Origin of the sequence: Plantactinospora sp. BB1 (assembly GCF_003030385.1) — a bacterium.
In the GTDB taxonomy this organism is placed as follows: domain Bacteria; phylum Actinomycetota; class Actinomycetes; order Mycobacteriales; family Micromonosporaceae; genus Plantactinospora.
In genome coordinates this window covers 1-113123 of record NZ_CP028159.1, presented here as the reverse complement: position 1 = coordinate 113123, position 113123 = coordinate 1, and the positions used below count along the sequence as shown (strand labels likewise).

The following is a 113123-nucleotide window of genomic DNA, read 5'->3' as shown; positions in this document are numbered from 1 at the left end:
TCCCGCCGGCCGAGTTCAGCTCGTACTACGGCCGGCCGGTGGTCAAGGCGCCGGTGTGGCGGCGGGACATCCCGGCGTACCTGTTCACCGGCGGGCTGGCCGCCGGATCGGCGCTGCTGGCCGCCGGTGCGGACCTGACCGGGCGGCCGGGACTGCGCCGGTCCGGCCGGCTCGTCTCGCTGGGCGCCCTCGGCGCGAGCACCTACTTTCTGGTCAACGACCTGGGTCGGCCGGCCCGGTTCCACCACATGCTGCGGGTCGCCAAGCCGACCTCGCCGATGTCGATGGGCACCTGGATCCTGGCCGCGTTCGGCCCGGCGGCGGGGCTGGCCGCGCTGAGCGAGGTCGCCGCGATCCTGCCCCGGCGTGGCGTACCCGGTCTGGCCCGCCGGCTGCTGCCACCGGTCGGCCGGGTCTCCGGGCTGGCTGCGGCCGTGGCGGCGCCGGCGCTGGCCACGTACACCGGGGTGCTGCTCGCCGACACCGCGATGCCGGCCTGGCACGACGCCTACCCGGACCTGCCCTTCCTCTTCGCCGGCAGCGCGCTGGTCGCCGGTGCGGGCGCCGCGCTGGCCAGCACGCCGACCGCACAGAGCGGCCCGGCGGTCCGGCTGGCGGTGGCCGGCGCGGTGGTCGAGACGGTCGCCGAGCGCCGGATCGCCCGGATGGGGCTGACCGGCGAGCCGTACCGGACCGGCCGGCCGGCCCGGCTGATCCAGGGCGCCCGGCTGCTGCTGGCTGCCGGTACCGCCGGTGCGCTGCTGGCCCGGCGCAGCCGCACGCTCTCGGTACTCTCCGGCGCGGCCCTGCTGGCCTCCTCGGCGCTGACCCGGTTCGGGGTCTTCGAGGCCGGGGTCGTCTCCGCCCGGGATCCGAAGTACACGGTGCTGCCGCAGCGGGAGCGGCGGGCGAGACGGGGGGCCGGCGCCGGCCCGTAGCCACGAGCGGGTGCCGTCCATGAGCCGAGACGGGGGTCACGCTCATGGCAGGAAAGGTCGAGATCGGGGTACGGGGGGAGCAGAGTCCGACGGCCGGCCGGTGGGGCCTGGTGGTGGCCGCCGTACTGGTGCAGCTGGCCCTCGGTGCCGTGTACGCCTGGAGCGTCTTCAACCAGCCGTTGCAGCAGGCGTTCGGCTGGAGCAAGGCCGAGGCGGTACTGCCGTTCGAGGTCGCGATCGGCACGATCTTCATCGGCAGCCTGGTCGGCGGCCGGGTGCAGGACCGGCGCGGGCCCCGACCGGTCGCGCTCGGCGGCGGCGTGCTGTACGCCGTCGGCAACATCCTCGCCTCGCTGGTCTCCGACGCCGACCAGCTCTGGCTGCTGGTGCTGACCTACGGCGTGCTCGGTGGGATCGGGCTCGGTGCCGCGTACATCACCCCGATCGCGATGCTCACCAAGTGGTTTCCGGACCATCGGGGTCTGATCACCGGGATCGCGGTCGCCGGCTTCGGCTTCGGTGCCGTGATCACCGCTCCGGTGGCGAAGGCGCTGCTCAACAACACCACCGACAAGCCCAGCGTCTTCCTGCCGCTGGGCATCGCGTACCTGGTCGCGGTGCTGCTCGGCGCCTCGTTCTTCCGGAATCCGCCGCCCGGTTACCGGGTGCCCGGGTACCGTCCGGTGACCACCGGCCGGGTGCCGGCCGGTACCCGGGTCTACACCCTCGCCGAGGCGCTGCGGACCCGGCAGTGGTATCTGCTCACCGCGATCCTGGCACTCAACGTGACCTGCGGCATCGCCTTCATCTCCCAGGCCGCCGACGCGGCGCAGGCGATCACCGGGGTGGGTTCGGCGACCGCCGCCAGCCTGGTCGCGGTGCTCGGGCTCTTCAACGGTGCCGGGCGGCTCGGCTGGGCGTGGCTGTCGGACCAGACCGGCCGGATGGTGGCCTTCGGTGGGATGCTGGCGCTCCAGGCGTTGTGTTTCTTCATCCTCCCGCACGCGGCCGGTTTCGCCTTCTTCGCGGTACTCGCCGCGTTGATCTATCTGGCCTACGGCGGCGGCTTCGGCACCATGCCGGCGACGGCGGCGGACTACTTCGGCACGCCGCACGCCGGTGCGGTCTACGGGGCGATGATCGTGGCCTGGAGCATCGGCGGGGTGGCCGGGCCGCTGCTGACGGCGACGCTCTTCGAGGCGAGCGGCAACTCCTACACGCTGCCGTTCACGGTGCTGGCGGTGATCGCGGTGGTCGCCCTGGTCCTGCCGCCGATCACCCGGCTCCCCTCCCGACCCGGCACCCCCCGCCCGGACGACGAGGTCACCGGCCCGTGACCGGAAACGGCCGGCGGGCGAACCGCGGCGCCGGCCGGCGACCGGGGCCGCCGGCCCTCCGAGCCGCTGGCCCCCCTGAGCCGCTGCCCCCCTGAGCCAGGAGCCCCCTGAGCCGCGGGCCCGCTGGGCCGGGCGTTCCGGCCTGCGGCGGCGTCGTTCCGGCCTGCGGCGGCGTCGTTCCGGCCTGCGGCGGCGTCGTTCCGGCCTGCGGCGGCGTCGTTCCGGCCTGCCCGGGGCGTGACGGGCCGCACGTTCCGGCGGCCCGGGGTGGCGGGGACGGAGGGTGCCGCACGTATGGTGAGCGGGCTCGACGGCCGGACCGTGACCGGATCTCGCGACCGTCGGGCCGGCCGACCCGGTCCAGGGCGGGGGAACCGACGGCAGGTGCCCGGGGGCGGTTCCGGGGCTCCTCCGGACGCTTCGGTCGAAAACTCGTGATCGTGTCCGGTCGCGGACGCTCGATGCCCACGGTGACGCCCGGCGCCGGCCGGTGAGCCGGGACCCTGTGAATTTGTCAAGACCAGGTCACGAAATCTTGCGAAACTTCCTCGCCTTCCAATAAGTTCCTCCAGGCAACAAAAGTATGTCAGCCGGTCTGACTACCTGCCCGGAGGCAACAATGATGTTGATGACGCGGCGCGGCGACCAGCCGCTGGACGCGCGCGGTTCCCTCTGGCGCCCCGAGGACGGGCGGCCCACGGCGGCTGCCCCCCGCCGGTCCGCCGTACCGGCCCGGACCGGGGAGCGTCGGCGATGAGTGACGCTCCCGTACTGCTGGAGATGCGCGGGATCACCAAGGAGTTCCCGGGGGTCAAGGCGCTCTCCGACGTCAACCTGGTGGTCCGGCGCGGCGAGATCCACGCGATCGCCGGCGAGAACGGCGCGGGCAAGTCGACCCTGATGAAGGTGCTCAGCGGGGTCTACCCGTACGGCAGCTACTCCGGGGAGATCCGCTACCAGGGCGCGGAGAGCCGGTTCGCCGACATCCGGGCCAGCGAGCAGGCCGGCATCGTGATCATCCACCAGGAACTCGCCCTGGTGCCCGGGATGTCCATCACCGAGAACATCTTCCTCGGCAACGAGCCCCGGCGGGCCGGCGCGATCGACTGGAAGAGTGCCAACCGGCAGGCGCTGGAGCTGATGGCCCGGGTGGGACTGCGGGAGGACCCGGACACGCTGATCAAGGACATCGGCGTGGGCAAGCAGCAGCTCGTCGAGATCGCGAAGGCCTTCGCCAAGGACGTCAAGCTGCTCATCCTGGACGAGCCGACCGCCGCGCTCAACGAGGCCGACTCGCAGCACCTGCTGGACCTGCTGCGCGGCTTCAAGCAGCGCGGCATCACCTCGATCATCATCTCGCACAAGCTGAACGAGATCGCCGAGATCGCCGACTCGATCACCATCCTGCGGGACGGCCGGACCATCGAGACCCTCGACGTCAAGGCGGACGGGGTGGACGAGGACCGGATCGTCCGGGGCATGGTCGGCCGGGAGCTTTCCAGCCGGTTCCCCGACCACACCCCCAAGATCGGTGAGGTCTTCTTCGAGGTACGGGACTGGACCGTCCGGCACCCCATCTCGGCCGACCGGATGGTCGCCAAGGGCTCCAGCTTCACCGTGCGGCGGGGCGAGATCGTCGGGTTCGCCGGGCTGATGGGCGCCGGTCGCACCGAGCTGGCGATGAGCATCTTCGGCCGTTCGTACGGCGTCTACCAGAGCGGGCAGATCTTCAAGGACGGTCGGGAGATCGTGCTGAAGTCGGTCGCCGACGCCATCAAGCACGGCCTGGCGTACGTCAGCGAGGACCGCAAGTCGCTCGGCCTGAACCTGCTCGACGACATCAAGACCTCGGTGGTCTCCGCCAAGCTGTCGAAGATCGCCGAGCACGGTGTGGTCGACCCCGTCCGCGAGTACCGGGCGGCCGAGAGCTACCGGAAGAGCCTGCGGGTCAAGGCCCCGACCGTCGACGAGGGCGTCACCAAGCTCTCCGGCGGCAACCAGCAGAAGGTGGTGCTGGCCAAGTGGATGTTCACCGACCCGGACCTGCTCATCCTCGATGAGCCGACCCGGGGCATCGACGTCGGTGCCAAGTACGAGATCTACGGCATCATCCAGCAGCTCGCCGACCAGGGGAAGGGCGTCATCGTCATCTCCTCGGAGCTGCCGGAGCTGATCGGCCTCTGCGACCGCATCTACACGGTCTTCGAGGGCACCATCACCGGCAACATCGAACGGCGGGACGCCGATCCGGAACTCCTCATGAAGCAGATGACCTCAGCGAAGAAGGCGCAGATCCGGTGAGTCGCATAAAGGAACTCCAGAAGTCCCTGTTCGCGGGGACGACATCCAACGCCCGGCAGTTCGGGATGATCTTCACGCTGGTGGCGATCGTCCTGCTGTTCCAGATCCTGACCGACGGGCTGACGCTGAACTCGAGCAACATGATCTCGCTGGTCAGCCAGTACTCGTACATCCTGATCCTGGCCATCGGGATGCTGATGGTGATCGTCGCCGGTCACATCGACCTGTCGGTCGGCTCGATCGCCGCCTTCGTCGGGATCGTGGTGGCCCAGTCGATGCAGGACTGGTCGCTGCCCTGGCCGGTGGCGATCCTCTTCGGCCTGCTCGTCGGCGCCGCGATCGGCGCCTGGCAGGGCTTCTGGGTGGCCTACATCGGGGTACCGGCGTTCATCGTCACGCTGGCCGGCATGATGCTGTTCCGGGGCGGCAACCAGTTCATCGGCAGCGCCGACACCATCCCGGTGCCGGAGGGCTTCAAGGTGATCGGCGCCGGCTTCCTGCCGGAGGTCGGTCCGGACACCGGCTACAACAACCTCACCCTGCTGCTCGGCCTGCTCGTCGCGATCGCCGTGGTGGTCCGGGAGTGGAAGGTCCGGCGTACCCGCCGGGAGATGGACGCCGACGTCGCGCCGCTGTGGATCTCGGTCATCCGGGTCGCCGTGCCGGTCGCGGTGATCCTCTACGCGGCCTTCCGGTTCGCCGGCGGCCGGGTCGGTACCAGCTTCCCGATCTCCGGCATCATCCTCGGCGTACTGGTGGTGATCTACTCCTTCATCACCCGGAACACCGCCGGCGGCCGGCACATCTACGCGGTCGGCGGCAACGCGCGCGCCGCGGAGCTCTCCGGCGTCAAGCTCAAGCGGGTCAACTTCCTGGTCATGATGAACATGTCGATCCTGGCCGCGCTGGCCGGCATGATCTTCGTCGCCCGGTCGGCCGCCTCCGGCCCGCAGGACGGCATCGGCTGGGAGCTGGACGCCATCGCCGCGGTCTTCATCGGCGGCGCGGCGGTCTCCGGCGGCCTCGGCACGATCAGCGGCTCGATCGTCGGTGGCCTGGTGATGGCCGTGCTCAACAACGGTCTCCAGCTGATGGGTGTCGGCTCGGACCGGGTCCAGATCATCAAGGGCCTGGTCCTGCTGCTGGCCGTCGCGTTCGACGTCTACAACAAGAACCGCGGACGTTTCTCGGTCATCGGATCGGTGACCCGACCCTTCCGCCGGGAGGCACCCGCGCTGCCGGCGCCCAGCGTCGAGACGGGTCAGGAGCCCGCCAAGACTCCGGTGGCCCGTTGACGGTCACCGCTGGTGGGGCGGAAAACCTCCGCCCCACCCCCCACCACCCTGTAAAGAAGGGCAACCTGCAATGCGTAGATTCCTAGCCAGGGGTGTCGCCGCCGGCGCCATCGCCCTGCTGGCCCTCACGGCCTGCTCCGAACGGTCCGGTGACGGCGGCGGAGAGGCCGGGTCCGAGAAGGGCTTCGCCGCCAACTCGCTGATCGGTGTGGCGCTGCCGGCCAAGACCTCCGAGAACTGGGTGCTCGCCGGTGACCTGTTCACCAACGGGCTCAAGGAGGCCGGCTTCCAGTCCGACGTGCAGTACGCGGGCGCCACCAGCACGGTCGCCGACCAGCAGGCGCAGATCTCGGCGATGGTCACCAAGGGTGCGAAGGTGATCGTCATCGGTGCGACCGACGCCGCGCAGCTCACCACCCAGGTCGAGCAGGCCAAGCAGGCCGGCGCGTACGTGATCGCGTACGACCGGCTGATCAAGAACACCAAGGACGTCGACTACTACGTCGCGTACGACAACTTCAAGGTCGGCCAGCTCCAGGGCCAGGCCCTGCTGGAGGGCATGAAGGCCAAGAAGCCGAACGGCCCGTACACCATCGAGCTCTTCTCCGGCTCGCCGGACGACAACAACTCGGGTGTCTTCTTCGACGGCGCGATGGACGTGCTGAAGAAGGAGATCGACGCCGGCAACGTGGTGGTCGGCTCGGGTCAGACCGACATCAAGCAGACCGCCACCGACGGCTGGAAGGCCGAGAACGCCCAGCGGCGGATGGACTCGCTGCTCACCTCCACCTACAGCAGCAAGACGCTGGACGGTGTGCTCTCCCCGAACGACACCCTGGCCCGGGCGATCCTGACCTCGGTCAAGGGCACCGGCAAGCCGCTGCCGGTGGTCACCGGGCAGGACTCCGAGGTGGAGTCGGTCAAGTCGATCGTGGCGGGCGAGCAGTACTCCACGATCAACAAGGACACCCGGAACCTGGTCAAGGAGACCATCGAGATGGTCAAGGCCCTCCAGGCCGGCAACGAGGCGAAGACCAACGACACCGAGTCCTACGACAACGGTGCCAAGGTCGTCCCGGCCAACCTGCTGGAGCCGCTGATCGTCACCAAGAAGAACGTGGTCGAGGCGTACGCCAACGACCCGAAGCTGGCCCCGCTCACCGCTGGCGCCAAGTAAGCAGCAGTAGCAGCGGGTTGCACCTCCGGGTCCCCGGGATCGTCGATCCCGGGGACCCGTTCCGCGTTCCGCGGCCGTGACCGGGCTGCTCAGCCGGTGACGACCAGGGTCCGCCCGTCGCCCCGGGCCGGCAGCAGCTCGCCGACCACCGGATGGCCGGGCAGCTCACCGGCGAGCAGCAGCCCGCCGGAGGTCTGCGCGTCGGCCAGCAGCAGCAACTCCTCCTCGGCGACCCCGGCCGCGTCGAGGTGCGGGCGCACCCAGGCCAGGTTCCGCCGGGTGCCGCCGCTGACGAAACCCTCGGCCAGCGCCGCCCGGGCGCCGTCCAGATACGGTACGGCGGACGCCTCCACCCGGGCCGTCAACCCGGACGCCCGGGCCAGCTTGTGCAGGTGGCCGAGCAGCCCGAACCCGGTCACGTCGGTGGCACACCGGATCCCGGCCGCCACCGCCGCCACCGAGGCGTCCCGGTTCAGTTCGGTCATCGCCGCCACCGCCTGCCCGAACACCTCGCCGGTCTGCTTGTGCCGGCTGTTGAGCACCCCGACCCCGAGCGGCTTGGTCAGGGTCAGCGGCAGCCCCGCCCGGCCGGCGTCGTTCCGCATCAGCCGCTCCGGGTCGGCGATCCCGGTGACCGCCATCCCGTACTTCGGTTCGGGGTCGTCCACGCTGTGCCCACCGGCCACGTGACAGCCCGCCTCCCGGGCCACGTCCAGCCCGCCGCGCAGCACCTCGGCGGCGAGGGTCAGCGGCAGCAGCTCCCGGGGCCAGGCGAGCAGGTTCACCGCCACCACCGGGGTACCGCCCATCGCGTAGACGTCGGAGAGGGCGTTCGCGGCGGCGATCCGGCCCCAGTCGTACGGGTCGTCGACCACCGGGGTGAAGAAGTCGGCGGTCGCCACCACGGCGGTACCCGACTCCAACCGGACCACCGCCGCGTCGTCGCCGTCGTCGAGCCCGACCAGCAGTTCACCCGGCCCGGCCGGAGCGGAGGTGCCGACCAGACCGGCCACCACCTCCTCCAGCTCACCCGGCGGGATCTTGCAGGCGCAGCCGCCGCCGTGCGCGTACTGAGTGAGTCGATGGCGCTCCCCGGTGCTCATCGGACCATGGTCGCACCCCGGTGGTTCAGCCGGTTCGGTCGAAGCGCCAGCGGGTCGCGGTGGACCCGTCGGCGCCGTAGCCGAAGCCGCGCAGCACGGTGATCCGGTAGAAGGCGTACTCGGGTTCACCCGGCAGTCCGGGATCGCGGACGGTACCGTCGCGGATCGTCAGCTCCCACGAGTACTTCTCCGCGAGGGCGTCGGCCACCCGCCGGAGCAGCGCCGGGTCCCGCAGCCGGACGGCATCACCCTCCAACACGAGGTCCAGGTCGAGGTCGGCGGCGGAGACGCTGAGCGCGCAGGCCGGGGTGCCGGCCAGGTTCCGGCCCTTGCGCGAGCCGGGGCGGGTGGTGAAGCAGGGCGCGTCGTCGGCCCAGACCGGCATCACCGGCGCGACGTGCGGCCGGCCGTCCGGCCGTACGGTCGACAGCCAGCCCTTCGCCGTCGACTCCAACGCCGTCCGGGCCTGGCTCCATGGTCGTACCGTCGCCTCGTCCAGGCTCATCGGTGCCGCGTCCTCGGCCCGGAAGAGCAGTTCGGCGACGGGGGTACGGCCGCTCACTTCCGCCCCCGCACCGGGTCGGTTCCGGCCGTACGGCTCGGCGACGAGGGCTCCGCCGGATACTCGTCGTGCAGCCGCCACCATTCGTACGGCTGCCCCTGCGGCCACCCGTCCGGCGAGTCCTCCCAGGTCTCCTGCCGCCCGTACGGCGTCAGGTCGAGGAAGGTCCAACCGCTGCCGAGCCGTTCCACCCCTCGGTCGGTGGTGAAGTAGCTGCGGTAGACGTCGGCGCCGTCCCGGAGGAAGACGTTGAGCCCGAATCCGTCGCCCGCGTCCATGTCGTCGGTGAAGTCGCCGTCGGGGCAGGAGTACCAGGGGATGGACCAGCCCATCCGCTCCCGCACCGGCTGGATCTCGGCGAGCGGCCCCCGGGAGACCAGCGCCAGCGAGGTGTCCCGGGCGTGCAGGTGGGCGAGGTGTCCGATGTTGTCGGTGAACATCGCGCAGCCCGAGCAGACGTGGTCGGCGCCGTGCCACATGAAGCAGTAGACGATGAGCTGCCGGCGTCCCTCGAACAGGTCCGGCAGCCCCACCGGCCCGTCCGGGCCGACGAACCGGTAGTCCCGGTCGACGCGGACCATCGGCAGCCGGCGCCGCTCGGCGGCCAGGGCGTCCAGCGCCCGGGTCAGTTTTTTCTCCTTGTCGCGCAGCGCGGCCAGGGCGGCCCGCCACTCCTCGGCCGGTACCACCTGAGGTCGGTCCATGATCTCCTCCTACGGTGACTTCCCTGAAGAAAGGCTGTGGTCCGGCACACTCTAGCCGAAGTCTCTTTCCTGAAGGAAGTCACCTCGACTAGGGTGCTGGCATGCAACGGACCCGGTTCGCCGAGATGGCCTGCTCGATCGCCCGCACCCTGGACGTCGTCGGAGAGCCGTGGTCCCCGCTGATCCTGCGCGACGTCTACGCCGGGATCACCCGGTTCGACCAGCTCCAGCAGGACCTCGGCATCTCCACCAAGGTGCTCGCCGACCGGCTCCGCTGGCTGGTCGACAACGGTGTCCTCCAGCGGCGGGAGTACTCGAACCGCCCGCCGCGACACGAGTACCTGCTGACCGACAAGGGCCAGGAACTCTGCGACCTGCTCCTCGTCATGGCCCGCTGGGGCGACCGGTGGACCGCCGGCGAGGCGGGCCCACCCGTGCTGCACCGGCACCGGGCCTGCGGGCAGGTCGCGCACGTCGAGCTGACCTGTTCCGCCTGCGGCGAGCCGATCCGGGCCGCCGACGTCGACCTGCTGCCCGGCCCCGGCGCGGTCACCCCGGCGGGCTGACCCACCCGGCGCGCTCGGACCGCCACCGTCCAGCCTGGCCGGGCGTGGAACGGTCCAGCCTGGCCGGGGCGTGGAACGACGGCGCCCGGACCGGCCCGCGCACCGTCCCGCATCCGGGTCGCCGGGGCCACGTCTCCGGCTGCCCCAGCGTCGATCGACGGCCGGGCCGTGGACTTCCCCGGGCGGCTGGAGATCAGGTGTGGTTAAGTGCCGGGTGAACGGGTTTCTACGGCGAGGTGGAAATGGACGGGGCGGTCGATCCGCGGCGACGGGTGCCACGTACCGACGTGCTGCTCGCCGACCCCCGGCTGGCCACCGCCGAGGCGACCGTCGGGCGGGTCCGGCTCAAGGCCGTGCTCGGCGCCGCCCAGGACCGGGTCCGGCGCGGCGAGATCCCGCCCGAGGACGTCGTCCCGGCCACTCTGGCCGCACTGCCGGCCACCGCCGCCGGGCTGCGCCCGGTGCTCAACGCCACCGGCGTGGTGCTGCACACCAACCTCGGCCGGGCGGCGCTGTCGGCGGCGGCCGTCGAGGCGGTGGTCGCGGCGGCCGGGCACACCGATGTGGAACTCGACCTGCGGACCGGGCGGCGGGCCCGCCGGGGTCGGGGTGCGCTGGCCGCGCTCGCCTCGGCGGTACCGGCGGCCGGCGCGGTACACGTGGTCAACAACGGTGCCGCCGCCCTCGCCCTGGTCGCGACCGCGCTGACCGCCGCCGCCCGGCCCGACGGGGAAGCGGCCGGCCGGGAGATCGTGGTCAGCCGGGGCGAACTGGTGGAGATCGGCGACGGGTTCCGACTGCCGGACCTGCTGGCCAGCACCGGCGCGACACTGCGGGAGGTGGGCACCACCAACCGAACCAGACTCGCCGACTACGCGGCGGCGGTCGGGCCGGCTACCGCCTTCGTGCTCAAGGTGCACCCGTCGAACTTCGTCGTCCGGGGCTTCACCTCGGCGGTACCCGTCGAGGAGCTGGCCACCCTCGGCGTACCGGTGGTGGTGGACATCGGCTCCGGGCTGCTGGCGCCGGACCCGCTGCTGCCGGCCGAGCCGGACGCCGCCACCGCGCTGCGGGCCGGCGCGACACTGGTCACCGCGAGCGGCGACAAGCTGCTCGGCGGGCCGCAGGCGGGGCTGCTGCTCGGCGACGCCGACCTGGTCGAGCTGCTGCGCCGGCATCCACTGGCCCGGGCACTGCGGGTGGACAAGCTGACCCTGGCCGCCCTGGAGGCGACCCTGACCGGGCCGGAGACCCCGACCTGGCGGGCGCTGCGGGCCACCCCGGCCGCGCTGCGGCTGCGCACCGAACGGCTCCGCGACCAGCTCGCGGCCGGCGGCCTGAAGGCCGAGGTGGTCGGCACCGAGGCCGTCGTCGGTGGCGGCGGGGCGCCGGAGGTCACCCTCGACTCGTGGGCCCTCGCCCTCCCCGAGGAGTACGCCGAACCGCTGCGCCTCGGCGACCCGCCGGTGGTCGGCCGGCTCGAACGGGGCCGGCTGCTGCTCGACCTGCGCTGCGTACCCGTCGACCGGGACGAGGCGGTGCGGGCCGCCGTCGCCCGGGTTCCGCAGCCGTGGCGGGAGCGCTGACGTGCAGGTCGTCGCCACCGCCGGACACGTCGACCACGGCAAGTCCACCCTGGTCCGGGCGCTGACCGGGATGGAGCCGGACCGCTGGGCGGAGGAGCGGCGCCGGGGCATGACCATCGACCTCGGCTTCGCCTGGACCGCGCTGCCGTCCGGGACGGTACTGGCCTTCGTGGACGTACCCGGACACGAGCGGTTCGTCCCCAACATGCTCGCCGGGGTCGGCCCGGCCCCGGCCGCGCTCTTCGTGGTCGCCGCCGACGAGGGCTGGATGCCGCAGTCCGCCGAGCACCTGGCCGCGCTCGACGCGCTCGGCGTCCGGCACGGACTGCTGGTGGTGACCCGGACCGACCTGGCCGACCCGGCCGTCGCCACCGAACTGGCGCTCGCGGAGATCGCGGCCACCTCGCTCGGCCAGGTCGAGGCGGTCGCGGTCAGCGCGGCCACCGGGGCGGGGCTGCCGCAGCTGCGTGCCGCCCTGGACCGGCTCGCCGCCCGGCTGCCGGTGCCGGAGCCGAGCGGCCCGGTGCGGCTCTGGGTGGACCGGGCGTTCACCATCCGGGGCAGCGGCACGGTGCTGACCGGCACCCTCGGCGGGGGAGTGCTGCGCACCGGTGACGAGCTGGAGCTGACCGGCACCGGGCGGCGGGTCCGGATCCGGGGGCTACAGACCCTGGGTACCCAGGTCGCCGAGGTGGCCGGGGTGGCCCGGGTCGCGGTCAACCTGCGCGGGGTGGCCCGGGAGCAGGTCGGCCGGGGCGACGCGCTGCTCACCCCGGGGCGGTTCCAGCAGACCGACCTGGTCGACGTCCGGCTCGCCGGGGACCCGGTGGCCGAGCTGCCGGCGGAGGTCACCCTGCACGTCGGTTCCGCCGCGGTGACCGCCCGGGTACGCCCGCTCGGCGTCGACACCGCCCGGCTGCGGCTGGACCGGCCGCTGCCGCTGCGCATCGGTGACCGGGCGTTGCTGCGGGATCCCGGCCGGCGGCACGTGGCCGGCGGGGTGCGGGTGCTCGACGTCGTACCGCCGAGGTTGAGCCGGCGTGGTGCGGCGGCCCGCCGGGCGGCGGTGCTGGCCGGGTTGGACGGCCGCCCCGACGAGGCGGCAGAGCTGGCCCGGCGTGGCCTGGCCCGCCGGTCCGAGCTGGAGCGGATGGGCGTGACGGTGAGGACCGTGCCGGTGGCCGGGGAGTGGCACGCCGACCCGGTGCGCTGGCGGGAACTCGGGCGGCGGCTGGTCGACGAGGTGACCCGGTGGGCGCGGGCACATCCGCTGGAGCCCGGGGTGCCGGTCGAGACCGCCCGACGGCTGCTGGACCTGCCGGACCGGGCCCTGGTCGAGGCCCTGGTCACGGCGCCGCTGGTGGCCCGGGACGGCCGGATCGGCTCGGGCGGGGCGGCCGGCGCGCTGCCGGAGCAGGTGGCCCGGGCGGTACGCCGGGTCGGCGCGGAGCTGGCCGAGCGGCCGTTCGTGGCCCCGGAGGCGGCCCGGCTGGCCGAGGTCGGGCTCGGGCACCGGGAGATCGGCGCGGCGGTACGCGCCGGTGCGCTGCTCAGGCTCGCCGAGAACGTCGTCCTGCTGCCGGACGCCCCCGATCGGGCGATCCGGGTACTCGCCGAGCTGCCGCAACCGTTCACCCTCAGCACCGCCCGGCAGGCCCTCGGTACGACCCGGCGGGTCGCGGTGCCGCTGCTCGAACTGCTGGACCGGCGCGGAAGCACCCGTCGGCTGCCGGACGACGCCCGGATCGTGCTCGGCGACCCGGCCGGTTCTGGTCTCGACCCGGCCCGCTCGTAGCTGCCGCGCCGCCAGCACCCCACCGGGCGTGCCGCCGCCGCTAGGTGATGCCGGGCGTGCCGCCTGGTTCGCCGACCGTGAGCACGTCGGCGATGACGACTCCGAGCAGGACGAGCAGGACGGCGACGGCGACCGCCAGCGGCGGCAGCAGGACCATCGCCGGTGCCATCACGACCAGCACCCCGATCCCGACCAGCCAGGGTCGGGCCACCCGGACGAAGACCTCGTGTCCCAGCAGGATCCGGCCGGCGAGGAAGAGCGTGGGACCGCCGACGATCACCGCCACCCAGCCGCCGGGGGTGTCCTCCATCGGGTGTCGGATGATCAGCTCGTCGCCGACCGTGGTCAGCACGACGCCGGCCACCATGATCAGGTGGGCGTACCCGGCCCACTTGGTCTCCCGGCCCGGGTCGGCCGAGCCGATGATGGCGCTGCCGAGCTTCTCCCGCGCCCGGTAGAAGTAGATCCACCAGAGCAGCACCGTGCTGCCGAACGCGACCAGCACGGCGGCGGCCTGCTCCGGCGCGTAGTTGGTGCTCCGTACCGTCCGGGCGGTGATCACCACGCTCTCGCCGAGCGCGATGATGATGAACTGGCGGTACCGCTCGGCCAGGTGCTCGCCGGCGGTGTTCCACTCCCAGGCCGGCGAACGTCCGATCCTCGGGGTGGGCCAGCGCAGCACCGGCCCCAGGTAGTCCATGGCCAGGGCGGCCGTCCAGAGCAGCAGCCGTGCGGTGCCGTCCACGAAGACCCCGGTGAACCAGAGCACCCCGGAAAGGCTGAACCAGAAGATCCCGCGCAGCGGGCGGTTCCGCAGCCGGTGGTCCCGCAGGATCACCGCGAGGACCGTACTGCGGAACAGGTGGATACCGACGTAGCAGGAGACGAAGAGCAGGGCCCGGCCGTCGAACGCCTCGGGCAGCGCGGTCGAGATCAGCAGGCTGCCGAGCATGATCGTGATGACCACCAGTTGGACGGCGGGCCGGCGCGAGTCCAGGGTGTCGGTGGTCAGGTTGGTGTAGGACCACACCCACCAGATCGCCAGCAGCAGCAGAAGCGTCTGGTAGGCGCCGAGCGGGTTCAGCTTCATGATCAGCGCTTCGGCCAGCCGGGCCAGCATGAAGACGAAGACGAGGTCGTAGAAGAGCTCCACCGGGGTGGCCCGCTGCGGATGGCTCGGGTCGCGGATCAGCGTGGAGTGTCTGCCCGTCGCCATCGGCCGCCCGTTCTCCCAACCGCCGCACACGGGCCACCGGCTACCGTCCTGACCTGCCCGAACCCGCCGTACACCCCGCTGTCGAAGCAGTCGTACCACGGGCGGTGGGTCCGGTTCGCGGCTTCAGGCCGGTACGGCCGCCCCGACGTCGCGTCGCAGGTGTTCGGCCGTGTACGAGCCGGTGGCGTCGAGCAGTTGGACCGGGGTGCCCTCGAAGAGCACCGTGCCGCCCCGGCTGCCACCCTCCGGACCGAGGTCGATGATCCAGTCGGCGTTCTTGATCACGTCGAGGTTGTGCTCGATCACGACGACCGAGTTCCCGCCGGCGACCAGCCGCTCGACGATGTCGAGGAGGTGCTGGATGTCGGACATGTGCAGCCCGGTCGTCGGCTCGTCCATCACGTAGATGGTGCCGCCCTTGTGCAGCTCGGTGGCGAGCTTGATCCGCTGGCACTCGCCACCGGAGAGGGTGCTCAGCGGCTGGCCGAGCTGAAGGTAGCCGAGCCCGACGTCGTTGATCGCCTGGAGGATCCTCCGCAACTTCTTCTCGGGGAAGAACTCCAGGGCTTCCGAGGCCGGCATCCGCAGCACGTCGCTGATCGACTTGCCGCGCAGCCTGTGCTCGAGTACGTCCTCGCTGAACCGGCGTCCCTCGCAGACCTCGCAGACCGACCTGAGCCCGTCCATGAAGGCCAGGTCGGTGTAGATCACGCCGAGCCCCTGGCAGTTCGGACAGGCACCCTTGGAGTTGAAGCTGAACAGCCCGGCGGGTACGCCGTTGGCCTTGGAGAAGAGCTGCCGGATCGGGTCGAGCAGCCCGGTGTACGTCGCCGGGCTGGACCGGATCGAGGCGCCGACGGCGGACTGGTCGATCACGATCGCCTCGGGGTGCTGCCCGACGAAGACGTTGTTGATCAAGGTGCTCTTGCCTGACCCGGCGACCCCGGTGACCACCACCAGCACCCCGGTCGGGATCTCCACCGTGACGTTCCGCAGATTGTGCACCTCGGCCGCGGTCACGGTCAGGTGCCCGGTCGGCCGCCGGTAGTCCGTCTTGAGCGGCAGCCGGTGCTCCAGATAGCGCCCGGTCGGGGTGTCCGCGCTGCGCAGCTCGTCGACGGTGCCGCCGAACAGCACCTCACCGCCGCCCGCACCACCGGACGGGCCGATGTCGATCACATGGTCGGCGATCTCGATGACGTCCCGGTCGTGCTCGACCACCAGCACGGTGTTGCCCTTGTCGCGCAGCTTCACCAGCAGCCGGTTGAGCCGCTCGACGTCCCGGGCGTGCAGGCCGACGCTCGGCTCGTCGAAGATGTACATCATGTCGACGAGGCTGCTGCTCAGGTGCCGCACCATCTTGATCCGCTGGGACTCGCCGCCGGAGAGGGTGTCGGTCGGCCGGCTCAGGCTCAGATAGCCGAGACCGATATCGACCAGGTTGCCGACCCGGTCGAGCAGGCTCTCCAGCACGGTCGCGCCGAGCGGGTCGGTGAAGGTCCGCAGCACCGCGACGAGTTCGGTGGCTTCCATCGCGGCCAACTGGGCGATGTTGTAGCCGTCGATCTCGCTGCCCAGCGCCGCCTGGCTGAGCCGGGCGCCCCGGCAGAGCGGGCAGGTCTGCTCGGTGACGAAGCGCAAAAAGATCGCCCGGTTGCGTTCGGACATCTCCGCCGCGTCCTTGCGGATGTAGAGCCGGGTGAACCTGGTGACCACGCCCTCATAGCTGGAGTTGATGGTGGTGCCCTGCCACTCCAGCGGGACCTTGCCGTCGCCGTACAGCAGGGTCTGCCACTCCTGCTCGGAGTAGTCGGCCAGCGGTTTGTCCAGGTCGAAGAAGCCGGAGGCGGCATACATCTTCCAGAACCAGCCGGTCTTGGCGAAGTCGGGGTGCAGCAGGGCGCCCTCGTTCAGCGACCTCGACCGGTCCAGGAAGGCGTCGAGGTCGAGCTGGACCGACTTGCCCAGGCCCTCGCACTCCGGGCACATCCCCTGCGGGTCGTTGAAGGAGAAGGCGTTGGAGTAGCCGACGTGCGGCTTGCCGACCCGGGAGTAGAGGAGTCGCAGCAGCGAGTAGATGTCGGTGATGGTGCCGACCGTCGACCGGGAGCCACCGCCGAGCCGCTTTTGGTCGACCACGATGGCCGCGGAGAGATTCTCGATGGTGTCCACGTCCGGCTGGCCGTAGCGGGGGAGGAAGGTCCGGGCGAAGGCGGTGAAGGTTTCGTTGAGCTGGCGCTGCGCCTCCGCGGCGATGGTGTCGAAGACGATGGAGGACTTGCCGGAGCCGGAGACGCCGGTGAAGACGACCAGCTTCTGTTTCGGCACCCGTAGCGAGACGTTCCTGAGGTTGTTCTCCCGGGCTCCGGTGATGACGATGTCGTCGGCCGCCATGGATTCCCCCAATTTCCGTATAGTGTACGACAAAGAACACCGTACACCATACGGGGTGGGTCCGACGCTGGCCGCGACCCCGGCCCGGATCGGGGTCGGTCAGCCCCGTAGCGCGCCGAGCAACCGCGCCCGCCGGGCGACCCGGGCCGGGTCACGAGCCGGGGTCACCCAGCCGAGCACCTGGTAGGCGGCCCGGACCGGGTCGGGGCAGAGCGCCGCCAGCACCGCCAGCCCGGCCGCGTGCCGCAGGAACGCCTGCTGCCGCTGCGCGTCCGTCAGCCGACCCCGCTGGGTCGGCAGTGCCAGCGAGGTGCCGGCGACGTCGGCCCGGCAGGCCAGCTCGCGCAGCAGCAGGCCGAGCGCCGAGTCGTCCGGCACGCGGCGCGTCTCACCCCGGTCCACCTCGGCCAGCGCCTGCGCCACCACCGGCTCCACGGCGATCCCCGCTTCGTCGGCGCGCCGCCGCGCCTCGGCCGCCACCACCCGGCGCAGCAGCTCGGGCCGGGCGGAGGTGATCGCGGTCAGCAGCTCGTGGTCGTCCCGGAGCATCCAGCTCGGCAGCGCGGGCGGATCGGAGAGCAGCGGCACCAGCCGGCCGGTGGTCAGCGGCCCGGTCAGCCGGTCGGCGTCGAGATGCACGCCGGTGACCAGGTCGGCGAGGAGCAGCGCGGCCTCCAGCCCGCCGCTGGACCAACCGGCGTCGCCGCTGTCGGGCAGGCCCACCTGGCGCATCAACGGCACCAGGGCGTCCGGTGCCTCGCCCCAGCGTCGTACCGGCGAACCCGGGTCGAACCCGGTGCGCAGCAGACCTTGCACGGCGTGCGCGAACCGCTGGTTGCCGTTGACGTTGGTGTAGACCGACACCGCCTCGGTGCCGGCGGAGACGGCCCGCAGCACCTCCGTCCGGCTTCCCTCGAAGCCGTTCTCCTCCAGCACGAAGACCCAGCCATCGAGTCCGCCGGCCAGCACGAGGTGGTCGAACGACAGCTCGCCGATCCCGGCCAGGCCGGTCAGCGACCGGAGGCTGGTCGGGTCGACGCCGAACCGGCGCAGCACCGCCTCCTCGTCCGGGTCCCGGACGAACGTCAGGCAGAACGCCTCGCGCAGGTGGTGCTCGTCGAGCCACTCGTAGTCGGCCATGCCGCTCCCCGTCCCGTCGCCGCCACCGCACCCGCCGGTGACGCAACCCGATCGCCGCGAGCCAACCCCGGGGGTACGACAGAATCCGCCGGACGCTACCGGAGACGGCACTACGGTGAGGGGCATGGACCCATCCGCCATCTGGCGGGACAAGAACCACCGCTGGCGGATCGAGGCGGTCCACGCTCCCGACCTGCGGTTCGCCGTCTACGCCACCAACGGCACCACCGAGTCCGCACCGCTGTGGCTCTACGGCATGCCGGCGCTGGCCCGCTGGCTGATGATCCAGAACATCGAACTCGGCGACCTGGAGGCGGAGGAGCTCTGAGTCGTGCCGAGGAGTCCGGGCCCGACCCGGCGACCGACCGGCTGGCCGGCCCGCCGGTCCGCCCGCCTGTCGTAGTTTTCCTTCTTGACCAACCAATGTGATGTAGGTAACTTCCGAGGCACGTTCCCCTGCCCGCAGCCCCGCCCCGGGAGGCCGTCGTGCAACGCAGAAGGTTCCTCGCCAGCACCGCCGCCGTGAGCGCCCTGGGCGCCACCGCCGGCACCCTCGACGGCGGCACCGCCTCCGCCGCCCCGGACACCGGGGCGGACCGCTCCGGGTCGGGCGGGCACGGCGGCGGCGGGCACGGTCGGCGGGTCAGCACCGGACTGGACGTGCTGGTCGACTCCCGGTTCGCCGTCCTCGCCGGCCAGCGGATCGGGGTGCTCTCCAACCCGACCGGGGTGGACGCCCGCTACCGCCACCTGGTCGACCTGATGCACGCCTCCGGCCGGGTCCGGCTCACCGCCGCGTTCGGGCCGGAACACGGCTTCCGGGGCTCCGCCCAGGCCGGTGGCAGCGAGGGGACCGGGATCGACGCCCGGACCGGCGTCACCGTCTACGACGCGTACGGCGCCTCGCAGGCCAAGTGGGGTGAACTGATCACCCAGGCCGGGGTCGACACGGTCGTCTTCGACATCCAGGACGTCGGCGCCCGGTTCTACACCTACATCTGGACCCTCTACGACTCGATGGTCGCCGCCGCCCGCCTCGGTCGCCGGTACGTCGTCCTCGACCGGCCCAACCCGATCGGCGGCCGGGCGTACGGGCCGATGATGACCACCCCGTTCACCTCCGGCGTCGGCAAGAAGGAGATCGTGCAGCAGCACGGCATGACGGTCGGCGAACTGGCCCGGTTCTACAACGGCGAATTCCTGCCGGCCGAGGTGGGCCGGCAGGTCGACCTGACGGTGGTCAGGTGCCGGGGCTGGCGGCGCGGCGACTTCGCCGCCGACACCGGTGTGCCGTGGGTGATGCCCAGCCCGAACATGCCGACCCCGGACACCGCACTGGCCTACCCCGGCACCTGCATGTTCGAGGGGGTCGCGTCGATGACCGAGGGGCGGGGCACCACCCGGCCCTTCGAGCTGGTCGGCGGCCTGGCCACCGACTTCGACTACCACCTGGTGGACCGGCTCGTCGCCCGGGACCTGCCCGGGGTCGAGTTCCGGGAGGCGTACTTCTCGCCCACAGCCGCCGGGCAGAAGCCGGACCTGCTCAACAAGCTCTGCGCGGGCGTGGAGGTGAGGGTCACCGACCCGGCCCGGTTCGACCCGGTCCGGACCGGGGTGGCGATGCTGGTCGAGTCGCACAAATATCCGGCGTTCGCCTGGCGGGCGGACAGCTGGGACGCCGCCCGGCCATACTGGATCGACAAGCTCACCGGCTCCACCCGGCTCCGTACGATGATCGACGCCGGGGCGGACGTGTCGGACGTGGTCGGGGCCTGGTCGGCCGAGCTGGCGGAGTTCGACCGTCGGCGGCGCCCGTACCTGCTCTACTGAGCCGTCCGCCTCAGAGCCCGGCGCACGGCTGGTCGCCCACGGCGCAGCTCGTCGGTCGCTTCTGGGTGAGTGTGGTGTCGCGCTCGACCTCGAACCGGATCGTCGCCGACCGGTTCGCCGCCAACGGGGCGCCGGTGAAGGTGACCTGCTGCTCCTCCTGCCGGTAGCTCTCCGCCCCGGTGGCGCTCGCCACCTGGGCGCCGCCGGAGAGCGTGATCACCACCGTCCACCGGGTCGCGGTGGCGTCGCCGTCGTTGGTCACCACCACCTCGCCCTGATAGCCGAGGAGCCGGCTCGAAACGGTGCTGTAGCTGGCGGTCAGCCTCGGCTGGCCCGGCCTCGGCGGTGCGGTGGTGACGGCCGGTGACGTCCGGCGGGGTGTCGCGCCGGGTCGGGCCGGCCGGCTGGGCTGGACCGGGGTGGCCGCGCCGGCCGGGGTCCGGGCGACCGGGGCGGTGGTACCCGGCGGTGTGCTCGGCGCGGCGCTGCCGACGGTGGCCGTGGCACCGGAGGGGGTGTCGCCGCCCCCGCCCCGGGTCAGGCCGGCGACCACGACCACCGCGCCGACCGCCAGGGCCAGCACGGCCAGCGCGGCGCCGAGCCGACGCCGGGACCGCCGGTCCGGCCCGGCCCGCCCGGCCGGCACCGCGGTGATGATCTGGGTCGGCCCGGGGAGGTCCACCTCCCGGAACGCCAACCAGTCGAGTACGGCCGGCAGCCGGGTGTCGAGCAGCCGCTGGTAGCACTCCTGCCGCCCGGCCGGGTCGGCGGGCAGCCACGGCTCCTCGTCGTCGCTCTGCACGACGGTCAGCCGGCAGCCCTCGGCGGTGGGGGTCAGCTCGCACTCCAGCCGGGTCGGCTGGCCCTCCTCCGGCCAGCGCAACACCATCCGATGTGGCCGGTCGACCTCGACCAGCTCGACGACGATCAGATCGTCGAGTTCGGGCAGGTCCACGGGGCGCAGCTCGAACCGGCTGATCGACGAGGGTCGTGGTTCGATCGACGCGAACCACTTCGGCAGCAACTCGCGGTCGGTGAGGGCCCGCCAGACCCGCTCCGGGGGGTGGCGCAGCTCGACCGTGGTCCGGATTTCGGTCACGGCGGAACTGTACGGCCATCGGTCGACCCGGATTTCCCTGCCCCGCCGGGGTACGGCCGCGCGAGCCGTACCCCGGCGCGGCAGGCGCGGAGCCGGCACCCGACCGGTCACCGGATCGCGGCTTCTTGGCTGTTTTCGGGAATATGAACGCTCTGTCGTAATTAGTATGGTTTGCGTGAAAAACAAGGGACTGCGGACCCTGTTGTCGATCGGCGCCGCGCTCGCCGTCATCTACTTCGGCAGCACCGGACAGGAGGGGGAGGGAGGTGGAGTCACCAACACCGTCCTACTGCTGGCGGTCGCCGCCGGCCTGACCGTCTGGTACCTGACCAGACCCACCTCGGGCAAGCCGGTGAGCTGACCGGTCCACCACCGGCGATCAGACGGCATGCCGGCGATCGGACGGCACGCCAGCGGGCGCACGGCTCGTCAGCGGGCGCCGGCCGCCCTGGTCAGCTCGCCGATCGACTGCTGGCCGAGGGAGACCCGGACCAGGGCCGAGGCCAGCCGTGGGAAATCGGCGCCGCCGACCAGCCTGGCCAGCTTGTCCGGTGTGGACGGCAGACCGAGCCGGCCGGCCGCGTTCACCGCCCGGCGGTCGGCGTACGGGCGAAGGCCCGGCCAGACCGCCTGCGCCTCCCGGAGGAAGATGTCCGCTCCGGTCGGCCCGATGCCCGGAAACCGGGTCAGCTCGCGACGGAGTGCGCCCCGGTCGTCACCGGTCTCCCGGTGCAAGCGGCGCAGGTCGCCGTTCCAGCGCTCCAGGCAGAGTCGTGCCGCGTTGCCCAGCATCGTCGCGGTCCGTTCGTCGTAGCGCCGGTAGTGCCCCCGACCCAGCGCGTCGACCCGGTCCTGCCAACTCAGCGCGTCCGTGCCCTGCGGGGTACGGCAGCCGGCGGCGAAGAGTTCCCGGGCGGCGGCCACCGCCACACCCGCCCGGATCCGGGTACTGAGCAGCGTGGTCAGCAGCAGCAACTGGTAGAGCGGGCCGGGCCGGTCGGCGAGCCGGATGCCCGCCTCCTCGGCGTACGTGCGGCCCTGCCGGTCCAGCAGTACCCGTACCAGTGCGCGGTCACGGTTCATTGCGTCCGGTTACCCGCGCAGCCGGCGCACGCACCGGGGTGGCCGACCGAATGGCGGCACCCGCACCGGGTATCCCCCCGTCGGGTACCCGGTCGTGCGTGACCCGCCCGGCGAGCCGGACGGTTGCGAACCCCCGGGGCACCCCGCCGGTCGGCGGAGCACCGCCGGCCGGCGCCCACCATGGGGGTGGCGGGACGGAAGGGGACGGCGATGACGAACCTGCGACGGGGTCACCGGCCGCGCCGTAGCTGGCCGAGCGTGGCGACGGCGGCCACCCCGTACGCCAGGTGCGGCACGATGTCGGAGAGCCAGTCCGTCCGGCTCCACCGCCGCGGATCGGTCAGGCCGAGCGCCGTCAACGTGCCGTCCGACGCCAGCATGACTCCGGCACCGAACAGCCCGGCCGCCACCGGCCCGGGGAGGCGACGCAGCCCGACGACGGTGAGCGCCGCCCCGGCCAGTACGCCGGTGGCGTAGCCGAGCAGGGGCCCGAGGCCCGAGCGGCGGTTCGCCGCCCGGTCCTCGGGCCCCAGACCGACGTGCAGCAGTTCGGCCAGCCGCTGGGCGCTCTGCTCCGGGGTGGTGCTGGCCGGTCGCGCCCGCAGCGCCATGTCGAGGTAGGTGACCACGTTCAGCGCCACGCTGCCGACCGCGCCGGCGATCGCCCCGTCCACCGCGTCGACGACCGGGCCACCCGGGGCCGGCCGGTCCAGCAGGTTGCCGAGCGCGGCCGGCCGGGTCACTTCGGCTCTCCCGGGCCGCGCTCACCCTTCGGACCGAGTCCCCGTTCGCCCCGGACGAAGCCCCGTCGGCCACGCTCCTCCTGGAGGTACCGGTTCGCGGTCTCGTCGGCCTTGCCGTCGTTGGTCCGGCGACCGGAGTCGTCGATGCGTTTGCGCAGCCGCGCACGCTCCACGTCGTACGCGTTGCTGCCCGGTCGTGGTCCTGGCATGGGCTGCCTCCCGTCGTGTCGGCGCCGTCCCGGCTGGTCTACCCGCCCGGCTCCGGGCCATTCACGCAGCGTGACGGCCGTACCCGACGTCCGGCCGGCCGCGTAATCTCGCAGTGCGGTCCGCGGTGGGCCGGCGCGACCGATCGGACATATGGGACGATCGACGGATGCCACCCGCTTGCCCGGCAACCATGCCGGAGCACCGCAGGTGGGTGGTTGGCCGGCCGACGGAGCAGACGGAACGGGTACGGGTGAGCGGGTCATGCGTGACGTGCTGGACGAACTGGACCGGTGGTGGCGGGCGGGCGAGCCGGTCGGAATGGCGACGGTCGTCGCGACCTGGCGTTCCGCGCCCCGCCAGGCGGGTGCCACCATGCTGGTCGGCCCGGACGGCGCCGCGGTGGGCAGCGTCTCGGGCGGCTGCGTCGAGGGCGCCGTCTACGAGCTGACCCGACAGGTCACCGCCACCGGAGAGCCGGCGCTGCAACGGTACGGAGTCACCGACGACGACGCGTTCGCGGTCGGGCTCACCTGCGGGGGCGTGCTCGACGTCTACGTCGAACGGGTCGACCCGACCGGATTCGGCGAGTTCGCCGAGGTGGCGGCGTCGATCCGGGCCGGCGAACCGGTTGCCGTGCTGACCTGCGTGTCGGCCGGGGACTCGGACCCGGCCGGGCGGCTCGGCCGGCGCCTGGTGGTCTGGCCGGACCGCACCGCCGGTTCGCTCGGCAGCGATCGGCTGGACGCGGCGGCCACCGACGACGGCCGGGGACTGCTCGCGACCGGCCGCGCCGGCACGCTCCGGTACGGCTACCACGGTGAACGTCGCGGCGACGACCTGCTGCTCTTCGTCGCGGCGTACGCCGCACCGCCCCGCATGATCGTGTTCGGGGCGATCGACTTCGCCGCCGCCCTGGCCCGGATCGGCGCCTTCCTCGGCTACCGGGTGACGGTCTGCGACGCCCGCCCGGTCTTCGCCACCCCGCGCCGGCTGCCGGACGCCCACGAGGTGGTGGTCGACTGGCCGCACCGCTACCTGCGGGCCGAGGCGGAGGCCGGCCGGGTGGACGGGCGCACCGTGGTCTGCGTGCTGACCCACGATCCCAAGTTCGACGTGCCGGTACTGGAGGTCGCGCTGCGGCTGCCGCTCGGCTACGTCGGCGCGATGGGCTCGCGGCGCACCCACGACGACCGGCTGGCCCGGCTGCGCGCGGCCGGCCTCTCCGCGGCGGAGCTGGGGCGGCTCTCCTCACCGCTCGGGCTCGACCTGGGCGCCCGTACCCCGGAGGAGACCGCGGTCAGCATCGCCGCCGAGGTGGTCGCCGGCCGGTGGGGCGGCACCGGGAGCCCGCTGTCGGCGCTGGCCGGCCGGATCCACCACGAGGTGCCGGCCGCCGACGAGTCGGCCCCGGTCGGCTGAACCCGGAGCGCGGAGTCGCCAGCATCGACGACGGCCCGGAGACCTCGCCGCCCGCCTATCACCGGTTCAGAACGCGGTGGCCAGGGTGACCAGGCCGGTGGCGACCAGCACCGCCGCCCAGAGCCGGTCCAGGTTGAACCAGGCCCGGCGCAGGAACCCGGTGCCCAGCACCTCGTAGACCAGCAGCGCGCAGCCGGCCGCCACCGCGAACATCGCCGTGGTGTGCACACCGGCGGCGGCCAGCCCGGCCAGCGCGCCGGCCGAGGCTCCGGCCAGGTGGCCGCCGTGCCCCGCGCCGTGCCCCGGGTCGACCGGCGCCGGCCCGGCCAGCAGCACCGGGAGCAGCATCAGGCCGGCACCGTGCGCGGAGGAGACCAGGAACGACCAGCCGGCGAGCTGGGCCAGGGAGAGCCGCATCCCCACCCAGCGGAAGTGCCGGCGGGAGAGCATCCGCCACAGCCCGAACCCGACCAGCAGGACACCGGTCGACACCGCCAGTACGGTGCTGGCCAGTACGGAACGGGTCGCGGTGACCAGGCTGGCCAGTACGGCCACCGAGGCGCCGTGCCCGGCCGCGATCGCCGGCAGCGCCCCGAACAGGGCCGCCCGGCGACGCTCCTGTAGGCCCCGGGCGACCGCGAACAGCCAGCCCATCGCCGGGTTGAGCCCGTGGAACGCGCCGAGCGCGACCAGCCCGGCCAGTTGGCTCCAGCTCACCCGAAGCAGTACGAGTCGGAGGAGGCGTCACCGCCCTGTAGGCGGGTCTGGTGCACCCGCAGTCCCCGGAAGTCCTCGCCGTGCGGGAAGAACCGGGGATCGAGGGCGATCCCGCCCCGCTCGGTGTCGACGTCCAGCTTGGCCTGCCAGGCGCCGACCCCGTCCGGATAGAACTGGTCGTCCCAGGCGCCGTAGAGCGAGTTGGTCAGGTAGACCCGCCGGCCGTCCCGGCTCACCTCGACCATCTGGGGTCCGCCGGCCAGCGGCAGCTCCGGCCGGGCCGGGTGGGCGGCGCGGCCGACGATCCCGCCGAGGCGTACCGCACCGGTCTGCACGGGGTGGAACGGGTCGCTGACGTCGTACTGGCGCAGCTCGCCGGTGCCCCAGCAGGAGACGTAGAGGAACCGGTCGTCGACCGAGAGGTCGATGTCGGTGACCAGTGGGGGTACCGCGCCGAACGGCTTGAGCAGGTCGGGCAGGAGTTCCGGGTCGGCGGGCTCGGCCGGGATGTCGATCACGCGGGTGGCCGCCCAGCGCTCGCCGTCGCGGTGCCAGACCCAGATCGACGCGGAGAGGTCCTCGACGCTGATCACCACCCCGACGAAGCCGTACGTCTTCGTCGGGTCGTGCGCGGGGCGCAGCTCCAGCGGCATCTGGTACTGGTCGCCGAGGTCGACGGTCTGCACGTGCCGCCGCCGGCGCAGGTCCCAGAAGTGCAGGGCGTGCCCGTACTTCCGGCCCAGCAGCAGTTCGCCGACGATCCCGTCCTCGATCATGGCCGGGGTGCCCCACTCGGAGCTGACCAGCACGTCGTGGTTGAGGTGCCACCAGAAGTCGTACGCCAGGAACTGCGGACCCCGGTCGGCCTCCCAGCCGCCGCGTACCTCGAAGGTGTCGTGGTCGAGCACGGCGATCCCGCCGGGTCCGTCGGCGCCGTGCGCGCCGCCGAGCGCCGAGACGTAGATCCCGTCCGGACCACAGTGCACCGTGTGCGGCCGGGAGTAGCCGGCGCCGTCGGCCAGCTCCTTCGGCTCCACCACCTTGACCACCTCGGGCCGGGTCGGGTCGGCCCGGGTGTCCAGGATGTAGATCCGGGAGGAACGCAGCCCGGGCACGATCAGGTAGCGGCGCTCGACGTGCGGGTGCGGTGCGGTCGGGCAGAGTGCGCTGCTGCACGCGTTCCAGCCGAAGTGGTGCAGCTCGTCGCCGGTGTAGGGCAGGTCCGTCCAGCCGATCACGGTGCCGTAGCCGGGGGAGTCCGGGTCGACGTCGACCACGGCGATCGCGTCGGGTCGCCGGGCGGTGCGGTCGAAGGCGGCGACGTAGGCCAGTTTCTCCGGTGGCGCCTCGGCGGCGTCCCGGGGCGAGGCGTAGAAGGTCGGGTCCGGAGTCCATCTGGTCATGACTTCTCCTGTCCACGGTCGACCCGGCAGGCATTCCCAGTAAACCTATCGGAATATGCCTATATCCCGGAAGGGATCCGCTCCGGCGGCTCGGCTCTAGCGGCGGACGTCGATCCTCTGATAAAAATTCCTTCAATCTCTCCGGCACTCATCAAGGAAACCTTCAACCCCCGCTTCCCTGGAGGTCCACGTGACCGGCAACCCGCTCTCCCGCCGCGACGTCGTACGCGGCGCGGTCTTCCTCGGCGTCGGCGCCGCGACCGGCGGCCTGTCGAGCATCGGCGCCGCACCGGCGCTGGCCGCGCCCGACGAGGCCACCGCGCTCGCGGTACCCGTCCCCACCATCGCGAGCTGCGCCACCTGGGGCGCCCGGTCGCCGGGCTCGCTCAGCGTGATCTCCTCCTCGCCCGACAAGATCGTCATCCACCACACCGCCGGGTCGAACACCACCAACTACACCCAGGCGGCCGCCTTCGCGATGGCCCGCAGCATCCAGAACTTCCACATGGACGGCAACGGCTGGTCCGACTCCGGGCAGCACTTCACGATCAGCCGGGGCGGCTACATCATGGAGGGCCGGCACAACAGCCTCGCCCGGCTGCGCGCCGGCAGCGGCATGGTGGTCGGCGCGCACTGCCCCGGCCAGAACGACAAGGGCATCGGCATCGAGAACGAGGGCACCTACACCAGTGCCACCCCGACGGCCGCGCTCTACGACAGTCTGGTGCAGTTCTGCGCCTACATCTGCGACCAGTACGGCATCGCCGCGTCCCGGATCTACGGACACCGCGACTACGTCGCCACCGCCTGCCCCGGAAACGTGCTCTACGGCATGCTGCCGCAGCTGCGGGCCGACGTCGCCGACGCGCTCGACGGGGGCAGCACCCCGCCACCGGCCTTCAGCGCCATCGTCGACAACACCACCAGCGGGCGGTTCACCGCCAGCGCCAACTGGCTCACCTCGACGTACTCCGCCGAGCGGTACGGCGCCGACTACCGGTACGCCGACCCGGCCGCGATCAGCGACGTGGCGTACTACAGGGTGAACATCCCGGCCGAGGGGACGTACCGGATCGACGCCTGGTATCCGGGCATCGCGGGCTACAACACCGCCACCCCGTACATCGTGCTGGCCAAGAGCGGCAACCAGACGGTGGTGGTGGACCAGAGCACCGGTGGCGGAAGCTGGCGCTCGCTGGGCACCTTCACGCTGACCGCCGGGGACAAGAACGTGGTGGGGGTGAGCCGGTGGAGCGGTGCCGCCGGATACGTGGTCGCCGACGCCGTACGGGTCACCCGGGTCTGAGCCGGCCGCCCCGATACCCGCCGGAGCGCATCAACGGCGTGCCGGCGGGTATCGGCGTACCGGACGCCGGCTACGGGGGTGGGGGAGTGCGGTACGACGAGTTCGTCGCGAAGGTGCGCGACCGTGGCGAGTACGCCGATCCGGCGGAGGCCGAACGGGTCACCCACCTGGTGCTGGGCATCCTCGCCCAGCGGCTCACCCCGGACGAGGCGGAGGACCTGGCCGCGCAGTTGCCCGGTCCGCTGGCCGCCACCCTGATCTCGGCCGGGCAGGGTGCCGCCGGAGCGTTCGGCGCGCGGGAGTTCCTCGGCCGGGTGGCCACCGGGGCCGGAGCGAGCGCCCGGACCGCCGAGTGGGACGCCAGCGCGGTGCTCTGCACCGTGGCCGAGGCCATCTCCGGCGGCGAACTCAACGACGTGCTGACCCAGCTCCCGTCCGGGTACGCCCCGTTGTTCGGCCGCGCCGGCCTGAGCGGCTGACAGCCCGGCCGGTACCCGCCCCGACCCGTTCGGCACCGCCCGGACCTTTTCCCCCCACCCGATCCGTCGCGCCAGCTCGTGAGCTAGCTTCCTAGGATGACTTACGGGACGTGCCGCCGGTCACACCCAGACGACCGAAAGCGAAAGCACCGGACACGGACCGCCGGAGCAAAATCGGGCCGGATATAGTGGCACGGCAATTGAGCAGCCACGGGAGCCGAAAACGGCGCTGCCGGGGCTACGACAGGTGCCGTCGCTCGTCCGGAATGCGTCAGCTGTTCCCGGGGGAGAGGTCGGTCGGAGCGCGCACCGGTTTCTGGACCGTCCTCCGCCATCGTGCGGACGCTGGACCGTGGCGCGGAGGGAGGTTCGGTGTCGCGTCGGCCGGCGCGGGCGGATGACGCCCAGCCAACCGGTGACGCCGCCGCCGGGCCTGTCGGCTCGACGGGGCGGATCCTCACCGTCCCCAACCTGATCAGTTTCGTGCGGCTGCTCGGTGTGCCGCTCTTCCTCTATCTCTTCCTGGTCGCCGAGGCGGCCGGGGCGGCGGTGGTCGTCCTCGCGGTGGGCGGCCTGAGTGACTGGGTGGACGGCTTCGTCGCCCGGCGACTGCGCCAGGTCAGCCGGCTCGGCGAGCTGCTCGACCCGGTCGCCGACCGGCTCTACATCCTGGCCACCCTGGTCGCGCTGACCGTACGCGACGTGGTGCCGTGGCAGTTCACCGTCGCGCTGCTGGCCCGGGATGTCGTGATGACCGCCAATCTGGGCGTGCTGCGGCTGTACGGCCACCGTCCGCCGCCGGTGCACTATCTGGGCAAGACGGCGACATTCGTACTCCTGGCCGCTTTTCCGGTGCTGCTGCTCGCGGCTACGGTGCCCGGGGCGGCTACCGTCGCCGGGGCGATCGGCTGGGGGCTGGCGCTGTGGGGACTGGGCCTGTACTGGCTGGCCGGCGGGCTCTACCTGATGCAGGCGGTCCGGCTGATCAGGGCGACCCGGTCGGCGCGGGCGGAGGTGGGATGACCGGGCAGGGCAGGCGGACGTACGCGGCCGATTTCCTCACCGAGCTGTTCCAGAACCCGCTCGATCCCGGGTACGCCGACGCGGCCGAACGGCGCCGACGCGGCGCACCGGCGACGGGGTGGCGCCGGTCGACGCCCCGGGCGGTGACCCTGGTGACCCTGGTGGTGCTGGGGCTGCTGCTGGCGATGGCCTACCGCCAGACGGTGGCGGCGGAGCCGAGCCGCAGCAAGGCCCGGGCCGGGCTGGTGGCGCAGATCAAGCAGCGGGAGGCGGAGAACGCCGCGCTGACGGCGCAGGCCGACCGGCTGCGTGCCGAGGTGCTCCGGCAGCGGGACGCCGCGCTCTCCGGCAGTGCGGCGGCGAACCTGCGGAATCTGGAGGCGGCGACCGGACTGGGCCGGGTACGCGGCGACGGTCTGGTGGTGCGGGTCGCGGACGCGCCGGAGGAGGCGGACGCGGTCACGGGTGCCGGTGGGACGAATCTCGGCCGGGTGCTCGACCGGGACCTCCAGGACATCGCGAACGCGTTGTGGAGCGGCGGGGCGGAGGCGGTCTCGATCAACGGGCAGCGGCTGACCGCCACCTCGACGATCCGGGCTGCGGGTGGGGCGATCCTGGTGGATTTCAAGCCGGTGATCGGCCCGTACGAGGTCTCCGCGATCGGTCCCGGTCAGTTGGAGCGGCGGTTCCGGGACAGTGCGGCGGCCCGGTTGCTGGAGAGCGTCTCCGAGGAGCACGGGATGTCGTTCGAGTTCCGTAGGGTCGACGACCTGACTCTGCCGGCGGCGACGGAGCCGCGGCTGCGCTATGCCACGCCCTCGCCGGAGCCCGCGCCGACGCCGTCGGGGTCGTCGGCGGGTGGTGGGGGTTCCCCGAGTCCGCTTGGAGGCGGCCGATGATCGCTGTGCTCGCGTTGCTCGCCGGGGTGTTGCTCGGCGTCTGGTTGGATCCGACGGTTCCGTCGGCGCTCCAGCCTTACCTGCCGATCGCCGTGGTGGCGGCGTTGGACGCGGTGTTCGGCGGGGTGCGGGCGAAGCTCGACGGCATCTTCGACGACAAGCAGTTCGTGATCTCGTTCATCTCGAACGTGCTGGTCGCCGGGATCATCGTCTATCTCGGTGACCAGCTCGGTGTCGGTGGTCAGTTGTCCACGGGTGTCGTGGTGGTGCTCGGTGTCCGGATCTTCGGCAATGTGGCGGCTATTCGCCGGCACCTGTTCCGGGCGTAGGTTCGACGACGATGGCGGGAGCGAGTGAGCGGAACGGTCCGGCCGGCGCTGCGGGCCGGCCGGATGGAGCGTCTGCGGAGCCGGAGCCGGAGCCGGTGCCGGCCGGGGCGTCGGAGGCCGTGACCCGGCCGGCGGATGGTGTGGACCCGGGCGTGGACCGGGGCGTGGTCCCGGTCGACGGCGACCCGACGGTGCGGCTGTCGACGGGTGACGGGGCTGATGGGCGGTCGTCGGCGGAGGACGGCCCCACGGTGCCGTTGCCGGTGGGGGATTCCCCGACGGTGCCGGGGGACGACGAGACGGTGCCGATCGCGGCGGGTGAGCCGGCGGGGGCGGCCGGGCCGGGGTCGGGGGCTCGCCGGTTGTTGCCCAGGCTGACGGCGGCGAACGCAATGATCGGGGTGCTGCTGGCGCTGTTGGGGTTCACCCTGGTGGTGCAGGTGCGGACCAACTCCACGGGCGCGTCGCTGGAGACGACCCGGCAGGAGGACCTGGTGCGGATCCTGTCGGATCTGGAGGCGCAGGAGGAGCGGGTCCGGCAGGACATCGCGACGCTGGAGGAGAGCCAGCGTCAGTTGAACTCCGGTGCCGAGGGGCGGCAGGCGGCGTTGGACGAGGCGACGCGGCGGGCCGACGAGTTGGGGATCCTGGCGGGGACGTTGCCGGCGCGGGGGCCGGGGTTGACGGTCAGTTTCATGCCGGTGAGCAAGCCGATCGCGGCGTCGCGGGTGTTGGACGCGGTGCAGGAGTTGCGGGGTGCGGGGGCCGAGGCGATGCAGATCGCCGGTGGTGACGGCGCCACGGTACGGATCATCGCGTCGACGTACTTCCTCGACGCGAACGGCGGTATCTCGGTGAGTGGACGGCGGTTGACCGGACCGTTCATGATCACGGTGATCGGTGATCCGAAGACGATGCAAACCGCACTGAACATCCCGGGCGGGGTGGTGGCATCGGTCAGCGGGGACGGCGGTAACGTGGCGATCCAGGAGCGGGAGGTGGTCGACGTGACGGCCCTCAGCCCGCCGAAGGATCTGCAACATGCGCGTCCGGTCTCCTGACCGGGGGCGGTCGGGGCGGCGACTCGGCGTCCCGGTTTTTGGCTGGTGCGACGAAGAAGGACGCGTCTGGTGATTCCTGAGGACCTGCGGTACACCGCCGAGCACGAGTGGGTGGCTGGCGACGGCAGCGGACCGGTGCGGGTGGGCATCACCCACTTCGCGCAGGACGCGCTGGGCGACATCGTGTATGTCCAGCTTCCCGACGAGGGTGCGACGGTGCAGGCCGGCGAATCGTTCGGCGAGGTGGAGTCGACCAAGAGTGTCTCGGAGATCTACGCGCCGTTGACCGGCACGGTGGTGGCGCGCAACGAGCAGCTCACGGATACTCCCGAGGTGATCAACACCGACCCGTACGGTGCGGGTTGGCTGGTCGAGATGGTGCCTGGTGACGCGTCGGCGGTTTCGGGTCTGCTGACCGCCGAGGCTTATCGGGAGCTGACCGAGAGCTGATCGTGGTGACGCCGTCGCGTGGTTGTGTCCGCGCGTCTGGTTGCCCTGTATTTCGGCGCTGGCTAGGCTCGCCCAGTCGACCGAGAACCAATAGTTGCGCGTTGCGGAATTGCCTTCCCGGGCACGGGGGAGCCAGCCGCTGGGCCTCGATGGCGCCCGGCGGCCAGACCCGTAACACCCGACGCCGACCGAACAGATCCGTGAGGTGGTCCCAATGACGCGCCCAGACGACGAGTTCCCCCCACTCGACGTCACATCGACGCTGAACCTCGGTTCTCTCGACGAGATGTTGGAGGGGCCCGAGACCGACGTCGTTCCGAGTCGGATGTCAGGTTCGCTGCCTCCGGGCATGGCGTTGCTGGTGGTTCGGCGTGGTCCGAATGCCGGCGCCCGGTTCCTGCTGGACCACGATGTGACGACGAGTGGCCGGCACCCCGACAGTGACATTTTCCTGGACGACGTCACGGTGTCCCGCCGGCACGCCGAGTTCCACCGGGATGGTGGCACGTTCACCGTCCGGGACGTGGGCAGCCTGAACGGGACGTACGTGAACCGGGAGCGGGTCGAGGCAGCGACGCTGAGCAATGGTGACGAGGTGCAGGTCGGGAAGTTCCGGCTGGTCTTCATCGCCGGTCCGCGTCCGGAGGAGGGGGCCGTCCGGGGGTGAGCGATCGTGCGGCGGCGGCTGTTCCCGGGCCGGGGGCGGCCGCTCGGGGCCAGCCACCGAATCTTTTTCCACCTGAACCGCGCGGCGCGCGCCCTCCGGCTTCCACCCGTGGTCACGACGGACCGCAGGGGGAGGTGCAGCAGGGCCCGCTGATGAGTATCGGTGAGGTGCTGGCGCAGCTTCGGGTCGAGTTTCCCGACACGACCATCTCCAAGCTGCGTTTCCTTGAGTCCGAGGGTCTGGTCGAGCCGCAACGCACTCCGGCGGGCTACCGCAAGTACAGCTGGGACGACGTGGCGCGGCTGCGGTTCGTGTTGACGGCTCAGCGTGACCAGTACCTGCCGTTGCGGGTGATCCGGGAGCAGCTCGCGGAGGCGGATCGGGACGGGTTGCCGGGGTCGGAGCGGCATCGGCCGTCGCTGGTGGCGGTGGGGCCGGACGGTGAGGTGCCGGGGCGGGAGTTGGCCGCGCCGGTCGGTGAGTCGTCGGAGACCCGGCTGGACCGGACGGAGTTGTTGTCCCGTAGTGGGCTGGCTGAGGCGTTGTTGGCCGAGTTGGAGCGGATGGGTCTGGTGGTGTCGCAGCCGCCCGGCTGGTATGACGCGGACGCGCTGGTGATCGCGCAGGCGGTGGCGGGGTTGGCGGCGTACGGGCTGGAGCCGAGGCATCTGCGGGGTTACCGGACGGCGGCGGATCGCGAGGTGGGGTTGTTCGCCCAGTTGGTGGCGCCGTTGGCTCGGCAGAATGATCCGGCGGCGCGGGCTCGGGCGGCGGAGGCGGCGCGGGAGCTGGTGGGGCTGTCGCAGCGGCTGCATGCGGCGCTGGTCCGGGTGGGGCTGCGCGGGACGTTGGGCCGGTGACGGGCGGGGCGGTGGTTGTGCCGTCCCGGGGTGGTTGTCGGGCCGGGGGTGGTGGCTGGTGTGGGCTGGCGCACTCGGCCGGCGGGAAAGATCTGCGGCGGCGGGCGTGGCGTACGCTTCCCGGGGTAACCCGTGCGGTGCGGTGGTTGCCGGGCGCGCGGGTGGGGCGGTGTTATCCGAGCCCGTGTACCGTGCAGGGAAGGGGCATACCGGCTCCGGCGGCGGGTAGCATCGGCCGCCGCAGGACGGTGGTGGGGACGACGACAACGACACGGAGGCGGCGGTGCGCGAGCTGAGCGTGGTCGGGGTTCGGGTGGAGCTGCCCACCAACCAGCCGATCGTCCTGCTCAGAGAGGTCGAGGGCGACCGTTATCTGCCGATCTGGATCGGGGCGGTGGAGGCTACCGCGATCGCCTACGAGCAGCAGGGGGTCAAGCCGGCCCGTCCGCTGACCCACGACCTGCTGCGGGACATTCTCGCCGCGTTGCAGGCGCCGCTGCGGGCGGTGGAGATCGTGGAGTTGAAGGAGAACGTCTTCTACGCCGATCTGCTGATCGGGGATGGTTTGCGGGTGTCGGCCCGGCCGTCGGACTCGATCGCGTTGGCGTTGCGGGTGGGTGCGCCGATCCGTTGTGCGGAGCAGGTGCTCACCGAGGCCGGGATCATCATTCCGGACGAGCAGGAGGACGAGGTGGAGAAGTTCCGGGAGTTCCTGGAGCAGGTCCGCCCGGAGGACTTCGCCGGCTGATCGCGGGCTCGGCGGCGGCTGTCGGGTCGCCGGTGGTGGGCTGGTGCCGGGGTAACGATCGATTGGCCGTGGGGTAACCCTGCGGTGATCCCCGTGTGCGGCGTGTCGCGGCATTTCCTGCGGGGGAAGCCTCCAGCCGGGCTATAGGGTTGGCCTGTCGAGGGGTGCACGTCCCGGAAACGACGTGTCACCGCACGGGCGGGGAGGTTGTCCGATGCATGAGCCACAGGACCCTGATCCGGGTAGGTCGAATCCTCAGGGTTTGGATCAGCGGCACGTCGACGGGTCTCGTCGGGTGGCGGAGGACGACCCGGTGGCCGGGTCGTCGGTGGAGGACGGCTCGGTCGGCTATCGGGGTGTGACGGCGTGCCACGCTGTCGGGATCAGTTACCGGCAGTTGGACTACTGGGCGCGTACGGCGCTGGTGGTGCCGAGTGTGCGGGACGCCTCGGGGTCGGGGACGCAGCGGCTCTACTCGTTCCGGGACCTGGTGGTGCTGAAGGTGGTCAAGCGGCTGCTGGACGCGGGGGTCTCGTTGCAGAACATCCGGCGGGCGATCGACGCGCTGCGGTCGCGTGGGGTGGCGGATCTGGCCGGCATCACGCTGATCTCGGACGGGACGACGGTTTACGAGTGTCGGTCTCCGGAGGAGGTCGTCGACCTGTTGCAGGGTGGGCAGGGGGTGTTCGGGATCGCCATCGGTGGGGCGTTCAAGGAGGTCCAGGGCTCGCTGTCGCATCTGCCGGCGGAGCCGGCCGGGGAGACGCCGTTGGCGGGGGAGTCGCCGGAGTCGTCGGCCACGGCGGCCGGTGACGAGTTGGCGGCGCGCCGGGCCCGGCGCCGCGCGGGCTGACGTCGCGCGCCGGGAGGCGCGTCGGGGCCGGGGTGTCGAGGTGTACCGGTCCGGGGTCGCCGCCGCCGGCCCGTCTTGATCATTATCGCATAATTGGCGGTATGCCGTCTGCTTCGTCGCCCGGTGCTGCGGCCGGGTCGTCCGGTTCCGACCGTCGGCGTCGGTTCGCCGGCCGTCGTTGGCGTCGGCTGGTGGTGTCCGGGGTCCTGGTCGTGTCGCTGCTGTTGCCGGTGTCGGTGGTCGGCAGTGTGGTCTGGGTGCGGCAGTCGGCGCGGGAGCACGTGTATCAGCCAGCCGAGGTTCCGGCGGCGCCGGTGGCGCTGGTGCTGGGTGCCCGGGTGGATCCGGACGGTACTCCGGCGCCGTTCCTGGCCGCTCGGCTGGAGTTGGCGAGGGAGTTGCTCCGGGCGGGCAAGGTCCGGGCGGTTCTGGTCTCCGGGGACCATCGGAGTTCGGCGTACGACGAGCCGGGTGCGATGAGTCGCTGGTTGGTGGAGCGGGGTGTGCCGGCCCGGCTGGTGGTGCAGGACCATGCGGGGTTCGACACCTACGACTCGTGTTCGCGGGCTCGGCGGATCTTCGGTGTCGATCGGGCCATTGTGGTCACCCAGAGCTTCCACATCGAGCGGGCGGTCACGGTGTGTCGGCGGGTCGGCCTGGACGCGGTCGGTGTCGGTGACGATTCGGTACGCCGGTTCGAGCGGGCCTGGCGGTGGGGCGGGTTTCGGGAACACTTCGCGGCGGTGAAGGCGGTCTACGACGTGGTGAGCGGGCGGGATCCGGTGTTTCTGGGGCCGGTCGAGCCGGGGGTACGGGACGCGCTCGCCGGTTGACGCAGGCCCGATGCCGGCGGTGTGGTCGTCGCTGACGGTGACCGGGGTGGCCGGAGCGGCGTCCGATGGGGATGATGGTCCGGATCGGATCGAGCCCGATGATTGCCGAGCCGGTTGGGTATGGATGACACCGATTCGGGTTGGATGACACAGAACGGGTGGGCGCGGTAGTGTCCCCACCCAGTGTCACCCGTCGGCCATCCGCCCGCCGGGTCGGCACTGTCGGTGCTACGCCCCCACTCGCCGCGCGATCCCCGTCGCGCCGGAAGGAAGACCGTGACGGATCCACAAGACAGCGCCGTGCCATCCCCCGCGGACGGCGCCCCGACCAACGGTAACGGTTCGGCTGCCCGCCCCTCGCACTACGAGCGGATCGGCGGGGCGGAGTCGGTCAAGGCGGCCGTGCGGCTGTTCTACGACCGGGTGCTCGCCGACCCGGAACTGGTCGGCTACTTCACCTCGGTGAACATGGAGGAGCAGCGGCGGCACATGGTGCTGATGCTGACCGTGGTGCTCGGCGGGCCGAACAACTACGCCGGCCGGGACCTGGCCGAGGCGCACCAGCCGCTGAACATTCCGGAGGAGCACTACGCCCGGGTCGGTGCGCACCTGGTCGACACCCTGACCGGTCTCGGTGTGCCGGACGACATCCTGGACGACGTACGGGCGACGCTGGGTTCGGTGCGCGACCAGGTGGTGTCGAGCGGCACCTCCGCGGGCGTCTGACCCGTGGACATCGCTCGTCTCAAGCAGAGTTGGCACCTGGTCGCCGGGCACGGCGACCAGGTGCCGCTCTACTTCTATTCGACCCTGTTCCTCGCCCATCCCGACATCCGGCAGATGTTCCCGACGAACATGGCCGGACAGCGGGACCGGCTGGTCACCGCGCTCGGTCACGTCGTGTCGAATGTGGACCAGGTGGACCAGCTCGTCGGTTTCCTGCACTCGCTCGGCGCCGACCACCGCAAGTTCGCGGTCCGGCCGGAGCACTATCCGGCGGTCGGTGAGGCGCTGCTGGCCACGCTGGCGCATTTCCTCGGCGAGCACTGGACCGAGGATCTGGCCCAGGACTGGACGGCGGCGTACGGGCTGGTCTCGAAGGTGATGATCGACGGTGCGACGACGGCGGAGAATGTCAGCCCGCCGTGGTGGGTCGGTGAGGTCGTCGCGCACGAGCCGCGGACGTTCGACATCGCGGTGTTGACGCTGCGGCCGCAGTACCTGCTGCCGTTCGAGGCGGGTCAGTCGATCGGGGTGTCGAGTCCGGCGACCCGGGCGTGGCGCTACTACTCGCCGGGGAACGCACCGCGCAGCGACGGCACGATCGAGTTGCACGTGCGGGCGGCGCCGGGTGGGGCGGTGAGTTCCCGGCTGGTGTATGCGACCAGCGTCGGTGACCAGGTGCATCTGGCGGCGCCGGTGGGGGAGCGGCTGACGTTGCGCCAGGCGTCCGGCGGTGGTGACCTGCTGCTGCTGGCCAACGGTACCGGTTGGGCGCCGTTGAAGGCGCTGGTGGAGCAGGTGGCGGCGACCGGCGGGGGCCGGCGGGTCGACGCCTACGTCGGTGCCCGGTCCCGTACCGAGTTCTACGACGTCGACGCGACCGAGAAGCTGGTGGCGTCGTGCCCATGGTTGCGGGTGACGTACGTGGTCAATGCCGACCCGTCCCGGCCCGGAGAGTTCGTCCAGGTGGTGGACCGCGCCCTCGCCGACGGCGACTGGCGCAACCGGCACGTCTTCGTCTGCGGGTCCGATCCGATGGTGTCGGGTGCGGTCAACGCTTTGGCGCAGGCGGGTTACCACGCCGGGCAACTGCACTACGAGGCGTTGGGCGGGCAGTGGTATTCGCCCGGGCGGCGGATCGGTGACGTGCAGGAGCAGCGGCCGGCAGACGGAGGTACGCAGTGAGCGCCAGCCCGATCAGCGAGTACGACCGCGCCACGGCGGTGTCGGGTCCCAGTCCCCGGGTGCGGATCACCGCGGACCGGGTCCGGCGGTGGGAGTTCAGCACGTCGTCGTTCACCCGGCGCGGTTTCGACGAGCGGGACGTCGACCGGTTCCGGCATCAGGTGGCCGACGAGTTGGACCTGTTGGCGACCCAGGTGGCGGATCTGCGGGCGGAGAACCAGCGGCTGCACGACCATGTGGAGCTGCACCGGCACGGGGTGTTGCCGAGTGCCGACAACCGGCCGCAGTTGCCGGGGGCGAAGGAGGTCAACCTGCTCTCGGCGGCGCAGCGGGAGGCCGAGCAGATCATCGCCCAGGCGCACGACTACGCCCGCCGGGTCGCCGAGTACGCCCGGGTGCAGTACGAGAACTATCTGCGGGCGGCGGCCGAGGATGCCCGGAACGAGGCGGAGCGGGCGGTGCAGGAGTACCGGGCGTCGGCCGGGTCGAGTTTCGACGACACGGTCGCGACCCGGGAGGCGCTGCGGATCTTCGGCGAGATGATGATTTCGCACATGCAGGCGGCGGCCCGGCATCTCGACGACGGCAGTGAGCATCTGGCCCGGACCATGGACCGGATCGTCCGGGAGGCAGGTGCGGGGATCGGCGCCACGACGCCGCCGGGTGTCGTCCGGCCGGCTCTGTCGCCGCGTCCGGAGCAGCAGCAACAGCCGCCACGGCAGATGTGAGGGTGTCGGGCCGGGCCCAGTCCGTCGGTGTGGCCGGGTTGGCTGGGCCTGGATCTCCGTGCCGGTACCGCCGCTCCGACGGCTGGCACCCGTCCGAGGGCTGGCACCCGGGCGGATGCGCGCCCCGGACCCGGTCGATGATCTGGTTGCGGAACCAGTCGATGCGGATGCTGGGTCATTGGCCGATGCGCCACATCCTCGCCCGGCAGTTCCAGAAGGCGGACGCCATCACGCTGGCCGACTACGCCACCGCCTCGCCCCCCCGGCCCAGCGGCGCCCCGCACGGACGGCTCGGGTAGCCGCCCGCCGGGACGTGCCGGGCCGGGAGGACCGGTGTCACGCTTCGCCGTCGTCCCGGTCCGGCTTCCGTCGTCGCGGTCCGAGCCGTGCGGTCAGTCGACGGTCAGGTGGCCGCCGATCTCGGCGAGTTCGCTGTCGGTGAGGGTCAGGTTCTCCAGCGCGGCCACGTTCGTCTCAAGCTGCGCGACGCTGCTCGCTCCGATGATCAGGCTGGTCATCCGGGGGTCCCGCAGTGCCCAGGCGAGCGCGAGCTGGGCCAGGGACTGGTCGCGCCGCTGCGCGATGGCGTGCAGCGCCCGTACGGTCGCCATGGTCGTCTCGTCGAGGTCGCTCTCGTTGAGGAAGACGCTGGTGCGGATCCGTGAGTCGGCCGGGATGCCGTCCAGGTAGCGGTCGGTCAGCACGCCCTGGGCGAGCGGGCTGTAGGCGATGCAGCCGGCGCCGGCCTCTTCGAGGGTGTCGAGCAGCCGGTCCGCCTCGATCCACCGGTTGAGCATCGAGTACGACGGCTGCGAGATCAGCAGCGGCGTACCGAGTCGTTGCAGGATCGCGGCGGCCTGCCGGGTCTGCTCCGAGGTGTAGTTCGACAGTCCGACGTAGAGGGCCTTGCCGGCCCGGACGACCGCGTCCAGCGCCGCCATCGTCTCTTCCAGCGGGGTGTCCGGGTCGGGCCGGTGGTGGTAGAAGATGTCGACGTAGTCGAGGCCCATCCGGCGCAGCGACTGGTCCAGCGACGAGACCAGGTACTTGCGGGAGCCCCACTCGCCGTACGGGCCGGGCCACATGTAGTAGCCGGCCTTGGTGGAGATGACCAGCTCGTCGCGGTACGGGGCGAGGTCGGCGGCGAGGGTACGACCGAAGTTCTCCTCGGCGGAGCCGGCCGGCGGGCCGTAGTTGTTGGCCAGGTCGAAGTGGGTGACTCCGAGATCGAACGCCCGGCGGCAGATCTCCCGCTGCTGCTGCCACGGCCGTTCGTCGCCGAAGTTGTGCCAGAGGCCGAGCGAGATGGCGGGCAGTCGCAGGCCGCTGCGGCCGGCCCTGCGGTAGGTCATCGAGTCGTAGCGGTCGTCCGCGGCAAGGTAGGTCACCCTCGCCACCCTATTGAACCTGGTTCGGCCCGGGCCGCCCGGAGGGTCGGGTCCGCCGCTCCGCCGCCGCCGCGTCGGACCTCGGGAGGAGGGTCGTTGCGGGGTTCGTCGATCCGGTCCGGCCGCGTGGCGGCCGGCCGGCGCGGGCGGCGGGCCGTAGCCTGTTCGGGTGCGGGTTTCCCGGTCGGACGCCGGCCGGTGTTCCGTCGATCACGGTCGGCCCGGGTCCGGGCTGCCGGAGCGGACGTTCCGTGATATCTGATCGGTACGCATCAGGTCGCCGAAGGCGTCGACCTCGCCTCACCACCGGAAGGTGGTGACGTCGAAAGGGAATGTCATGGCATACCTGGACCATCGGCCGGCCACTCCCACCGAGGCGCTCGACGAGCTGCTCGCCGGCAACGAGCGGTTCGTCGCCGGTACCCGGATCCACCCGCACCAGGACGCCGAGCACCGGGCGGTGGTCGCGGCGGCGCAGCGGCCGTTCGCGGTGGTCTTCGGCTGCTCCGACTCCCGACTCGCCGCCGAGATCATCTTCGATCGGGGCCTCGGTGATCTGTTCGTGGTCCGCACCGCCGGGCACATCGTCGGCCCGGAGGTGACCGCCAGCATCGAGTACGGCGTGGTGGTGCTCGGGGCGCCGCTGGTCGTCGTCCTCGGCCACGACACCTGCGGGGCGATCCAGGCCACCCGGGCGGCCCTGGACGGTGCCCGGCTACCCGGCCGGGACCTGGGCGCCATCGTCGAGCGGGTCACCCCGAGCATCGAGGCCGCCCAGGCGCGGCAGGTCAGCGACGACGCCGGAATCGCCGCGATACACACCCGGCACACCATCGAGACGATCACCGGGCCGGGTACCGAACTCGCCGACGCGGTCGCCGCCGGCCGGTGCGACGTCGTCGGGATGTTCTACAAGCTGGCCGACGGCCGGGTGTCGCTGACGGTGCCGGGCGCGGCCCCGACCGCCGGCTAGGGCCGACCCGTCGGCGGGCCGTGTCCGGGGCCCTGACCGGCGGCTACGGCTGCCCGGCCGACCCGTCGGCGGGGCGGGGCCCGCCGTTGTCGGGCCGGTGCAGCCAGCACCGGGCCAGGTGAGCGGCGCCGACCGGGAACTCCGGCACCTCGGTGCGGCAGACCTCCATCGCCGCCGGGCAGCGGTCCCGGAACAGGCAGCCGCCGCTGTCGGTCGCCGTCTGCTGCCCGCCGCGCAGTGCCCGCATCCCGCCCGGCGCGGCGGTACGCGGGCGGCCCGGGTCCGGCGCCGCCGACGCCAGCAGTTGGGTGTACGGGTGCGCGGGGCGCAGGATCACCTCGTCGCTCGGGCCGGACTCGACCACCTGGCCCCGGTACAACACCATGATCGAGGAGGCGAAGTAGCGGGCGGTGGCGAGGTCGTGGGTGACGTACAGCACGGCCAGTTCCTCCTCCCGCTTGAGCCGGTCGATCAGGTTGAGGATCTCCAGCCGGATCGACACGTCGAGCATCGACACCGGCTCGTCGGCGAGCAGGATCCGGGGCCGGGGTGCCAGGGCGCGGGCGATCGCGACCCGCTGCCGCTGCCCGCCGGAGAGTTCGTGCGGAAGCCGGCGGGCGACCTGGTCGGCGGGGGTGAGGTTGACCCGGGTCAGCAGGTCGTGCACGGCCGCCCGGACGTCGTCGGCGGAGCGGGCGACCCCGTGCAGCCGCAGCGGCCGCCGCAGGTGGTATTCGACGGTGTGTGCCGGGTTCAGTGACCCGAACGGGTCCTGGAACACCATCTGCACGTCCCGGCGGTAGCGGCGGACCGCCCGGTGACCGGCCGCCACCGGGGTGCCGTCGAGGCGGATCTCGCCGGCGGTCGGCGGGGTGAGCCGGACCAGCATCCGGGCGATCGTCGACTTGCCGCTGCCGCTCTCGCCGACCAGCGCCACCGTCTGCCCGGAGCGCAGTTCGAAGGAGACGTCGTCGACGGCCCGCAGGGTGCGGCGGCGCCGCCCGTCCCGCAGCGGGAAGTGTTTGCTCAGGTGGCTGACCGTCAGCGTGGTCATCGGTCGCCACCTCCGGCGGAACCGTTCCCGACCGGCGGCGGGTCGACGCCCGGCCCGGTCGGCGGGTCGGCGCCCGGCCCGGTCGGTGGTGGCGGCGGCGGGTCGGTGCGGCGGGGCTCCGGTGCCGGTCCGGGGGCCGGTGTCGGGTCGGGCGGTCCGGGGGCCGGTGTCGGGTCGGCGGGATGGAACCGGCCGGCCCGCAGCCCGGCCGGTGGTCCGTCGGGGCGCAGCGCCGGGTCGTGGTGCAGGCAGGCGGCCCGGGTACTGCCGGCGGTCAGCAGCGGCGGGTCGATCCGGTGGCAGGCGTCGAAGGCGTACGGGCAGCGGGCGGTGAACGCGCAGCCGGTGATCGGCCGGGACAGGTCCGGCGGGCTGCCCGGGATACCGTGCAGCACGGTCCGCTCCCCGCGCAGGCTGGGAAAGGAGCGCAGCAGTCCGACCGTGTACGGGTGCCCCGGCGCGGCGTGCAGGTCGGCGGCGCGGCCGTACTCGACGATCCGGCCGCCGTACATCACGGCGAGCCGGTCGCTGATCTCCAGCAGCAGGGAGAGGTCGTGGGTGATGAAGACGACCGCGAAGCCGAACCGGGCCCGGAGCCGGTCGATCTCGGTCAGGATGTCGCGCTGCACCACCACGTCGAGCGCGGTGGTCGGCTCGTCCATCACCACCACGTCCGGGCGCAGCGCCATCGCCATCGCGATCAGTACCCGCTGGCGCATCCCGCCGGAGAGTTCGTGCGGGTACGCCGAGAGCCGTTCCGGGCCGATCCCGACCAGGTCGAGCAGTTCCCGGCAGCGTTGTTCCCGCTCGGCGCGGCGTAGTTCGGGGCGGTGCGCGGTGAAGACGTCGGCGAGCTGGCGGCGTACCGACAGCACCGGGTTGAGGGCGTTCATCGCCCCCTGGAACACCATCGCGACCCGGTTCCAGCGGAACCGGCGCAGCGCCTCCCCGTGCAGTGTCGACAGGTCGACCGGCGGGCCGTCGGTGGGGTGGAAGAAGACCTCGCCGGAGGTGACCCGGCCGGGCGGCTTGAGTAGCCGGGTGATGGCGTAGGCGAGGGTGGACTTGCCGCAGCCGCTCTCGCCGGCGATGCCGAGGACCTCGCCGCGACCCAGGTCGAAGCTGACGTCGCGGACCGCCCGGACCGGGTCGGCGCCGTCGTAGACGACGCTGAGGTCGCGGACCGACAGCACCACGTCGGTGCCGGTGACCGCCGGTGGGGGTGTGGTGTCGAGGGTCATGCCGGTCCGGTCCGTCGGGGGCGGCGGGGGACCCGCAGCCTCGGGTTGATCAGCTCGTCGAGGCTGAAGTTGATCAGTGCGAGTCCGGCGCCGACCAGCGCGATGCAGAGCCCGGGCGGGACGAACCACCACCAGGCGCCCTGGGAGAGCGCCTGCGAGTTCTGCGCGAAGTAGAGCATCGTGCCCCAGGAGCCGGCGCCGCCGAGGCCGAGGAAGGCGAGCGCGGCCTCGGTGAGGATGCCGCCGATGACGGCGAAGACGAACTGGGCGGCGATCAGCGGCAGCAGGTTCGGCAGGATCTCGAAGGTGACGATCCGCCAGCCGGGTTCGCCGCTGACCCGGGCGGCGTCGACGTAGTCGCGGGAGCGCAGCGACAGGGTCTGTGCCCGCAGTACCCGGGCGGAGCCGGCCCAGGCGGTGAACGAGACGATCAACGCGATCGCCAGGGCGCCCCGGGTCTGCACGTAGTCGGTGATCAGGACGACCAGCGGCAGGCCGGGCAGTACCAGGAAGACGTTGCTGACCAGCGAGAGGCTCTCGTCGGTGTGTCCGCCGGCGTAGCCGCCGAGGACGCCGACCAGCACCGACACGACGGTGGCGAGCAGCCCGACGACCAGGCCGACCAGCATCGAGCCCCGGGTGGCGGCGACGAGTTGCCGGAACACGTCCTGGCCGGTGGTGGTGGTGCCGAGCAGGTGTTCGGCCGACGGGGCGAGCAGCCGGTCGTCGCTGACCTGGTTCGGGTCGTCGACCAGCAGCGGGCCGAGCACGGCGACCAGGGCGAAGAAGCCGACGATGGCCAGTCCGGCGGCGAGCTTGCGGGAGCGCAGCAGGCCGCGCCAGCGGGGCCGGCGGGTCGGCACCACGACGCCGGGTACGACCTCGCCGGTCACGTCGCGCTGGGTCTCGATGGTCGCCATCAGCCGGCCTGCCGGGTACGGGGGTCGATCACCGCGTAGAGCAGGTCGACGACGAAGTTGGCGCCGAGCACGGCCAGCGAGATGACCAGGAAGATGCCCTGCAACAGTGGGTAGTCGGCGTTGGCGACGGCGGCAACCAGGGTCATCCCGACGCCGGGATAGGAGAAGACGATCTCGGTGGCGATGGAGCCGCTGACCACGAAGCCGAGGGTGATGGCGAACCCGGCGACGCTGGGCAGTACGGCGTTGCGCGCCGCGTACTGGATCATGATGCGGCGCGGGCGGAGCCCCTTGGCCTCGGCGGTCAGCACGTAGTCCTCGGCCATCGTCGAGACCATCATGTTGCGCATCCCGAGCAGCCAGCCGGCGACCGAGGCGAGCACGATCGAGGCGGCCGGCAGCACGGCGTGGTAGATCGCGCTGCGCAGGAACGGCCAGTTGAAGCCGATGGTGGTCTCGTAGCTGTAGCCGCTGTTCAGCGGAAACCAGCCGAGGATCCCGCCGAGCAGGTAGAGCAGCACCAGGGCGAGCCAGAAGTACGGGATGGCGGCCAGGAAGGTGGTGGTCGGCACCAGCGCGTCCAGCCAGGTGCCGCGCCGCCAGCCGGCGAGCATGCCGAGGGTGATCCCGAGCAGCACGCTGAGTACGGTGGCGACGCCGACCATCACCACCGTCCACGGCAGGCTCTGGCTGAGCACCTTCGACACCGGGGTCGGGTAGTAGCTGACCGAGAGCCCGAACTCGCCGCGCAGCAGGTTGCCGAGATAGCCGAGGTACTGCTGCCACAGCGGGTCGTCGGTGACCCCGAACTGCAACTCCAGGGCGCGGCGGGCGTCCGGCGACATCGGGGTCATGTTCTGGGTCTTGGCCAGTACGGCGTCGACCGGATTGCCCTTGATCAGCCGGGGGATGAGGAAGTTGAGGGTCACCGCGGCCCAGACCGCGACCAGGTAGAACAGCGCCTTGCGCCGCAGGTAGCGCATCGGGGCGGCTCAGCCGGCCGGGGTGAGGTTCTTGGCCACGATCCCCATGTCCGGCCCGTTGTACGGGGTGGTCAGCGCGTAGTGGTTCTCCTCGGTGGGGAAGTTGCCGAGGTTCTCGGTGCGGTACTCGATCAGCGAGGCGGACTGCTGGAGCGGGATGTACGGCAGCTCCTCGACGATCACATCCTGGATCTTGAAGAGTTGTTCCCTGATCGCGTCGCGCTGGTCCGGCGGGGTGTTCTCCATCGCTAGCAGTGCCGCGTCGACGGCGGCGTTGCGGAAGCGGCCGTAGTTGGAGCCGGCCTGCTGGCCCAGCGGCGCGGTCCGCTTGCTGGAGAACGCCCGGCTGTACCAGGAGTACGCGGTGCCCTCGCTGTAGAGGTTCGTGATGATCATCTCGAAGTCGCCGGTCTGCTGGTCGGTGGAGAAGGCGGTGAAGGAGACCTCCTGGGTCTTCATCTCGATCCCGACCGACTTCAGCGACTGGGTCATGATCTGGAGCGCGGAGATGTAGTCGTTGTAGCCCTGCACGACCTTGACCGTGAAGGAGAGCCGCCGGCCGGCCTTGGCGTAGATCCCGTCGGCGCCCTTGGCCCAGCCGTCGGCCTGGAGGGTCTGCTCGGCCCGGGCCGGGTCGAACTCCAGCTTCCGGTCCTTGTATTCCGGCTTGATGTAGTCGTCCCAGAGCGGCCGGGGCAGCTGGGCCGGGCTGGCCTCCTTGCCGTAGCCGGAGAAGGCCAGCCGGATGATCTGGTCGCGGTCCAGGGCCAGGCTGATCGCCTTGCGGACGGCGGCGCTGTCGAACGGTGCCCGGTCCAGGTTCGGGATCAGGTTGGTCAGGTAGAGCTGCGACTCGTTGATGTACTTGTTGTGCTTCGGGTCCTTGCTGACGTACTGCTTCTCGATGTCGGCGATGAACGATCCGGCCCAGTCGAGCTGCCCGGCGGCGAGCGCCGCGATCGCGCTGTCGGCGCTGGCGAACTGCTGGAACCGCATCCCCTTGATCTTCGGCTTGCCGGTCTCCCAGTAGTTGGGGTTGCGCTCGAAGACGTAGTTCTGCTGGCTGAACGAGGCGAGCATGAACGCCCCGGTGCCGACCGGCTTCTCGTTGGTGAAGGCGGACGGGTCGGCGATGGTCGACCAGATGTGCTTCGGCACGATCCAGGTCCGGCCGGCGATCAGGTTGAGCCGGGTGTAGACGCCCTGGCTGAACGTGACCGAGACGTGCGTGGGGTCGGTGGCGACCGCCTCGACGATCGGCAGGCCGTTCTGGTTGAGTTTCGGGTTGTCCCGGATCAGGTTGAAGGTGAAGGCGACGTCCTCGGCCGAGAAGGGCTTCCCGTCGGTCCACTTCACCCCCTCCCGGATGGTCAGGTTCAGCCGCCGCCCGTCGTCGGCGAACTCGTAGGCGGTGGCGAGCTGCGGCTGCACGTCGTCGGCCCGGGCGGCGTTGAAATAGAGCAGCGACTCGTAGAGCACGCTCATCGTGCCGGCGACGCTGTTCTGGGAGAACGGGTTGAAGTTCGGTACGAACCCGGCGTTCGTCCCCGAGAGGACGTTGATGATCTTGCCCTCGGCGTCGGCGGACGAGTCACCGTCGTCACCGCAGCCGGCGGTCACACCGACGGCCAGCGTCGCCGTGGCCAGCGTGGCGAGCAGCCGGCGGGCGAGGGTACGGCGCATCGTTGCCTCCCGGTTCGGGGATTTCGCCACGGGTCGCCACCAGGGGTCCCGGGCAGGTGAGATCGATGACAACACCGAACCGGTTCACAGTCAATAGACGGAAAGCGATTTCCGCCGCCGCCACCCACCGGGCCCGGCACGTACGACGTGACCGGGAAGCGGGGCCGGGACGGGCCGGTCCGGTGGCACTTAACCGGTTCTGCCCTCCCTGCCGGACGGGACGGGCGGCACCGGCTACGCCCCGGCGGCCGGCGTCGATCGTGATCAACGGGGCGCGGTCGAAACCAGCCGGAAATCCGGTCACTGGTACCGTTGCCAACGCCGACAACACTCGCGAGCGAGAGACCGCCCGGCAGCGTGGGGCGGCGCCGAAGGGGCAAATCCTCCCCGGAACCTCTCAGGCAAAAGGAGCCCGCGGGCAGGCGACTGTGGAGCGCCCGCGACGTCGCGGAGCGTGACAGAGGGGGAGGTTGCAGCGTCGACCTCGCCCGGGAGCGTCCCCCATGACCACAGCACAGCAGCCCACCCGCGACGGCGGAGCCTTCGCCGACCGGCACATCGGCCCCGACGCCGACGCGATGCGCCGGATGCTGGAGACCGTCGGCTACCACTCCGTCGACGACCTGATGGACGCCGCGATCCCCGAGGTGATCCGCTGGACCGGCGACCTCGACCTGCCGCCGGCCGCCACCGAGGAGGAGGTCGCCGCCGAGCTGCGCGCGCTCGCCGCCCGGAACACCGTCGCCGTCTCCATGATCGGACTCGGCTACTCCGGTACCCACACCCCGGCGGTGATCCGCCGCAACGTGCTGGAGAACCCGGCCTGGTACACCGCGTACACGCCGTACCAGCCGGAGATCAGCCAGGGCCGGCTCGAAGCGCTGCTGAACTTCCAGACCATGGTCACCGACCTGACCGGGCTGGCCACCGCGAACGCCTCCATGCTCGACGAGGGCACCGCCGCCGCCGAGGCGATGACACTCGCCCGCCGCGCCGGCAAGAACAAGAGCAACGTGTACGTCGTCGACGCCGACACCCTGCCGCAGACCCTCGCCGTACTCGCTACCCGGGCCGAACCGCTCGGCATCGAGGTACGCGTACTCGACCTTGCCGCCGAGCCGCTGCCGGCGGAGTTCTTCGGCCTGCACCTCCAGTACCCGGGCGCCTCCGGCGCGGTCCGCGACCACAGCGGGCTGGTCGAGGCCGCGCACGCCGCCGGGGCACTGGTCACCGTCGCCGCCGACCTGCTCGCGCTGACCCTGCTCCGCCCGCCCGGCGAGATCGGCGCCGACATCGCCGCCGGTACCACCCAGCGGTTCGGCGTACCGATGGGCTTCGGCGGCCCGCACGCCGGCTACCTGGCGGTCCGGGGCGGCCTGGAGCGGATGCTGCCCGGCCGGCTGGTCGGAGTCTCCCGGGACGCGGCCGGCGACCGCGCCTACCGGCTGGCGCTACAGACCCGGGAACAGCACATCCGCCGGGAGAAGGCGACCAGCAACATCTGCACCGCCCAGGTGCTGCTCGCCGTGATGGCCAGCATGTACGCCGTCTACCACGGCCCGGCCGGGCTGCGGGCGATCGCCGAACGCACCCACCACCGGGCCGCCACCCTCGCCGCCGGGCTGCGCACCCTCGACGGCGTCGAGATCGTGCACGAGACGTTCTTCGACACCGTGCTCGCCCGGTTCCCCGGCCGGGCCGCCGAGGTGGTCGCCGAGGCCGTGCGACGCGGCGTCAACCTGCGACCGGTCGACGCCGACCACGTCGGGATCGCCTGCGACGAGACCACCACCGAGGCACACCTGACAACCGTCTGGGACGCCTTCGGCGCCGTCGCCGGGCAGCCGGTGACCCCGGCCACCGGGCAGCCGCCGGCCGCACTGCCGGCCGACCTCGCCCGCGACAGCGACTACCTGACCCACCCGGTCTTCCGGTCACACCACTCCGAGACCGCGATGCTGCGCTACCTGCGCCGGCTCGCCGACCTCGACTACGCCCTGGACCGGGGCATGATCCCGCTCGGCTCCTGCACGATGAAGCTGAACGCCACCACCGAGATGGAACCGGTGAGCTGGCCCGAGTTCGCCAACATCCACCCGTTCGCGCCGGAGGAGCAGACCGCCGGCTACCGCGACCTGGTCGGCACCCTGGAGGGCTGGCTCGCCGAGGTGACCGGCTACGACGCGGTCAGCGTGCAGCCGAACGCCGGCTCGCAGGGCGAACTCGCCGGCCTGCTGGCGATCCGCGCCTACCACCGCGACCGGGGCGAGGGACACCGGGACGTCTGCCTGATCCCGTCCTCGGCACACGGCACCAACGCGGCCAGCGCGGTGATGGCCGGGATGCGGGTGGTGGTGGTCGGCTGCGACCCCGACGGCGACATCGACCTGGCCGACCTCGACCGCAAGATCGAGGCGCACCGGGACACCCTCGCCGCGATCATGGTCACCTACCCGTCCACCCACGGTGTCTACGAGGCCGGCATCGCCGCCCTCTGCGCCAGGGTGCACGACGCCGGCGGCCAGGTCTACGTCGACGGCGCCAACCTCAACGCCCTGCTCGGGTACGCCAAGCCGGGCCGGTTCGGCGCCGACGTGTCACACCTGAACCTGCACAAGACGTTCTGCATCCCGCACGGCGGCGGCGGCCCCGGGGTCGGCCCGGTGGCGGTACGGGCACACCTGGCGCCGTACCTGCCCGGCGACCCGCGCGACACCGAGGGCCGGCCCGCGGTCTCGGCCGCCCGGTACGGCTCGGCCGGGATCCTGCCGATCCCGTGGGCGTACCTGCGGATGATGGGGCCGGACGGGCTGCGCCGGGCCACCGGGGTGGCGGTACTCGCCGCCAACTACGTCGCCGCCCGGCTGCGCGGCCACTACCCGGTGCTCTACGCCGGCAACAAGGGCCTCGTCGCGCACGAGTGCATCCTCGACCTGCGGCCGTTGACCAAGGCGACCGGGGTCAGCGTCGACGACGTGGCGAAGCGGCTGATCGACTACGGTTTCCACGCCCCGACGATGTCGTTCCCGGTCGCCGGCACCCTGATGGTGGAACCGACCGAGAGCGAGGACCTCGCCGAACTCGACCGGTTCTGCGAGGCGATGATCGCCATCCGGGCCGAGATCGACAAGGTCGGGGCGGGGGAGTGGCCGAAGGGGGACAACCCGCTCGCCAACGCGCCGCACACCGCGGCGATGGTGACCGGCGACGAGTGGCCGCACCCGTACCCCCGGTCCGTGGCCGGCTATCCCGGCGGGGTCGACCGGCAGGCGAAGTACTGGCCGCCGGTACGCCGCATCGACGGCGCCTACGGAGACCGGAACCTGGTCTGCGCCTGCCCGCCGCCCGAGGCGTTCGAGAACTGAGAACACGAGTGACCGGCCGGCACACCAGGCGCCGGCCGGTCACTGTAAGTGATGAATCAGCCGACCAGGGCGTGCCGGGCCGGACCGCGGTGCGGCGCTATGGTGCTGCCGTCGGGCAGCAGCTCGCCGGTGTCCTCGAAGAGGATGACGCCATTGCAGAGCAGGCTCCACCCCTGCTCACGGAAGCAGGCGAGGACTCGGGCCGCTTCCCGGTCGGTTGCTTCAGCGGAGGGGCAGGTCGGTTCGTGCTGGCACATCGGGTTCTCCGGACTATGGGGGCGCTGTGGCATGGTTCACATGACCAGTGACGGACGGTACCCCTTCACGCCCTGTGATGACGAGCGGGTATCCGTCTCTGACCGAGGAAATCCTCTTTTCGGATGAGGCAGATCCAGCCGTACGTCGTGGAAGCGCTCCCATTTGCGCCACCGGGAGCGCCCGCGAGCTGCGTACCCCGGCTCGTCGAACACGACCGGCTTCAATGCCCGGCCGACGGCCCGGACGACCCCGCCACGCTGCTGGAGGAGTTCCTCGCCGGGCACGGCCTCCCGGTCCGCGACCTGACCCGGCCCGGCGTCCATCCGCCGGACGGCCCGGCCGGCACGGTCTGCGGCGCCGCCGTCTTCGTCTCCGCCGCCGCCGGAGCCCGGATGGTCGGCGCCGCCGCCGGCCCGGCCAGCCCGGCACCCGCCGTCCCCGACCTGGTCGCGGTGGTCTACCGGCACGGCACCGCCCCGGCGGCCGGCCGAACCCGGCGGCATCCGGTCCACGACCACCGGATTCGCTTCGACGGCGTGCACCGGGAAGCCGACGCCCCCTGGGAACTCGGCCCGTGGATCGAGAGCTGGACGCCGCAGCGGCACGCCGACGCGGTCCGGCAGGCCCGGGACGCCATCGCGGCCGGCGAGATCTACCAGGTCAACGTCGTCGGCCACGGCTGCGCCCGGTACGCCGGAGACCCGCTGCCGGCACTGGCTCGGCTGGCCCGGCTCCCCGGCGCCCGGTACGGCAGCGTGCTCACCGGCCACGGCTGGGCGATCGGCTGCGCCTCCCCGGAAACCCTGGTCGAGGTGACCGACGGCCGGGTCTACACCCGGCCGATCAAGGGCACCCGGCCGGCGACCGGCCCCGGCCGGCGAGAACTGCTCGAATCCGCCAAGGAACGCGCCGAACACGTGATGATCGTGGACCTGGAGCGCAACGACCTGGCCCGGATCGCCCGCACCGGCACCGTCCGGGTCGACGAGCTGTACGCCATCCGCCGCTGGTCGAACCTGTGGCAGGCCGAGTCGACCGTCTCGGCCACCCTCGCCGACGGGCGGGGGCTGGCCGACCTGCTCCGCGCGGTCTGCCCCGGCGGGTCGGTCACCGGCGCGCCCAAGCTCGCCGCGCTGGCCCAGATCGCCGCCCTGGAACCGGTCGGCCGGGGTGCCAGCATGGGCGGGCTCGGCTGGATCGGCCCGGACCGGATCGACCTGGGGCTGACCATCCGGACGGTGGCGGTCGACGCCGAGCGGGTGCACGTCTGGGCCGGTGGCGGCATCACCTGGGGCAGCGACCCGGCGGCCGAGGTCGCCGAGGCGGCAGCCAAGTCCGGCCCGGTCCGGGCCATCCTGGCCGACCCCCGCTGACCGGACGTCGTCGCGCCGCATCCGCTCAGGGTTATCGGCAGGCCGCATCCGCTCACCGCCGCCGGCCTGCCGCATTCCGCTGACCGGGCGTCGTCGCGCCGCATTCCGCTCGCCGCCGCCGGCTGGCCGCGTTCCGGAGCCGGCCGCGCCCCCAGCCGGCGCGGTCGGGCCGGGTGCGGGCGAGCGGCGGGCCGGTCAGTCGCCGAGCAGGTCGGCGAGGGCGTCCGCCGGGTCGTCCCGGGGTACCCCGGCCGGCCACCAGTCGCCGCCGGTCAACTCCCGGTACGGGTACCAGCGGCCGTCGCGGCCGTACCGCAACTGGGCCCGGTGACCCGGAAACGTCCACCGGTTGCGCCACACCTGCGGCTCCGGCGGGTCGTCACCGGTCCAGCCGGCGGTCAGGTCGGCCCGGGCCCGGGCCAGCCGTACCGGCGGCGGCGTCCACGCCTCGTCCAGCACCGAAAGGCCGGTCTGCCCGCCGTACTCCCAGGCCCGTACCGCCCGGCCGAACTCCCGGGCGGTACGCCCGGCGGCCTGCCGCAGCCGGGCCAGCACCGGACCGCTCGCCCCGACCGCGAGCCGGACCGCGTCCACCCGCTCCGGCAGCACGGTCGGCGGGCCGTGGTCGCCCGAAGCGGCGTCGAGCAGCGCGGCGGCCCGTACGGCGGCGTTCTCGACCAGCCCGTGCAGCACCTCCGTGGCGATCCCCGGCGCGTCCGGCAGTACCGGCCCGGACGCCCCGGGCTCCGGCGCCGGCGGCGGGTCCGGCAGCGGCGGGTCCGGTCGGGCGTACGCCAGCGCGGCCGGCACCCCGGCACCGGGCGCCCGGCCGGCCGGCTGCTCCGCCGGGGCGGCCGCCGTCGTCCGCTGCCCCCGGCGCCGCAGCTCGGCCAGCACCTCCCGGGATCCCCGGCCCCGGATCAGCAGCAGCAGGAACGGGTCGGCGTCGAGCAGCCAGGCCACCTGGTAGCAGAGCGCGGCGGCGTGCCGGCACGCCGCCGCGACCCACTCCGGGCAGTCGCACTCCGGTTGCAGGTCGCCGAGCCCCGGCAGCAGGGCGACCCCGACGTCGTCGGCCGACGACGCCAGGTCGCGCGGCATCTCCCCGTCGAGCAGCGCGGCGATGTGCCCGGCCTTCGCCGCCACCTGGTCCAGGAACCGGGACCACTGCGCGTCGGTCATCGGCTCCACGAAGACCCGGGTCCGGTACGGCACGTCGCGCACCCCGTCGTGCACCTCGGCCGCGATCCGGCCCGGGCTGACCGTGATCGACCCGACGTGCCCGGCCGTCGCCGACCGCCGCCCCCGGCGCAGCAGCGTCTCGTCCAGCGAGGTCTCCTCCAGGGCCCGGATCCAGGCGTCGCCCCACCAGGAACGGCTGCTGCGGGCACGCCGCCCCGGCGGAAACGCCGGAAAGCCCCGGACCCGGTCGTCGCCGCTCATCCGCCCCCACCTTCCACGGCCGGCCCGGAGCCGACGCTCCGGGACCGGTCGACGATCGCGCTCATGCCGGCCTGCGCAACTCGACCAGGGACGCCAGCTCGGCGTCGGAGAGTTCGGTCAACGCGGCCTCGCCACCGGTCAGCACCGCGTCGGCGAGGTCCCGCTTGACGGCGAGCAGGGCGGCGATCCGGTCCTCGACCGTCCCCTCGGTGACCAGCCGGTGCACCTGCACCGGACGGGTCTGCCCGATCCGGTACGCCCGGTCGGTGGCCTGCTCCTCGACGGCCGGGTTCCACCACCGGTCGTAGTGCACCACATGGTCGGCCCGGGTCAGGTTCAGCCCCGTCCCGGCCGCCCGCAGCGACAGCAGGAAGACCGGCACCTCACCGGCCTCGAACCGGCGTACCTGCTCGTCGCGGCGGGTCACCGGGGTGCCGCCGTGCAGCAGCTCGGTCGGTACGCCCCGGTCGCCGAGGTGCCGCTCGATCAGCCGGGCCATCGCGACGTACTGGGTGAAGACCAGCACCGCGCCGCCTTCGGCGAGGATCGTGTCGACCAGCTCGTCGAGCAGCTCCAGCTTGCCGGAACGGCCGGCCAGCCGGGGCCGCGTCTCCCGCAGGTAGTGCGCCGGATGGTTGCAGACCTGCTTCAGCGAGGTCAGCAGCTCCAGCACCAGACCACGGCGGGCCATCCCGCTGCTGTCCCGGATCCGGGCCAGCGTCTCCCGGACCACCGCCTCGTAGAGCCCGGCCTGCTCGCCGGTCAACCCCACCGAATGGTCGGTCTCGGTCTTCGGCGGCAACTCCGGGGCGATCCCCGGGTCCGACTTGCGGCGGCGCAGCAGGAACGGTGCGATCAGCCGGGCCAGCCGGCCCGCCGCCGCCGGATCCCGACCGGACTCGATCGGCGCCGCCCACCGGGCCCGGAACCGGGGCAGCGGGCCGAGCAGGCCGGGAGTCGTCCAGTCCAGGATCGCCCAGAGTTCGGTCAGGTTGTTCTCCACCGGGGTGCCGGTGAGGGCGACCCGGGCAGCGGCCGGAATCCGGCGCAGTGCCCGGGCGGTACCGGAGGCGCGGTTCTTCACGTGCTGCGCCTCGTCGGCGACGACCAGCCCCCACCGCACCTCGGCGAGCCGGTCGGCGTCGAGCCGCATCGTCCCGTACGTGGTGAGCAGGAACCCGTCGTCCAGCGCGTCGAGGCTGCGTCGCCCGCCGTGGAATCGGCGTACCGGGGTGCCGGGGGCGAACCGGGCGATCTCGCGCTCCCAGTTGCCGAGCAGCGAGGCCGGACAGACCACCAGGGTCGGGCCGGCGGTCGCCGGATCCGCCTGCCGGTGCAGGTGCAGCGCGATCAGCGTGACCGTCTTGCCGAGCCCCATGTCGTCGGCGAGGCAGCCGCCCAGCCCCAGCTCCGTCATCCGGGCCAGCCAGCGCAGCCCGCGTAGCTGGTAGTCCCGCAGGGTGGCGGTCAGCCCGGCCGGCACCCCGACCCGCTCCGGATCACCGGCCCGCTCCGGCTCGGCGATCCGCCGCCGCAGCCCGTCCAGCCAGCCGGTCGTGTCGACCTCGACGGGCCGACCGTCGACCTCCACCGTCCCGGTCAGCGCCGCACCGAGCGCCTCGATCGCGCCGACCGGCGGCAGGCCCGGCTTGCGGGCCCGGGCGGCCAGTTCCGGGTCGACGAGTACCCACTGGTCGCGCAGCCGTACCACCGGCCGGTGCTCCTCGGCGAGCAGGTCCAGTTCGGCGGCGGTCAGCGGTCGCCCGCCGAGGGCGAGCTGCCAGTCGACCCGGAGCAGCCCGTCGCCGCCGAAGAAGGTGGCCAGGTCCGACGGGGGTGCCTCGGCGGCGCCGAGTACCGCCCGGGAGGTGAGCCCGGCGGTCAGCTCGCGGGGCCAGTGCACCGCCACCCCGACCGTGCCGAGCCGGCCGGCGGCGTCGGCGACCAGCTCGCTGACCTCCTCGTCGGTCAGCAGGAGCGCGTCCGGGACGGCGGCGTCGAGCAGGTGCCGCAGCGGCGGCCAGACCCCGGCGGCGCGGCGGATCGCCAGCGTGGTGTCGAGCCGGGCCCGGGGCCCGAACCCGGCGACGTCGCCGTGCCACAGCGCGGCGGCGTCGACCACCAGCGCCGGGTCGACGAGGCTGTGCACCTGCACCACCGCCCGCAGCCCGGGCCGGGTCAGGTCGCCGTCGACCGGCTCCAGCCGGATCGAGACCCGCACGCCGGAGTCGAGACCGGCGCGGACCTCCTCGGCCCAGCCGCGCAGCCGGGGTAGCGACTGTGGCGCCGTCGCGGCGAACGCGTCGGTGCCGGCGGCGTGCCGGGCGGCGGGGGACCGGGGCAGGGTGTCGGCGACCGCGTCGAGGAAACCGCGCAGCAGGCCGGCCGCGTCCGGCAGCACCGGGCCGGCCCCCGCCTCGCCCGCTGCCGGCCGGCCCGCCGTCATCCGGTCCGCGGTCATCTCGACTGCCGTCATCTCGTCCGCGGTGATGTCGTCTGCGGTCATCCCGTCTGCGGTCGTCTTGTCCGCCGGGAGTGGCTTCGCCGGGAGTGGGTTCGCCCGGGCCCGGGTCGGCATCGCGGCGGCGAGTTCCCGGATCCGGCCCGCGTCGGCCGCGTCCAGCGCCCCGACCGTCCAGGCGTCGAAGCCGGCGGGGGAGACCGTCGGCAGGATCCGCCGCCGGGCGACCAGGTGCAGCGCCAGCAGCGCCGCCGCCGACCAGTAGGCCAGCGCCGGGTCGACCGGCCGGTCCGACGCCGGGTCGGCCAGCAGCAGCGGTAGGGCGTCGCCGACCGGCAGCCGGCGGGCCGGCACCACCCGGGTCCGCACCCCGGCCCCGTCCGGCAGCACGACCGTCAACTCTCCGCCGCGACCCGGCCCGTCGACCGGCAGTTCACCGCCGTCGGGTCGCCAGAACGCGAGTACACCGGCGCGGGGCGGGTCGGCCGGCTCGAACACCACCGCACAGGGTGCCGTCCACCGCTCGTCGGGGCCCGCGTCCCCGGACCGTGCGGGTGGGGAGGGGGCGTCGCCGGGTACCGATGTCGTGTTTGGCCGCATCTCCGGTCCTGCCCCCTCGCCCGCCAGCCGCCCCGACCCCGGACCACCGCCCGGCCGGAACGCCACCCGCACCAGCCCGGACATTATATCGTACGACGTACGGGAATGACCTCCGGTTGACGCCGAGGCCCGGAACGACGGGCGTAGCGTTGCCGTCGAGCGCGCCGGGGCACCCGGACCGGTAACGAACCGATAAGGTTCCGGTCATGACGATGCGGCCCATCCGGATCATCGGCGACCCCGTGCTGCGCACCCCGTCCGAGCCGGTCACCAGCTTCGACGCCGAACTACGCGACCTGGTCACCGACCTGATGGACACCCTGCTCGGCGCACCCGGCCGCGCCGGAGTCGCCGCACCCCAGATCGGGATCAGCGCCCAGGTCTTCGTCTACGACGCAGACGGGCACCGGGGCCACCTGGTCAACCCCACCCTCGAACTCTCCGCCGAAACGCAGGACGACGACGAAGGCTGCCTCTCCGTCCCCGGCCTCTACTTCCCGACCCCGCGCGCCATGCACGCCACCGCACACGGCTTCGACCAGTACGGCGAACCCCTCACCATCACCGGCAGCGGCTTCCTCGCCCGCGCCCTCCAGCACGAAACCGACCACCTGCACGGCCGGCTCTACGTCGACACCCTGCGCGGCGACACCCGACGCCGTGCCCTCCGGGAGATCCGCGCCGGACGGTTCGCCACCCCCGAGCGGTGACCCCGGGCACCGCCCGGATCAGCGGCCCCGCCGACGGCGCAACCAGACACCGACCGCACCCAGCAACACGAAGACGAGGCCGGAACAACACAGCGCTTTGAAGAGCACGCCGAAACTGTCGCACATCCCGCCGTAAGGTGTGCACGTGCGCCTGGCAACCTTCAACCTGCTGCATGGCCGATCCCCGCACGACGGCCTCGTCGACGAGAACCGGCTCGCCGCCGCCGTCGCCACCCTCGACGCCGACATCCTGGCCCTCCAGGAGGTCGACCGGGACCAGTCCCGCAGCAACCACCTCGACCTGACCGCCATCGCCGCCCGGGCGATGGACGCCCCCGAACACCGGTTCGCCGCCGCCGTCGTCGGCACCCCCGGCGAACGGTTCCGGCCACTGACCCACGACGACGACGGCCACGGCGAACCCCTCTACGGCATCGGCCTGGTCAGCCGCTACCCGGTCCGCTCCTGGCAGGTGACCCGGCTCGCCTCGGCACCCGTACGCTCCCCGGTCCTCGACCCCGGCCCCGGCGGCGGCATCATCCTGCTCCGCGACGAACCCCGGGTCGTCCTCGCCGCCATCCTCGACACCCCGTACGGGCCGATCACCGCCGCCGCCACCCACCTCTCCTTCGTACCCGGCTGGAACCTCCGGCAGCTACGCCAGGTCATCCGCGCCCTGCGTACCCTGCCACCGCCCCGGATCCTGCTCGGCGACCTCAACCTGCCGGCCGGACTCGCCACCCTCGTCTCCGGCTGGCGCTCCCTCGGCCACCGCCCCACCTACCCGGCCCGGCAACCCCGGGTGCAGCTCGACCACATCCTCGCCGACCCCCGCGACGGACACCCGCTACCCGCCGTCACCGCCGTTGACGCCCCGATCGCCACCATCTCCGACCACCGGCCACTCGTCGTCGACCTCGCCTGACAGCTCGTCGACCTCGCCTGACACCACGCCCGGGCGCCGCAGGCGCTCCGCGTCGCCCCACCGAACCGCTCCCGCACGCCCACCCGACTCCCGCACCCAACCGACTGTCGCACCGGAACGCACTCCCGCACCCGAACCGCCCCCGGAACCGGCGACCTACCGCCCCGGTGGCGCCGCGTCCCGAGCACGTACCACCCGGGTGGTATCCCGACCGGCAACTCCGGCATGACGACCCGGGACCAGACCGGTACCTACGCTGCCGGCAGGTACCAGTCGTGCGAGGGAAGGAACCACCGATGTCCGTCCGCCAGCTCTCCGCCGCCGCCACAGCCGCCCTGCTCGGGGCTCTCTGGCACGCCGCACCCGCCGCCGCGCACGTCGCCGGCCAGCCCGTCGCCGCCAGCGTCACCACGATGAGCCCCGGGCGGATCGGGTCCATCGTGGCCGGACTGCTGGGGCTGGTCGGCATCGTCGTCGGCGCACTCGCCCGGGCCCGCTCCACCGGACGGCTCGGCACCGGCAACGCACGGCGCGCCGCCCTGACCGCCATCGCGCTGGGACTGGTCGGTGTCCTCATCGGCGCGGTGGTGGTGGCCACCTCCGACGGCGGCCTCGGCACCGGCAACGGACTCGGCGGAGCCATCGTCGCCCTCGCCCTCGGAGCGACCGGCATGCTCCTCGGCGGACTGACCCTGAACCGCGCCCGCCACACCGGCTGACCCCGGCAGCCACCCCTCTCGCTGACCCGGCCACCACGCCGGGTCAGCAACACCGTGCCACCGCCGCCCCAGGCGGTGACCCGGACGACCGTCGCGTGGTGTACCACCCCCGGCCACCGACGCTGTCCACTTCGGAGTTACGGGACGGCGACGGGTCCGTGGCGCCACTATGGTGACCCCCATCACCTGACGAACGGGGGTTCACGATGGCTGGACGGAAATGGGCCGGCACCGCGCTGGCAGTCACCGTCACGATCGCGACGGTGGTACTGCCCACCTCGCCCGCCGCCGCGGCATACGCCGACCCGCTGGTGGCCACCAGCAAAACCAACATGGGCCTGACCTGGCACGCCGAATCGAGCGCCGCCATCCAGGCGCTGGACAACGCGCTACCCAACGTCGGAGTGGCCACCGTGCTCGACGACGCCAACCGGACGATGACCACCTGCAACAGCGAGGAACTCGCCGCGCTGCCGATCGCACCCGTGGCGACGAACAAGTGGTGCTTCGACACCGCTGACGCCACCGACCTCAACTGGTCACCGCAGGGCATCACCAGTTCCGGGGACGCTGACGACGACGGGGCCTGGGGCGCCAAGCGGGCGATCCTGTCCGGTTGGTCGTGGGGCAGCGGCACCCGCAGGAACGACGCCCGGGTCGCGTTCATCGACTACACCAACCCGGCCGCGCCGAAGTACCGGTGGGTCTACCTGGTCGACCCGAACTCCACCGGCAGCGACTTCAGCGCCGCCAAGACACACATCGGCGGCATGATCTGGTTCGGCGACAAGCTGATCGTCAACGCCGTCGGCAACGGCACCGTGGCGCTACGGGTGTTCAGCATGAGCCACATCCTGCAAACCACCTCGACCGTGTCCGACATCGGCAAGGTCAGCGGCGGCTGGGCCGCATACGGCTACAAGTACGTCATGCCGCAGATCGGCTACTACACCTACAGCAGCGGCGCATGCAGCATGGACAGCGACACCGGCACACCGTGCTTCTCGTCCCTGTCGCTGGACCGCAGCACCAGCCCGGACAGCCTGGTCACCGCCGAGTACTTCAGCGACCAGACCAAGCGCGGCCGGCTGATCCGCTATCCGTTCGGCGCCGACTACCTGCTGCCGACCTCGGCCACCCCGTCCGAGGCGTACGCCAGCGGTGTGGGCAACCAGCAGGGCGTGCTCTCGTTCAACAACCGCTGGTACGTGGTGCACAGCTCGTTCAGCCTCTACGGGCAGATCTGGGGATTCACCCCCGGCGGCGGCAACGGCCGATCCAGCACCTGCACAGTCGACGGCGAAGTCAAAACCACCTGCTGGTCACTGCACCCCGAGGCGGTGACGTACTGGTACTCGACCGGCGAGGTGTGGTCGACGACCGAATGGTCCCGGGACAACCCGACCGGCCCCGGCGGACGAGTCCTCTACAGCGTCCCGCTGAACAGCCTGCCCTGACCTGACAACGGGTGGTCCGTCCCCGCCCGGGGACGCACCACCCTGGTTGAGTCGACACCACCACGCCCTCGGCACCGGCCGCCGGCAGCCGGCCGGCCCAGGTCAGGAGCGGCCGAGCCAGCCCGGAACCGTCAACCCGGACTCGTACGCCAGGATCACCAACTGGGCCCGGTCCCGGACCTGGGTCTTCGTCATGATCCGACTGACGTGGGTCTTCGCGGTCGCCGGACTCAACACCAGCCGCGCCGCGATCTCGTCGTTGGAGAGGCCGGCCGCGACCAACGCCAGCACCTCCCGCTCCCGCTCGGTCAACGCGCGCAACCTCGGCCCCGGATCAGGATGACGGACCCGGGCGCTGAACTCGGAAATCAACCGGCGCGTGATCGACGGCGCGATCAACGCGTCACCACGGGCCACCACCCGCACCCCGTGGATCAACTCCGCCGGCTCGGTGTCCTTGACCAGAAAACCGCTCGCACCGGCCCGCAACGCCCCGTAGACGTAGTCGTCCAGGTCGAACGTCGTCAGAATGATCACCCGGGCATCCGAACTCGCGGCGATCTCCCCGGTCGCGGCCAGCCCATCCAGCCCCGGCATCCGGATGTCCATCAACACGACATCCGGTCGCAGCCGCCGGGTCAGCCGCACCGCCTCGGCACCGTCGGCGGCCTCACCGACCACCTCGATGCCCTCCTCACCCTCCAGAATGGACCGAAACCCGGCCCGCACCAGGGTCTGGTCGTCCGCGAGCAGCAACCGGATCACGAAACGGCCCCCGACTCCGGCGACAGCCCAGCCGACCCGGCCGACACCACGCCGCCCCGCGGCCCGCCCGGCCCCGCCGACACCACACCGCCCCGCAACGGCAGGCGGGCAGACACCCGGAAACCACCACCCGGCCCAGGACCCGCACTCAACGAACCACCCAACGCCCGCGCCCGCTCACCCATCCCGACAATGCCGTTACCGGGCACACCCGGCCCGCCGGTACCGTCGTCCTCGACCTCCACCAGCACGTCGTCACCGTCCCGCCGCACCCGCACCACCGCGGCGCTCGCACCCGCGTGCCGGGTCACGTTCGTCAACGCCTCCTGCACGATCCGGTACGCCGCCAACTCGACCTCCGGCGGCAACGCCCGAGGCCGCGCCACCTCGGTACGGACCTCCAACCCGGACCGCCCGGCCGTCAGGACCAGCTCGCCGAGCCGGTCCAGACCCGGCACCGTCACCGCCTCGTCCTCCTGCCGCAGAACACCCAACGCCGTACGCAACTCACCCAACATCTCCTTGCTCGCCTGCTTGATCGCGGCGAGCGCCTCGGCCGACCGACCCGGATCCGGACGGTGCAACGCGGCACTGGCCTGCACGTTGATCAGCGAGAGATGGTGGCCGAGCACGTCATGCAACTCCCGGGCGATACGCAACCGCTCCTCGGTGGCCCGACGGCGAGCTTCCTCCTCCTTGCCCTGCTCCGCCGCGAGCACCCGGGCCCGCGCCTCCACCAGATAGGCCCGCCGGTTACGGGTCACCCCGACGATCACCGCCACCAGCCAACCGGCGTGCAGCAGCGTCGCCCCGTTGCCCCCACCGGCCGTCCGGCCATAGCTGTCCGCCGCCGCGAACGCGACCACCGAGGCGACCCCGAGCCCGACCGCGACCCAGAGACGCCCTTCGTCGACAACGGTGTAGAGCGCCACGACGAAAACCAGCATGATCGGACCCGGCCGGTGCAGCAACGCCCCGTACCCGCCGACGGCGACCAGCGCCACCACACCCACCGGTACCGGATAGCGACGCCGCACGTACAACGCGCCCGAGGAGGCCAGTACCGCCAGCAGCGCCACCCACTCCGCGGCGCTCTCGACCCCGGCCGACTGCACCACCAGCCCGCCGAGGCCGACCAGGGCGACCACGAGCACCAGGGCGACGTCCGCCGCCCGACCCTGCACCTGCCACCTCGGCATGCGCCGAAGCCTAGCCGCCGCTGACCAGGCCAGCGAAGCCCGACCAGCAGCCAACAGACCCACCGTCCCGGAGGACGGCCAAGTCCTCCAACCGACAGCCCGACAGCCCGACAGCCCGACAGCCCGATCGTTGTCCCGCCGACAGTCCGATCCAGGACCCCGCACAACCCGAACCGGCGACACCCCCGCCGCCCACCCACACCACGCGAAGTAGCATCCGCACGCGGCGCACCCACCCCCGGCGCGCCCGCCGCACCCGGAGGTGACATCGGTGGACCAGCCGGTCCGGCTCGCCATAGACCTCGGCACCACCCACACCGTCGCCGTCGTCCGCCGCGACCACCACCAACCCGCCCGGACGCTCCTCTTCGACGGCACCCCGCTACTCGCCTCCGCCGGCCACCTCACCCCCGACGGCACCGTGCACACCGGACGCGACGCCGTCCGGCTCGGCAGCACCGACCCGCAACGCTACGAACCACACCCGAAACGCCGCATCGACGACGGCACCCTGCTGCTCGGCACCGACGAGGTACCCGTCGAACGACTCCTCACCGCCACCCTGCGCCGGGTCGCCGACGAAGCCCGTACCGCCGGCGTCGACCCCGGCGGCGCCACCGTCCTCACCTGCCCGGCCGACTGGGGCCAACCCCGCCGTACCCTGCTGCGCACCGCCGCCGCCAACGCCGGCCTCGGCACCGTCCGACTCCTCGACGAACCCGTCGCCGCCGCCACCTACTGCGCCCAAATCCTCCACCAGCAGATCCCCGTCGGCGGCACCCTCGGCATCTTCGACTTCGGCGGCGGCACCCTCGACGTCGCCGTCGTCCGCCGCGACCCCACCGGCCTGCGCGTCCTCGCCACCGGCGGCCTCGACGACCTCGGCGGCCTCGACATCGACGACGCCCTCGTCGCCCACCTCGGCCAACTCGTCGAACTTCGCGACCCCGAACCGTGGCGGCGACTACGCCACCCCGAAACCCCGACCGAACGCCGCGACCGGCAGACATTCTGGACCGAGGTCCGCGCCGCCAAGGAAATGCTCTCCCGCACCGCCACCGCGCCCGTCCAGGTCCCCGGCCGCGACGACCCGCTGCACCTCACCCGCGACGAACTCGACCGGATCGCCGGACCACTCGTCGCCCGCGCCGTCGACGAGACCCGCCGCACCCTCGACCGGGCCGGCATCGAAGCCCGACACCTCAACAGCCTGCTGCTCGTCGGCGGATCCAGCCGGCTACCCCTGGTCGCCAGCCGCCTGCACGCCCGGCTCGGCATCGCCCCCACCGTCCCCGAACAACCCGAACTCCCGGTCGCCTACGGAGCCGTCCACCACACCGGCCCCGAACCGCGACAGCCGGCCACCCCCACCAGCAACCCACCCGGATACCCAAGCCCACCCGGCTACCCGCCCGCGGCCGCCGGCTTCGGTGCCGTCCCACCGCCACCCGGGCCACCGCCACCCGGGCCACCGCCGCCACCGATGTCCGGCCCCGCCGCCGGGCGACACCCACAGCCACCCGCCCCGACAGCCGCCGCCGCACCCCGACCCGCCGGCCCCCGCACACACCCCGTCGACCCACGCCGCCGACGGATCCGCCGCCTCCTGGTCACCGCCACCGCCTTCCTCGCCGTCGCCGGCTGCGTCGGCACCGTCGTCATCGGCGGCGAATGGCTGACCAACCAGCTCGGCAACCTCGGCGTACTCGACGACGGCCCCACACCCGCCGGAACCCTCGACCAGGTCAACGCCTACCAGAGCACCCGCCAAGGCGCCGCCGCCGTCACCGTGCACGGCGCCGACGTCATCTCCGCCGTCGCCGGCAACCGCAGCACCGAAGTGGTGGCCCTGACCGCCACCGCCGGCCCACCCCGCTGGACGGCCACACTGCCGATCGAACCCACCGACCTGCGCCTCACCGCCGTCCAGGACCTGATCGTCGTCGACGGCGAGAACTCCGTCACCAACGGCGGCCAGGACGTCCGCGCCGTACTCTCCGGCAAAGACGGCCGACTGCTCTGGCAACGCACCTGGCCCGACCGCGTCGACGTCGCCTACTACGGCACCGACGCCGTCATCGAGACCCTCGGCGGCTCCGACGACCTCGCGATCAGCCGCGTCAACCTCCGCACCGGCCGCCAGGTGTGGAGCAAATCCGGCGAACCCGACACGCTCAGCTCCGACGAACACCGCGCCGAACCGGTACGGCAGTGGCCCGCACCCGGCACACCCGCCCCCGGCCTCCTACCAGCCGTCGCCGGCAGCTACCACGACGCGCCCGGCGCCACCAACACCATCGTCGAACTCGACTCCGCCAACGACCGCGGCTACGTCCTCGACGCCACCACCGGTAAGGTCCGGGGAAGCGGCAAACTGCCCCTCGAACCCGACCTCTGGACCGGCTACGACAACGCGGTGATCGGCAAGACCACCGGCGACGACCACGTCCTCGCCGCCTACGACGTACCCGGCCTGCGACTGCGCTGGAAGATGCCGCTCGCCGCCGGTGACATCGTCGAACGGATCAAACCCTGCGCCGCCACCCGCGTCTGCGCCGCCATCACCAACGGCGCCGAACACCGCGTCGTAGCCATCGACACCCGCAGCGGCAAACCCGGCTGGACCGCCCTGGCCGAACACTCCGACCAGAACTGGTACGCCCACGACGACACCCTGGTCACCGGCCGAGGCACCTTCGACTCGCTCAGCCACCCCCGGCTGATCAGCGGCACCAGCGGCCAAGCCCAACGCGAACTCCCCGAACTCGCCAGCCTGGAGGCGGCCGCCGGTGGACGACTCGTCCTCGGCTCCGTAGCCGGCTCACCACCACGCTGGCACCTCCAGGTGGCGGACACCACCCTCGGCGAGGGCACCGATCGGCTCGCCGTCGGCGGCAAGGCCCCCGAGCAGGTGGCGATCGCCGACAACCTGGTCGGAGTCGTCACCGCCGACCGCCGCACCCTGGTACTCGACGTCGCCGGCCTGCGCACCGCCACACCCCGCTAACCGGCACCGTCCACGACCGACCGCTGCGACAACAACCGACCCAGCGACCGGTTGGTACGGTTCGCCCGCACCGCCGCCCGCTCCTGCTCGGCGGTCACCTCGATATAGTTCTGACTCGTCGCCAGACTCGCGTGCCCCAACAGCCGCATGATCTCCGGAGCACTCGCCCCGTCCTCCGCCAACCTGGTCGCGAAGGTGTGCCGCAACGCGTGCAGCCGCGCACCCGGCGGCACCCGGTCGGTGATCCCCGCCCGCCGGTAACAGGACTCCACCAGATATTGCAGGCCACCCCGACGCAGCGGCTTACCCTCCCGGTCGACCAGCAGCGCCGAGTCCGGCCCGACCGTACGGAAGCCGAAGCGGCGACGCCGACTCTCCAGATAGTCCACGATCACCCGGTCGAGCTCCGGCTCCACCGGAATCAACCGGGACCGGCTGCCCTTGCCGATCACCTCGACCCGGCGCTCACCGTCCCGGCCGACCAGCGAACCCGTGCGCAGGGCCAGCAACTCGGCCAGGCGCAGCCCCGCGCAGAGCGCCAGGGCCAGCACCGCGAGGTCCCGCTCCGGCCACGGATCACGCTGCCGCCGGTCCGATTCGACCACCCCGGCCAGCAACTGCTCCGGCGTACGCTCGCCGCGCAGCGGCTTCGGTGGGGCAGGGGGGACCCGGGGCTTGTCCACGGCGGGCATGGGATTGCCGGCCACCACCTGCTCGGCGACCAGGAAGTCGAAGAAGCCGTTCCAGGTGGACCAGGCCCGGTAGATCGAGGCCGCGGCCCGGGGAGCGGCGAAGCGGGCAAAGGCCGCCCGGATGGAGCGGGTGGTCAGGGCGCGGATCGGCAGTGCCGCCAGGGGGAGGGGAGTGCCGGGCTGGTCGTCGGCGACCAGCCGGGCGACCGCCAGCAGGTCCCGACGGTACGCCGCCAGCGTGTGCGGGGAGGGCTTACGGGTGGCCCGGGACGTCAGGAACTGCTCAACGAGGGGGAGTAGCAGAAAGTCCTCTTTGTCCTGCATAACGAATATTATGCATGATTGGGGAGTAATCGGCCAGTCCAAGTGATCTTGCAGGTGACCACCCGTAGCCGACCACGCGCGACCGCCCCGAGGCGGGGAAGGGGCGAACGAGAAGCAGTCGGCCAGCCCTAGGGCAGGCACCTCGGGGCTTGGCCGAGCCGTGGATATACGTACCGCTGAGGCGCGGAGGTCGACCGACGCGGGGTGGAACCGCTCCGGATCGGACCGTCCGGAACCGCTGGCGATCCGTCCTCACAGAACGCCCCGCCGCCCGACGAAGCGTCGTCGCGTCGTCCAGCCGGTGTCGCGGTGCCAGGTCACAAACCTCCGTCGTTCCGGCCCGCGCCCGACGGGGGCCACCCCGATAACCGACTAGTTGACATAATGTACATTATCGACCTACAGAATTTCCGGGTTCGACTCCCGCCCCTTGCGCCTCTCACCATCTCAAGTCGTCCGGGATCTTTGTCCCGGACACGGTGGTGCCGAGGTTGGTGCTCGTCCCTTCGTCATGGCTCCCGTGTGTACGCGAGGAACGACCTTGCCCCGCGATCGATGCCGCTCTCGGGCGGCTCCATCCGGCTGATCGCCCGGGCTTCGCCGTAGACCACGCCCATGCGCCTATCCCCTGCCTCAGGTGCATCGATCTCCACCCGAGGCCACTTGCTTGACAACGCAATCATCTATCCATCGATACTTGCGGATGGGCGGCACCGAGTCGCCCGGATCGGCAACGACCGAGGGAGCTGTTCGTGAGACCCACCCGTAGTGTGCTCAGGCTCGTGATCGGCGTGGCAGCAGTACTGGCGCTGGCGCTGACCGGCGGCTCACCGGCCGCCGCCGGGACTTCCCCGTTGACCACGGACTCGACCGTCTCGGCGACCTGGGAACTCGTCGACTACGACCCCAACCGACCGCAGCGAATCTGTACCCCGTCCGACTTCGCCAGGGCAGGTCTGTACTTCCTGGTCTCGATCAACGGAACCTGGTCGACCCCGATCACGTCCGGGGTGGCGAACCTGCCCCCCGGCGCTGCTCCCACTCCGAACGGATTCATCCCGCCCGGGTCGAGCGACCGCGGTCGGGTGCTCAACGCCGCCCCGTTCAGCGTCGCGTCGACCCCGGTCGGGCGGTACCACTCGGTGCTCTGGGCGTCGGACGGACGGGTGACGCAGACGGTCCCGGTGATCATCGACTTCCAGGAACGCTGTTGACGGGAGGGTTCTCCCGAGATGCCCCGCGTCCGTGCTGGCGTCCGAGAACGCCAGCACGGACCATCGTCAGTCGCGCTGTCTGCCGCGGCCGGCGAGACGAGGTAGGTGAGTGGAGTTCTGCCTCAGTCCCTCGTGCCGGTCTGCGCGTCGCCGTGGCCGACGTACGCGGCCAGGTGCTGGCCGGTGAGGGTGGATCGGGCGGCGACGAGGTCGGCGGGCGTGCCCTCGAAGACGATGGTGCCGCCGTCGTGCCCGGCTCCGGGGCCGAGATCGATGATCCAGTCGGCGTGCGCCATCACCGCCTGGTGGTGCTCGACGACGATGACCGACTTGCCGGAGTCGACGAGCCGGTCGAGCAGGCCGAGGAGCTGTTCGACGTCGGCGAGGTGCAGTCCGGCGGTCGGCTCGTCGAGGACGTAGACGCCGCCCTTCTCGGCCATGTGGGTGGCCAGCTTGAGGCGCTGCCGTTCACCGCCGGAGAGGGTGGTGAGCGGCTGGCCGAGGCTGAGATAGCCGAGCCCGACGTCGGCGAGTCGGCGCAGGATGGCGTGTGCGGCCGGGGTGCGTCCCTCGCCGGTGCCGAAGAACTCCTCGGCCTCGGTGACGGACATCGCGAGCACCTGGCTGATGTCGCGGCCGCCGAGGCGGTATTCCAGTACGGATGCCTCGAAGCGCTTTCCCTCGCAGTCCTCGCAGGTGGTGGCGACGCTGGCCATCATCGCCAGGTCGGTGTAGATGACGCCGGCGCCGTTGCAGGTGGGGCAGGCGCCTTCGGAGTTGGCGCTGAACAGTGCCGGTTTCACGCCGTTGGCCTTGGCGAACGCCTTGCGGATGGGCTCGAGCAGTCCGGTGTAGGTGGCGGGGTTGCTTCGGCGTGAGCCGCGGATCCCGCCCTGGTCGATCGAGACCACGCCGGCGCCGGCCGGGATCGACCCGTGTACGAGGGAGCTCTTGCCGGAGCCGGCGACGCCGGTGACGACGACGAGTACTCCGAGTGGGATGTCGACGTCGACGTCGCGGAGGTTGTTGGCGGTCGCGCCGCGGATTTCGAGCGTGCCGGTGGGTTTGCGTACGGTCTTCTTGAGGGCGGCCCGGTCGCCGAGGTGTCGACCGGTGATGGTGCCGCTGGCGCGTAGTCCTTCGACGGTGCCTTCGAAGCAGACGGTGCCGCCGGCCGTACCGGCGCCGGGGCCGAGGTCGACGACGTGGTCGGCGATGGCGATCGTCTCGGGTTTGTGTTCGACGACGAGTACGGTGTTGCCCTTGTCCCGGAGTCGGAGCAGGAGGTCGTTCATCCGCTGTACGTCGTGTGGGTGCAGGCCGATGGTGGGTTCGTCGAAGACGTAGGTGACGTCGGTGAGCGAGGAGCCGAGGTGGCGGATCATCTTGGTGCGTTGTGCCTCGCCGCCGGAGAGGGTGCCCGAGGGTCGGTCGAGGGAGAGGTAGCCGAGCCCGATCTCGACGAAGGAGTCGAGGGTCTGGCCCAGCGAGGCGAGCAGGGGCGCCACCGATGGTTCGTCGAGTTCGCGGACCCATTCGGCGAGGTCGCTGATCTGCATGGCGCACGCCTCGGCGATGTTGACGCCCTTGATCCGGGAGGATCGGGCCCCCTCGCTGAGGCGGGTACCGCCGCAGTCGGGGCAGGTGGTGAAGGTGACGGCCCGGTCGACGAATGCCCGGATGTGCGGTTGCATCGCCTCGCGGTCCTTGGACAGGAACGACTTTTGGATCTTGGGGATCAGTCCCTCGTAGGTGAGGTTGGCGCCCTCGACCTTCACCTTGGTCGGTTCCCGGTAGAGGAAGTCGCGCATCTCCTGCTTGGTGAACTCGCGGATCGGCTTGTTCGGGTCGAGGAAGCCGGATTCGGCGTAGGTGCGCACGGTCCACCAGCTGTCCGACTTCCAGCCGGGGATGGTGAACGCGCCTTCGGCGATCGACTTGGAGTCGTCGTAGAGCTGGGTGAGGTCGATGTCGGAGATCCGGCCGCGGCCTTCGCAGCGCGGGCACATGCCGCCGGTACGGTTGTAGGTTGCCTTGCTGGTCTTGCCGGCGATCGTGATCGCACCGGCGGCCCGGACGGAGGCGACGTTGAAGGAGAAGGCGCTGGGTGGGCCGATGTGCGGCTCGCCCAGCCGGCTGAAGAGGATCCGCAGCATCGCGTTGGCGTCGGTGGCGGTGCCGACCGTGGAGCGGGGGTCGGCGCCCATCCGCTCCTGGTCGACGATGATCGCGGTGGTCAGGCCGTCGAGTACGTCGACCTCCGGGCGGGCCAGGGTCGGCATGAAGCCCTGTACGAAGGTGCTGTAGGTCTCGTTGATCATCCGCTGCGACTCGGCGGCGATCGTGCCGAACACCAGCGAGCTCTTGCCCGAGCCGGAGACGCCGGTGAAGACCGTCAGCCGGCGCTTCGGGATCTCGACGCTGACGTCCTTGAGGTTGTTCTCGCGGGCGCCGTGTACCCGGATCAGGTCGTGGCTGTCGGCGGCGTGCGGCGCCGGTGCCCCGGTGTCCGTGCTCGTGGCCATGCTTGTCGTGTCTCCATCTTCCGGTGGGGTCGCCTTCGCGGGACCAGGTGGTTTCGGGTGCCGGGCGGGTCAGCCGAGCTGGTTGATCCGGATCAGGTTGCCGGCGGGGTCGCGGAAGGCGCAGTCGCGGATGCCGTACGGCTGGTCGGTCGGCTCCTGGACGACGTCGGCGCCGCTGGCCTGTAGCCGGTCGAAGACGCCGTCGAGGTCGTGGGTGGCCAGGGTGATGGCGGTGTAGGTGCCCTTGGCGATCAGTTCGAGGATGGTCCGGCGCTCGTCGTCGGTGATGCCGGGGTCGGCGGCCGGCGGGTGCAGGACGATGGAGGTTTCCGGCTGCTTGGCGGGACCGACGGTGATCCAGCGCATTCCGGCGTATCCGACGTCGTTGCGGACCTCGAAGCCGAGGGTGTCGCGGTAGAAGGCGAGGGCGGCGTCCGGGTCGGTGTGCGGGAGGAAGGCGGCGTGAATGTTGATGTCCATGGCCGTCACGCTAGTTGCGGCTCGTCGGCCCGCGCTTCTCGATTCCTGATCGGTCTGGTCACCTGTTTGGTGATGCAGGGTGGCATCTCCGCTGTCGACTGGGCGGTCTGGGCGCGGTAGGTGCTCGGCGGTACGCCGACCAGTTCGGTGAAGCGGGTGCTGAAGGTGCCCAGTGAGGAGCATCCGACCGCGAAACAGACTTCGGTGACGTTGAGGTCGCCGCGCCGCAGCAGTGCCATGGCGCGTTCGATGCGCCGGGTCATCAGGTACGAGTATGGTGACTCACCGTAGGCGGCTCGGAACTGGCGGCTGAGGTGGCCGGCGGACATGTTCACGCCACGGGCGAGCGCTTCGACGTCGAGCGGCTGCGCGTACTCCCGGTCGATCCGGTCCCGGACCCGGCGCAGCCGGACGAGGTCGCGCAGGCGTTGCTCCTCGGCGAGTGTGCTGCTCACCTGCGAGATGCTGCCACGACCTGCCGAAATTGCCTAGCCGCCCCTCCCTGGCGTGCCGGCCCTGCCCCGTGGGGCGGGTGCCGCCCGGCGGGGAGGCCGTGGCTGGTGCCACCCGGCGGGGTGTTACATGCCGCCGGCGACCCGGAGTACCGCGCCGGTGGTGTAGGAGGCGCCGTCGCCGAGCAGCCAGACGATCGCGGCGGCGACCTCGTCGGCCCGGCCGGCGCGGCCGAGTGGTATCCGGCCGGCGACCCGCTGGGCCCGGTCGGGTACCCCGGAGATGATGTGGATCTCGGTGTCGATGGTGCCGGGTGAGACGGCGTTGACCCGGATGCCCCGGGGGGCGAGTTCCTTGGCGAGTCCGACGGTGAGGGTGTCGGTGGCGGCCTTGACGGCGGCGTAGTGCACGTATTCGCCGGGGCTGCCGAGGGTGGCGGCGGCCGAGGAGACGTTGACGATCGCCGCGCCGGACGGGAACCGGCGGGCGGCCTGCTGGGCGCAGAGGATGTAGCCGATGAGGTTGACGTCGACGACGCGGCGCAGGTCGGTGACGGTCAGTTCTTCGAAAGGGCCGATCGGGCTGGTCACGCCGGCGTTGTTGACCAGGCCGGTGGGTTCGCCGAGTTTCGCGGCCTCGTCGAAGAGTCGTACCACCTGGTCGGGGTCGGTGGTGTCGGCGCGGACGGCCAGGCCCCGGCGTCCGGCGGCGGTGACGTCGCGGAGTACGGCGTCGGCGGCGTCGGCGTCGCGCCGGTAGCAGAAGACGACGTCGTGTCCGGCGGCGGCGAGTTGTCGTACGGTCGCGGCGCCGATTCCGCGGCCGCCGCCGGTCACCACCGTCAGCGGAGTCATGGGCCTCTCCCCTCGGTTGTCGCAGCCCCCGGCCGCCGGGTCCGGGCCGGGGCTCGTCGCGGATCGTTCGCGCGGGTCCGGTAGCTGGCGATCCTGCCAGGTGTCGGTGCGGCGGGTCGGTCGGGGCGGATGGTGTCCCGGGCTCTGGTTTTGTTGATCTCGGAACGGTGTGTCCGTCTCGACGTTGTCGGGTGGGCCTGGTAGTAAGTCATGAATCAAACAGGTGTACGGAAGAGGGATCCGATGGCTGCCGCGCGTACCGCTCAACAGGGGTTGTCCACCGAGGAGTTGCAGCAGATCAGGGACGCGTTGGCGGCGGGCCGGAAGCCGAAGGTGATGTTCACCGAGGCGGCGGGGCAGATTGCCGGTCAGCTCGGTCAGGTGGTGGAGTTGACCGATCCGGAGGTCTCCGAGGAGTGGGTGGTGGTCCGGTTCGGTCGGGACGAGCTGCCCTTCTCCCCCGGTGATCTGGCTGTCGCGCCGAAGGGTGCGACGCGGCGGGCGCCGGTGAAGCCGGAACCGGAGCCGGAGCCGGTCCCCGAACCAGAGTTCAAGATTGTCAGGGAGCCGGTTCCGGCGCCCCGCGAGGAGGCAACAGTGACCGCAGTGGACACTCCCCCGGCCCGTCCGGCGGACGGCGAGGGTGAGGCGAAGCCGGCCCGGCGGGCGACGAAGGCGGCGAAGCCGAAGGGTCCGGCGGGGTTGACGGTCACCCTGACGTACGCGGACGGCGAGTGGACGCTGGCGGCGACGCAGGGCGCGAAGTCGCTGGCGAAGCCGTACGTGATCAAGCCGGCCGAGGCGTTGAAGATGGTGGCGTTGATCGATGTTCCCGGGGTGCACGAGGCGGTGGAGCAGATCATGGCGGTGGAGCGGCGGGAGGCCGAGCAGCAGGCGGAGAAGTTGCGGGCCGAGTTGGCGGAGATCGAGGCGCGGTTGGCGGAGTTGCGCGACGCGGGTTGATCCTTCGCCGTCCGGGCCGGTCGGGTTGGTAGGCTCGGCCCGGACCGTGACTGGCGTGCTGGGATGGGGTCAACCATCGGGAAGCGGTCCCGTCGAGTGACGTGTGCCGTGCGCCTGGGCCGATTTTCTTCGCCCAGGAGGCTGCCATGGCCAATCAGGTCTTTCCGGTCGGCACGAGTTCCACCGAGTCCGTCGCGTTCCGCGCGGCGTTGGACGTGGTGCGTGCGGTCGAGCCCCGCGTCGCGGACGCGATCGGTGCGGAACTGGCCGACCAGCGCGAGTCGTTGAAGTTGATCGCTTCGGAGAACTACGCGTCCCCGGCGGTGCTGCTGGCGATGGGTAACTGGTTCAGCGACAAGTACGCGGAGGGCATGGTCGGCCGCCGCTTCTATGCCGGTTGCCGCAACGTCGACACGGTGGAGTCGGTGGCGGCGGAGCATGCCCGGGAGTTGTTCGGGGCCGCGCACGCCTATGTGCAGCCGCATTCGGGGATCGACGCGAACCTGGTGGCGTTCTGGGCGGTGCTGGCGGACCGGGTGGAGTCGCCGGCGTTGCGCCGGGCCGGGGTGCGGCACGTGAACGAGCTGTCCGAGGCGGACTGGGCGGTGTTGCGCCGGGAGCTGGGTGACCAGCGGATGTTGGGCATGTCGTTGGACGCGGGCGGGCACCTGACCCACGGTTTCCGGCCGAACATCTCCGGCAAGATGTTCGACCAGCGTAGTTACGGTACCGATCCGGAGACGGGGTTGCTGGACTACGACGAGGTGCGCCGGATCGCCCGGGAGTTCCGGCCGCTGATCCTGATGGCCGGCTATTCGGCGTATCCGCGGCGGGTGAACTTCCGGCTGATGCGGGAGATCGCCGACGAGGTCGGTGCGACGCTGCTGGTCGACATGGCGCACTTCGCCGGGCTGGTCGCCGGGAAGGTGCTGGTCGGTGACTTCGATCCGGTGCCGTACGCGCATCTGGTGACGACGACGACGCACAAGTCGTTGCGGGGTCCGCGCGGCGGCATGGTGTTGTGTGGTCCGGAGTTGGCCGACCAGGTGGACCGGGGTTGTCCGTTGGTGCTCGGCGGTCCGTTGCCGCATGTGATCGCCGGTAAGGCGGTCGCGTTGGCGGAGGCGCGGCGGCCGGAGTTCGCGGCGTACGCGGGCCGGGTGGTGCAGAACGCGGTCGCGTTGGCGGAGGGGCTGTTGCGTCGGGGGGCGCGGCTGGTGACCGGGGGTACGGACAACCATCTGCTGCTGGTGGACGTGTCGGGGTACGGGCTGACGGGGCGGCAGGCGGAGGCGGCGCTGTTGGACGCCGGCATCGTGACGAACCGGAACTCGGTGCCCCGGGATCCGAACGGTGCCTGGTACACCTCGGGTGTCCGGCTCGGCACGCCGGCGTTGACGACCCGGGGGCTCGGGGTGGCGGAGATGGACGAGGTGGCGGGGCTGCTGCACACGGTGTTGTCGGCGACCCGGCCGGGGGTCGGGCCGGACGGTGCCCCGTCCAAGGCGCGGTACGTGTTGGACGGGGCGGTGGCGCGGCGGGTGGCCGGGCAGGCCGCCGACCTGCTGGCGGACTATCCGCTGTATCCGCTGGTCGACCTGGGCTGACCCGCCACGGGCTACCCCGGGGAGCCGTCGTCCGGGGTTCCTCGGGGCGGTCTGGACGTCAACCGGTTCCTCGGGGCGGTCGGGACGTCACCGGAGCGGGGTGCGGTGCGAGGTGAACCGCACCCCGGCCCGGTCGGCGGCTACTCCGCGTAGGGCTGGTTCTCCCCCTGCGCGCTGTACCCGAGGCTCCAGACGTAGCCGTCCGGGTCGGCGAAGGAGCCGCCGTATCCGCCCCACGGCAGCGGGCCGGCGGGCTTGAGGATGGTGGCGCCGGCCTTCTCCGCCTCCGCCATGATCTCGTCGATCCGGGTCTCGGTACGGACCACGTAGGTGAGAACCAGCCCGCTGAAGCCGCTGCCCTCCGGGCTGGTCCCCACCTGCTCGGCCAGGCCGTCGCGGCCGTAGAAGCCGACGGGCGAGCCGCCGTCCGGGGCGAAGAAGACCGAGACGCCGTAGTCCTGCTCGATCTTCCAGCCGAGCCCTTCCGTGTAGAAGCGCTTGGACCGCTCCATGTCCCGGACGGCGAGCAGGATCGAACTCACATGCGCTTTCATCTCTTGTCCCCTTTTTGCGTTTCTGCTGACGCATCCGTTTCTTGCTGACGCATCCGAGGGCCACGGTACGAGCGGCGTCGGGGGCCGTGCTTCTTGAATCCTGATCGGTTCGGGGTGGGCGGGCGTCACCGCGTGTGACGGCCCGGGTCCGGCGGCCGGTGGTTCAGCCGGTCACGGTGGCGGTAGCGGCGTCGGTAGCGGTGGTGGCGTCGGTCTCGGTGTCGGCGAGGCGTTCGCGTGCCTCGGCGAGGTCCTCCTCGGTCGGGTCGTCGTCCTGGGTCAGGTTCCGTCGCCAGTAGCCGGTGAAGTCGATCGACCGTTTCGGCAGGCCCCGGTCGTCGACGAGGTGTCGGCGCAGGGCGCGTACGGTGCCGGCTTCGCCGGCCAGCCAGGCGAGCACGGAACCGGCCGGGAAGGTCGCCGCGCGTACGGCGTCGAGCAGGCGGCTGCCGTGTGCGCTGGGCGGCTCGTCGCGGTGTAGCCAGTGCAGGGTGAGGTCGGCCGGGGTATCGAGGTGCTGCTCCTCGGCCCGGTCGGGGATCTCGACGAAGGCGTGTGCGCGGGTGCCGGCGGGGAGTGCCTCGACGATGGTACCGAGCGCCGGGAGCGCCGACTCGTCGCAGGCGAGCAGCATCCAGTCGGTGCTGCCGATCGGGAGGGGGCGGGCGAAGACCGGGGACGGGCCGAACATGCCGAGGGTGTCGCCGGGGGTGGCGGAGGCGGCCCATCGGGTGGCGGGTCCGGCGTGCTCGTGCAGGGTGAAGTCGATGTCGATGAGGTTGCCGTGCGGGTGGTGGGCCCGGATGGTGTAGCTGCGGGTCCAGGGGCGCTCGGGTGCGGGGATGTCGGCGAAGCCGGCGTACCAGCGCCAGAGGTCGGGGTCGGGGTCCGGCAGCCGGGGGCGGCGCTGTCCGGGTCTGGGGAAGTAGAGCTTCACCTGCTGGTCGGGGCCGGCGAGGTGGAGGTCGGCGAGGTCGTCGCCGGTGAAGGTGATCCGGGCCATCCGTGGCGTGATCCGGGCGGTGTCGGCGACCCGGATGTACCGGATCGGGAGCTGTCCCATCGGGGCCTCCGAAGGTTACGGGAGGGCGCTGCCCTGCGCGAGTCTTTCGCTTCAATTGTTTCATTGAAGTCCCTCGTGAGACTTTTCCCGCCATGTACGGGCCGGGGCGCGGGGGGAAGTCTCAACTCGCGGGGGCAGCGCGGCGGTGGCCTTCGCGACGGGGATGAGGTCAGCGTGGGATGTTGGCGACTCCGATCCGCTTGCGGAACACCCAGTAGGTCCAGCCCTGGTAGGCGAGGACGACGGGGGTGAAGAAGGCGGCCACCCAGGTCATCACCTTCAGGGTGTAGGGGCTGGAGGCGGCATTGTCGATGGTGAGGGTGCCGGCCGGGTCGGTGGTGGAGGGCAGCACGTTCGGGAAGAGTGCCGCGAAGAGGGTGGCGACGGTCAGCCCGATCGCGGCGGCGGTGCCGACGAAGGCCCAGCCCTCCCGGCGTACCCGGGTGGCGGCCAGGGTGCCGGCCAGGGCGAGCGCGGCGGCCACGGCGAGGCCGACGGCGGCCGGGGTGTGCCGGATGGTCAGGCCGACGGCCAGGAACGCGGCGGTGAGGGCGGCGGTGGTGGCGGCGGCCCGGGCGGCGAGCCGGCCGGCCCGGGTGCGGATCTCGCCGCTGGTCTTCAGCGCGAGGAAGACGGCGCCGTGCGTGACGAAGAGCGCCGTCGTGGTCGCCCCGCCGAGCAGGGCGTACGGGTTGAGCAGGTCGAGCACTCCGCCGGTGTAGTCGTGTCGCGCGTCGAGTGGTACGCCGCGCAGCAGGTTGCCGAGGACGACTCCCCAGATCGCGGCGGGGATCAGGGAGCCGAGGAAGATGGCGAGATCCCAGCGGGCCTTCCAGCCGGCCTCGGGGCGCTTGTGCCGGTACTCGAAGGCGACGCCCCGGAAGATCAGGGCGAGCAGGACGAGCAGCAGCGGCAGGTAGAGGCCGGAGAAGAGGCTGGCGTACCAGCCGGGGAAGGCGGCGAAGAGGGCCCCGGCGGCGGTGATCAGCCAGACCTCGTTGCCGTCCCAGACCGGCCCGATGGTGTTGATCAGCACCCGGCGTTCCCGGTCGTCGCGACCGAGGACGGGCAGCAGGATGCCGACGCCGAAGTCGAAGCCCTCCAGGATGAAGTAGCCGACGAACAGCACGGTGATGAGCAAGAACCAGAAGGTGGGCAGGTCCATCGTGGACTCCGGTCGGATCGGTCGTGGTCGGGATACCGGCGCCGACGCGGTGGGCCGGGCCGGGGGCCGGGGGGATCAGCAGGGGCCGGTGGGGTCAGTAGGCGAAGGCGAGCGGGCGGTCTTCGTCGTCGGCGTCGGGTTCGGGTTCGGCCGGTGGTGCGGTGTCCGGCAGGCCGGCCCGGGCGTACCGGATCAGCAGCTTGACCTCGACGATCGCGAGGGTGGCGTAGACCAGGGTGAAGGCGGTGAACGAGGTGAGTACCTCGGCCAGGGAGACGCTGCGGGAGACGCCGTCGCGGGTGAGCATCTCGCCGAAGACGACCCACGGCTGCCGGCCCATCTCGGTGAAGATCCAGCCGAAGCAGTTCGCGGCGAGCGGCAGGACCGGCATGACCAGGCCGGCCCGGACCAGCCAGCGGGAGTTCGGGGTACGGCCGCGGCGCTGCGCCCAGAGCACCCAGAGTGCGATCGCGGCGGCGGCCAACCCGAAGCCGATCATGAATCGGAAGCTCCAGTAGGTGACCGGGATGACCGGGGTGTAGCTGCCGGGGCCGTACTGGGCGACGTACTGGGCCTGGAGGTCGTTGATGCCCATGACCTGGCCGTTCGGGTCGCCGGTGCCGAGCACCGAGAGCAGGTACGGGATCTTGATCGCGAAGAGTTCCCGGCTGCCGTCCAGGCTGCCGACGGTGAGTACGGAGAACGAGGCGGGCGCCTCGGTGGTGTAGAGCGCCTCGGCGGCGGCCATCTTCATCGGCTGTACCTGCGTCATGATCTTGCCTTGCAGGTCGCCGCTGATCACGACGGCGACGGCGGCGACGAGGGTGACCCAGGAGCCGAACCGGGCGGCGAACCGGAACGCGGTCCGGTCCTCCCCCGCCGCCGGGTTCTCGTCGGCGGTCGTGCCGGTCGGGCGGCGCAGGTGCCAGAGGGCGATCGAGACCATCAGCGCCCCGGCGACCAGGAAGCAGCCGGCGAGGGTGTGCGGGAAGGTGACCAGGGTGACCTTGTTGGTGAGTACGGCGACGATGTCGGTGAGTTCGGCGCGGCCGGTGTCGGGGTTGATCCGGTAGCCGACCGGGTTCTGCATCCACGAGTTCGCGGCCAGGATGAAGTACGCGCTCAGCGTCGAGCCGATCGCGGCGGCCCAGATGGTGGCGAGGTGGATCCGGCGGGGCAGCCGGTCCCAGCCGAAGATCCACAGGCCGAGGAAGGTGGATTCGAGGAAGAAGGCGAGCAGTGCCTCGATCGCCAGCGGGGCGCCGAAGACGTCGCCGACGAAGCGGGAGTAGTCGCTCCAGTTCATCCCGAACTGGAACTCCTGCACGATGCCGGTGACCACGCCCATCGCGAAGTTGATCAGGAAGAGCTTGCCGTAGAACTTGGTCAGCCGCAGGTAGCGCAGCTCCCCGGTGCGGTGCCAGCGGGTTTGCAGGATCGCCACGAGCACCGACAGCCCGATGGTCAGCGGTACGAAGAGGAAGTGGTAGACGGTGGTGACACCGAACTGCCACCGGGCGACGTCGAGCGCGTCCACGGTTGACCCCCCAGGTTTACTACCGGACGTAGTAAATACTACCTGTCGTCGTAGACGGTGGCGCTGGGAGGTCGATCACGTCACCGGCCGGCATCGGGGTCCGGTGTCCAGCACACCCCGCCCCGGGCCTCCCCGGCGGCCGGCGCGTGCGACGATCGACCGCTGATGGAGACCACCACCACCGCCGTACCCTGGCGCGCCCCCCGCTTCTGGCTCTTCCTCCAGGTGCTCGCCCGGGGCGTCGTCGGGCTGCTCGCCCGGCTCCGGGTCACCGGCGACGTGCCGGACGAGCTACGGCACGGGCCGCTGATCCTGGCCGCCAACCACATCAACCCGTTCGACCCGGTCGTACTCACCGCCGCCTGCCGGGTACGCCGGATCGCGCCCCGGATCATGGCCACCGGCGGGGTGTTCCGGGCCCCGATCGTCGGCTCCGCGATGCGGGCCAGCGGACACATCCGGGTCGACCGGCGCACCCCGACCGTCGGGCTCGCCCTGGAACACGCGGCGGCCGCCGTCACCCAGGGCTCGGTGGTGCTGGTCTACCCGGAGGGGCGGATGGGACTCGACCCCGGCATGTGGCCCGAGCGGGGCAAGACCGGCACCGCCCGGCTCGCCTTCGCCAGCGGCGCCACCGTGGTACCGGTCGCCCAGTGGGGCGCGCACGAGGTACTGCCGTACGCCGCACCGGCCGGGATGCTCCGGGCGGTCGGCCGGGCGATGCTCCGCCGTCCGGTGATCCGGGTGCACTTCGGCCCACCCGTCGACCTGACCGGGATCGACCCGGCCAGCCCCGGCGCCGCCGCCCGGGCCACCGAGGCGATCATCGAGGCGCTCACCGTCGCGCTGGCACCGCTGCGCCCCGACGAACCCGACCTGCCCCACTACGTCGACCCGACCCGGCCGACCGAGACCCGCCGCCAACATCGCCGCAGCGACCCCGGCGCCGCACCCGGCAACTGAGCCTCGCTCACGACCGCCCCGAACCGGCGGATCCGATCCGATTCCGACGAGCGGCACTACGCTGTCTCGGACCGCCGCCCCCGCAGGTCCGCGCAGGGTGAAGCGGATCCCCCGGAAGGCGAACGATCAAGTGACGACACAGGTCATCGTGCTCAACGGCGGCTCCAGCTCGGGGGAAGTCGGCGATCGCCCGGTGCCTCAAGCACATACTGCCGCGCCCGTGGATCAGCTTCGGCGTGGACGACCTGATCGACCGGCTGCCACCGGCCATGCTGAACTCCCCCTCCGGGCTGACCTTCGGCCCCGAGGGTGAGGTCATCGTCGGCGAGGACTTCGACGAGTTGCAGCACGCCTGGCTGGTCGGCATCGCCGCGATGGCGCGCGCCGGAGCGCGGATCATCCTCGACGAGGTGTTCCTCGGCGGCGCCGCCTCCCAGGAGCGCACCCGTGGGTACCTGACGGACCTCGACGTGCTCTGGGTCGGGGTGCGCTGCGCCGCGGACGTGGCGGCGGGCCGGGAGATCGCACGCGGGGACCGCGTGATCGGGATGGCGGTGTCGCAGGCCGAGATCGTGCACCGGGGCGTCCGCTACGACGTCGAGGTCGACTCCGGCCGTACCGAGTCTCTCGAATGCGCGCGCACCATCGCCTCGTACGTGGTCTGACCGCGCCGCCGGGTCGCCCCGGGAAGGTGCCTGCGTCGGTCAGCCGGAGCGGCGCTGCCGCAGGTAGGCGAGGACCGCCTCCCGGGTGGTGCGCACCCCGAGCGCCTCACGGGCCTGCGCGATCCGCCGGTTGGCGGTACGCAGCGACAGGAACTCCGCCGCCGCGGCAGCGGCGATCGTCTCGCCGTCGGCGAGCCGCTCCAGCAGTGCCCGCTGCTCGGGAATCAGCCGGCTCAGCACCGACTCGGTGTCGGACTCCGGCGCCTCGTCCGGATCCCGGTGCACCGGGCCGAGCCGGCTCAGGTCGTCGACGAGCGCCCGGCCGACCTCACCGGCCGGGTCCACGATGGCCACCACCCCGGCACCACGGGCGGCGGCCAGCACCGCCAGCCGGACCGTCTCGGCATCCGGTACCCGGCCGAAGAGCACCAGCCGGGCGGCGGCCAGGTCCCAGCCGGGCTCGGCGACCGCGAACCCCTCCCGGGTCGACCACCCGTCCCGGGCCAGTCGGCGCAGCACCGTGGTCGCGTCGGTCGCCGACGGTACGACGTAGCGCGGCGGATCGGTCATCGCTGCACCTCCACAGCACCAGTCACAGCGCCTCCAGGGCGAGGGCCGCGGCCTCGGTACGGGTACGGGCGCCCAGCTTGCGCATCCCGGACCGGACGTGGGTCTCCACCGTCTCCGCGGATATACCCAGTTGGCCGGCGATGCGTCGGGTCGGTTCACCGGCCGCCACCAGCCGGAGTACCTCCCGCTCCCGGTCGGTGAGGTCGCCGTCCGCCCGGGCGCCCCGGACCTCCCGGCGTACGGCGTGCCGGCGCAGCGCCCGGCGGATCCGGCCGAGCAGCACGACCAGTCCGGCCCGTTCGGCGCGCTCCTCGGCGGTCAGCAGCAGCGGGACGCTCCGGGACGGGTCCGGCTCGTGCAGTCCGGCGGCGAGCAGGCAGCGCACCTCCTCGCGGACCGCCACGTCCCGCCAGCCGTTCGCGGCCCGGGTGAAGCCGGCCGGGTCACCGCCCGGGGTGTCCCAGGCGGCGAGTGTCTGCCACACCGGCACCGGCTCGGGCGGCACCGCCGTCACCGCACCGTCGGGCAGAACCGAAGCGGATTCTGCCTCCGCGCCGTCGTAGGCCGCCCAGCGTGCGGTGATCTGCCGCAGCCCGTCGATCAGCGGCGGGCCGCCGGAGGACCGCCCGGCGGCCCGGTCCGGCTGGCCGTCGAGCCAGGCCGCCTCCCGGCCGACCCAGTCGAGCAGCGCGTCGGCGCTGGCGGAGCCGCCGGTGGTGGTGGCGGCCAGCCGGGACCGGGCCGGGCCGAGCAGCCCACCGTCGGCCTCGATCAGGCTGGCGGCGGCCACCGCGTAGCCCCGGGCCGAGGCGGGCAGGGTCCGGTCGGTCAGGTCACCGGCCCGCCGCAGCGCCTCGTCGGCGTCGAGCGCCCCATCCGAGCCGAGAGCGCCGGTCGGGTTGACGGCGTTGCCGGCGTCGAGCGCCCCGCCCGGGCCGAGAACGCCAGCCGGGCCGAGAGCGCCGCCCGGGCCGAGAACGCCAGTCGGGCCGAGAGCGCCGCCCGGGCCGAGAACGCCAGTCGGGCCGAGGGCGCCGTCCGGGCCCAGGGCGTTGCCGGAGTCGCGAGCACCATCCGGGTCGAGGGCGCCGTCGCGGTCGAGGGCGGGTGGCCCGCCGCGTAGCGCCGCGCACCAGAGCCGGGCGGCCAGGAAACGGGTCTGCCAGCTGTAGGCGAGGTCGGCCGCGCAGGCGTGTTCGGCCGCCTCGGCGGCCTGGCCGGCCTCGGCGAGCCGGCCGTCGGCGAGCAGCGTCTCGACCAGCAACCAGGCACTCCAGCGGGCGGAGAGCGGATCACCGGCCGCACCCGCCTCGGCGGCGGCCGAGGCGAGCGCCGACTCCCAGCCCGGGGCACGGTTCGCGGCGCGTACCGCCGCCAGCGCGGCCCGCAGGCCCGGGTGCGCCGGCTCCGGGCCGTGCACGGCGGTGATCCGGGCCGCCGACCGGGTCGCCTCGGCCGGGTCGGCGCCGAGTTGGGCGAGGAGCACGATCCGGTCCCGGGCGGCGAGCTGCTCCGGCGTGGCCGAGTCCGGTATCCGGGCCACCGCCGACCGGGCGCCGGTCAGGTCGCCGAGCTGGACCAGCGCCTCCGCCCGCAACAGGTCCGGGTCGACCCCGAGCGGGGTGCCGGTGGTCAGCGCCCGGGCCGCCGACCGGGGACGGCCGCAGGCGAGCGCGGCCCGGGCGGCGTCGACCCGTACCGCCGGGTCCGGCTCGACGCCGGGCAGCGCGCAGGCCAGCAGCAGCAGCTCGGCGCGGGTACCGGCGGTGGCGGCGGTGGCGGCGACGGCCAGTGCCCGCCGGTACGCCGCCGCACCGTCACCGGCCGCCGCCAGGTGCCGGACCGCCTCGACCGGCGGTACGAGGTCGGCGAGGCGCCGGTGCAGCGCCTGCCGGCCGGTCTCGTCGAGCAGCCCGGCGGCGACCTCGGCGACGTACGGCGACACCGGGGCGACCGCGTCCCGCTCGACGGTGACCAGGCCGGCGGCGTCCAGCTCGTCGACCCCGGCGCCGAGCAGGCCCGCCGGTGCCGGCCGGCCGAGCAGCCCGAGTGCGGCCAGCGTGGTGCGGGCCGGCCGGGTCAGGTCGGCCAGCGCCGCCGCCACCGCATAGCCGACCTGGTCGGCGTCGCGGTCCGCCGGCACCGGCTCCGGACGCCGCTGCCCGGGGGTGTCGGGTCGGTGTGTTCCGGTCGACCGTCGGGCGGCCGCCTGGCGGGCCAGGGTCACCACCGCCAGCGGTGTGCCGCCGGCCTGCCGGACCACGTCGGCGACGGTCGACGGGCCGAGCCCGGGGGCGATCCGTCCGGCCAGCGCGGTCGCCGCGTCCACGGTCAGCGGCGGCACCGCGAGCCAGCCGGCCGCGACGGCCCGCAACGCCGCCACCGCGGGCGGCGGCAGCCGGTGCGGGGTACGCAGCGCGACCGCGACCCGGCAGTGCCTGGCCAGCGGTACCAGGGCGGCGAGGGTGGCCGGATCGACCCACTGGAGGTCGTCGAGGAGCAGCAGGCCGGCGCGTACCCGGGATCGGACCGCCTCGGCGAGCAGTGCGGGATCGTGCCCGGGCAGCCGGACCCGGACGGCGCGGGTCAGCGCGAACGCCGGTTCGCCGGGCAGGCTGGCCAGGCCGCCACCGGCGAAGACGGGGCCCCGGAACGCGGCGCCGAGCCGGTGCAGCGCGGTGCTGCGCCCGCCGCCGGGTCCACTGTGCAGCACCACCAGGCCGGGGGTGGCGAGCAGGGCGGAGCCGACCGCGACGACGTCCGGTGCCGGATCGCCGGCGGACCCGTCGCCGGGCAGGTCGGCGGGGCGGAACTGGTCGGGCAGGTCACCGACCGACGCTTGCCGCACTGGCCCTCCCCCGCCCGGGTCGACGCCGCACCACCGTGGAAGACGGTGGCACGAACATGGGATCCTGCGCCGGCAGGATATTCGTAGTGTGATGTCCGGCAGGGGCAGCCCGCCCCCCGCCGTCGTGTCGGAAGGACAGCAGACGAGATGAGCGTGCTCCACCACCGGGTTGCTGCCATTGTCGCCGACCGCACCGCCGGCTGACGAGCGATGGGAGCAGGTCCGCTCAGCGCCCGGGTCGCCGGCCTCTGTGACGAGGTCGGTCCGCGACTCGGTGCCGCTACCGGAGCCCAGGTGTCGGGGGTACGCCGCCGGCTCGACGAACCGCTGCGGGTGGCGATCGCCGGCCGGCTCAAGGCCGGCAAGTCGACGCTGGTCAACGCGCTGATCGGCCGACGGGTGGCGCCGACCGAGGTCGGCGAGTGCACCCGGATCGTCACCCAGTTCCGCTACGGCACCGCCGACCGGGTCGACGTGGTACGCCGGGACGGCAGCCGGCTCAGCCTGCCGCTCGACGACGCCGGCATGATCCCGCAGCGGCTCGGCGTGCCGCGCGCCGAGATCTCCTACGTCGACGTCACGCTGACCAGCGACCACCTGCGGGACCTGACCGTGCTGGACACCCCCGGTCTCGCCTCGACGAACACCTCGGTCAGCGCCGGTGCCCGCCGGTTCCTGTTCGAGGCCGCGACCGCGCCGTTCGACGACAACATCGACGACGACTCGGCCGGGGCGATCGCCGGCGCCGAGGCGATCGTCTACGTCTTCACCCAGTCGGTCCGGGACGACGACCTGGCGGCGCTGGAGGCGTTCCGGTCGGTCTCGGCCCGGCTGGCCAGCAACCCGATCAACTCGCTCGGGCTGTTCAACAAGGTGGACAAGCTGGTCGGCGGCGCGGCCGACCCGTGGCCGGTGGCCGGCCCGCTCGCCGCCGACCAGACCGGGGTACTGCGCCGGGTCGTCTCCGAGGTGGTGCCGATCGTCGGGCTGCTGGCCGAGACGACCGAGGCCGGCCGGCTCACCGCCGCCGACTGCGAGGCGCTGCGCACGATCGCCCGGCTGCCGGCCGCGGAACGGGCGGTACTGCTCGCCTCGGTCGACCTGTTCACCTCCCGGGACTGTCCGGTGCCCGGGCAGCAGCGGGAGCGGCTGCTGCGGCTGCTCGACCTGTACGGCATCGGCTTCGCCATCGCCCAGTTCGCCGCCGAGCCGCAGTTGTCCAGCGGTGACCTGGTACGCCTGCTCTTCGCCGCGTCCGGCTTCCCCCGGCTGCGCAACACCCTCGACCAGGCGTTCCGGTGGCGTACCGACGCGATCAAGGCCGGTTGGGGGCTCGCCACCCTGGAGAAGCTGGCCAGCCACGCTCCCCGGCCCGAGGACCGGGAACTGCTGCGGGACGCGATCGAGCAGGTGCTGCAACAGCCGGAGTACCACCGCCTCCGGCTGCTGGAGGTGGCCCAGCTGGTCAGTTCCGGCTCGGTGGAGCTGCCGGAGCCGATGGAGCAGGAGCTGACCCGGCTGGCGCTCTCCACCGACCCGCGCTGGATCCTGAGCCTGCCGGCCGCCGCACCGGAGCAGTTGGCCCGGGCCGCGCTGGAGGCGGCCACCCGGTGGCGGGTGTACGCGGTCGCCGGGGCGAGCCCGGCGCAGTCCCGGGTGGCGCAGGTGGCGCACCGGGGCTTCTTCCTGCTCTCCCAGCGGGTACGCGCCGAGGGGAGCCTGCGGTGACCGCCGGCCGTACCAGCACCGGGGCGGATGCCGCGCCGGCCCAGCGCGGCGGTGGGAACCCGGAGGCGGCGCTCGGCGCGGCGTTGACCGGGGCGGTCGACGGCGGGCTGGCGTACCTGCGCAAGGTCGCCCCGGACGCCGCCGCCGAGGTCGACACGCTGCGCCGCCAGGTGGTGACCCGTCCCTCGATCGTGGTGGTCGGCGAGACGAAACGCGGGAAGAGTTCCCTGGTCAACGCGCTGGTCGGGGTGCCCGGGCTGTCGCCGGTCGACGTCGCGGTCGCCACCTGCTGCTATCTGGAGTTCGTGCCGGGCGCCGAGGCCGGTGCCCGGGCCTTCCTGCCGGGCCGTCCCGAGCCGCTGCCGCTGGGCGTGGCCGACCTGCGGGACTGGGCCACCCCGCTGGGGCGGCTGCCGGACGACCAGCGTCCGCCCCGGCACATCGAGGTGACGCATCCGGCGCCGCTGTTGCAGTACCTGAGCCTGGTCGACACCCCGGGCACCGGCGGGCTCGACCCGGCGCACGCCGAGATCGCCCTGGACGCGGCGACCCGGGCCACCGCGCTGCTCTTCGTGGTCGACGCCGCCGCCCCGTTCGCGCAGCCGGAACTCGACTTCCTGGTCGAGGCGAGCAAGCGGGTCAACCTGGTGGTCTTCGCGTTGACCAAGACCGACGCGTACCCGGGCTGGCGGACGATCCTGGCCGACAACCGGGCCCAGTTGCAGGCCCACGCCCCCCGGTTCGGCGGCGCGTCGTGGTTCCCGGTCTCGGCCCGGCTCGCCGAGCTGGCCCGGACGATGCCGGCGGAGGCCGCCGGTGAGCTGCTCCGGGAGTCCCGGATCGCGCAGTTGCAGCACGCCCTGATCGGGGTGGCCGGCCGGGGGCACCTGCTGCGGCAGGCGAACCTGCTGCGCACGGTCCGCAGCGAGCTGGTCCGGTACGACCTGGAACTCGGCGACCGGCTGCGGGCCGCCGACCCCGATCCGGCGGACCTGGTTCGGATCAAGCAGGACCGGGCGGCGCTGGCGGCGCGGAAGCGTACCGAGTCGCGGCAGTGGTCGCTGGCGTTGAGCACCGAGACGCAGCGGGCCCGGGTCGAGGCGACCGGACTGCTCCGCGGCTATGCCGGCGCCCTCCAGGAAGAGTTCCTGAACCGGATCGACAAGGCCCGCGGCGAGGACCTCAAGGGGCTGCCGCAGCAGGTCGACGAGGCGCTGCACGCGCTGTCGGTGCGGCTCTCCGACGATCTGGAGCTGCGGTTCCGGCAGGTCGGCGAGCGGGTGCTCGCCGAGGTGTTCCAGCCCGACGAGCTGCGGTTCGTGCTGGGGCGGCTCAACGCGACCCTGCGGCACGCGCTGGCCAGCAAGCCGCGCCGGTCCGGTGGCGGCCCGGACAACATGATGATCGCGATGTCGGCCGGGTCGATGGCGTTCCTGGCCGGCCGGGGCGCGATGGCCGGCGCCTCCGCGCTCGGCGCGGGTGCGCTGGTCGGCGGCAGTCTGCTGATCCCGTTCGCCGGGCTCGGCCTGGGGCTCGCCGCCGGTGGCTTCATCCTGTACCGGCGCCGCGTGCAGACCGACCGGCAGCAGGCCCGGACCTGGCTGCGGGAGGTGGTCGCCGACGCCCGGGCGGCACTGTCGGACGAGATCACCCATCGCTTCACCGACCTGCAGTACGCGCTGACCCTCGCCCTCGACGACGCGATCGAGCGCCGGCTGCGGCAGCTCGACGAGCGGATCGCCGAGATCGACGCGGCGGCGGCCGAGGACACCGCCGTACGGGCCCGGCGCCGCGCCGCGACGCAGGCGCAGCGGGAGACGGTCCGGGCCCGGGTCAAGCAGGTCGACGAGGTGCTGGGGCGGGCCCGGGCGCTGGCCCCGGCCGCCGCCACCGACGCACGAGGGCGGGAACATGACTGACCACTGGGGCGGCTGGTCCGCCGACGAGCCGGAGTTCGGCGGCCCGGAGGGCGAGGACTTCGGCGACCTGGCCGCGGAGCAGCCCGACGACGGTTTCCCGGTCGAGGGGTTCGGGGCCGCCGACCCCGATCCCGGCGACCTGACCGGGGAGCCCGCCGACCCGCCGGTGCCGCTCGGTTACGACGACCTGCCGACCGCGTCGACCACCGACCCGTACGCCGAGGCGGACCCGTACCCGGCGGAGGAGTCGGGGTTCGGGCCGGACGGCTCTCCGGAGGTACCCGCCGAGGTCGGCTTCGGCGCGGCGGACCCGCCGGTCGGCGCCGACCCGGACCTCGACCCGTACGCCGACACCGGGCCGGCCTGGTGGGAGTCGACCGAACTGCCGGACCTCGGCGCACCGCCGGAGCCGGTCGACGGCTTTCCGTGGGCCGATCCCGCCCTGCTCGGCCAGCCCGTCGACCCGGTGGCGGCGCCGCCGTCCGAGCCGGACACCGGGACCGTCGAGGCGGACGAGCTGGCCGGGTACGCCGGCGCGGAACTACCGGCCGACGGTGACCCGTGGGCGGCGCTGGCCGCCTCCGACGACCCGGCGACGAGTACGCTTGCCCGGTTCTGGTTGCCGGAGGAGCGCTGAGGAACACCGGGCCTTCCGCCCTGCTGCGGGCTCCCGCGCGCTGCTCCGACGCCGGCACGGATGTGGCAACCGGCCGAACCTTTCAGGCCCAGACGGAAGTGAGCAGCGGATGGCGGAGACGACGAGTGGCGGCACCGGCGCCACGGCCCAGATCGGGGTCACCGGGCTGGCGGTGATGGGCCGCAACCTGGCCCGCAACCTGGCCCGGCACGGTCACCGGGTGGCGGTGCACAACCGGTCGCCGGAGCGGACCCGGAGCCTGGTCGCCGAGCACGGGGACGAGGGCACGTTCGTGCCGAGCGAGTCGCTGGCCGACTTCGTCGCCTCGTTGGAGCGGCCCCGGGCCGTGATCGTGATGGTGAAGGCGGGCGGTCCCACCGACGCCGTCATCGACGAGTTGATCCCGCTGCTCGAACCCGACGACATCGTCATCGACTGCGGCAACGCGCACTTCGCCGACACCCGTCGGCGGGAGGAGACGCTGCGCGAGCACGGGCTGCACTTCGTCGGCACCGGGGTTTCCGGTGGCGAGGAGGGTGCGCTGCTCGGGCCGAGCATCATGCCCGGCGGTTCGGTGGAGGCGTACCGGAAGCTCGGGCCGATCTTCGAGTCGATCGCCGCCCAGGTCGACGGGGTGCCGTGCTGCGCCCACATCGGGCCGGACGGCGCCGGGCACTTCGTGAAGATGGTGCACAACGGCATCGAGTACGCCGACATGCAGCTCATCGCCGAGGCGTACGACCTGCTGCGGGAGCGGCTGGGTGCGACACCGGCCGAGATCGGCAAGATCTTCGCCGGCTGGAACGAGGGCGACCTGGAGTCGTTCCTGATCGAGATCACCGCCGACGTGCTCGGACACGTCGACGCCCGCACCGGCAAGGCGTTCGTCGACATCGTGCAGGACCGGGCCGAGCAGAAGGGCACCGGCCGGTGGACGGTGCAGAGCGCGCTCGACCTCGGCGTGCCGATCACCGGGATCGCCGAGGCGACGTTCGCCCGGTCGCTCTCCGGGCACGCCGACCAGCGGGAGGCCGCCGCCCGGGCGTACGCCGACGCGGGTGGCGAGGCGCCGACCGACGAGGTGGACCGGGACGCGTTCGTGGAGGACGTCCGCAAGGCGCTGTACGCGTCGAAGATCGTCGCGTACGCGCAGGGCTTCGACCAGATCCGGGCCGGCAGCCAGGAGTACGGCTGGGACATCGACCCGGCTGCGCTGGCCACCATCTGGCGGGGCGGCTGCATCATCCGGGCCCGGTTCCTCAACCGCATCCGCGAGGCGTACGACGCCGACCCGCAGTTGCCGACCCTGCTGGTGGCGCCGTACTTCGTGCAGGGGGTCGCCGACAGTGTCGCCAGTTGGCGGCGGGTGGTCAGCTACGCGGCGCAGGCCGGGGTGCCGGCCCCCGCCTTCGGCTCCTCGCTGTCCTACTACGACGGCCTGCGGCGGGACCGGCTGCCGGCCGCGCTGATCCAGGGCCTGCGGGACAACTTCGGGGCGCACACCTACCAGCGGGTGGACGCCAAGGGCAGCTTCCACACCCGGTGGGCCGCCGACCGTACCGAGTCTCCGGCCTGACCCCGGTCAGCCGGGCCCGGCGGTGACGACCGCGACCAGTACGACGAGCGCGGCGACCACCAGCAGGGCCAGCGTCCCGGTCCAGACCAGCCCGGCCGTGCCGGTCCAGAACCGGCCGGCCGGGTCGACCGGCCGCACCCCGGCCCGGTCCGGGACCGGGATCGCGGCCCGGGCCCGGAGCGGCACCCCGACGTCGCCTCCGGCCGGCACCGGGCGGTGGGCGGGGCCGGCGGGTGGGTCGTCGAGCCGGAGGGCGCCCTCGGCCACCGCCGTCTCCGGCTGTTCCAGGGTGGTCGGGGCGACGCCCAGCTCGGCGTGGATCAGCCGGGCGGCCAGCGGGATCCGGCTGGAGCCGCCGACCAGGAAGATCCCGACCAGGTCGGCCGGGTCCAGCCGGGCGTCGGCGATCGTCCGGGCCAGGCAGTCGACGGTCTGCTGGAGCTGCCGGCGGATCAGCGACTCAAGCTCCTCCCGGGTCAGGTGTGCCCGCAGGTCCAGCGCCGGCAGGTGCAGTTGGGCACTGGCGGCCCGGGACAGCAGTTCCTTCGCCGCCCGCACGTCGTCGTAGAGGAGTTCCCGGGCCCGGCGCTGGTGCGGGTCGACCGGACTCAGCAGGCCGTGCCACTGTTCGGTCCGGCCGGCGGCGTGGTCCCGGCCGATCTGCTCGACCAGGGCCTGGTCGAAGTCGAGCCCGCCCAGGTCGGTCAGGCCCGACTCGGCCAGCACGTCGAACCCGGCGGCGGTGCGGCGGACCACGGCGGTGTCGAAGGTGCCGCCGCCCAGGTCGTAGACGGCCAGCGCCCGGCCGGGTGGCACGGCGGTGCCGAGTACCGCCGGATAGTGGGCCGCCGCCGCGACCGGCTCGGCGACCAGCCGGGGCGGCGGCAGCCCGGCGGCGCGGGCGGCGGCGACCAGCACGCCACGACGCCGTTCGCCCCACCGGACCGGATGGGTGAGCCGGACCTCGTCGACCCCGCCGAGCTGCCGGTCCGCCTCGACCCGGACCCGCCGCAGCACCGCGCCGACCAGCTCGGCGACCGGTACCTCCCGGTCGCCGAGCAGCACCGTCCCGTCGTCGATCCGCCGTTTCGGCGCCGGCTCGAACCGAGCCGGGTCGAGCCGGGCCGCCCGGACCGCGTCCCGGCCGGTGAGCGGCGGGCCGTTCAGGTCGAGGCAGACCGCCGACGGCAGCAGCGGGGTGCCGTCGAAGAGCAGCGGCCGGCCCCGGCCGTCGACGCCCCGCACCACGGCGACGGTGTTGGAGGTACCGAAGTCGATGGCGAGCAGCCGCATGGCGAGCACCCTACTGAACCCCAGCTCGACCGCCCGCCGCGTCGCCGCCGGAAGAGTTCCCGTCGATCGGGGAAAGGTGCCGCCGACCGGTCACCGGACGGCCAACCCGGCCGGGCATACTCGCACCGTGATCCGGGACTTCGGCTATCTCGACGCGCCGACGCCGCTGGCGTTCGCACACCGGGGCGGCGCCGCGCGCGGCGACGAGAACACCACCGAGGCGTTCGCCCGGGCGGTCCGGCTCGGCTACCGGTACGTCGAGACCGACGTACACGCCACCGCCGACGAGGTGCCGGTGGTCTTCCACGACGCGACACTGCACCGGATGACCGGGGAACCCGGCCGGATCGCCGAGCTGCGCTGGGCGGACCTGCGGACGATCCGGGTCGGCGGGGCGGCGGCGGTGCCCCGGCTCGACGACGTACTCGGGGCCTGGCCGCAGATCCGGTTCAACGTCGACGTGAAGGCCGACGGCGCGGTGGTGCCGACCGTGCGTGCCGTCGAGGCGGCCGGCGCCGGAGACCGGGTGCTGCTCGCCTCGTTCAGCGACACCCGGCTGGCCCGGCTGCGGATCCTGGCCGGGCCGAAGGTCGCCACCTCGCTCGGGATGCGCGGGGTGGCCCGGGTACGGCTCGCCTCGCTGGCCAACCGCCGGCTGGTGCTGCCGCCGACGGTGGTCGCCGCCCAGGTGCCGGTCCGCTACCGGGGGATCAGGGTGGTCGATCGGCGGTTCGTCGACTACGTGCACCGGCTCGGCCTCCAGGTGCACGTCTGGACCATCGACGACATCACCGAGATGAACGAGTTACTCGACCTCGGTGTGGATGGCATCATGACCGATCACGTCGACGTGCTGCGCGAGGCGTACCTGAGCCGTGGCCACTGGCCGTCCGATCGGTAGGTCGGCCGGACCAGGCCGCCCGACCCCGATTCGCCGCCCGATCCCGATACCGAAGGACCGACATGGCCGAGACCATCCCCGCGACGGCGCCGGACGCGCCACCCAGCACCCGGCACGAGCGGGTCGGCTGGTACTTCTACGACTGGGCGAACTCGGCGTTCAACACGACGGTGATCACCGTCTTCCTCGGCCCGTACCTGACCTCGATCGCGAAGGCGGCCGCCGGCTGCGCCTCCGACGACCCGTGCCGGGGCGGGCGGATCAGCCTGCTCGGCATCGACATCGCGCCCGGCTCGCTCTTCCCGTACATGGTGTCGCTGTCGGTCTTCCTGACCGTCTTCGTGCTGCCGCTGGTCGGCGCCGTCGCCGACCGGTCGCCGCGGAAGAAGGAGATGCTGGCCCTCTTCGCCTACATCGGCTCGGCGGCCACCGTCGGCCTGCTCTTCCTGACCGGCGACCGCTACCTCCTCGGCGCCGGGCTGTTCCTGGTCGCCAACATCTCCTACGGGGCGAGCATCGTCGTCTACTACTCGTTCCTGCCCCAGATCGCCGGCCCGGAGGAACGCGACAGCGTCTCCAGCATCGGCTGGGCGATCGGCTACATCGGCGGCGGGCTGCTGCTGGCGATCAACGTGGCGGCGGTGCTGTTCAAGGACTCGCTCGGGATGGACACCGGCGAGGTCGCCCGGTACAGCATGGTGTCGGCCGGCATCTGGTGGGCGGCGTTCACCACCATCCCGCTGATCCGGCTGCGTAACCGGCCGCCGGTCGCCGGCCCGGCGCAGGGGCCGGTACTCCTCGACGGGTTCCGTCAGCTCTGGCACACGCTGCGCAGTCTCAAGGCGTACCCGTTGACGTTGTTCTTCCTGGTCGCCTACCTGGTCTACAACGACGGCATCCAGACGGTGATCTCGCTGTCGGCGGTCTACGGCACCGAGGAACTCAAGCTCTCCGACGACGTCCTGGTGCCGACCATCCTGATGGTGCAGTTCCTCGCCTTCTTCGGCGCGCTCGGCATGGGGGCGCTGGCGAAGCGGATCGGCGCCTGGAAGACGATCCTGATCAGCCTGGTGCTCTGGACGGTGGTGCTGGCGGTCGCGTTCCGGCTGCCGGCGAACCAGGCGCTGCCGTTCGTGCTGCTCGGCGGTGGGATCGGCATCGTGCTCGGCGGCAGCCAGGCGCTGAGCCGGTCGCTGTTCAGCCAGTTGATCCCGAAGGGCAAGGAGGCCGAGTACTTCGGGCTCTACGAGATCTCCGACAAGGGCACGAGCTGGCTCGGCCCGCTGCTGTTCGGGCTGGCGTACGGGCTGACCGAGAGCTACCGGGTGGCGATCATCTCGCTGCTGGCGTTCTTCGTGATCGGGTTCGTGCTGCTGGCGGCGGTGCCGATCCGGCGGGCGATCGTCGCCGCCGGCAACACCCCGCCGGAACGCCTCTGATCCAACGAGCAGCAGGGACAGCCCGGCCCCGACACCGATGCCGCCGAGGCCGAGGTCGGGCTCGGCCTCGGCTACCCGGGCGTGCAGTCGGCCCGGGCGCTGGCGACCGTCGGCGGCACCCTCGGCCGGGACGGTGTCGGTGGCCCGGGCGGTCGTCGCCTGCTCGGCTGGAGCGTGGGCCCGCACCGGCTGGCCGACCGGCACCGAGCACCGCCCCACCCCGCCGGACGATCTGTCCTAGGGTGGGCCCGGGGCGGCATGTGGGCAGGAGGCGCGGGATGGAGCCGATCGAGGTGACGGCCGGTACGGCGCTGGTCGGCGCGATGGCCGGTGCCGGCTGGCCGGCGGCCCGGGCCGAGGCGGTGGCGTTCTGGCGGGGTGTCCGGCCGGCGGAGGCGGACGACGTCGCCACCGACCTGACCGAGGTACGCGCCGAGGTGCTCGCCGCCCGCCAGGCCGGTGACCACGACCTGGAGCGCGTGCTCGCGCACGGCTGGCAGCGCCGGTTGCGGGACCTGGTGCAGGGCGACCATGCCCTCGCCGCCGGGTTGCGTGATCTCGTCGAGCGGCATCTCCTGCCGGCGCTGCCGGCGGACGAGCGGGCCCGGCTCACCGGGCGGCGGCCGGACGGGGATCCCGGTCCGGGCTGAGTCGCGTGCACGCTCAACCGGACCGAAGTGGTCAACGACACGGCGGGTCGAACCCGAAACGCCTGGTGGCCTAGGCTCCCCGAGCGTGACCGACGACAGCCGCACCAGCCGTACCCCTCTCGCCGGCGACGAATCGGCGCTCGCCCAGGCGTGTGCCGCCGCCGGCGACGGCCGGCTGCGTCAGGGCGCCGCGCTCAAGTTCTTCTGGGGACCGATGGACTGTGGCAAGTCGACCATGGCGTTGCAGATGAACTACAACCATGCCCGGCAGGGCCGGCGTGGGCTGGTGCTGACCAGGATCGACCGTTCCCTCGGGCCGCAGATCACCACCCGGATCGGCCTGGCGCACGAGGCGATCGAGGTCACCGACGACCTGGACCTGTGTGAGCTGGTCAGGAGCCGCTGGGCCGAGGGTGACCGGCTCGACTATCTGATCTGCGACGAGGCGTGCTTCTACACGGTGCGGCACGTGGAGCAGATGGCGGAACTGGTCGACTGCTACGACGTGGACGTCTTCGCGTTCGGCCTGGCCAGCGACTTCCGGTCCTGTCTGTTCCCGGCGGCGCAGCGGCTGTTCGAACTCGCCGACGAGGTGTCCCGGATCCAGGTCGAGGTGCTCTGCTGGTGCGGACGTCCGGGGCAGCTCAACGCGCGGGTGGTCGGCGGCGCGGTGGTCCGGCAGGGTGAGCAGGTGGTCATCGGGGACACCGTCGAGGCGGCCGAGGTGCGCTACCAGGTGCTCTGCCGGCGGCACTTCCGCTCCGGCGACCTGGCCCGCAACCGCTGACCTCCGGCTCCGCACGAGGTCAGAACGGGTCGCCGCAGACCCGCCACTGGTCGCCGTCCTTGACCATCGGCATCTCCCGCCGGTCCACCACGCCGGAGCGGCGGGTCAGCTCCGCCGTCGCGGTCGCCCGGAGCTGACCCTGGTCGCTGGCGACGGTGACGTCGTCGACGGCGTACCGGGTGATCGTCGGTGGTACGGAGAGTCGCCGTTCGAACTCCTCCCGGCTCCACCGCTCCCGGGTGTCGACGCAGAGCCGGTCGTAGGCGCCGCCCGCGTCGCCGCTGGTCACGTCCTGGAGGAACGCCTCCGCCGCGTCCCGGGCCGCGCCGGAGGACTGCCGGACGTGCTGGTAGTTCCACGCTCCGAGACCGGCCGCGCCCACACAGCAGACGAAGAGGCCGGCCGCGACCACCGACAGCACCCCCCGCAGCCGGCGCGGTCGCCGCGCCCCGCGTCCGCCGGGCAGCTCGTAGGCCATGCCACCGACGGTAGATAGCGGCCGCGTCCGGCGGGTGCCGAACCGGCCGGCTCCACCGTCGACCGGCCATGATCGGCCCGGTCGGTGTCACCGGTGGCCCGCCGTGGACTACGGTCGGGTCCATCCCCCGCCAGCCTCGCCGGTCCACCGGCCGGCCCTCGCCCCTCGAGGACGACGATGCAGCGCTACGTCCAGGTGGTCCCGGCGCCCGCCGACCCGTACTTCAGCGACCGGCTGCTGCGGTCCTGGCTGGATCGGCAGCTCGGCCCGGACGGGCACGCCGCCGCCGCGGACCGGCTCGCCGCGCTCGCCACCGACGTCACCGGACCACTGCGGGCCGCGCACGCCGACGCCGAGGCGCACCCACCGACCCTGGTCCGCTACGGCCCGTGGGGCGCCCGGATCGACCGGATCGAGACCTCCGCCGGCTGGCAGGCCCAGCGTGCGGCGGCGGCCCGGCACGCCGTGGTGGCGCTCCCTTACCTGGCGTCGGCCCGGAGCACCTGGGGAGCGGCGGCCCGGGTCGTCCAACACGCCCTGCTGCACCTGTACGGCCCGGAGTCGGCGACCTTCTCCTGCCCGGTGGCGATGAGCGACGGTACCGCCGCGCTGCTCGCCCGCCCGGAGGTCGATCCGGCGCTGCGGGACACCTGGCTGCCCCGGCTCACCGCCACCGACCCGGCCGTCGCGGTCAGCAGCGGGCAGTGGATGACCGAGTCGCAGGGCGGCTCCGACCTGGCCGGGTCGACCACCAGCGGCCGGCCCGCCGCCGACGGCTCCTGGCGGCTCACCGGCGAGAAGTGGTTCTGCTCGGCCGCCGACGCGGAGCTGGCGGTCGCGCTGGCCCGGCCGGAGGGCGCCGGTGCGGGCAGCCGGGTGCTGGTGCCGTTCCTGGTGCCGCGCTACTCCGCCGACTCGCCGCTGGCCGGGCCGGGTGTCGACCCGGATGCCCCGGCGCCGGGGATCACCGTGCACCGGCTCAAGGACAAGCTCGGCACCCGGGCGCTGCCGACCGCCGAGATCGGGCTGCGCGACGCGTACGCCTGGCCGCTCGGTGACCCGTCCGGGCCGGGTCTGAGCCGGGCGATGACCCTGGTCGTGGTGACCCGGCTGCACAACGCGGCGGCGGCCGCGGCCGGCATGCGGCGGGGACTCGGGTACGCCCGGGCGTACGCCGACGCCCGGCAGGTGGCCGGCGGACGGTTGATCACCTCGCCTCTGCACCGGGCCACCCTCGGCACCCTGGCGGTGGACGCGGCCGGGGCGTTCGTACTGGCCGGACACGCGTTCGCGCTGCTCGGCCGGGTCGAGGTCGGCTCGGATCCGGCCGCCGCCGCCGAACTGCGGATCGTGGCGCCGCTGGCCAAACTCGCCACCGGACGGCTGGCGGTCTCCTCGGCGAGCGAGTACGTCGAGTGTTTCGGCGGCGCCGGATACGTCGAGGACACCGGGATTCCCCGGCTGCTGCGCGACGCCCAGGTGCTGCCGATCTGGGAGGGCACCACCAACGTGCTCGCGCTGGACGTGCTCCGGGCGGTGCTGCGGGAGGACGCCGCCACCCCGCTGCTGGCCCGGCTGGACGCCGCCACCGACACCGCCCGGCGGCTGCACCCGGCGCTGGCCGACGCGCTCGCCGACACCATCGCCGAGCTGCGCGACTCGCTCGCCGAGGTGACCCCGGAGGCGGTCGGGGTACTGGCCGGGGCGCGCGGGCTGGCGCTGCGGATGGCGTACGCGCTGGCCACCGCCCTGCTGGTGGAGCAGGCGGCCGGCGGCGACGAGACGGCGGAGGTGGCGGCCCGGCTCTGGGCGCGGCGCTGGCTGCGCGGCGCGGACATCGCGGCGGAGGCGCACCACGAACTGGACCTGCTCTGCTGAACCGCTCGTGGACCGGAGCCCGGGGTCGTCGCCGGGTCAGCCTCGGCGGCGGGCCCGGGCGGCCCAGATCGCGTACGCGGGGTCCCGGTCCAGGTTGTGCCGGTCCCGGTCGTACCGCCGGGTGGTGCGCGGGTCGGCGTGTCCCATCGCGTCCTGCACGTCCTCCAGTGGCACCCCCTCGGCGCGGGCCGAGGTGGCGAAGGCGTGCCGCAGCGAGTGTGGGGAGAGCCGTTCCCAGGCCGGGATGCCGGCCGCCCGGGCCAGTCGCCGGACCAGCCGGAAGACGGCGTGCCGGTCGAGCCGGTTGCCGGTGGCGGTCACCAGCAGTGCCCCGGTGAGCTGCTCCACCGGTCGCCCCGCCACCACCGCGCGGGCGGTCAGGTAGGCGTCCACCGCGTACGCCGATCCCGGGGTCAGCGCCCGGCGGCGGGCCCGGCCGCCCTTGCCGACGAACCGCACGCTGCGGTGTCCGCGTTCCTGGCCCAGGTCGGCCAGGTCGAGCGAGACGAGTTCGCCGACCCGCAGCCCCAGGTCGGCGAGGAGGGCCAGCACCACCCGGTTGCGCAGCGCGTTGGGGCCGGCGTCGGCCTCGGCGGCGGCGAGCAGCGCGTCCACCTCGTCGGAGCTGAGCCCCACCGTCGCGGAGTGGTCGCGGTCGACCCGGGGCCGGTCGGCGCCGGAGACCGGGTTGGCCGGCACCGCGCCGAGCCTGCCGAGGAACGTGTACCAGCTGGAGAGCGCGGAGAGTTTCCGGGCCACCGTGGCGGCGGTGAGTGGGCGGTCGCTGCGCGGGTCGACGCTCGACTCCAGCTCCCGGGCGTACGTGTTGACGTCCAGGAACGTCGCGCCGAGCGGGTCGACCTGCCGGTCGGCGCACCAGCCGAGCCAGCCGGCGATGTCCCGCCGGTACGCGGCCCGGGTGTGCTCGGAGAGCCGACGGTTACGCAGCCAGGCCTCGGTGAAGTCGGCCGGGGTGGACGTCGACACCGGTCGGGTCGCCGCGCGGCGCACCAGGGTGGATCGGGACACGCGAGAAAGTTTTTCAGACCATTCGCCCGGGACCGTGCCGGACGCGCCCGGCGATCCGGGAACTCTTCACCGGGCGGCCACTTCCCCTCGACGCCCGACGCGCGCCGGTCCGGTGTCGCTCGGACAGGCGCGCGTCGCGTGAGCGGGGTTGGACGGACGGTCAGGAGTTGATCTGGCGCGGGCCGCCGCCGGTGACGGTGACCTCGACCCGGCGCGGCTTGGCCCGCTCGGCCACCGGAATGCGTAGCGTCAGCACCCCGGCCTCGTAGCCGGCCTCCAGCTTCTCGGTGTCGAGCGTGTCGCCGAGGAAGAGCTGGCGGGTGAAGACGCCCATCGGGCGTTCGGCGGCGACGAGTTCGACCTTGTCGCCGGCCGGCCGGCGCCGCTCGGCCCGGACGGTGAGCACGTTGCGCTCCACGGTGCACTCGATGCTGTCCGGGTCGACGCCCGGCAGGTCGAAGGCCGCGTAGAAGTAGTCGCCGTCGCGGTAGGCGTCCAGGTGCATGACCGCCGGGCGGCTGTTGGTGCCGAAGAAGTGCTCGGCGATCCGGTCGATCTCGCGGAACGGGTCGGTACGCATCAACATCGTCGATCCTCCTCGGTTCTCCTAAGCCGAAGGTTAAGTTGAGTCTAGGTGACTCAAGTCCTCTTCTTTATTACCGCGCTCTGGCTCCGGCGTCAACCCCCAGTACCGGGACGGTCAGCCGAGCCGCTTCTCGAACCAGTGGTCGGCGTACGGCGAGGTCGAGTAGGCGGGCACCTCCCGGTAGCCGTGCCCGGCGTACAGCGCCCGGGCCTCCACCAGGTCGTGCCGGGTGTCCAGCCGCATCGTCGTCGCCCCGTGCACCGCCGCGGCCTGCTCCACGGCGGCGAGCAGCCGCGCCCCGCCCCCGCGCCGTCGCGCCTCCGGCCGGACGAAGACTCGGGTCACCTCGGCGTACGGCAGGGCGTCCAGCCGTACGCCGACACAGCCGGCCGGTTCGCCGTCGTACCGACCGACCAGGAACAGCCCGGTCGGCAGGGTCAGGTCCGCACTGCACTCCTCCGCCAGCACCTGGTCCACCTCGGCGTCGATGGCCGGGCGCTGGTGGTAGCGGCCGACGATCTCGGTGTAGTAGTCCCGCAGCAGGGCGCCCGCGACCGGGCCGTCGACCGGCTCGGCCCGCACCGTCCAGCCCCGGGTCAAGATCTTTTCCACCCGGCCATTCTGGCCGCCGCGTCCAGCGGTTTTCCCCGCTGGAGGGGGCCGGCGGTCGGTGCCGGGTGCCGACCGGCGCAGCGCGCTGCCCGGTCAGGTGACGGCGGCGAGCGGCTCGGGTTCCGGTACGGGCTCCGGACGGGTGGTCGCGGAGCGGCGTACCCCGGGGAACGCGGCGGTGCCCAGGCAGGCCACCGTGACCGCGACGGCGGACAGCACCAGCGGTACGGCCGGCGACCAGGCGTCGGCGGCGAGCGGTGCGAGGGCGTACCCGAGGGGCATCGCGGCGAGCGAGAGCAGCCAGTCGTAGGAGGTGACCCGGGCGAGCACGTGCGGCGGGATCTCCGCCTGGACGACGGTCTGCCAGACCGGATTGAGGAAGCCGAGGGCGGCCAGCGCGACGCCGTACGAGCCGATCACGGTCCACGGCGGAGCGGCCACCGCGAAGAGGACGAGCGGCAGCGCGTACGTGGCCAGTCCCAGGTTCGCCACCAGGATCGGCCGGCGCAGCCGGATCCGTCCCGCCAGCACCGAGCCGATCAGCAGGCCGACGGCACCCGCCTGGAGGACCAGTACCCAGACACCCTCGCCGCCGAGCCGGTCGACCGCGATCGCCGGGCCGAGGGTGACCAGTACCGCCGCCACGCCGTTCCAGACCGCGTGCGCCACCAGGCTGCTCCAGTACCAGTCCCGGGAGCGCACCTCGGACCAGCCCTCCCGCAGGTCGGCGAGGAGCGACTGGCGTTCCACCTGGATCCGGCGTACCCGGAGCACGGCCAGCAGGGCGGCGCTGACCGCGAAGCTGGCGCCGTCGAGCACGAACGCCCAGCCGGGTCCGGCGGCCCAGATCAACGCGCCGGCCAGCGCCGGCCCGGCCAGGCCGGTGGCGCTGCGGGCGGCACCGAGCGCGGCGTTGGCCTGCTGCCGGCCGGCCGCGTCGACCACCCCGGCGACCAGCGGTGAGGTGGTCGGCATCGCGAAGGCGGACGCGACCCCACCGACCGCCGAAGCGGCGGCGATCGGCAGCAGGGTCGGGTCGTCGCCGAGCAGTTCGACCCCGATGAAGACCTGCACGGCGCAGCGGACCAGGTCGCTGCCGATGGCCACGATCCGGGGGTCGAGCCGGTCGGCGAGTACGCCGCCGAGGGGCAGCAGCAGCAGTTTCGGCACCATCGCACAGCCGAGCACCAGGGCCAGCGCCGAGCTGGAGCCGGTGGCCCGGAGTACGGCGAGGGCGAGCGCGGCCGGCACGACGGCGTCGCCGAGCGCGGAGAGCGTACGGCCGAGGAAGAGCAGCCGGAAGGCGCGGAGCCGGAGCGGGTGGGACACGATCTGCAGATTATTTCGGAGCCGAACCTTTCGTCAACGAATAATTCCGCTTCGACGTAGAATCGTCGCGTGCAGGATCGTCGCGTGGAGGACCAGAAGGACTGGACCGACGGGCACGTCGCCCGCTGGCTGCCCGTGCTGCCCGACCTCGACCCCGACGTGGAGGGTGCGGTGACCCGGGCGAAACTGCTGGCCCAGCACCTGCGCCGGGTCCGGGAGAAGTCGCTGGCCGACTTCGACCTCCAGCGGCCCGAGTTCGACACCCTGCACGCGCTCGCCGGCCGGCACGGCCGGGCGGTGCCCTCCCAACTCGCCGACGACCTCAACCTGGCGCCGCCCTCGGTCACCGCCCGGATCGACGCCCTGGTCGCCCGGGGCTTCGTCCGGCGGACCCCGTCGGCCACCGACCGGCGGCGGGTCGACATCGAACTGACCGAGCAGGGCCGGGCCGCCTGGCTCGGCGCGATGGACGTCCTCGGCGACGAGGAATACCGGCTGCTCGGCGCGCTCAGCGCGGACGAGCGACGCACCCTCTCCGACCTGCTGCGCCGGATCATGCTCGCCGCCGAGCGGCCACCGTCGTCCTGACCGGCACGGTCAACGACGGGCCCCTCCGGGGCGAGGAAACCCGGCAGGCCCCTCCGGCGCGAGGAACCCGGCAGGCGCCCGGGGCGAAGAGCCCGGCAGGCCACTCCGGCGCGTAGAGCGCCGCCCGGCGGTCACAGCTCGAACAGGTCCCGCAGCGCCTCGCCGATCCGGGCCATGCTCGCGCCGGTCGCCATCCCCACCCGCTCCACCGCCACCGCCGACGGGACCCGGCGCAGCCGGTTCACCACCACGACCCCGGTCACCGGATCCGTCTCCGCCAGCGGCACCACGAACGGCGGCAGCTCACCGCCGCCGCGTTGCCGGACGATCGGCGCGCAGTACGGCGAGGCGGACGGCCGGTCGTTGTGCCCCTCGCCGGAGAGCACGACGACCCGATGCCTGGCCTGCTGGGTACGGTCGCCGACGGTCCAGATCTCGCCCCGCTTCACGCGGCGCCGGCCAGGTCGGACCAGCCCGCGTCGACCCGGTCGGCGTACCGGTCGAAGGCGTCGAGTTCGTCCCGGACCTCCGGGTTCGCGGCCAGCCACGCCTCCTGTTGCCGAGCCGCGGCGCGGAGCGCCTCCCGGCGTACCGCCCGGTCGATCCAGGCCGACAGGGAGAGCCCGTCCCGCCTCGCCGCCGCACGGGCTCGGGCGAGCGTGTCCCGGCTCAGGCCGAGCGTCACCTTGTCCGCCACGTCCGCGATGGTACGCCCGGCGGTATCGGCGCAGGCATCGGCGCGGGTGTGTCGAGGGGCGGCACCGCGACCGCGGGTACCGGTCAGCGGGCCGGCGCGACCAGCCCCAGCTCGTACGCGATGATCACGAGCTGTACCCGGTCCCGGGCGTCGAGCTTGGTCAGCAGCCGGGCCACGTGCGACTTCGTCGTCGCCATCGTGATGAACAACTCCTCGGCGATCTCGCCGTTCGACCGGCCCTGCCCGATCAGGGTCAGCACCTCGCGCTCCCGCTCGGTGATGCCGGCGACCGGTCGCACCGGACGGGCGGCCGCCGGGGCCGCCCCGACGAAGCCCGCGATCAGCCGTCGGGTCACGCTCGGCGCGATCAGGGCGTCACCGGCGGCGACCACCCGGATCGCCCCGAGGATGTCGTCCACGGCCATGTCCTTGACCAGGAAACCGCTGGCACCGGCCCGCAGCGCGCCGTAGACGTGCTCGTCCTCGTCGAAGGTGGTCAGCACCAGCACCCGGGCCGACGCGTTCTCGGCCACGATCTGCCGGGTCGCCTCGATGCCGTCCATGCCGGGCATCCGGATGTCCATCACCACCACGTCCGGCCGGACCTCCCGGGCCAGCCGGACCGCTTCGGCACCCGACCCCGCCTCACCGGCCACCGCCAGGTCCGGGGTGTCGGCGATGAGTACCCGCAGCCCGGAGCGGACCAGCGGCTGGTCGTCGACGAGCAGCACCCGGACGCTCACGCCGACGCCGCCGGGACCGGGACGGTCGCCGGCAGCGGCAACCTGGCCGCCACCCGGAAACCACCGTCGGGTACCGGGCCGGCCGCGAAGTCGCCGTGCAGCAGGCCGACCCGCTCCCGCATGCCGGTGATCCCGAACCCGGTGGCCGTGACCGGACCGCCGCGCCCCTCGTCGACGATCTCGACGTGCAGGTCGTCGACCCGGTAGTCCAGGGTCACCCGGCAGTGTGCGACGCCGGCGTGCCGGACGACGTTGGTCACCGCCTCCTGCACGATCCGGTACGCGGACAGCTCGATGTCGGCGGGCAGCGCACGCCGCTCCCCCCGCCGGCACAGCTCGACCCGGACCCCGGCCTCCGCCGTCACCGCCGCCAGCCGGTCGAGGTCGCCGAGCGTGGGCGCCGGATCCGTGGACGCCGGATCGGACGGGTCCGCCTGACGCAGTCCACCGAGCACCCGGCGCAGCCCGGCGAGGGTCTCCCGGCTGGTCGTCTCGATCGCTCGCAGCGCGGCACCGGCCTCGGCCGGCTGGGTCTCGATCACCCGGCTGCCCACCCCGGCCTGGATCGCGATGATGCCGATGCTGTGTGCCACCATGTCGTGCAGTTCGCGGGCGATCCGCAGCCGTTCGGCGGTGACCGCCTGGGTGGTGGCCTGCGAGCGCAGCACCTCGGCATACCGCCGCCGGGCCCGCACGGAATTGCCGATCATCCAGGCGGCCAGCATTCCCAGGGTGGGGATCTCGGGCTGGAAGACGGCGTTGTCGCCCGGGTTGAGATAGCCGACGGCGATCTCGGCGCAGAGCGTCAGCACGGCGACGGTCACCGAGAGCCGCCGGGACCTGGTCGCCGCGACGTACCCGACGACCAGGTTGATCGCCAGCAGTTGCAGGTACCGCAGGTCGGCCAAATAGTCCTGGTGCCAGGGATGGACCGTCACGGTCATCGCCGCCGAGCCGAGCAGCATCAGCGCCAGGGTCGCCAGCGGACTACGCCGGAGCAGGACGGCGGGCAGCGCCATCACCAGGGCCGGCAGGGCGTACCGGGGAATGGTCTCCAGCACGTTGTAGTAGTGCCCTGGCGCGCCCGAGACGAATGGCACGGTAAGGGCCAGTACCACCGGGAACGCGGCGAGTGCGCACCAGACCAGGGCCGTGCGCACCGTCGCCGGCAGGCGGTGGCGCAGCGGTGGCCGGAGCGGGTGTGAGGTGGCGTACACGCCGCGAGACTAGCCACCGGGCGGCCCGCCCGACATCGGTCCACGGACGTAATCCCGCAGGCGGGCGGCGCTGCGGGCATTGCCGCCGCCGGCCCGATGACCGGGTCCGGCCGGACCGGCAGCGTTGCGGTCGTGATCGAACTTCACGACCTGACCAAGCGATACGGCCGGCGGACCGCCGTCGACGGCCTCTCCTGCACGGTACGGCCGGGGCACGTCACCGGCTTCCTCGGCCCGAACGGGGCGGGCAAGACCACCACGCTGCGGATGATCCTCGGCCTGGACGCCCCGACCCGGGGCACCGCCACGGTCGGCGGCGTGCCGTTCCGGAGCCACCGCCGTGGACTGCGGCACGTCGGTGCCCTGCTCGACGCGAACCACGTGCACGGCGGACGCAGCGCCCGGGCACACCTGTCCGCGCTGGCCCGCAGCAACGGCCTGTCGCCGCGCCGGGTCGACGAGGTACTCGACGAGGTGGGGTTGACCGAGGTGGCCCGGCAGCGCGTCGGCGGATTCTCCCTCGGCATGAGGCAGCGGCTCGGCATCGCCACCGCACTCCTCGGCGACCCGCCGGTACTCCTCTTCGACGAGCCGATCAACGGGATGGACCCGGAGGGGGTGCTCTGGGTCCGACACCTGTTCCGCCGGCTCGCCGCCGAGGGCCGGACGGTCTTCCTCTCCAGCCACCTGATGACCGAGATGGAGAACACCGCCGACCAGCTCGTCGTGATCGGCCAGGGCCGGCTGGTCGCCGCCGAGCCGCTGGCCGACTTCGCCGCCCGCAGCGGCCGGCAGGGCGTGCTGGTGCGTACCCCGCGTGCCGCCGAACTCGCCGCGCTGCTCACCGCCGCCGGGGCCCGGGTGGAGGCGGCGGACGGGGCACTGACCGTGGCCGGGCTGCCGGCCGAGCAGATCGGCACCCTCGCCTTCGACCACCGGATCGTGCTGCACGAACTCGCCACCCGGACCGCCTCACTGGAGGACGCCTTCATGGAACTCACCGCCGACCGCGTCGAATACCTGGCGGGGCGGCCCCGATGAGCACCGACACCGCCGGCTCGACCCCGACCCCGGCGAGCCGGGCCGACGCGGCCACCGAACCACCCGCCCGGTTCCGGGACCTGCTCGCCGCCGAGTGGATCAAGGTCTGGTCGCTGCGGTCGACACCCTGGACGCTGCTCCTCGGCACGCTCTTCGTGATCGGTACCGCCACCATGGAGGCGCTCGACGACTACCGGGACTTCCCGACGATGAGCCCGGAGGCGCAACGGGAGCCGATGTTCGCGCTCTCCGACGCGTTCCCGCTGATGGGCTACTGGACGCTGGCGCTGCTCGCGGTCAGCGCGGGCGCGATCACGGTGGTCGGCGAGTACGGCAGCGGCCTGATCCGGACCACCACCATCGCGGTACCGGCCCGGGAGTCGGTGGTACTGGCCAAGGCGGCCGTCGTGACCGCGCTCTGGACGGCGGCCGGCACCCTCGCCGCCAGCGGCGCGTTCGCGGTCTCCCAGGCCATCCTCGACAGGCGGGGCGCCGCGATATCGATCACCGAACCGGTCGCGCTGCGTGCCCTGGTCGCCGCCGCGCTGCTCCCCACGGTCTGTGCACTGATCGGCCTCGGCCTCGGGGTGCTGATCCGGCACGGCGCCACCACCATGGTCACCGGCATCTTCGCCCTGCTGATGCTGCCGCAGTTCTTCTCGATCCGGACCCGCTGGTCCGCCGAGATCAACCACGCGATGGTGCTCACCGCCTGGGAACGGCTGACCGCGATGTGGGTACCGCCGTCCGGTGACGGCTTCCACCGGCCCGGCGTCACCGAGTCGTGGATCGTCTACGCGGCCTGGCCACTGGTCGCGATCGTCCTCGCCCTGGTCGTGGTACGCCGCCGCGACGTGTGACCGGCCGCCCGGGCCGCGACCCGTCACCGGTACGCGCTCCGGACGGCGCCCTCAGTCCCGGCCCGCCGGGTACGCCCGGACGGTCGGCTTCGCCGTGTCGCGCTGGCGGGCGTCGGCGGCGCGCAGCCCCAGCCCGGCCAGTACCGCCAGCAGCCAGCCCAGCAAGTTCAGCACCGTCACGGCGGTGAATCCCGACCCGTCCGGCAGGGCGGACCACCAGGTGCCGACGGGTACCCCGAACCCGGCGACCGCCACGGCAGCGGCCGCCGGCACCGGTAAGGTCCGGACGGCACCGGAAGGCTGGGAAGCTTCGACCCACCGGCGAACCGGCCGGAAGTACGGTCGCGAGCACCGGCGACCGTACTGCGGACCGATGCCGGCGGCGACCCCGCTGCCGAGCATGGGGCGATGCGAACCTATCCCGCTTCCGTGCTGCACGCGGAGCACGTGACGAAACGCTACGGCCGCCGCCCGGCGCTGACCGACTGCGACCTGACGATCCCCGCCGGGCGGCTGATCGGCCTGGTCGGACCGAACGGTGCCGGCAAGTCGACGCTGTTGCAGCTGGCCTGCGGCCTGATCACCCCGACCTCGGGCACCCTGCGGGTGCTCGGGTCACGCCCGGCCTCGACCCCGGCCCACCTGTCCCGGGTCGGCTTCGTCGCCCAGGACACCCCGGTGTACGCCTCGTTCACCGTCGCCGACCACCTGCGGATGGGTGCCCGGCTGAACCCGTCCTGGGACCGGGCCCTCGCCGAACGCCGGATCGCACAGGTCGGCCTCAACCCGGCGCAGCGGGCCGGGCGGCTCTCCGGCGGCCAGCGCGCCCAACTGGCGCTGACGGTCGCCGCCGCGAAACGCCCCGAGCTGCTGATCCTCGACGAGCCGGCCGCCGCGCTCGACCCGCTGGCCCGGGAGGGGTTCATGGGAAACCTGCGGGAGTTCGTCGCCGAGCTCGGCGCCAGCGCCGTACTCTCGTCACACCTGCTCGGCGACGTCGAACGGGTCTGCGACCACCTCGTGGTGCTCTCCGGGTCCCGGGTGCAGGTGGCTGGCGACGTACCCGATCTGCTGGCCGCCCACCGCCGGCTCCTCGCGCCCCGCGACGAGCTGGACCGGCTGCCGGCCGGGGTCGAGGTGATCCGGGCGGAGCGGACCGACCGGCACTCGCGGCTGCTGGTCCGGGCCGGCGGCGGGTTGCCGCCGCTACCGTGGCCGGTGGAGCCGGTCGGGTTGGCGGAGCTGGTCCTCGGCTATCTGACCCGGGCGTCCGAGTCGTCGGCCGCCGATGCCGCCGGGGAGGTCCGGCGATGATCTGGATGAGCTGGCGACAGTTCCGCGCCCAAGCCCTCGTCGGCGCCGCCGCCCTGGTGGTGCTCGCCGGCTACCTGCTCTGGCTCGGCACACGGATCCGGGACAGCCGGGACGGCTATCTCGGCCGGTGCCGGCCGCACGGCGACTGCGCCCAGGCGATGGGGCAGTTCGTCGCCGAGCACCAGAACACCCTGCTGATCCTGGCCGGTCTCCTCGGCCTGCTCCCCGGAATCCTCGGGATGTTCTGGGGGGCGCCGCTCGTCGCCCGGGAACTCGACTCCGGCACCCACCGGCTGGTCTGGAACCAGAGCGTCTCCCGCCGCCGCTGGCTGCTGACCAGGCTGCTCGTCGTCGGCCTGGCCGGCGCGACGATGGTCGGGCTGGTCAGCCTGCTGCTCACCTGGGCGGCCAGCCCCGTCGACACGGTCGCCGACGACCGGTTCAGCACCGTCGTGTTCGGCGCCCGGAACATCGCACCCATCGGGTACGCCCTCTTCGCGGTCACCCTCGGCACCGTGCTCGGACTCCTCGCCCGGCGTACCCTGCCCGCGATGGCCCTCACGATCGGCGTCTTCGCCGTCGTCCAGTTCGGGATGCCGAACCTGGTGCGGCCGTACCTGATGGAGCCGGTCGACGTCACCCGGCCGATGACGGCCGAGGCGATCAACGAGGCGCGTGGACTCGGCAGCATCAGCGGCGCTGCCGTCGTACGTGGACTGACCGTGCCCGACGCCTGGGTCACCCGGACCAGCGAGCTGCGTACCGCAGACGGCCGGACGCTCGACGCCGCCCGGTTCGACGACTGCCTGATGCGGCCGCCCCGGACCGGAGCGACCGGCACGTTCGGTGACTCCGCCCGCTGCCTCGGCGACCTGGACCTGCACGTCGACCTCTCCTACCAGCCCAACCACCGCTACTGGCCGTTCCAGTGGCTGGAGTCGGCGATCTATCTGGCGCTCAGCGCGCTGTTGACCGTCTTCGGGCTGTGGCGGATCCAGCGGCGGGTCGGCTGACCTGCCCGGCGCGGGCCGGCCGGCGGCACCGACCGGCCGGCCCGCGACAGCTCCACCGGCGGCGACGGGTCCTGACCCGACCACCCTGCGCACCGCTGCCGGACCCGCCCGGAGTTGAATGTCGTGGTGATCAGGATGCGGACGGTGACCGACGTGCCGTCGTTCGACGGCGGGGCATGAACGGCGGCACCGCGCAGGATCGGCGGTGGCTGCGGGCGGCCATCGACCTGTCCCGGCTCTCGCCACCCTCGCCGACCCACTACGCCGTCGGCGCGATCATCGTCGACCGGTACGGCGACGTACTCGCCACCGGCTACACCGGCGAGACCGACCCGCATCACCACGCGGAGGAGGCCGCCCTGACGAAGCTCGCCGGCCGTACCGACCTGGAGCTGGCCCGGGCGACGCTCTACACCTCGATGGAGCCGTGCACGATGCGCAGGTCGCGGCCGGACCCCTGCACCGACCTGCTGCTCGACGCCGGCATCGCCCGGGTGGTACTCGCGCTGCGCGAGCCGCTGCTCTTCGCCGACTGCGACGGTGTACGGACCCTGCGCGAGGGTGGGGTCGAGGTCGTCGAGATCAGCGAGCTGGGCCATCTCGTCGTGGCGATCAACGCCCACGTGCTCGGAACCGCCGACCGTGCCGGCGAAGGCTGGTGAGGCCGGCGGCGTACGAAGACGGCGACAGCCACAGCGACGGACCGGAGGATGGCCGGGCCGGCGGGCTGAGGCGCCGCTGCGCCGGCCGGCGGCAGGCCGGACGGCGGGTGCTTGGAATGCGACCCGGGTCGACCCGTGGCTTGTCCGGGGGCTGCCGTCAGGCGTCGGCCTGGCCGAGGTCGACGACGTAGAAGATCAGTGGTCCACGATCGTCGTGCTCGGTCCGGGCGACGCGCATGCCCAGTCGCTCGGCAATCCGGCGCGACGGGGCGTTGTGCGGGCGGATCGTTGCCCAGACCCGGTCGATGCCCGCCGACCGGCACTCGCTCAGGACGGCGCTGGCGGCCTCCGAGGCGTACCCGTGACCCTGGTGGCTCTTCCGGATCAGATAGCCGATCTCGGGCTCGGCGTAGCCGGTCCGTCCACACAACATGCCGCAGTTGCCGACCAGCGTGTCGGTGTCGAGATCCCGCACCGCGTACCAGCACAGACCATGCTCCCGCTGCGCGCTCATCCGGTTGCGGATCCACCGTTCGGTCTCGGACAGCGCGGTGAACGGTCCCGACCCGATGGTGTTGGTCAGCGGATCGGAGAAGAAGCCGTGCAGCTCCTCGGCATCGGCCGGCACGAAGGGCCGAAGTCGCAGTCTCGGCGTGGTCAACGAGGTGCGCATCCCACCTCCGCGCCGGGCGGCAGGGCCCCCGCCGCCGCCCGTCACAGCCGCCGGACGCGCAGCACGCAGGTCAGCATCGGCAGGGTGAACTCGCCCTCCGCGGTCTCCGGTCGGCTGGCCAGGAAAGCCCGGATCCGGCCGAGCGTGGCCTGCCGCTCCTGCTCCGGCATGACCAACATCCCCGCCCTCGTCCCAAGCGTCGCGACGAGGGAGTCGGCGGTACGGAGCTGCCCGTGCGGGAACTCGGCCTGCTCCGGCGAGCCGAACCGGGCGGCCACGCCGGTCTTCGGCAGGTGCGCGTCGGCCGTCACGGCGCGCCAACTGGCGGGCGTGTCACGCGGGCCGATCGCCGCGCTTCCGCTGACCCGCGCCAGCCCGGCGACCCAGTCGACCCGGTCGTCCACGGTGTTCCACAGGCCGGCCAGGATGCCGCCGGGCGCCAGGACCCGGGCGATCTCGGGCCCCGCGACGGCCATGTCGAACCAGTGCATGGCGTTGCCGGCCAGTACGGCGTCGACGGATGCGTCCGGCAGTGGTATCGCCTCGGCGCTACCCGGCAGCGCGGGAACGTCCGGCAGAGCGCCGCGCAGCTCGGCCAGCATCGCCGGGTCGGGCTCGACCGCGGTCACGTCGGCGCCCGTCTCGACCAGCGTGGCGGTGAGCTTGCCGGTTCCGGCGCCGAGGTCGAGCACCCGCGGGCCGGGCGCGGGCTGGAGTGCCCAGCGGATGGCGGCCCGCGCGTAGTCCGGGCGGTGCTCGGCGTACGCGGTCGCCGCCGCACCGAACGACGAGGCGTGCAGATGTCGCTTCTGCTGTTCCACCCGATCAACCTACCGATCGGTGCGGCGGGTGGGACACATCCGCGCCTCAGGGAAAATCCGCCCCACCGGTCCCGTTGCGCCGGCCGCGGCGACGGGCCCGCGCCGTCCAGAGGACGTACGCGGGATCGCGGTCGAGGTTGTGCCGGTCCCGGTCGTACCGGCGGGTCGTGCGCGGGTCCGCGTGTCCCATCGCGTCCTGCACGTCCTCCAGGGACACCCCTTCGGCCCGGGCGGTGGTGGCGAACGCGTGCCGCAGCGAGTGCGGCGACAACCGCGCCCAGGCGTGGATGCCCGCCGCCCGGGCGAGCCGACGGACCAGCCGGAACACGGAGTTCCGATCCAGCCGGGCACCGGTCGCGGTGACCAGCAGTGGACCGGTCAACTCCGGCACGCTGCACCCCTGGGCGGCGGCCCGGGCGGCCAGGTAGGCGTCCACCGCGTACGCGGTGCCGGGGGTGAGGGCGCGGCGACGGACCTTGCCGCCCTTGCCGACGAAGCGGATGCTGCGATGCCCGCGCTCGGTACCGAGGTCGGTCAGGTCCAGCGAGATCAGCTCGCCGACCCGCAGTCCCAGGTCGGCCAGCAGGGCGATGGTGACCCGGTTCCGGATCGCGGTCGGTCCGGTGTCGGCCTCGGCCGCGGCCAGCAGCGCGTCGACCTCGTCGGGGGTCAGCCCGACGGTGGCGGAGTGGTCCCGGTCGACCCTCGGGCGGTCGGCGCCGGCCACCGGATTGGCATCGACGGCGTGCAGCTTGACCAGGAAGTCGTACCAGCTGGACAGCGCGGAGAGGCGGCGGGCGACGGTGGCCGGGGTGAGCGGGCGGCCGCTACGCCGCCCCAGTGTCGCCTCCAACTGCCGGGCGTACGCGTTGACGTCGAGGAACGTGGCCCGCAGCGGATCGAGGTCCCGGCTCCCGCACCAGCTCAGCCAGCCGGCGACGTCCCGCCGGTACGCCTCCCGGGTGTGCGCGGAGAGCCGTCGGTTGTCCAGCCAGGCCTCGGTGAAGTCGGCGGACCCGGCGGTCGTCAGCGCAGGGCTGCTCGACCTGCGCGGCACCACCTCGGACGACGACATGTGAGGAAGGTTCTCAGGTCGGCCGTGGATTCGCACCGAGGCGCGCCCGGCAGACCGCCGTCGGAGGTGCCGGCTACTCTCCCCGCGTGCTCTCCCAGATCAGGGGCCTGTCCCGCCACTTCACCGAGGAAACGCTCCGGACGTACCTCTTGGACCGCTCGGTACGCAGCGAGGGCGGCTGCCTCGTCGTACGCGGCTACGGTAGCCAGCGGGGCGTGTACCAGAAGGTCGCGGGCCGGGCCTGGGCGCACATCGCCGCATATGTCGTCTTCGTCGGCGGCTACGATCCCGAGCTGGAGGTCGCCCACCTCTGCGGTGTGCCGGACTGTATCGAGCCGAGCCACCTGCGGCAGCTCAGTCATGCCGAGAACTGTCGCGGCCGTAGGCAGCATCCCCGGTGCCGCAACGGTCACGACCGCGAGATCGACACCCGTACCGGCCGCTATCGCAGAGTCTGCCGACGCTGCAACAGCGACGCGCAGAAGCGGTGGCGTGAACGGCAGGCCCGCGAGGTCGCCGAGGGCCGCGCCAGCTACGGCCGCACCACGGAGTAACGCGGGGCCCTGCCGGGGTCCGGCCTTCCGTGTCTGCCGGGCGCTCTGTCGGAGTGATGCCCGGCAGGTCAGCCGATGCTCAAGAGGTCAGCGCGCGGCCGTCTTACACCAGCGTAAGCCCTTACGGCAAAGAACTGTCATTATGATGTACCGCGCCTCGCGCCGTCCGGGAGGCTTTCCAGCGCCCGGGCGGGGCATTAATGGATTATCGGTAATAGCAATTCGATAATCGCGGCACGGCGAAGGCTGCCATGGCCGTGCACGGGTCGGGCGTCGGATGTGGAGCGGCGGGGCTAAATCGGTGGACGGGGCGCGCGCCGGTCGCGATCGTTGGGCGGATGCGACAGGACGAGATCTGGGACGCCGCGACGGCCGAGAACTACGACACCCCGGGCGCGGGGATGTTCGCCCCGGAGGTTCTGGGCCCCGCCGTGGACCGCCTCGCCGAGCTTGCCGACGCCGGACCGGCACTGGAGTTCGCCATCGGGACGGGACGGGTCGCCGTACCGCTCAGCGATCGCGGCGTACCGGTCAGCGGCATCGAACTGTCCCGTCCGATGGTCGACCGGCTGCGCACCAAGGCCGACGAGACGAAAATCCCGGTCGTCGTCGGTGACATGGCCACCGCCACCACCGGCGGGCAGCACACCCTCGTCTACCTCGTCTACAACGGCATCTCCAACCTGCTGACCCAGGCCGAGCAGGTCGCCTGCTTCCGCAACGCCGCCCGTCACCTGCTGCCCGGCGGTTGCTTCGTCATCGAACTCTGGGTACCTGAGCTGCGTAAACTCCCGCCCAGCCAGGAGGCGGTGGTCTTCGGGGCCGCGGCTGGCTACATCGGGCTGGACACCTACGACGTCCTGCGGCAGCAGGTGGTCTCGCACCACTTCCGGTTCGGCGACGGTCGGGACGCGCGGGTGTTCCGCAGCCCGCACCGCTACGTCTGGCCGGCGGAACTGGATCTGATGGCCCAGTTGGCCGGCTTCGAGCTGGAGTCCCGGCACGCGGACTGGACCGGTTCGGAGTTCACCGCCGAGTCCCGATCCCACGTCTCCGTCTACCGCCTCCCGGCCATCCGCTGAGGCCGACCCAACCCCGGAAGACCCGTCGCGCTTTCCCGGCCGACCGCTAGGTGTAGGGACCAGCATCGTTGTTGACGCGGCTGATGGGTGGTTGGCCTCCGAGTGCGGTGTGTCCGCGATGGTGGTTGTAGGTGTGGATCCAGGTGGGTAGAGCGTCGGCGCGGTGTTGGTTGCTGGT

Annotated in this window: 106 protein-coding genes, 1 pseudogene and 2 riboswitches (1 of these 109 running past the window's edge); of the genes and pseudogenes, 58 read left to right on the top strand and 49 right to left on the bottom strand. The window is 72.7% G+C overall.

The window, feature by feature from the left end; translation table 11 throughout:
* The 5 genes from nrfD to C6W10_RS00515 all read left to right on the top strand — a co-directional run.
* A protein-coding gene (nrfD, locus tag C6W10_RS00535) for an NrfD/PsrC family molybdoenzyme membrane anchor subunit (protein WP_107255847.1) crosses the window boundary here: on the top strand, positions 1–938 show its 3' portion. 157 nt of this gene lie to the left of the window's left edge; 938 of the gene's 1095 nt are visible here — the last part of the coding sequence; its start codon lies beyond the left edge, outside the window; it ends in the stop codon at positions 936–938.
* Between the two features lie 44 nt (positions 939–982).
* A complete protein-coding gene (locus tag C6W10_RS00530) occupies positions 983–2275 on the top strand; it encodes an OFA family MFS transporter (RefSeq protein WP_107255846.1) in 1293 nt (430 codons plus the stop codon).
* Positions 2276–3028: 753 nt separating this feature from the next.
* Positions 3029–4576, top strand: a complete 1548-nt coding sequence (mmsA, locus tag C6W10_RS00525; RefSeq protein WP_107255845.1) for a multiple monosaccharide ABC transporter ATP-binding protein — start codon at positions 3029–3031, stop codon at positions 4574–4576.
* Entirely contained in the window at positions 4573–5871 is a 1299-nt protein-coding gene (gene mmsB / locus C6W10_RS00520; protein WP_107255844.1) for a multiple monosaccharide ABC transporter permease, read from the top strand. The genes mmsA and mmsB overlap by 4 nt, the downstream gene beginning before the upstream one ends.
* 70 nt (positions 5872–5941) lie before the next feature.
* The gene (locus tag C6W10_RS00515; RefSeq protein ID WP_107255843.1) at positions 5942–7048 is read left to right on the top strand and encodes a sugar-binding protein; all 1107 of its coding nucleotides are present in this window, start codon (positions 5942–5944) and stop codon (positions 7046–7048) included.
* An 89-nt stretch (positions 7049–7137) separates the two neighbouring features.
* Here C6W10_RS00515 and selD read toward each other — a convergent pair whose 3' ends face one another.
* Genes selD through C6W10_RS00500 form a run of 3 tightly spaced genes read right to left on the bottom strand, consistent with a single transcriptional unit; the run spans position 7138 to position 9417 of the window.
* Complete coding sequence (gene selD, locus C6W10_RS00510; RefSeq protein WP_107255842.1) at positions 7138–8151, bottom strand: selenide, water dikinase SelD; 1014 nt, start codon at positions 8149–8151, stop codon at positions 7138–7140.
* A 25-nt stretch (positions 8152–8176) separates the two neighbouring features.
* Positions 8177–8713 carry a pyridoxamine 5'-phosphate oxidase family protein gene (locus C6W10_RS00505; RefSeq protein WP_107255841.1) on the bottom strand — a complete coding sequence of 179 codons (537 nt, stop codon included), beginning with the start codon at positions 8711–8713 and terminating at the stop codon, positions 8177–8179.
* The gene (locus C6W10_RS00500) at positions 8710–9417 is read right to left on the bottom strand and encodes a DUF899 domain-containing protein (RefSeq protein WP_107255840.1); all 708 of its coding nucleotides are present in this window, start codon (positions 9415–9417) and stop codon (positions 8710–8712) included. The genes C6W10_RS00505 and C6W10_RS00500 overlap by 4 nt, the downstream gene beginning before the upstream one ends.
* A gap of 101 nt (positions 9418–9518) precedes the next feature.
* On the opposite strand from C6W10_RS00500, the gene C6W10_RS00495 reads away from it, so the two are divergent.
* The 3 genes from C6W10_RS00495 to selB all read left to right on the top strand — a co-directional run bounded on the left by C6W10_RS00495 (position 9519) and on the right by selB (position 13364).
* Entirely contained in the window at positions 9519–9983 is a 465-nt protein-coding gene (locus tag C6W10_RS00495) for a helix-turn-helix domain-containing protein (protein WP_107255839.1), read from the top strand.
* Positions 9984–10225: 242 nt separating this feature from the next.
* A complete protein-coding gene (selA, locus tag C6W10_RS00490; protein ID WP_107255838.1) occupies positions 10226–11569 on the top strand; it encodes an L-seryl-tRNA(Sec) selenium transferase in 1344 nt (447 codons plus the stop codon).
* A 1-nt stretch (position 11570) separates the two neighbouring features.
* The gene (gene selB / locus C6W10_RS00485) at positions 11571–13364 is read left to right on the top strand and encodes a selenocysteine-specific translation elongation factor (protein ID WP_107255837.1); all 1794 of its coding nucleotides are present in this window, start codon (positions 11571–11573) and stop codon (positions 13362–13364) included.
* A gap of 40 nt (positions 13365–13404) precedes the next feature.
* Here the strand turns inward: selB and C6W10_RS00480 are convergent, their stop codons facing one another.
* The 3 genes from C6W10_RS00480 to C6W10_RS00470 all read right to left on the bottom strand — a co-directional run bounded on the left by C6W10_RS00480 (position 13405) and on the right by C6W10_RS00470 (position 18114).
* Positions 13405–14580 carry a low temperature requirement protein A gene (locus tag C6W10_RS00480; RefSeq protein WP_159079160.1) on the bottom strand — a complete coding sequence of 392 codons (1176 nt, stop codon included), beginning with the start codon at positions 14578–14580 and terminating at the stop codon, positions 13405–13407.
* Positions 14581–14703: 123 nt separating this feature from the next.
* Complete coding sequence (locus tag C6W10_RS00475; protein WP_107255835.1) at positions 14704–16974, bottom strand: excinuclease ABC subunit UvrA; 2271 nt, start codon at positions 16972–16974, stop codon at positions 14704–14706.
* A 99-nt stretch (positions 16975–17073) separates the two neighbouring features.
* On the bottom strand, positions 17074–18114 hold the full coding sequence (locus C6W10_RS00470; protein ID WP_107255834.1) for a DUF6461 domain-containing protein: 1041 nt from the start codon (positions 18112–18114) through the stop codon (positions 17074–17076).
* A 124-nt stretch (positions 18115–18238) separates the two neighbouring features.
* Between C6W10_RS00470 and C6W10_RS00465 the strand changes: the two genes are divergently transcribed.
* The gene (locus C6W10_RS00465; protein WP_107255833.1) at positions 18239–18442 is read left to right on the top strand and encodes a hypothetical protein; all 204 of its coding nucleotides are present in this window, start codon (positions 18239–18241) and stop codon (positions 18440–18442) included.
* A gap of 158 nt (positions 18443–18600) precedes the next feature.
* Positions 18601–19944, top strand: coding sequence for an exo-beta-N-acetylmuramidase NamZ domain-containing protein (locus tag C6W10_RS00460; RefSeq protein WP_199853818.1), 1344 nt, complete (start codon positions 18601–18603; stop codon positions 19942–19944).
* 10 nt (positions 19945–19954) lie between these two features.
* Here C6W10_RS00460 and C6W10_RS37080 read toward each other — a convergent pair whose 3' ends face one another.
* Positions 19955–21043: an SRPBCC domain-containing protein gene (locus C6W10_RS37080; RefSeq protein WP_159104395.1), complete on the bottom strand. Its 1089-nt coding sequence runs from the start codon at positions 21041–21043 to the stop codon at positions 19955–19957.
* Between the two features lie 175 nt (positions 21044–21218).
* Between C6W10_RS37080 and C6W10_RS00445 the strand changes: the two genes are divergently transcribed.
* Positions 21219–21404, top strand: coding sequence for a hypothetical protein (locus tag C6W10_RS00445; RefSeq protein WP_369937580.1), 186 nt, complete (start codon positions 21219–21221; stop codon positions 21402–21404).
* A 68-nt stretch (positions 21405–21472) separates the two neighbouring features.
* On the opposite strand, the gene C6W10_RS00440 is transcribed toward C6W10_RS00445, so the two are convergent.
* The 3 genes from C6W10_RS00440 to C6W10_RS00430 all read right to left on the bottom strand — a co-directional run bounded on the left by C6W10_RS00440 (position 21473) and on the right by C6W10_RS00430 (position 23078).
* A complete protein-coding gene (locus C6W10_RS00440; protein WP_107255830.1) occupies positions 21473–22126 on the bottom strand; it encodes a hypothetical protein in 654 nt (217 codons plus the stop codon).
* A 230-nt stretch (positions 22127–22356) separates the two neighbouring features.
* Positions 22357–22800 carry a hypothetical protein gene (locus C6W10_RS00435; RefSeq protein ID WP_199853966.1) on the bottom strand — a complete coding sequence of 148 codons (444 nt, stop codon included), beginning with the start codon at positions 22798–22800 and terminating at the stop codon, positions 22357–22359.
* 65 nt (positions 22801–22865) lie between these two features.
* Entirely contained in the window at positions 22866–23078 is a 213-nt protein-coding gene (locus C6W10_RS00430; RefSeq protein ID WP_107255829.1) for a phosphatidylethanolamine-binding protein, read from the bottom strand.
* Positions 23079–23340: 262 nt separating this feature from the next.
* Between C6W10_RS00430 and C6W10_RS00425 the strand changes: the two genes are divergently transcribed.
* Positions 23341–24498: an XdhC/CoxI family protein gene (locus tag C6W10_RS00425; protein ID WP_107255828.1), complete on the top strand. Its 1158-nt coding sequence runs from the start codon at positions 23341–23343 to the stop codon at positions 24496–24498.
* A gap of 66 nt (positions 24499–24564) precedes the next feature.
* Here C6W10_RS00425 and C6W10_RS00420 read toward each other — a convergent pair whose 3' ends face one another.
* Positions 24565–25215 (bottom strand): hypothetical protein, encoded by a 651-nt coding sequence (locus C6W10_RS00420; protein ID WP_107255827.1) that lies wholly within the window; start codon positions 25213–25215, stop codon positions 24565–24567.
* Positions 25212–26618 carry a selenium-binding family protein gene (locus tag C6W10_RS00415; protein WP_107255826.1) on the bottom strand — a complete coding sequence of 469 codons (1407 nt, stop codon included), beginning with the start codon at positions 26616–26618 and terminating at the stop codon, positions 25212–25214. Before C6W10_RS00415 ends, C6W10_RS00420 begins: the two co-directional genes overlap by 4 nt.
* A 190-nt stretch (positions 26619–26808) precedes the next feature.
* Here C6W10_RS00415 and C6W10_RS00410 point away from each other — a divergent pair, with 190 nt between their 5' ends.
* From C6W10_RS00410 to C6W10_RS37075, 16 genes are all read left to right on the top strand, one after another.
* On the top strand, positions 26809–27924 hold the full coding sequence (locus C6W10_RS00410; protein ID WP_234361550.1) for an N-acetylmuramoyl-L-alanine amidase: 1116 nt from the start codon (positions 26809–26811) through the stop codon (positions 27922–27924).
* 38 nt (positions 27925–27962) lie between these two features.
* Positions 27963–28403: a DUF2267 domain-containing protein gene (locus C6W10_RS00405; RefSeq protein ID WP_199853817.1), complete on the top strand. Its 441-nt coding sequence runs from the start codon at positions 27963–27965 to the stop codon at positions 28401–28403.
* Between the two features lie 372 nt (positions 28404–28775).
* On the top strand, positions 28776–29426 hold the full coding sequence (locus C6W10_RS00400; protein ID WP_107263528.1) for a CDP-alcohol phosphatidyltransferase family protein: 651 nt from the start codon (positions 28776–28778) through the stop codon (positions 29424–29426).
* On the top strand, positions 29423–30325 hold the full coding sequence (locus C6W10_RS00395; protein ID WP_107255824.1) for a DUF881 domain-containing protein: 903 nt from the start codon (positions 29423–29425) through the stop codon (positions 30323–30325). Before C6W10_RS00400 ends, C6W10_RS00395 begins: the two co-directional genes overlap by 4 nt.
* The gene (locus C6W10_RS00390) at positions 30322–30654 is read left to right on the top strand and encodes a small basic family protein (protein WP_107255823.1); all 333 of its coding nucleotides are present in this window, start codon (positions 30322–30324) and stop codon (positions 30652–30654) included. The genes C6W10_RS00395 and C6W10_RS00390 overlap by 4 nt, the downstream gene beginning before the upstream one ends.
* A gap of 11 nt (positions 30655–30665) precedes the next feature.
* A complete protein-coding gene (locus tag C6W10_RS00385) occupies positions 30666–31715 on the top strand; it encodes a DUF881 domain-containing protein (RefSeq protein ID WP_107255822.1) in 1050 nt (349 codons plus the stop codon).
* A 69-nt stretch (positions 31716–31784) separates the two neighbouring features.
* Positions 31785–32165, top strand: coding sequence for a glycine cleavage system protein GcvH (gene gcvH, locus C6W10_RS00380; RefSeq protein WP_107255821.1), 381 nt, complete (start codon positions 31785–31787; stop codon positions 32163–32165).
* Positions 32166–32379: 214 nt separating this feature from the next.
* Positions 32380–32832: an FHA domain-containing protein gene (locus tag C6W10_RS00375; protein ID WP_101365931.1), complete on the top strand. Its 453-nt coding sequence runs from the start codon at positions 32380–32382 to the stop codon at positions 32830–32832.
* A 152-nt stretch (positions 32833–32984) separates the two neighbouring features.
* Complete coding sequence (locus tag C6W10_RS00370) at positions 32985–33692, top strand: MerR family transcriptional regulator (RefSeq protein WP_107263527.1); 708 nt, start codon at positions 32985–32987, stop codon at positions 33690–33692.
* 283 nt (positions 33693–33975) lie between these two features.
* On the top strand, positions 33976–34440 hold the full coding sequence (locus C6W10_RS00365) for a bifunctional nuclease family protein (protein WP_101365933.1): 465 nt from the start codon (positions 33976–33978) through the stop codon (positions 34438–34440).
* 214 nt (positions 34441–34654) lie between these two features.
* Positions 34655–35293, top strand: a complete 639-nt coding sequence (locus C6W10_RS00360) for a MerR family transcriptional regulator (RefSeq protein ID WP_199853229.1) — start codon at positions 34655–34657, stop codon at positions 35291–35293.
* Between the two features lie 191 nt (positions 35294–35484).
* Positions 35485–36126: a vancomycin high temperature exclusion protein gene (locus C6W10_RS00355; protein ID WP_369937576.1), complete on the top strand. Its 642-nt coding sequence runs from the start codon at positions 35485–35487 to the stop codon at positions 36124–36126.
* A 276-nt stretch (positions 36127–36402) separates the two neighbouring features.
* On the top strand, positions 36403–36852 hold the full coding sequence (locus C6W10_RS00350) for a group 1 truncated hemoglobin (protein WP_107266769.1): 450 nt from the start codon (positions 36403–36405) through the stop codon (positions 36850–36852).
* 3 nt (positions 36853–36855) lie between these two features.
* The gene (locus C6W10_RS00345) at positions 36856–38034 is read left to right on the top strand and encodes a globin domain-containing protein (RefSeq protein ID WP_107255817.1); all 1179 of its coding nucleotides are present in this window, start codon (positions 36856–36858) and stop codon (positions 38032–38034) included.
* A complete protein-coding gene (locus tag C6W10_RS00340; protein WP_234359306.1) occupies positions 38031–38762 on the top strand; it encodes a DivIVA domain-containing protein in 732 nt (243 codons plus the stop codon). The genes C6W10_RS00345 and C6W10_RS00340 overlap by 4 nt, the downstream gene beginning before the upstream one ends.
* Positions 38763–38899: 137 nt before the next feature.
* Positions 38900–39061: a hypothetical protein gene (locus C6W10_RS37075; protein WP_159104394.1), complete on the top strand. Its 162-nt coding sequence runs from the start codon at positions 38900–38902 to the stop codon at positions 39059–39061.
* Between the two features lie 93 nt (positions 39062–39154).
* Here C6W10_RS37075 and mgrA read toward each other — a convergent pair whose 3' ends face one another.
* On the bottom strand, positions 39155–40150 hold the full coding sequence (gene mgrA / locus C6W10_RS00335; protein ID WP_107255816.1) for an L-glyceraldehyde 3-phosphate reductase: 996 nt from the start codon (positions 40148–40150) through the stop codon (positions 39155–39157).
* Positions 40151–40487: 337 nt separating this feature from the next.
* On the opposite strand from mgrA, the gene C6W10_RS00330 reads away from it, so the two are divergent.
* Positions 40488–41123 (top strand): carbonic anhydrase, encoded by a 636-nt coding sequence (locus tag C6W10_RS00330; RefSeq protein WP_107255815.1) that lies wholly within the window; start codon positions 40488–40490, stop codon positions 41121–41123.
* A gap of 43 nt (positions 41124–41166) precedes the next feature.
* Here C6W10_RS00330 and C6W10_RS00325 read toward each other — a convergent pair whose 3' ends face one another.
* From C6W10_RS00325 to C6W10_RS00305, 5 genes are read right to left on the bottom strand one after another with little or no spacing between them, the layout of a single operon-like run.
* Positions 41167–42177 (bottom strand): ABC transporter ATP-binding protein, encoded by a 1011-nt coding sequence (locus C6W10_RS00325; protein ID WP_107255814.1) that lies wholly within the window; start codon positions 42175–42177, stop codon positions 41167–41169.
* Positions 42174–43418, bottom strand: coding sequence for an ABC transporter ATP-binding protein (locus C6W10_RS00320; RefSeq protein WP_199853816.1), 1245 nt, complete (start codon positions 43416–43418; stop codon positions 42174–42176). Before C6W10_RS00320 ends, C6W10_RS00325 begins: the two co-directional genes overlap by 4 nt.
* On the bottom strand, positions 43415–44338 hold the full coding sequence (locus tag C6W10_RS00315) for an ABC transporter permease (RefSeq protein ID WP_107255813.1): 924 nt from the start codon (positions 44336–44338) through the stop codon (positions 43415–43417). Before C6W10_RS00315 ends, C6W10_RS00320 begins: the two co-directional genes overlap by 4 nt.
* Positions 44338–45321 carry an ABC transporter permease gene (locus tag C6W10_RS00310; RefSeq protein WP_107255812.1) on the bottom strand — a complete coding sequence of 328 codons (984 nt, stop codon included), beginning with the start codon at positions 45319–45321 and terminating at the stop codon, positions 44338–44340. The genes C6W10_RS00315 and C6W10_RS00310 overlap by 1 nt, the downstream gene beginning before the upstream one ends.
* A gap of 9 nt (positions 45322–45330) precedes the next feature.
* Positions 45331–47004, bottom strand: a complete 1674-nt coding sequence (locus tag C6W10_RS00305; RefSeq protein WP_159104393.1) for an ABC transporter substrate-binding protein — start codon at positions 47002–47004, stop codon at positions 45331–45333.
* Positions 47005–47330: 326 nt separating this feature from the next.
* Positions 47331–47427: riboswitch (glycine riboswitch) on the top strand.
* A gap of 80 nt (positions 47428–47507) precedes the next feature.
* Here C6W10_RS00305 and gcvP point away from each other — a divergent pair.
* Complete coding sequence (gene gcvP, locus C6W10_RS00300) at positions 47508–50369, top strand: aminomethyl-transferring glycine dehydrogenase (protein ID WP_107255810.1); 2862 nt, start codon at positions 47508–47510, stop codon at positions 50367–50369.
* A gap of 56 nt (positions 50370–50425) precedes the next feature.
* Here gcvP and C6W10_RS00295 read toward each other — a convergent pair whose 3' ends face one another.
* Complete coding sequence (locus tag C6W10_RS00295) at positions 50426–50626, bottom strand: DUF5999 family protein (RefSeq protein WP_101365960.1); 201 nt, start codon at positions 50624–50626, stop codon at positions 50426–50428.
* A gap of 123 nt (positions 50627–50749) precedes the next feature.
* Here C6W10_RS00295 and C6W10_RS00290 point away from each other — a divergent pair, with 123 nt between their 5' ends.
* The gene (locus C6W10_RS00290; RefSeq protein WP_107255809.1) at positions 50750–52000 is read left to right on the top strand and encodes a chorismate-binding protein; all 1251 of its coding nucleotides are present in this window, start codon (positions 50750–50752) and stop codon (positions 51998–52000) included.
* Positions 52001–52195: 195 nt separating this feature from the next.
* Here C6W10_RS00290 and C6W10_RS00285 read toward each other — a convergent pair whose 3' ends face one another.
* Positions 52196–53443: an SWIM zinc finger family protein gene (locus C6W10_RS00285; RefSeq protein WP_107255808.1), complete on the bottom strand. Its 1248-nt coding sequence runs from the start codon at positions 53441–53443 to the stop codon at positions 52196–52198.
* Positions 53444–53504: 61 nt separating this feature from the next.
* On the bottom strand, positions 53505–56402 hold the full coding sequence (locus C6W10_RS00280) for a DEAD/DEAH box helicase (RefSeq protein WP_234361549.1): 2898 nt from the start codon (positions 56400–56402) through the stop codon (positions 53505–53507).
* A gap of 308 nt (positions 56403–56710) precedes the next feature.
* Here C6W10_RS00280 and def point away from each other — a divergent pair, with 308 nt between their 5' ends.
* From def to C6W10_RS00260, 4 genes are all read left to right on the top strand, one after another.
* The gene (gene def / locus C6W10_RS00275) at positions 56711–57214 is read left to right on the top strand and encodes a peptide deformylase (protein ID WP_107255807.1); all 504 of its coding nucleotides are present in this window, start codon (positions 56711–56713) and stop codon (positions 57212–57214) included.
* Positions 57215–57359: 145 nt separating this feature from the next.
* A complete protein-coding gene (locus C6W10_RS00270) occupies positions 57360–58139 on the top strand; it encodes an endonuclease/exonuclease/phosphatase family protein (protein WP_107263525.1) in 780 nt (259 codons plus the stop codon).
* Positions 58140–58435: 296 nt separating this feature from the next.
* Positions 58436–58858 (top strand): DUF6223 family protein, encoded by a 423-nt coding sequence (locus tag C6W10_RS00265; protein WP_107255806.1) that lies wholly within the window; start codon positions 58436–58438, stop codon positions 58856–58858.
* 206 nt (positions 58859–59064) lie between these two features.
* Complete coding sequence (locus tag C6W10_RS00260) at positions 59065–60315, top strand: hypothetical protein (RefSeq protein ID WP_199853228.1); 1251 nt, start codon at positions 59065–59067, stop codon at positions 60313–60315.
* Between the two features lie 102 nt (positions 60316–60417).
* Here the strand turns inward: C6W10_RS00260 and C6W10_RS00255 are convergent, their stop codons facing one another.
* Positions 60418–61080, bottom strand: a complete 663-nt coding sequence (locus C6W10_RS00255; RefSeq protein WP_107255805.1) for a response regulator transcription factor — start codon at positions 61078–61080, stop codon at positions 60418–60420.
* Entirely contained in the window at positions 61077–62279 is a 1203-nt protein-coding gene (locus C6W10_RS00250; RefSeq protein ID WP_107255804.1) for a sensor histidine kinase, read from the bottom strand. Before C6W10_RS00250 ends, C6W10_RS00255 begins: the two co-directional genes overlap by 4 nt.
* 271 nt (positions 62280–62550) lie before the next feature.
* Here C6W10_RS00250 and C6W10_RS39410 point away from each other — a divergent pair, with 271 nt between their 5' ends.
* On the top strand, positions 62551–65286 hold the full coding sequence (locus tag C6W10_RS39410; RefSeq protein WP_159104392.1) for an Hsp70 family protein: 2736 nt from the start codon (positions 62551–62553) through the stop codon (positions 65284–65286).
* Here the strand turns inward: C6W10_RS39410 and C6W10_RS00240 are convergent.
* Positions 65283–66302 carry a tyrosine-type recombinase/integrase gene (locus C6W10_RS00240; protein WP_107255802.1) on the bottom strand — a complete coding sequence of 340 codons (1020 nt, stop codon included), beginning with the start codon at positions 66300–66302 and terminating at the stop codon, positions 65283–65285. The genes C6W10_RS39410 and C6W10_RS00240 overlap by 4 nt on opposite strands.
* Before the next feature lie 752 nt (positions 66303–67054).
* Between C6W10_RS00240 and C6W10_RS00235 the strand changes: the two genes are divergently transcribed.
* Positions 67055–67516 carry a DUF5980 family protein gene (locus tag C6W10_RS00235; protein ID WP_159104391.1) on the top strand — a complete coding sequence of 154 codons (462 nt, stop codon included), beginning with the start codon at positions 67055–67057 and terminating at the stop codon, positions 67514–67516.
* 122 nt (positions 67517–67638) lie between these two features.
* Here C6W10_RS00235 and C6W10_RS00230 read toward each other — a convergent pair whose 3' ends face one another.
* The 4 genes from C6W10_RS00230 to C6W10_RS00215 form a co-directional block, all read right to left on the bottom strand.
* A complete protein-coding gene (locus C6W10_RS00230) occupies positions 67639–70041 on the bottom strand; it encodes an excinuclease ABC subunit UvrA (RefSeq protein WP_107255800.1) in 2403 nt (800 codons plus the stop codon).
* 69 nt (positions 70042–70110) lie between these two features.
* A complete protein-coding gene (locus tag C6W10_RS00225) occupies positions 70111–70521 on the bottom strand; it encodes a VOC family protein (protein WP_107255799.1) in 411 nt (136 codons plus the stop codon).
* Positions 70522–70526: 5 nt separating this feature from the next.
* Positions 70527–70976, bottom strand: coding sequence for a helix-turn-helix transcriptional regulator (locus C6W10_RS00220; protein ID WP_107255798.1), 450 nt, complete (start codon positions 70974–70976; stop codon positions 70527–70529).
* 123 nt (positions 70977–71099) lie between these two features.
* A complete protein-coding gene (locus C6W10_RS00215) occupies positions 71100–71828 on the bottom strand; it encodes an SDR family oxidoreductase (RefSeq protein WP_107255797.1) in 729 nt (242 codons plus the stop codon).
* A 243-nt stretch (positions 71829–72071) separates the two neighbouring features.
* Between C6W10_RS00215 and C6W10_RS00210 the strand changes: the two genes are divergently transcribed.
* Together C6W10_RS00210 and C6W10_RS00205 are read left to right on the top strand one after the other, a co-directional pair.
* Entirely contained in the window at positions 72072–72791 is a 720-nt protein-coding gene (locus C6W10_RS00210) for a hypothetical protein (protein WP_107255796.1), read from the top strand.
* Between the two features lie 36 nt (positions 72792–72827).
* A riboswitch (ZMP/ZTP riboswitch) is annotated at positions 72828–72918 on the top strand.
* Between the two features lie 19 nt (positions 72919–72937).
* Positions 72938–74398, top strand: coding sequence for a glycine hydroxymethyltransferase (locus tag C6W10_RS00205; protein ID WP_107255795.1), 1461 nt, complete (start codon positions 72938–72940; stop codon positions 74396–74398).
* A 140-nt stretch (positions 74399–74538) separates the two neighbouring features.
* Here the strand turns inward: C6W10_RS00205 and C6W10_RS00200 are convergent, their stop codons facing one another.
* The 4 genes from C6W10_RS00200 to C6W10_RS00185 all read right to left on the bottom strand — a co-directional run bounded on the left by C6W10_RS00200 (position 74539) and on the right by C6W10_RS00185 (position 78717).
* The gene (locus C6W10_RS00200) at positions 74539–74952 is read right to left on the bottom strand and encodes a VOC family protein (protein WP_107255794.1); all 414 of its coding nucleotides are present in this window, start codon (positions 74950–74952) and stop codon (positions 74539–74541) included.
* A gap of 163 nt (positions 74953–75115) precedes the next feature.
* Positions 75116–76015, bottom strand: coding sequence for a siderophore-interacting protein (locus C6W10_RS00195; RefSeq protein ID WP_107255793.1), 900 nt, complete (start codon positions 76013–76015; stop codon positions 75116–75118).
* A gap of 169 nt (positions 76016–76184) precedes the next feature.
* Positions 76185–77180: a cytochrome d ubiquinol oxidase subunit II gene (gene cydB, locus C6W10_RS00190; protein WP_107255792.1), complete on the bottom strand. Its 996-nt coding sequence runs from the start codon at positions 77178–77180 to the stop codon at positions 76185–76187.
* A 94-nt stretch (positions 77181–77274) separates the two neighbouring features.
* Positions 77275–78717, bottom strand: a complete 1443-nt coding sequence (locus C6W10_RS00185) for a cytochrome ubiquinol oxidase subunit I (protein WP_107255791.1) — start codon at positions 78715–78717, stop codon at positions 77275–77277.
* 165 nt (positions 78718–78882) lie between these two features.
* On the opposite strand from C6W10_RS00185, the gene C6W10_RS00180 reads away from it, so the two are divergent.
* Together C6W10_RS00180 and C6W10_RS00175 are read left to right on the top strand one after the other, a co-directional pair.
* Positions 78883–79680 carry a 1-acyl-sn-glycerol-3-phosphate acyltransferase gene (locus C6W10_RS00180; RefSeq protein WP_107255790.1) on the top strand — a complete coding sequence of 266 codons (798 nt, stop codon included), beginning with the start codon at positions 78883–78885 and terminating at the stop codon, positions 79678–79680.
* A 185-nt stretch (positions 79681–79865) separates the two neighbouring features.
* On the top strand, positions 79866–80345 hold the full coding sequence (locus tag C6W10_RS00175) for a chloramphenicol phosphotransferase (protein ID WP_199853963.1): 480 nt from the start codon (positions 79866–79868) through the stop codon (positions 80343–80345).
* 39 nt (positions 80346–80384) lie between these two features.
* On the opposite strand, the gene C6W10_RS00170 is transcribed toward C6W10_RS00175, so the two are convergent.
* Positions 80385–80915 (bottom strand): LuxR family transcriptional regulator, encoded by a 531-nt coding sequence (locus C6W10_RS00170; RefSeq protein ID WP_107255789.1) that lies wholly within the window; start codon positions 80913–80915, stop codon positions 80385–80387.
* 22 nt (positions 80916–80937) lie between these two features.
* Positions 80938–83763 (bottom strand): LuxR C-terminal-related transcriptional regulator, encoded by a 2826-nt coding sequence (locus C6W10_RS39405; protein WP_304598407.1) that lies wholly within the window; start codon positions 83761–83763, stop codon positions 80938–80940.
* Positions 83764–83973: 210 nt separating this feature from the next.
* On the opposite strand from C6W10_RS39405, the gene C6W10_RS00160 reads away from it, so the two are divergent.
* The 4 genes from C6W10_RS00160 (at position 83974) to gndA (ending at position 89623) form a co-directional block, all read left to right on the top strand.
* Positions 83974–85491 carry a dynamin family protein gene (locus C6W10_RS00160; protein WP_107255788.1) on the top strand — a complete coding sequence of 506 codons (1518 nt, stop codon included), beginning with the start codon at positions 83974–83976 and terminating at the stop codon, positions 85489–85491.
* Entirely contained in the window at positions 85488–87410 is a 1923-nt protein-coding gene (locus tag C6W10_RS00155) for a dynamin family protein (protein WP_234361547.1), read from the top strand. Before C6W10_RS00160 ends, C6W10_RS00155 begins: the two co-directional genes overlap by 4 nt.
* Complete coding sequence (locus C6W10_RS00150) at positions 87403–88047, top strand: hypothetical protein (protein WP_107255787.1); 645 nt, start codon at positions 87403–87405, stop codon at positions 88045–88047. Before C6W10_RS00155 ends, C6W10_RS00150 begins: the two co-directional genes overlap by 8 nt.
* A gap of 109 nt (positions 88048–88156) precedes the next feature.
* Complete coding sequence (gndA, locus tag C6W10_RS00145; RefSeq protein ID WP_107255786.1) at positions 88157–89623, top strand: NADP-dependent phosphogluconate dehydrogenase; 1467 nt, start codon at positions 88157–88159, stop codon at positions 89621–89623.
* A gap of 6 nt (positions 89624–89629) precedes the next feature.
* On the opposite strand, the gene C6W10_RS00140 is transcribed toward gndA, so the two are convergent.
* Complete coding sequence (locus C6W10_RS00140; RefSeq protein ID WP_107255785.1) at positions 89630–90916, bottom strand: Hsp70 family protein; 1287 nt, start codon at positions 90914–90916, stop codon at positions 89630–89632.
* 127 nt (positions 90917–91043) lie between these two features.
* Between C6W10_RS00140 and C6W10_RS00135 the strand changes: the two genes are divergently transcribed.
* The 4 genes from C6W10_RS00135 to C6W10_RS00120 all read left to right on the top strand — a co-directional run bounded on the left by C6W10_RS00135 (position 91044) and on the right by C6W10_RS00120 (position 94693).
* Entirely contained in the window at positions 91044–91817 is a 774-nt protein-coding gene (locus C6W10_RS00135; RefSeq protein ID WP_234359302.1) for a glycerophosphodiester phosphodiesterase, read from the top strand.
* 62 nt (positions 91818–91879) lie between these two features.
* Complete coding sequence (locus tag C6W10_RS00130) at positions 91880–93256, top strand: MFS transporter (RefSeq protein ID WP_107255783.1); 1377 nt, start codon at positions 91880–91882, stop codon at positions 93254–93256.
* 278 nt (positions 93257–93534) lie between these two features.
* Positions 93535–93906: a hypothetical protein gene (locus tag C6W10_RS00125; RefSeq protein WP_107255782.1), complete on the top strand. Its 372-nt coding sequence runs from the start codon at positions 93535–93537 to the stop codon at positions 93904–93906.
* Positions 93907–94081: 175 nt separating this feature from the next.
* Positions 94082–94693 (top strand): thymidine kinase, encoded by a 612-nt coding sequence (locus C6W10_RS00120; RefSeq protein ID WP_234359735.1) that lies wholly within the window; start codon positions 94082–94084, stop codon positions 94691–94693.
* Positions 94694–94712: 19 nt separating this feature from the next.
* Here C6W10_RS00120 and C6W10_RS00115 read toward each other — a convergent pair whose 3' ends face one another.
* Positions 94713–95171, bottom strand: a complete 459-nt coding sequence (locus C6W10_RS00115; protein WP_107255781.1) for a DUF4878 domain-containing protein — start codon at positions 95169–95171, stop codon at positions 94713–94715.
* Positions 95172–95348: 177 nt separating this feature from the next.
* Between C6W10_RS00115 and C6W10_RS00110 the strand changes: the two genes are divergently transcribed.
* Positions 95349–97049, top strand: coding sequence for an acyl-CoA dehydrogenase family protein (locus C6W10_RS00110; protein WP_107255780.1), 1701 nt, complete (start codon positions 95349–95351; stop codon positions 97047–97049).
* 36 nt (positions 97050–97085) lie between these two features.
* Here the strand turns inward: C6W10_RS00110 and C6W10_RS00105 are convergent, their stop codons facing one another.
* The 4 genes from C6W10_RS00105 to C6W10_RS00090 all read right to left on the bottom strand — a co-directional run bounded on the left by C6W10_RS00105 (position 97086) and on the right by C6W10_RS00090 (position 100605).
* Entirely contained in the window at positions 97086–98078 is a 993-nt protein-coding gene (locus tag C6W10_RS00105; protein ID WP_107255779.1) for a tyrosine-type recombinase/integrase, read from the bottom strand.
* A 160-nt stretch (positions 98079–98238) separates the two neighbouring features.
* Positions 98239–98664 (bottom strand): Hsp20/alpha crystallin family protein, encoded by a 426-nt coding sequence (locus C6W10_RS00100; protein WP_107255778.1) that lies wholly within the window; start codon positions 98662–98664, stop codon positions 98239–98241.
* 114 nt (positions 98665–98778) lie between these two features.
* Entirely contained in the window at positions 98779–99276 is a 498-nt protein-coding gene (locus tag C6W10_RS00095) for a GNAT family N-acetyltransferase (protein WP_234361546.1), read from the bottom strand.
* 93 nt (positions 99277–99369) lie between these two features.
* Positions 99370–100605, bottom strand: coding sequence for an MFS transporter (locus tag C6W10_RS00090; RefSeq protein ID WP_107255777.1), 1236 nt, complete (start codon positions 100603–100605; stop codon positions 99370–99372).
* 69 nt (positions 100606–100674) lie between these two features.
* Between C6W10_RS00090 and C6W10_RS00085 the strand changes: the two genes are divergently transcribed.
* Positions 100675–101193: a MarR family winged helix-turn-helix transcriptional regulator gene (locus tag C6W10_RS00085; RefSeq protein ID WP_199853227.1), complete on the top strand. Its 519-nt coding sequence runs from the start codon at positions 100675–100677 to the stop codon at positions 101191–101193.
* Between the two features lie 131 nt (positions 101194–101324).
* Here C6W10_RS00085 and C6W10_RS00080 read toward each other — a convergent pair whose 3' ends face one another.
* From C6W10_RS00080 to C6W10_RS00065, 4 genes are all read right to left on the bottom strand, one after another.
* Positions 101325–101642 carry a type II toxin-antitoxin system PemK/MazF family toxin gene (locus tag C6W10_RS00080; RefSeq protein WP_107255775.1) on the bottom strand — a complete coding sequence of 106 codons (318 nt, stop codon included), beginning with the start codon at positions 101640–101642 and terminating at the stop codon, positions 101325–101327.
* Positions 101639–101890 (bottom strand): hypothetical protein, encoded by a 252-nt coding sequence (locus C6W10_RS00075; RefSeq protein WP_107255774.1) that lies wholly within the window; start codon positions 101888–101890, stop codon positions 101639–101641. Before C6W10_RS00075 ends, C6W10_RS00080 begins: the two co-directional genes overlap by 4 nt.
* Before the next feature lie 83 nt (positions 101891–101973).
* Positions 101974–102633, bottom strand: coding sequence for a response regulator transcription factor (locus C6W10_RS00070; protein ID WP_107255773.1), 660 nt, complete (start codon positions 102631–102633; stop codon positions 101974–101976).
* Entirely contained in the window at positions 102630–103850 is a 1221-nt protein-coding gene (locus tag C6W10_RS00065) for a sensor histidine kinase (protein WP_107255772.1), read from the bottom strand. The genes C6W10_RS00070 and C6W10_RS00065 overlap by 4 nt, the downstream gene beginning before the upstream one ends.
* Before the next feature lie 132 nt (positions 103851–103982).
* Between C6W10_RS00065 and C6W10_RS00060 the strand changes: the two genes are divergently transcribed.
* Both C6W10_RS00060 and C6W10_RS00055 read left to right on the top strand, forming a co-directional pair.
* Positions 103983–104891 (top strand): ABC transporter ATP-binding protein, encoded by a 909-nt coding sequence (locus tag C6W10_RS00060; RefSeq protein WP_234361545.1) that lies wholly within the window; start codon positions 103983–103985, stop codon positions 104889–104891.
* Positions 104888–105751, top strand: a complete 864-nt coding sequence (locus tag C6W10_RS00055; RefSeq protein WP_107255770.1) for an ABC transporter permease — start codon at positions 104888–104890, stop codon at positions 105749–105751. Before C6W10_RS00060 ends, C6W10_RS00055 begins: the two co-directional genes overlap by 4 nt.
* Before the next feature lie 51 nt (positions 105752–105802).
* Here the strand turns inward: C6W10_RS00055 and C6W10_RS37070 are convergent, their stop codons facing one another.
* The gene (locus tag C6W10_RS37070) at positions 105803–106024 is read right to left on the bottom strand and encodes a hypothetical protein (protein ID WP_159104390.1); all 222 of its coding nucleotides are present in this window, start codon (positions 106022–106024) and stop codon (positions 105803–105805) included.
* Between the two features lie 135 nt (positions 106025–106159).
* Here C6W10_RS37070 and C6W10_RS00045 point away from each other — a divergent pair, with 135 nt between their 5' ends.
* The 3 genes from C6W10_RS00045 to C6W10_RS00035 all read left to right on the top strand — a co-directional run bounded on the left by C6W10_RS00045 (position 106160) and on the right by C6W10_RS00035 (position 108740).
* Positions 106160–107065, top strand: a complete 906-nt coding sequence (locus C6W10_RS00045; RefSeq protein ID WP_107255768.1) for an ABC transporter ATP-binding protein — start codon at positions 106160–106162, stop codon at positions 107063–107065.
* Positions 107062–108078: an ABC transporter permease subunit gene (locus tag C6W10_RS00040; protein ID WP_107255767.1), complete on the top strand. Its 1017-nt coding sequence runs from the start codon at positions 107062–107064 to the stop codon at positions 108076–108078. Before C6W10_RS00045 ends, C6W10_RS00040 begins: the two co-directional genes overlap by 4 nt.
* A 176-nt stretch (positions 108079–108254) precedes the next feature.
* Positions 108255–108740, top strand: coding sequence for a deaminase (locus C6W10_RS00035; RefSeq protein WP_107255766.1), 486 nt, complete (start codon positions 108255–108257; stop codon positions 108738–108740).
* Positions 108741–108897: 157 nt separating this feature from the next.
* On the opposite strand, the gene C6W10_RS00030 is transcribed toward C6W10_RS00035, so the two are convergent.
* The 3 genes from C6W10_RS00030 to C6W10_RS00020 are packed head-to-tail and all read right to left on the bottom strand — an operon-like array spanning position 108898 to position 111309.
* Entirely contained in the window at positions 108898–109413 is a 516-nt protein-coding gene (locus C6W10_RS00030; protein ID WP_107255765.1) for a GNAT family N-acetyltransferase, read from the bottom strand.
* Between the two features lie 41 nt (positions 109414–109454).
* Positions 109455–110234, bottom strand: a complete 780-nt coding sequence (locus C6W10_RS00025; protein ID WP_107255764.1) for a class I SAM-dependent methyltransferase — start codon at positions 110232–110234, stop codon at positions 109455–109457.
* A gap of 46 nt (positions 110235–110280) precedes the next feature.
* The gene (locus C6W10_RS00020) at positions 110281–111309 is read right to left on the bottom strand and encodes a tyrosine-type recombinase/integrase (RefSeq protein WP_107255763.1); all 1029 of its coding nucleotides are present in this window, start codon (positions 111307–111309) and stop codon (positions 110281–110283) included.
* Positions 111310–111395: 86 nt separating this feature from the next.
* Here C6W10_RS00020 and C6W10_RS00015 point away from each other — a divergent pair, with 86 nt between their 5' ends.
* Together C6W10_RS00015 and C6W10_RS00010 are read left to right on the top strand one after the other, a co-directional pair.
* Positions 111396–111863: an HNH endonuclease gene (locus C6W10_RS00015; protein WP_107255762.1), complete on the top strand. Its 468-nt coding sequence runs from the start codon at positions 111396–111398 to the stop codon at positions 111861–111863.
* Between the two features lie 338 nt (positions 111864–112201).
* Positions 112202–112945, top strand: a complete 744-nt coding sequence (locus tag C6W10_RS00010; protein ID WP_107255761.1) for a class I SAM-dependent methyltransferase — start codon at positions 112202–112204, stop codon at positions 112943–112945.
* Positions 112946–112991: 46 nt separating this feature from the next.
* On the opposite strand, the pseudogene C6W10_RS37065 reads toward C6W10_RS00010, so the two are convergent.
* Positions 112992–113123 (bottom strand): annotated as a pseudogene (locus C6W10_RS37065) (integrase core domain-containing protein); the annotation flags it as partial.

What these genes read in the sequence shown, in the direction of transcription:
- C6W10_RS00320 (WP_199853816.1), bottom strand. Translation starts at nt 43,418, where the DNA reads ATGACCCTCGACACCACACCCCCACCGGCGGTCACCGGCACCGACGTG.
- C6W10_RS00360 (WP_199853229.1), top strand. Translation starts at nt 34,655, where the DNA reads ATGCATGAGCCACAGGACCCTGATCCGGGTAGGTCGAATCCTCAGGGT.
- mmsA (WP_107255845.1), top strand. Translation starts at nt 3,029, where the DNA reads ATGAGTGACGCTCCCGTACTGCTGGAGATGCGCGGGATCACCAAGGAG.
- C6W10_RS00040 (WP_107255767.1), top strand. Translation starts at nt 107,062, where the DNA reads ATGATCTGGATGAGCTGGCGACAGTTCCGCGCCCAAGCCCTCGTCGGC.
- C6W10_RS00215 (WP_107255797.1), bottom strand. Translation starts at nt 71,828, where the DNA reads ATGACTCCGCTGACGGTGGTGACCGGCGGCGGCCGCGGAATCGGCGCC.
- C6W10_RS00260 (WP_199853228.1), top strand. Translation starts at nt 59,065, where the DNA reads ATGGCTGGACGGAAATGGGCCGGCACCGCGCTGGCAGTCACCGTCACG.
- C6W10_RS00010 (WP_107255761.1), top strand. Translation starts at nt 112,202, where the DNA reads ATGCGACAGGACGAGATCTGGGACGCCGCGACGGCCGAGAACTACGAC.
- C6W10_RS00310 (WP_107255812.1), bottom strand. Translation starts at nt 45,321, where the DNA reads ATGCGCTACCTGCGGCGCAAGGCGCTGTTCTACCTGGTCGCGGTCTGG.
- C6W10_RS00160 (WP_107255788.1), top strand. Translation starts at nt 83,974, where the DNA reads ATGGGAGCAGGTCCGCTCAGCGCCCGGGTCGCCGGCCTCTGTGACGAG.
- C6W10_RS00035 (WP_107255766.1), top strand. Translation starts at nt 108,255, where the DNA reads ATGAACGGCGGCACCGCGCAGGATCGGCGGTGGCTGCGGGCGGCCATC.
- C6W10_RS00305 (WP_159104393.1), bottom strand. Translation starts at nt 47,004, where the DNA reads ATGCGCCGTACCCTCGCCCGCCGGCTGCTCGCCACGCTGGCCACGGCG.
- C6W10_RS00200 (WP_107255794.1), bottom strand. Translation starts at nt 74,952, where the DNA reads ATGAAAGCGCATGTGAGTTCGATCCTGCTCGCCGTCCGGGACATGGAG.
- C6W10_RS00495 (WP_107255839.1), top strand. Translation starts at nt 9,519, where the DNA reads ATGCAACGGACCCGGTTCGCCGAGATGGCCTGCTCGATCGCCCGCACC.
- C6W10_RS00225 (WP_107255799.1), bottom strand. Translation starts at nt 70,521, where the DNA reads ATGGACATCAACATTCACGCCGCCTTCCTCCCGCACACCGACCCGGAC.
- C6W10_RS00170 (WP_107255789.1), bottom strand. Translation starts at nt 80,915, where the DNA reads ATGACCGATCCGCCGCGCTACGTCGTACCGTCGGCGACCGACGCGACC.
- C6W10_RS00415 (WP_107255826.1), bottom strand. Translation starts at nt 26,618, where the DNA reads ATGACCAGATGGACTCCGGACCCGACCTTCTACGCCTCGCCCCGGGAC.
- C6W10_RS00385 (WP_107255822.1), top strand. Translation starts at nt 30,666, where the DNA reads ATGGCGGGAGCGAGTGAGCGGAACGGTCCGGCCGGCGCTGCGGGCCGG.
- C6W10_RS00475 (WP_107255835.1), bottom strand. Translation starts at nt 16,974, where the DNA reads ATGGCGGCCGACGACATCGTCATCACCGGAGCCCGGGAGAACAACCTC.
- C6W10_RS00325 (WP_107255814.1), bottom strand. Translation starts at nt 42,177, where the DNA reads ATGACCACGCTGACGGTCAGCCACCTGAGCAAACACTTCCCGCTGCGG.
- C6W10_RS00390 (WP_107255823.1), top strand. Translation starts at nt 30,322, where the DNA reads ATGATCGCTGTGCTCGCGTTGCTCGCCGGGGTGTTGCTCGGCGTCTGG.
- C6W10_RS00205 (WP_107255795.1), top strand. Translation starts at nt 72,938, where the DNA reads ATGGCCAATCAGGTCTTTCCGGTCGGCACGAGTTCCACCGAGTCCGTC.
- C6W10_RS00100 (WP_107255778.1), bottom strand. Translation starts at nt 98,664, where the DNA reads ATGTTGATGCGTACCGACCCGTTCCGCGAGATCGACCGGATCGCCGAG.
- C6W10_RS00375 (WP_101365931.1), top strand. Translation starts at nt 32,380, where the DNA reads ATGACGCGCCCAGACGACGAGTTCCCCCCACTCGACGTCACATCGACG.
- C6W10_RS00470 (WP_107255834.1), bottom strand. Translation starts at nt 18,114, where the DNA reads ATGGCCGACTACGAGTGGCTCGACGAGCACCACCTGCGCGAGGCGTTC.
- C6W10_RS00500 (WP_107255840.1), bottom strand. Translation starts at nt 9,417, where the DNA reads ATGGACCGACCTCAGGTGGTACCGGCCGAGGAGTGGCGGGCCGCCCTG.
- C6W10_RS00045 (WP_107255768.1), top strand. Translation starts at nt 106,160, where the DNA reads ATGCGAACCTATCCCGCTTCCGTGCTGCACGCGGAGCACGTGACGAAA.
- C6W10_RS00030 (WP_107255765.1), bottom strand. Translation starts at nt 109,413, where the DNA reads ATGCGCACCTCGTTGACCACGCCGAGACTGCGACTTCGGCCCTTCGTG.
- C6W10_RS00430 (WP_107255829.1), bottom strand. Translation starts at nt 23,078, where the DNA reads ATGCCAGGACCACGACCGGGCAGCAACGCGTACGACGTGGAGCGTGCG.
- C6W10_RS00150 (WP_107255787.1), top strand. Translation starts at nt 87,403, where the DNA reads ATGACTGACCACTGGGGCGGCTGGTCCGCCGACGAGCCGGAGTTCGGC.
- C6W10_RS00515 (WP_107255843.1), top strand. Translation starts at nt 5,942, where the DNA reads ATGCGTAGATTCCTAGCCAGGGGTGTCGCCGCCGGCGCCATCGCCCTG.
- C6W10_RS00285 (WP_107255808.1), bottom strand. Translation starts at nt 53,443, where the DNA reads ATGAGCGGCGACGACCGGGTCCGGGGCTTTCCGGCGTTTCCGCCGGGG.
- gndA (WP_107255786.1), top strand. Translation starts at nt 88,157, where the DNA reads ATGGCGGAGACGACGAGTGGCGGCACCGGCGCCACGGCCCAGATCGGG.
- C6W10_RS00020 (WP_107255763.1), bottom strand. Translation starts at nt 111,309, where the DNA reads ATGTCGTCGTCCGAGGTGGTGCCGCGCAGGTCGAGCAGCCCTGCGCTG.
- C6W10_RS00330 (WP_107255815.1), top strand. Translation starts at nt 40,488, where the DNA reads ATGGCATACCTGGACCATCGGCCGGCCACTCCCACCGAGGCGCTCGAC.
- C6W10_RS00240 (WP_107255802.1), bottom strand. Translation starts at nt 66,302, where the DNA reads ATGCAGGACAAAGAGGACTTTCTGCTACTCCCCCTCGTTGAGCAGTTC.
- C6W10_RS00440 (WP_107255830.1), bottom strand. Translation starts at nt 22,126, where the DNA reads ATGAACCGTGACCGCGCACTGGTACGGGTACTGCTGGACCGGCAGGGC.
- cydB (WP_107255792.1), bottom strand. Translation starts at nt 77,180, where the DNA reads ATGGACCTGCCCACCTTCTGGTTCTTGCTCATCACCGTGCTGTTCGTC.
- C6W10_RS00210 (WP_107255796.1), top strand. Translation starts at nt 72,072, where the DNA reads ATGGCTGCCGCGCGTACCGCTCAACAGGGGTTGTCCACCGAGGAGTTG.
- C6W10_RS00530 (WP_107255846.1), top strand. Translation starts at nt 983, where the DNA reads ATGGCAGGAAAGGTCGAGATCGGGGTACGGGGGGAGCAGAGTCCGACG.
- C6W10_RS00290 (WP_107255809.1), top strand. Translation starts at nt 50,750, where the DNA reads ATGAGGCAGATCCAGCCGTACGTCGTGGAAGCGCTCCCATTTGCGCCA.
- C6W10_RS00370 (WP_107263527.1), top strand. Translation starts at nt 32,985, where the DNA reads ATGAGTATCGGTGAGGTGCTGGCGCAGCTTCGGGTCGAGTTTCCCGAC.
- C6W10_RS00115 (WP_107255781.1), bottom strand. Translation starts at nt 95,171, where the DNA reads ATGGCCTACGAGCTGCCCGGCGGACGCGGGGCGCGGCGACCGCGCCGG.
- C6W10_RS00265 (WP_107255806.1), top strand. Translation starts at nt 58,436, where the DNA reads ATGTCCGTCCGCCAGCTCTCCGCCGCCGCCACAGCCGCCCTGCTCGGG.
- C6W10_RS00250 (WP_107255804.1), bottom strand. Translation starts at nt 62,279, where the DNA reads ATGCCGAGGTGGCAGGTGCAGGGTCGGGCGGCGGACGTCGCCCTGGTG.
- selD (WP_107255842.1), bottom strand. Translation starts at nt 8,151, where the DNA reads ATGAGCACCGGGGAGCGCCATCGACTCACTCAGTACGCGCACGGCGGC.
- C6W10_RS00195 (WP_107255793.1), bottom strand. Translation starts at nt 76,015, where the DNA reads ATGGGACAGCTCCCGATCCGGTACATCCGGGTCGCCGACACCGCCCGG.
- C6W10_RS00110 (WP_107255780.1), top strand. Translation starts at nt 95,349, where the DNA reads ATGCAGCGCTACGTCCAGGTGGTCCCGGCGCCCGCCGACCCGTACTTC.
- C6W10_RS00295 (WP_101365960.1), bottom strand. Translation starts at nt 50,626, where the DNA reads ATGTGCCAGCACGAACCGACCTGCCCCTCCGCTGAAGCAACCGACCGG.
- C6W10_RS00140 (WP_107255785.1), bottom strand. Translation starts at nt 90,916, where the DNA reads ATGCGGCTGCTCGCCATCGACTTCGGTACCTCCAACACCGTCGCCGTG.
- def (WP_107255807.1), top strand. Translation starts at nt 56,711, where the DNA reads ATGACGATGCGGCCCATCCGGATCATCGGCGACCCCGTGCTGCGCACC.
- C6W10_RS00315 (WP_107255813.1), bottom strand. Translation starts at nt 44,338, where the DNA reads ATGGCGACCATCGAGACCCAGCGCGACGTGACCGGCGAGGTCGTACCC.
- C6W10_RS00125 (WP_107255782.1), top strand. Translation starts at nt 93,535, where the DNA reads ATGGAGCCGATCGAGGTGACGGCCGGTACGGCGCTGGTCGGCGCGATG.
- C6W10_RS00130 (WP_107255783.1), top strand. Translation starts at nt 91,880, where the DNA reads ATGGCCGAGACCATCCCCGCGACGGCGCCGGACGCGCCACCCAGCACC.
- C6W10_RS00180 (WP_107255790.1), top strand. Translation starts at nt 78,883, where the DNA reads ATGGAGACCACCACCACCGCCGTACCCTGGCGCGCCCCCCGCTTCTGG.
- C6W10_RS00425 (WP_107255828.1), top strand. Translation starts at nt 23,341, where the DNA reads ATGCGTGACGTGCTGGACGAACTGGACCGGTGGTGGCGGGCGGGCGAG.
- C6W10_RS00055 (WP_107255770.1), top strand. Translation starts at nt 104,888, where the DNA reads ATGAGCACCGACACCGCCGGCTCGACCCCGACCCCGGCGAGCCGGGCC.
- gcvP (WP_107255810.1), top strand. Translation starts at nt 47,508, where the DNA reads ATGACCACAGCACAGCAGCCCACCCGCGACGGCGGAGCCTTCGCCGAC.
- C6W10_RS00465 (WP_107255833.1), top strand. Translation starts at nt 18,239, where the DNA reads ATGGACCCATCCGCCATCTGGCGGGACAAGAACCACCGCTGGCGGATC.
- selA (WP_107255838.1), top strand. Translation starts at nt 10,226, where the DNA reads ATGGACGGGGCGGTCGATCCGCGGCGACGGGTGCCACGTACCGACGTG.
- C6W10_RS00480 (WP_159079160.1), bottom strand. Translation starts at nt 14,580, where the DNA reads ATGGCGACGGGCAGACACTCCACGCTGATCCGCGACCCGAGCCATCCG.
- C6W10_RS00230 (WP_107255800.1), bottom strand. Translation starts at nt 70,041, where the DNA reads ATGGCCACGAGCACGGACACCGGGGCACCGGCGCCGCACGCCGCCGAC.
- C6W10_RS37075 (WP_159104394.1), top strand. Translation starts at nt 38,900, where the DNA reads ATGATCTGGTTGCGGAACCAGTCGATGCGGATGCTGGGTCATTGGCCG.
- C6W10_RS00395 (WP_107255824.1), top strand. Translation starts at nt 29,423, where the DNA reads ATGACCGGGCAGGGCAGGCGGACGTACGCGGCCGATTTCCTCACCGAG.